Source organism: Pelagicoccus albus (assembly GCF_014230145.1).
GTDB lineage: Bacteria > Verrucomicrobiota > Verrucomicrobiia > Opitutales > Opitutaceae > Pelagicoccus > Pelagicoccus albus.
On record NZ_JACHVC010000012.1, the window covers coordinates 983108 to 1098450 of the forward strand.

90 protein-coding genes and 1 pseudogene (2 of these 91 running past the window's edge) are annotated in these 115343 nt (G+C 51.5%); 57 read left to right on the plus strand and 34 right to left on the minus strand.

Features of this window, described 5'->3' with window-relative positions:
• The 7 genes from H5P27_RS13885 to H5P27_RS13915 form a co-directional block, all read left to right on the plus strand.
• Window positions 1-324 carry the 3' portion of a phage holin family protein gene (locus H5P27_RS13885; protein ID WP_185660996.1) on the plus strand. It extends 126 nt beyond the left edge of the window, so only the last 324 of its 450 coding nucleotides appear in the window; its start codon lies beyond the left edge, outside the window; its stop codon occupies window positions 322-324.
• Complete coding sequence (locus H5P27_RS13890; protein WP_185660997.1) at window positions 321-632, plus strand: DUF3618 domain-containing protein; 312 nt, start codon at window positions 321-323, stop codon at window positions 630-632. The genes H5P27_RS13885 and H5P27_RS13890 overlap by 4 nt, the downstream gene beginning before the upstream one ends.
• 34 nt (window positions 633-666) lie before the next feature.
• Complete coding sequence (locus H5P27_RS13895) at window positions 667-1164, plus strand: hypothetical protein (protein ID WP_185660998.1); 498 nt, start codon at window positions 667-669, stop codon at window positions 1162-1164.
• Between the two features lie 286 nt (window positions 1165-1450).
• Window positions 1451-2164 carry a cysteine peptidase family C39 domain-containing protein gene (locus H5P27_RS13900; protein ID WP_185660999.1) on the plus strand — a complete coding sequence of 238 codons (714 nt, stop codon included), beginning with the start codon at window positions 1451-1453 and terminating at the stop codon, window positions 2162-2164.
• Window positions 2161-3651: a RimK family protein gene (locus tag H5P27_RS13905; protein ID WP_185661000.1), complete on the plus strand. Its 1491-nt coding sequence runs from the start codon at window positions 2161-2163 to the stop codon at window positions 3649-3651. The genes H5P27_RS13900 and H5P27_RS13905 overlap by 4 nt, the downstream gene beginning before the upstream one ends.
• A 22-nt stretch (window positions 3652-3673) precedes the next feature.
• Window positions 3674-4936 carry a carboxylate-amine ligase gene (locus H5P27_RS13910; protein WP_185661001.1) on the plus strand — a complete coding sequence of 421 codons (1263 nt, stop codon included), beginning with the start codon at window positions 3674-3676 and terminating at the stop codon, window positions 4934-4936.
• A gap of 11 nt (window positions 4937-4947) precedes the next feature.
• Entirely contained in the window at window positions 4948-5652 is a 705-nt protein-coding gene (locus H5P27_RS13915; RefSeq protein ID WP_185661002.1) for an N-formylglutamate amidohydrolase, read from the plus strand.
• On the opposite strand, the gene H5P27_RS13920 is transcribed toward H5P27_RS13915, so the two are convergent.
• The 4 genes from H5P27_RS13920 to H5P27_RS13935 form a co-directional block, all read right to left on the minus strand.
• Window positions 5649-9119 carry an FG-GAP-like repeat-containing protein gene (locus tag H5P27_RS13920; protein WP_185661003.1) on the minus strand — a complete coding sequence of 1157 codons (3471 nt, stop codon included), beginning with the start codon at window positions 9117-9119 and terminating at the stop codon, window positions 5649-5651. The two genes, H5P27_RS13915 and H5P27_RS13920, sit on opposite strands and share 4 nt — an antisense overlap.
• Before the next feature lie 176 nt (window positions 9120-9295).
• Entirely contained in the window at window positions 9296-12916 is a 3621-nt protein-coding gene (locus tag H5P27_RS13925; protein WP_185661004.1) for a TonB-dependent receptor, read from the minus strand.
• A gap of 122 nt (window positions 12917-13038) precedes the next feature.
• A complete protein-coding gene (locus H5P27_RS13930; protein WP_185661005.1) occupies window positions 13039-14094 on the minus strand; it encodes a FecR family protein in 1056 nt (351 codons plus the stop codon).
• Window positions 14091-14627, minus strand: a complete 537-nt coding sequence (locus H5P27_RS13935) for an RNA polymerase sigma factor (RefSeq protein WP_185661006.1) — start codon at window positions 14625-14627, stop codon at window positions 14091-14093. The genes H5P27_RS13930 and H5P27_RS13935 overlap by 4 nt, the downstream gene beginning before the upstream one ends.
• Before the next feature lie 264 nt (window positions 14628-14891).
• Between H5P27_RS13935 and H5P27_RS13940 the strand changes: the two genes are divergently transcribed.
• The 3 genes from H5P27_RS13940 to H5P27_RS13945 all read left to right on the plus strand — a co-directional run bounded on the left by H5P27_RS13940 (window position 14892) and on the right by H5P27_RS13945 (window position 21229).
• Window positions 14892-17120 (plus strand): NADP-dependent isocitrate dehydrogenase, encoded by a 2229-nt coding sequence (locus H5P27_RS13940; RefSeq protein ID WP_185661007.1) that lies wholly within the window; start codon window positions 14892-14894, stop codon window positions 17118-17120.
• A gap of 61 nt (window positions 17121-17181) precedes the next feature.
• Window positions 17182-17352, plus strand: coding sequence for a hypothetical protein (locus H5P27_RS20240; RefSeq protein WP_425511343.1), 171 nt, complete (start codon window positions 17182-17184; stop codon window positions 17350-17352).
• A 361-nt stretch (window positions 17353-17713) separates the two neighbouring features.
• Window positions 17714-21229, plus strand: coding sequence for an endonuclease/exonuclease/phosphatase family protein (locus H5P27_RS13945; protein WP_185661008.1), 3516 nt, complete (start codon window positions 17714-17716; stop codon window positions 21227-21229).
• A 99-nt stretch (window positions 21230-21328) separates the two neighbouring features.
• On the opposite strand, the gene H5P27_RS13950 is transcribed toward H5P27_RS13945, so the two are convergent.
• The 4 genes from H5P27_RS13950 to H5P27_RS13965 form a co-directional block, all read right to left on the minus strand.
• On the minus strand, window positions 21329-21739 hold the full coding sequence (locus tag H5P27_RS13950; RefSeq protein WP_185661009.1) for a response regulator: 411 nt from the start codon (window positions 21737-21739) through the stop codon (window positions 21329-21331).
• A gap of 17 nt (window positions 21740-21756) precedes the next feature.
• Window positions 21757-23319, minus strand: a complete 1563-nt coding sequence (locus tag H5P27_RS13955; protein WP_185661010.1) for a HAMP domain-containing protein — start codon at window positions 23317-23319, stop codon at window positions 21757-21759.
• 90 nt (window positions 23320-23409) lie between these two features.
• Window positions 23410-24984: a right-handed parallel beta-helix repeat-containing protein gene (locus H5P27_RS13960; RefSeq protein WP_185661011.1), complete on the minus strand. Its 1575-nt coding sequence runs from the start codon at window positions 24982-24984 to the stop codon at window positions 23410-23412.
• Window positions 24985-25087: 103 nt separating this feature from the next.
• A complete protein-coding gene (locus H5P27_RS13965; protein ID WP_185661012.1) occupies window positions 25088-25915 on the minus strand; it encodes an HDOD domain-containing protein in 828 nt (275 codons plus the stop codon).
• 107 nt (window positions 25916-26022) lie between these two features.
• On the opposite strand from H5P27_RS13965, the gene H5P27_RS13970 reads away from it, so the two are divergent.
• The gene (locus H5P27_RS13970) at window positions 26023-26745 is read left to right on the plus strand and encodes a metallophosphoesterase family protein (protein ID WP_185661013.1); all 723 of its coding nucleotides are present in this window, start codon (window positions 26023-26025) and stop codon (window positions 26743-26745) included.
• 123 nt (window positions 26746-26868) lie between these two features.
• Window positions 26869-27306 (plus strand): hypothetical protein, encoded by a 438-nt coding sequence (locus H5P27_RS13975; RefSeq protein ID WP_185661014.1) that lies wholly within the window; start codon window positions 26869-26871, stop codon window positions 27304-27306.
• A gap of 64 nt (window positions 27307-27370) precedes the next feature.
• Here the strand turns inward: H5P27_RS13975 and H5P27_RS13980 are convergent, their stop codons facing one another.
• Entirely contained in the window at window positions 27371-28519 is a 1149-nt protein-coding gene (locus tag H5P27_RS13980) for an endo-1,4-beta-xylanase (protein WP_185661015.1), read from the minus strand.
• A 212-nt stretch (window positions 28520-28731) separates the two neighbouring features.
• Between H5P27_RS13980 and H5P27_RS13985 the strand changes: the two genes are divergently transcribed.
• The 4 genes from H5P27_RS13985 (at window position 28732) to purU (ending at window position 35555) form a co-directional block, all read left to right on the plus strand.
• Window positions 28732-29904, plus strand: coding sequence for a type II secretion system F family protein (locus tag H5P27_RS13985; protein ID WP_185661016.1), 1173 nt, complete (start codon window positions 28732-28734; stop codon window positions 29902-29904).
• Window positions 29905-29946: 42 nt separating this feature from the next.
• The gene (locus H5P27_RS13990) at window positions 29947-31173 is read left to right on the plus strand and encodes a sigma-54-dependent transcriptional regulator (RefSeq protein ID WP_185661017.1); all 1227 of its coding nucleotides are present in this window, start codon (window positions 29947-29949) and stop codon (window positions 31171-31173) included.
• Between the two features lie 213 nt (window positions 31174-31386).
• Entirely contained in the window at window positions 31387-34626 is a 3240-nt protein-coding gene (carB, locus tag H5P27_RS13995) for a carbamoyl-phosphate synthase large subunit (protein WP_185661018.1), read from the plus strand.
• Between the two features lie 77 nt (window positions 34627-34703).
• Window positions 34704-35555 carry a formyltetrahydrofolate deformylase gene (purU, locus tag H5P27_RS14000; protein ID WP_185661019.1) on the plus strand — a complete coding sequence of 284 codons (852 nt, stop codon included), beginning with the start codon at window positions 34704-34706 and terminating at the stop codon, window positions 35553-35555.
• A gap of 35 nt (window positions 35556-35590) precedes the next feature.
• On the opposite strand, the gene H5P27_RS14005 is transcribed toward purU, so the two are convergent.
• Window positions 35591-39556: a PAS domain S-box protein gene (locus H5P27_RS14005; RefSeq protein ID WP_185661020.1), complete on the minus strand. Its 3966-nt coding sequence runs from the start codon at window positions 39554-39556 to the stop codon at window positions 35591-35593.
• Between the two features lie 259 nt (window positions 39557-39815).
• Here H5P27_RS14005 and H5P27_RS14010 point away from each other — a divergent pair, with 259 nt between their 5' ends.
• From H5P27_RS14010 to H5P27_RS14025, 4 genes are all read left to right on the plus strand, one after another.
• Window positions 39816-40448 (plus strand): tetratricopeptide repeat protein, encoded by a 633-nt coding sequence (locus tag H5P27_RS14010; RefSeq protein ID WP_185661021.1) that lies wholly within the window; start codon window positions 39816-39818, stop codon window positions 40446-40448.
• A 140-nt stretch (window positions 40449-40588) separates the two neighbouring features.
• Window positions 40589-41512 (plus strand): ABC transporter ATP-binding protein, encoded by a 924-nt coding sequence (locus H5P27_RS14015; RefSeq protein ID WP_185661022.1) that lies wholly within the window; start codon window positions 40589-40591, stop codon window positions 41510-41512.
• 26 nt (window positions 41513-41538) lie between these two features.
• Window positions 41539-42876 (plus strand): ABC transporter permease, encoded by a 1338-nt coding sequence (locus tag H5P27_RS14020; protein WP_185661023.1) that lies wholly within the window; start codon window positions 41539-41541, stop codon window positions 42874-42876.
• A gap of 67 nt (window positions 42877-42943) precedes the next feature.
• The gene (locus tag H5P27_RS14025; RefSeq protein ID WP_185661024.1) at window positions 42944-44536 is read left to right on the plus strand and encodes a S8 family peptidase; all 1593 of its coding nucleotides are present in this window, start codon (window positions 42944-42946) and stop codon (window positions 44534-44536) included.
• Here the strand turns inward: H5P27_RS14025 and H5P27_RS14030 are convergent, their stop codons facing one another.
• The 7 genes from H5P27_RS14030 to H5P27_RS14060 are packed head-to-tail and all read right to left on the minus strand — an operon-like array spanning window position 44537 to window position 53390.
• The gene (locus H5P27_RS14030; RefSeq protein ID WP_185661025.1) at window positions 44537-45391 is read right to left on the minus strand and encodes a CheR family methyltransferase; all 855 of its coding nucleotides are present in this window, start codon (window positions 45389-45391) and stop codon (window positions 44537-44539) included.
• A 4-nt stretch (window positions 45392-45395) separates the two neighbouring features.
• Window positions 45396-46460, minus strand: coding sequence for a protein-glutamate methylesterase/protein-glutamine glutaminase (locus H5P27_RS14035; RefSeq protein WP_185661026.1), 1065 nt, complete (start codon window positions 46458-46460; stop codon window positions 45396-45398).
• Between the two features lie 20 nt (window positions 46461-46480).
• The gene (locus tag H5P27_RS14040; RefSeq protein ID WP_185661027.1) at window positions 46481-46855 is read right to left on the minus strand and encodes a response regulator; all 375 of its coding nucleotides are present in this window, start codon (window positions 46853-46855) and stop codon (window positions 46481-46483) included.
• 31 nt (window positions 46856-46886) lie between these two features.
• Entirely contained in the window at window positions 46887-50087 is a 3201-nt protein-coding gene (locus H5P27_RS14045) for a PAS domain-containing protein (RefSeq protein ID WP_185661028.1), read from the minus strand.
• Window positions 50088-50117: 30 nt separating this feature from the next.
• Window positions 50118-50576, minus strand: coding sequence for a chemotaxis protein CheW (locus H5P27_RS14050; RefSeq protein WP_185661029.1), 459 nt, complete (start codon window positions 50574-50576; stop codon window positions 50118-50120).
• 1 nt (window position 50577) lies between these two features.
• Window positions 50578-53016: a chemotaxis protein CheW gene (locus tag H5P27_RS14055; RefSeq protein ID WP_185661030.1), complete on the minus strand. Its 2439-nt coding sequence runs from the start codon at window positions 53014-53016 to the stop codon at window positions 50578-50580.
• A gap of 8 nt (window positions 53017-53024) precedes the next feature.
• On the minus strand, window positions 53025-53390 hold the full coding sequence (locus H5P27_RS14060; protein ID WP_185661031.1) for a response regulator: 366 nt from the start codon (window positions 53388-53390) through the stop codon (window positions 53025-53027).
• Between the two features lie 336 nt (window positions 53391-53726).
• On the opposite strand from H5P27_RS14060, the gene H5P27_RS14065 reads away from it, so the two are divergent.
• Genes H5P27_RS14065 through H5P27_RS14075 form a run of 3 tightly spaced genes read left to right on the plus strand, consistent with a single transcriptional unit; the run spans window position 53727 to window position 57394 of the window.
• Window positions 53727-55292: a response regulator gene (locus tag H5P27_RS14065; RefSeq protein WP_185661032.1), complete on the plus strand. Its 1566-nt coding sequence runs from the start codon at window positions 53727-53729 to the stop codon at window positions 55290-55292.
• Window positions 55289-55585, plus strand: a complete 297-nt coding sequence (locus H5P27_RS14070) for an STAS domain-containing protein (protein ID WP_185661033.1) — start codon at window positions 55289-55291, stop codon at window positions 55583-55585. Before H5P27_RS14065 ends, H5P27_RS14070 begins: the two co-directional genes overlap by 4 nt.
• Window positions 55586-55612: 27 nt before the next feature.
• The gene (locus H5P27_RS14075) at window positions 55613-57394 is read left to right on the plus strand and encodes a hypothetical protein (protein WP_185661034.1); all 1782 of its coding nucleotides are present in this window, start codon (window positions 55613-55615) and stop codon (window positions 57392-57394) included.
• A 17-nt stretch (window positions 57395-57411) separates the two neighbouring features.
• Here the strand turns inward: H5P27_RS14075 and H5P27_RS14080 are convergent, their stop codons facing one another.
• The 10 genes from H5P27_RS14080 to H5P27_RS14125 form a co-directional block, all read right to left on the minus strand.
• Complete coding sequence (locus tag H5P27_RS14080; RefSeq protein ID WP_185661035.1) at window positions 57412-58740, minus strand: TAXI family TRAP transporter solute-binding subunit; 1329 nt, start codon at window positions 58738-58740, stop codon at window positions 57412-57414.
• Between the two features lie 105 nt (window positions 58741-58845).
• Window positions 58846-60075: an argininosuccinate synthase gene (locus H5P27_RS14085; protein ID WP_185661036.1), complete on the minus strand. Its 1230-nt coding sequence runs from the start codon at window positions 60073-60075 to the stop codon at window positions 58846-58848.
• A gap of 103 nt (window positions 60076-60178) precedes the next feature.
• A complete protein-coding gene (gene argF, locus H5P27_RS14090) occupies window positions 60179-61123 on the minus strand; it encodes an ornithine carbamoyltransferase (RefSeq protein WP_185661037.1) in 945 nt (314 codons plus the stop codon).
• Between the two features lie 35 nt (window positions 61124-61158).
• Complete coding sequence (locus tag H5P27_RS14095) at window positions 61159-62385, minus strand: aspartate aminotransferase family protein (protein ID WP_185661038.1); 1227 nt, start codon at window positions 62383-62385, stop codon at window positions 61159-61161.
• A gap of 54 nt (window positions 62386-62439) precedes the next feature.
• Entirely contained in the window at window positions 62440-63318 is an 879-nt protein-coding gene (gene argB, locus H5P27_RS14100) for an acetylglutamate kinase (protein ID WP_185661039.1), read from the minus strand.
• A 22-nt stretch (window positions 63319-63340) separates the two neighbouring features.
• Window positions 63341-64561 carry a bifunctional glutamate N-acetyltransferase/amino-acid acetyltransferase ArgJ gene (argJ, locus tag H5P27_RS14105; RefSeq protein ID WP_185661040.1) on the minus strand — a complete coding sequence of 407 codons (1221 nt, stop codon included), beginning with the start codon at window positions 64559-64561 and terminating at the stop codon, window positions 63341-63343.
• Window positions 64562-64631: 70 nt separating this feature from the next.
• The gene (gene argC, locus H5P27_RS14110; protein ID WP_185661041.1) at window positions 64632-65657 is read right to left on the minus strand and encodes an N-acetyl-gamma-glutamyl-phosphate reductase; all 1026 of its coding nucleotides are present in this window, start codon (window positions 65655-65657) and stop codon (window positions 64632-64634) included.
• Window positions 65658-65821: 164 nt separating this feature from the next.
• Window positions 65822-66220 (minus strand): 30S ribosomal protein S9, encoded by a 399-nt coding sequence (rpsI, locus tag H5P27_RS14115; protein WP_185661042.1) that lies wholly within the window; start codon window positions 66218-66220, stop codon window positions 65822-65824.
• 19 nt (window positions 66221-66239) lie between these two features.
• Window positions 66240-66668, minus strand: coding sequence for a 50S ribosomal protein L13 (rplM, locus tag H5P27_RS14120; RefSeq protein WP_185661043.1), 429 nt, complete (start codon window positions 66666-66668; stop codon window positions 66240-66242).
• An 85-nt stretch (window positions 66669-66753) separates the two neighbouring features.
• Window positions 66754-67428 (minus strand): TorF family putative porin, encoded by a 675-nt coding sequence (locus H5P27_RS14125; RefSeq protein ID WP_185661044.1) that lies wholly within the window; start codon window positions 67426-67428, stop codon window positions 66754-66756.
• A 94-nt stretch (window positions 67429-67522) separates the two neighbouring features.
• Between H5P27_RS14125 and H5P27_RS14130 the strand changes: the two genes are divergently transcribed.
• Window positions 67523-67882 (plus strand): DUF423 domain-containing protein, encoded by a 360-nt coding sequence (locus H5P27_RS14130; protein ID WP_185661045.1) that lies wholly within the window; start codon window positions 67523-67525, stop codon window positions 67880-67882.
• 16 nt (window positions 67883-67898) lie between these two features.
• Window positions 67899-69326: a CCA tRNA nucleotidyltransferase gene (locus H5P27_RS14135; protein ID WP_185661046.1), complete on the plus strand. Its 1428-nt coding sequence runs from the start codon at window positions 67899-67901 to the stop codon at window positions 69324-69326.
• On the opposite strand, the gene H5P27_RS14140 is transcribed toward H5P27_RS14135, so the two are convergent.
• Window positions 69316-70623 (minus strand): RidA family protein, encoded by a 1308-nt coding sequence (locus H5P27_RS14140; RefSeq protein WP_185661047.1) that lies wholly within the window; start codon window positions 70621-70623, stop codon window positions 69316-69318. The genes H5P27_RS14135 and H5P27_RS14140 overlap by 11 nt on opposite strands.
• Window positions 70624-70686: 63 nt before the next feature.
• Between H5P27_RS14140 and H5P27_RS14145 the strand changes: the two genes are divergently transcribed.
• From H5P27_RS14145 to H5P27_RS14195, 11 genes are all read left to right on the plus strand, one after another.
• Window positions 70687-71901: an FAD-dependent oxidoreductase gene (locus tag H5P27_RS14145; RefSeq protein WP_185661048.1), complete on the plus strand. Its 1215-nt coding sequence runs from the start codon at window positions 70687-70689 to the stop codon at window positions 71899-71901.
• Window positions 71902-72373: 472 nt separating this feature from the next.
• Complete coding sequence (locus H5P27_RS14150; protein ID WP_343075585.1) at window positions 72374-73093, plus strand: haloacid dehalogenase type II; 720 nt, start codon at window positions 72374-72376, stop codon at window positions 73091-73093.
• Between the two features lie 626 nt (window positions 73094-73719).
• The gene (locus H5P27_RS14155) at window positions 73720-75432 is read left to right on the plus strand and encodes a polyamine aminopropyltransferase (RefSeq protein WP_185661050.1); all 1713 of its coding nucleotides are present in this window, start codon (window positions 73720-73722) and stop codon (window positions 75430-75432) included.
• 47 nt (window positions 75433-75479) lie between these two features.
• Window positions 75480-76370: a hypothetical protein gene (locus H5P27_RS14160; protein ID WP_185661051.1), complete on the plus strand. Its 891-nt coding sequence runs from the start codon at window positions 75480-75482 to the stop codon at window positions 76368-76370.
• Between the two features lie 27 nt (window positions 76371-76397).
• Window positions 76398-77312, plus strand: coding sequence for a DUF350 domain-containing protein (locus tag H5P27_RS14165; protein ID WP_185661052.1), 915 nt, complete (start codon window positions 76398-76400; stop codon window positions 77310-77312).
• Window positions 77313-77318: 6 nt separating this feature from the next.
• Window positions 77319-78128 (plus strand): hypothetical protein, encoded by an 810-nt coding sequence (locus H5P27_RS14170; protein WP_185661053.1) that lies wholly within the window; start codon window positions 77319-77321, stop codon window positions 78126-78128.
• Window positions 78129-78153: 25 nt separating this feature from the next.
• On the plus strand, window positions 78154-79251 hold the full coding sequence (locus tag H5P27_RS14175) for an ion channel (protein WP_185661054.1): 1098 nt from the start codon (window positions 78154-78156) through the stop codon (window positions 79249-79251).
• A 36-nt stretch (window positions 79252-79287) separates the two neighbouring features.
• Window positions 79288-79704: a hypothetical protein gene (locus H5P27_RS14180; protein ID WP_185661055.1), complete on the plus strand. Its 417-nt coding sequence runs from the start codon at window positions 79288-79290 to the stop codon at window positions 79702-79704.
• Between the two features lie 19 nt (window positions 79705-79723).
• Window positions 79724-80419 carry a PspA/IM30 family protein gene (locus tag H5P27_RS14185; RefSeq protein ID WP_185661056.1) on the plus strand — a complete coding sequence of 232 codons (696 nt, stop codon included), beginning with the start codon at window positions 79724-79726 and terminating at the stop codon, window positions 80417-80419.
• A gap of 32 nt (window positions 80420-80451) precedes the next feature.
• Window positions 80452-80817 carry an adenosylmethionine decarboxylase gene (gene speD, locus H5P27_RS14190; RefSeq protein ID WP_221774716.1) on the plus strand — a complete coding sequence of 122 codons (366 nt, stop codon included), beginning with the start codon at window positions 80452-80454 and terminating at the stop codon, window positions 80815-80817.
• On the plus strand, window positions 80818-82164 hold the full coding sequence (locus H5P27_RS14195) for an AAA family ATPase (RefSeq protein WP_221774717.1): 1347 nt from the start codon (window positions 80818-80820) through the stop codon (window positions 82162-82164).
• Between the two features lie 68 nt (window positions 82165-82232).
• Here the strand turns inward: H5P27_RS14195 and tal are convergent, their stop codons facing one another.
• Window positions 82233-83204 (minus strand): transaldolase, encoded by a 972-nt coding sequence (gene tal / locus H5P27_RS14200; RefSeq protein WP_185661057.1) that lies wholly within the window; start codon window positions 83202-83204, stop codon window positions 82233-82235.
• Window positions 83205-83330: 126 nt separating this feature from the next.
• Between tal and H5P27_RS14205 the strand changes: the two genes are divergently transcribed.
• The 5 genes from H5P27_RS14205 (at window position 83331) to H5P27_RS14225 (ending at window position 87902) form a co-directional block, all read left to right on the plus strand.
• Entirely contained in the window at window positions 83331-84053 is a 723-nt protein-coding gene (locus H5P27_RS14205; RefSeq protein WP_185661058.1) for a sugar isomerase domain-containing protein, read from the plus strand.
• Window positions 84054-84169: 116 nt separating this feature from the next.
• The gene (locus tag H5P27_RS14210) at window positions 84170-84520 is read left to right on the plus strand and encodes a type II toxin-antitoxin system RelE family toxin (protein ID WP_185661059.1); all 351 of its coding nucleotides are present in this window, start codon (window positions 84170-84172) and stop codon (window positions 84518-84520) included.
• Window positions 84521-84533: 13 nt separating this feature from the next.
• Window positions 84534-85403, plus strand: coding sequence for a CDP-diacylglycerol--serine O-phosphatidyltransferase (gene pssA / locus H5P27_RS14215; RefSeq protein ID WP_185661060.1), 870 nt, complete (start codon window positions 84534-84536; stop codon window positions 85401-85403).
• Between the two features lie 264 nt (window positions 85404-85667).
• The gene (dnaN, locus tag H5P27_RS14220; RefSeq protein ID WP_185661061.1) at window positions 85668-86810 is read left to right on the plus strand and encodes a DNA polymerase III subunit beta; all 1143 of its coding nucleotides are present in this window, start codon (window positions 85668-85670) and stop codon (window positions 86808-86810) included.
• A 204-nt stretch (window positions 86811-87014) separates the two neighbouring features.
• Window positions 87015-87902 (plus strand): hypothetical protein, encoded by an 888-nt coding sequence (locus H5P27_RS14225; protein WP_185661062.1) that lies wholly within the window; start codon window positions 87015-87017, stop codon window positions 87900-87902.
• Window positions 87903-87920: 18 nt separating this feature from the next.
• On the opposite strand, the gene moaA is transcribed toward H5P27_RS14225, so the two are convergent.
• Entirely contained in the window at window positions 87921-88934 is a 1014-nt protein-coding gene (moaA, locus tag H5P27_RS14230) for a GTP 3',8-cyclase MoaA (RefSeq protein ID WP_185661063.1), read from the minus strand.
• 18 nt (window positions 88935-88952) lie between these two features.
• Entirely contained in the window at window positions 88953-90200 is a 1248-nt protein-coding gene (locus H5P27_RS14235) for a CinA family nicotinamide mononucleotide deamidase-related protein (protein WP_185661064.1), read from the minus strand.
• Between the two features lie 77 nt (window positions 90201-90277).
• Here H5P27_RS14235 and H5P27_RS14240 point away from each other — a divergent pair, with 77 nt between their 5' ends.
• A complete protein-coding gene (locus tag H5P27_RS14240) occupies window positions 90278-91756 on the plus strand; it encodes an excinuclease ABC subunit UvrC (protein WP_185661065.1) in 1479 nt (492 codons plus the stop codon).
• A gap of 85 nt (window positions 91757-91841) precedes the next feature.
• On the opposite strand, the gene gltB is transcribed toward H5P27_RS14240, so the two are convergent.
• Window positions 91842-96377: a glutamate synthase large subunit gene (gene gltB, locus H5P27_RS14245; RefSeq protein ID WP_185661066.1), complete on the minus strand. Its 4536-nt coding sequence runs from the start codon at window positions 96375-96377 to the stop codon at window positions 91842-91844.
• Window positions 96378-96473: 96 nt separating this feature from the next.
• Window positions 96474-96815, minus strand: a complete 342-nt coding sequence (locus tag H5P27_RS14250; protein WP_185661067.1) for a glutaredoxin family protein — start codon at window positions 96813-96815, stop codon at window positions 96474-96476.
• A 294-nt stretch (window positions 96816-97109) separates the two neighbouring features.
• On the opposite strand from H5P27_RS14250, the gene recA reads away from it, so the two are divergent.
• The 15 genes and pseudogenes from recA (at window position 97110) to H5P27_RS14325 (ending at window position 113234) form a co-directional block, all read left to right on the plus strand.
• The gene (gene recA / locus H5P27_RS14255; protein WP_185661068.1) at window positions 97110-98171 is read left to right on the plus strand and encodes a recombinase RecA; all 1062 of its coding nucleotides are present in this window, start codon (window positions 97110-97112) and stop codon (window positions 98169-98171) included.
• 122 nt (window positions 98172-98293) lie between these two features.
• Window positions 98294-99652, plus strand: coding sequence for a tRNA uridine-5-carboxymethylaminomethyl(34) synthesis GTPase MnmE (gene mnmE, locus H5P27_RS14260; RefSeq protein WP_185661069.1), 1359 nt, complete (start codon window positions 98294-98296; stop codon window positions 99650-99652).
• 71 nt (window positions 99653-99723) lie between these two features.
• Window positions 99724-101565, plus strand: a complete 1842-nt coding sequence (gene mnmG, locus H5P27_RS14265) for a tRNA uridine-5-carboxymethylaminomethyl(34) synthesis enzyme MnmG (RefSeq protein ID WP_185661305.1) — start codon at window positions 99724-99726, stop codon at window positions 101563-101565.
• 153 nt (window positions 101566-101718) lie between these two features.
• On the plus strand, window positions 101719-102408 hold the full coding sequence (locus H5P27_RS14270; protein ID WP_185661070.1) for a response regulator: 690 nt from the start codon (window positions 101719-101721) through the stop codon (window positions 102406-102408).
• Window positions 102409-102415: 7 nt separating this feature from the next.
• Window positions 102416-103732, plus strand: coding sequence for a sensor histidine kinase (locus H5P27_RS14275; RefSeq protein ID WP_185661071.1), 1317 nt, complete (start codon window positions 102416-102418; stop codon window positions 103730-103732).
• 44 nt (window positions 103733-103776) lie between these two features.
• Window positions 103777-104367 carry a tRNA (guanosine(46)-N7)-methyltransferase TrmB gene (trmB, locus tag H5P27_RS14280; protein ID WP_185661072.1) on the plus strand — a complete coding sequence of 197 codons (591 nt, stop codon included), beginning with the start codon at window positions 103777-103779 and terminating at the stop codon, window positions 104365-104367.
• A 474-nt stretch (window positions 104368-104841) separates the two neighbouring features.
• Window positions 104842-105648 (plus strand): F0F1 ATP synthase subunit A, encoded by an 807-nt coding sequence (locus H5P27_RS14285; protein WP_221774719.1) that lies wholly within the window; start codon window positions 104842-104844, stop codon window positions 105646-105648.
• A 78-nt stretch (window positions 105649-105726) separates the two neighbouring features.
• A complete protein-coding gene (locus tag H5P27_RS14290) occupies window positions 105727-105933 on the plus strand; it encodes an ATPase (protein ID WP_185661074.1) in 207 nt (68 codons plus the stop codon).
• 91 nt (window positions 105934-106024) lie between these two features.
• Window positions 106025-106579, plus strand: a complete 555-nt coding sequence (gene atpF / locus H5P27_RS14295; RefSeq protein ID WP_185661075.1) for a F0F1 ATP synthase subunit B — start codon at window positions 106025-106027, stop codon at window positions 106577-106579.
• Window positions 106580-106608: 29 nt separating this feature from the next.
• Window positions 106609-107004 (plus strand): F0F1 ATP synthase subunit delta, encoded by a 396-nt coding sequence (locus H5P27_RS14300; protein WP_185661076.1) that lies wholly within the window; start codon window positions 106609-106611, stop codon window positions 107002-107004.
• A 46-nt stretch (window positions 107005-107050) separates the two neighbouring features.
• Window positions 107051-108583 carry a F0F1 ATP synthase subunit alpha gene (gene atpA / locus H5P27_RS14305; RefSeq protein ID WP_185661077.1) on the plus strand — a complete coding sequence of 511 codons (1533 nt, stop codon included), beginning with the start codon at window positions 107051-107053 and terminating at the stop codon, window positions 108581-108583.
• Window positions 108584-108618: 35 nt separating this feature from the next.
• The gene (atpG, locus tag H5P27_RS14310; protein WP_185661078.1) at window positions 108619-109497 is read left to right on the plus strand and encodes an ATP synthase F1 subunit gamma; all 879 of its coding nucleotides are present in this window, start codon (window positions 108619-108621) and stop codon (window positions 109495-109497) included.
• A gap of 45 nt (window positions 109498-109542) precedes the next feature.
• Complete coding sequence (gene atpD / locus H5P27_RS14315; RefSeq protein ID WP_185661079.1) at window positions 109543-110961, plus strand: F0F1 ATP synthase subunit beta; 1419 nt, start codon at window positions 109543-109545, stop codon at window positions 110959-110961.
• A 25-nt stretch (window positions 110962-110986) separates the two neighbouring features.
• On the plus strand, window positions 110987-111391 hold the full coding sequence (gene atpC, locus H5P27_RS14320; protein ID WP_185661080.1) for an ATP synthase F1 subunit epsilon: 405 nt from the start codon (window positions 110987-110989) through the stop codon (window positions 111389-111391).
• A gap of 602 nt (window positions 111392-111993) precedes the next feature.
• A pseudogene (locus tag H5P27_RS14325) lies at window positions 111994-113234 on the plus strand (IS256 family transposase).
• 915 nt (window positions 113235-114149) lie between these two features.
• On the opposite strand, the gene H5P27_RS14330 reads toward H5P27_RS14325, so the two are convergent.
• Window positions 114150-115343 carry the 3' portion of a hypothetical protein gene (locus H5P27_RS14330; RefSeq protein ID WP_185661081.1) on the minus strand. It continues 612 nt past the right edge of the window, so the window shows 1194 of its 1806 coding nt (coding positions 613-1806); the start codon falls outside the window, past its right edge — the gene reads right to left on this strand; it ends in the stop codon at window positions 114150-114152.

Sequence of the window (115343 nt, forward strand, 5' to 3'; positions counted from 1 at the left end):
AGCGAAAACGTTTCTAACGCCACGAAGGCCCTGACAGCCACGCTAACTGGATTCGCGGTTTTGCTGATCGGAACGTTCTTCGCTATCGTGGGGCTCAACTTGCTGGTGATAGCCCTGCTCGCCCCAGAAGTCATGAGCTACGAACACGCGGCCTGGGTCACCACCCTCACCACGGCGCTCACCATGGGGACCACAGGCTACATCATGGCCAAACGAAATGCCCGAAACCTCAACGCCGAAGACCTGATTCCAGACAAAACGCTGAGAACTCTTGAGGAGCACGGCCAATGGCTTCTGGCGAAAGCGGAGGACACCACGAAATGATACAGCAAAGAATTCCAGATGACGGCAGTGCATCCAGTGACGAATTAAGACTGAAAGTTCAACAGACGCGTGCCCGCGTGTCGGATACAATCGATAGTTTGGGACACGAGCTTAGCCCCAAAAAACTGATACGCGGATACGTGGATGACTCGTCGGATGCCTTAGCCGAAATAGCGACCGACAAACTTAAACAAGTGGCCGGAGCCGCAATTGATCACGTAAAGCGAAACCCAGTCCCTTTCTTCCTAATCGCTGCAGGCATCGTCTTCGCTAGCAAATCAAAGAACCAAAACGAAAAGGGACGCTAAAAATCACAAACAGGAACCACCAACCAAAAACAAAATGAACGAATTAAAAGACACCACAACAACAGCCATGGACCACACATGGGAAAACAACCACGCCACCGAAAACTCAACTGGTGTAATGGACAAAGTAAGCGAACGCTCTAAGGCTGCAAAAGCCAAAATAAGCGAGACTGCGGCCGATATTACTGAAAGAACCCGCAGCCAAATCGACACTGCCTCGGCTAAGGCAAAAGAGACTTATGTCGAGGCCCGAGAACGAGTCGGAGCTGCGAGCCGAAACGCTCAATCAAACGTTAAGTCATCGTTCGAAAAACACCCGCTTGCGTTCCTCGGTGGAGCAGTCGCCGCTGGCATTCTGATCGGCATGGCCATTCCCAACTCTCGGAAGGAAACCGGTGCCCTGGCCGACACAGTCAGCAAGTTGCGCAACAAAGCCAAGGCCGCTAAGGACGAAGCCCTCGCCACCGCTCAAGAGGCTGCCGATGCAACAAGCGAAAAGGTAGAGGAACACTACAAGCAATCTACTATCTAGCGAACCGCGAGCCGTACCTATCACAGAATTAGACATCTGACCAACCGAGCCGCCCCGGGGACACCCCGCGGGCGGTTTCGTTTTACCCAAGCCGTCTTCTAAGATCCTTTTTTACGGTTCTAAACAAACCACAGGCGCTGAGCGGAAAATTTCAGCTCCCAAAAACAAAAATTCACGCTCAGGAAACAAAATCCGACTTGGCAGTGGGTTCGGCAATAATATCATCCGCCCTCACAAACTCAACAATGCGAAACACGAGGGCCCTCTCCTAGCGAAGGCCTGAACAATGAAAACGAACACCACGAGGCCAGGCATCAAGATGCTGGCCCAGCCGACTGAAACCAGTTGCGGCCCGACCTGCCTTCACGCAGTTTATCACCACTTCGAGGACGAATATCCCCTCGAAGAAATCATCTCTGAAATACCGGAGAATCCGGATGGTGGAACCTATTCGGTGATGTTGGCCAATCACGCTTTGGAGCGAGGCTACTCTGCGACTATTTACAGCTACAACCTACGTGTGTTCGACCCTACGTGGGCAAACCTCAGCTCGGAGCAAATCATCCCAAAACTCGCGCTGCGACGGGAACACTCCCACAGTAAACGAGCGCGAGCGAACCTCAGCGCCTACATTGAATTCCTCCAAAAGGGAGGCGAAATCCGTTTTGACGAGCTCGACTCTGAACTGCTCGCAATGCTTCTGGCAAAAGGTGGTCCCGTGATCGCGGGCCTAAACTCCACCCACCTGTACCGCAGCGCGAGACTAAAGAAAAGCGGCAAAGAAGACGACGTGGTCGGCGATGTAGAGGGCCACTTTGTAACGTTATTTGAATACGATCATGCGAATAAACAAATCCTCGTCGCAGATCCCTACTTAAAGAATCCCCTATCGGAAACACAACTATATGCGATCGCTCCCCAGCGGCTGATCAACTCGGTCATGCTCGGGATCGTCACCTACGACGCCAACCTTTTGGTCATCGAAAAACCGAGCAAATGACATCTTTCAATACCGAGATCCGGTCGGAACTGAATTTCCGTATCGTGGTCGATTCCCCGAGCAAAATTCCAACGCGCTTCAAATCGTTTCCGACCGTCACTTCTGCACAGTATCTATCTTCCGAGTACGCAGATCGCAAAAGACTGAAGATCGTAAACCTTTGTTCGCACCGAAAGGCCCTTTCCACAAGCTACTACGTCTCTCTTCTCGCAGAAGCGAGAAACCATCGTTGCCTGCCGGAAGCGAAGACCTTGCACCAGATCGAGAGCAAACTGCTTATCCGGGATGCCGTGGGGGATCTAGAGGAACTCTTCCAGTCCTCCTTCAAGCGGTTAACGACCAGCCAATTCACACTTAGCGTCTACTTCGGCAAGAACTTGGCCAAATCCTACGACAAGTTGGCGAAGCGACTCTACGCCCTATTTCCGTGCCCACTCGTTCAGTACCAATTCCTAAAGGTAGACGGAAAATGGAAGCTCAAGGAGATTAACCAACTTGGCCTACACCAAACTCCGGACGAGCATCACGAATTCATAGCTGACCAGCTCGAAGCCATGCTCCACAAGCGTTGGAGGAGAGACCAGCCAAGCAAAACTTATCGCTACGAAATCGCCATTCTCGTCAACGCTCAGGAAGCCAACGCCCCGTCAGATGAGGCTGCCTTGGCCAAGTTTTGCAAGGCTGCCAACCAACTGGATATGCGGGCCGAAATCATTTCCCCTCGCGACTTGCCGCGCTTGATGGAATTCGACGCCCTCTTTCTTCGAGAGACAACGCGACTCGACAACCACACCATGCGATTCGCCCTAAAAGCGGAACGTTCCGGAATGGTTGTCATCGACGACCCAGAATCGATCCGTCGCTGCTGCAACAAAGTTTACCTAGCAGAGCTGTTGCGGGCCAAAAACATCCCGACTCCCACTTCAACCCTGATCACAAAGCGAAACCTGCACGAGATATCGCCCGGTTTCTCCTATCCGCTAGTAGTCAAAATACCAGACGGTTCCTTCTCCATCGGAGTGCACAAGGTCAAGAGCGAGCCAGAACTCCTCAGCCTCTGTAAAGATCTTCTCAATACATCTAGCGTACTCATCGCCCAAGAGTTCGTCCCTACCGACTTTGATTGGCGCATCGGAGTTATCGATGGCGTACCGCTCTATGCCTGCCGCTACTACATGAGCAAGGGGCATTGGCAAATCTACAATCACGCGGTCAAGGGCGCAGACTCTTCCGGCGACAGCGCAGGAGTGCCTATCGACCAAGTTCCGCCAGTAGTCATTGAGACAGCGATCAAAGCTGCCGCCTTGATAGGAAATGGATTCTACGGAGTTGATATTAAACAGAGTGGCGATGTCGCCCTAGTCATTGAAGTAAACGACAATCCAAGCATAGACGCCGGCATCGAAGACGAGCTAATCGGAGACGAACTCTACCTCGCCATCATGGGAACTTTCCTCAAGCGCTTGGAAGCTAAGCGCGATCGATAAGTAATATATAGCGAAACCAGAAATGTCCAAAAAAACACTTTCTCTCTTTCAAGCGTTCGGAATCGAACTGGAGTATATGATCGTCGATCGCGATACCCAACGCCCTTGTCCCATCGCAGAGCAAATCCTCCTCGATGAAGATGGCCAAACCGTAAACGAAATCTCGCTCGGTCCGATCGACGTTTCCAACGAGTTGGCAACCCACGTATTGGAGTTCAAGACGACGGCCCCGACAGCTGACTTGAAGCAGCTAAAGAGCGACTTCATGGATGCGATCGCCACCATGAACGAAAGGCTTGCTCCCCACAACGCAATCCTGGCTCCGGGTGGTGCCCACCCCTTTATGGATCCCGCCACAGAGGGGCATACTTGGAGCAGCGGCGACAGAACCATTTACGAGACCTACGACCGCATTTTCAATTGTAGCAGTCACGGATGGTTCAACTTGCAAAGCTGTCATTTGAATCTGCCCTTCGCCAATGAAGAAGAGTTCGCACGCTTGCATGCAGCGATAATTCTGATCCTGCCCTACTTGCCCGCTCTTTCTGCAAGTACGCCCTATCTTGAATCTAGATACACCGGATTTTTGGATACACGAATCAACGTCTACAAAGACAACCAAAAGAAGGTGCCACAGATAGCCGGAAGCATTGTCCCAGAGCCCGTTTTCACTTTCGCCGATTACCAGAGCGAGATTCTAGAAAAAACCTACCAAGCGATTGCGCCCTACGATCCACATTCCATCTTGCGCTACGAATGGCTAAACTCTCGCGGAGCGATTGCTCGCTTCGACCGAAACGCCATAGAGATCCGTGTTCTGGATACACAGGAATGCCCAGAGCAAGACCTAGCGATTTGTTCTTTGATCATTTCTCTTCTCAAGGTGCTTTGCGCTTTGGACATGGCGGATTTGAAAACTTTCGCCGAAACCTATTCGCCCGCCCAGCGTAAGAGCCAACTCCTAAGCGTGGCTCAAGACGGTTTCGAAGCGGAACTCGAACTGCGGGATCTCGCAGACTTGATCGGACTTTCTCCGAAGGAAACCACAGTGGGCGAACTCTGGGCTGCGATTCTGTCGAAACTCGGTGGAGATAAAAACCTGACCGACTACCAAGAGACATTGTCCTACATCCTCCAAGAGGGAAATCTAGCCGAGAGAATGCTAGCAGTCGTCGGAAAGGATCCCGCTCCCGAGAATCTGAGAGAACTGGTCAAAAGCCTAAGCTCTTCCTTGGAAACCGGCGAGCGATTCGATTCGAGTCAACCACTCGTAACCGCTTCCTAACTTGTTCTAAAATGGGTAGCCGTTCTCTTTACGGATTCGTAGTTACCGCCGAACATGCTTCCGATGCGATTCCAAGCTCTTGCAGCGATATCTTGCAGAGAGAGTTTGATGCGTCTGATGTCCATCAACGATTCGATCCAGGAACAAAATCGATTGCCGAGTCCCTCGCGGTAAAGCTCGAGGCTACTCTTTGCCTAGGGAAATTCACTCGCCTCGCCATCGACCTAAATCGCTCAATCGGCGGGCCAGATCTTTTCAGCAAATCCTTGTTTCGAGCAGATGAGGAATTGAAAGCGAGCCTTATTCAAAACCATTTCCTTCCTTTTCGGAAAGAAGCGAAAGAGGCTGTGGAAGCACTAATCCAAAATAAAAAAATCGCCACTCACCTATCCATCCACTCTTTCACACCGGTGTTGAATGGAGTTGTACGTAATCTCGATATCGGAGTCCTTTATGACGATGAATCAAGCGGTGAAACAAAGTTGGCTAACCATCTTATTCAATGCCTTTCCGCTGACTTTCCAAAATTAAAAGTCGCAGCAAATAAACCTTACCTAGGGAAAAGCGACGGACACACAACCGCCCTTCGTCGCATATTTCCTGATACAAACTATCTGGGCATCGAGTTCGAATTCAACCAAGCTCTAGATTTCCAGCGAGACAGTGAGGCCTTAGTGGATTCAATACTCACCTCCCTCCGCTTCTATACAGCTTAATCAATACCCCAACCTAGAACAATCTCGCCCTGTTCAAAAGGCCCCTTGAACTTCACCCATTCTCCGCCTGGCCTGCGAACCTGAATCTCTTCTATTTCGACTCCTGTTGGCATTGCGAAGAACAACCGTTGACTAGATTGACTCAAATATCCAGATCCACAATACAGCTCTCGTACCACCTCTTTCCCGTTCGAAAGGATTAGCTTAACTATGGTACCGGCCTGGTTTTGTCGACCGTCCCAGTCTTGCAAATCGATCCAATAGCGACGAGCAGGCTGCGGAGAATCGTTTCGGTAGATAAGCACGCTGCTGTTGTTGCGCGATAGAATGAAGTCTGGATCTCCGTCGTCATCGATATCGGTGTTCACGAGTGCCTTGGCATCTCCTGTTACAAGCAACCCCGACTCTCCGGGCAGCACCGCTTCGAACTCTCCGTCTCCCCTTCCCAGCAAGGTCAAACTAAGCCCGCCATCAAAGCGACCCGCACTGGGAATTGGAGCATAATCATTTTGCATCAAGTAAAGATCCAATCTCCCATCCCCATCCATATCGACTGCGGCCATGCCATAAATCGGAGCGACTTGAGCCAAGCGGGGAAAGGGACGAAATTCGTAGGTATCATTGCCTTGACTCATGAATACTCCGCTTGCGAACTGCGTCGCTTCCCAAGATTGAGCCGACTGCAAAAATTCATCACCGACGACATCACGCAGATCAGCGACCGCGTATGCATCATTTCCCCTGAGGCGGCTACTCAAGGTAGGGAGCTCCGCCCTCAAAACATTGTACCCCCGCATCGGATACATTGTTTCCTCTTCGTGTTCGACTTCAATCAAGACATCCCGGTTTTCCAGTTTTCCCGCCAGAAGCTTGGCCGGCTCTCTCTCCGTCGCCGAATAAGGTGTATTCAATCCTAAATTTCCAGCCGCATAATCCAACTTTCCGTCTCCATTGAAATCGCCACTTACCAACGAATTCCACCAGCCGGTTCCTCCAGAATCAAAACCGTAACGTTCAGTCGCATCCTCAAAGCCTCCCAACAAACCACGATTTATCCAGCATCTGACAGCAGACCACTCTCCGGCTACCAACAGGTCTGGCCATCCATCCGAATTAATGTCGGTAAAAAGAGACGACCTAAGAGCCCCACCCCCTTCGGACTCGGGTAACCAATCGCTTTTCGCCAAACGAAAGCGACCGTCCTCATTCAAAAGCAAAGCATTGGAATAAGGCTCTGGGTAGCGACCAGGAAGCACTCCCCCTCCCAAAAACAGATCAATATCCCCGTCATTATCTACGTCAGCTGCCGCTGCTGTCCCCACAGCCATCGAAATCGCTGGCAGCATGGAGTCGCTCCGATTTACGAATACGGCCCTTCCGTCGTTTTCGTAATATTCAATCCGATACGACTCATGGCCCACCTGGTGTGATACTCCACTGGCCGTTCGAATTAAGTCCAAGTCTCCATCACCATCCCCATCAAAAACGAGGATTGGTCCGTCGTTACTTCCCCTGCTTTGCAAATGAATCGCCGAGGACGATGGATAGCTGCCGCTTTCGTTTTGCAAAAAGATAGTCGCCGGATCCAACGCGGTTCCGCCAACAACGAGATCCTCCCTACCATCTCCATTCAAATCACCAATTGCCAAAGCTGGACCCACTCTATTTCCTCGGCGTGGAAGCAAAGGCTGCTGGCGCCTTTCATCGATAACGGATTCACGAGTGCGATGTAGAAGCTCAAGCTCGCGGCTTGCCTCGCTAAAAGCCAAGCGCGCGATTGGATTCTCCTTCGTTTGCTCAACCGCCGTTTCCTCTTCCTCGATCTGATACCGGTACCCAGCTTCCAGATTTTCAAGGACCTGCACCGTGCCACTTGGCCACTGAACTTCGAGTCGCTTCACACTCTCATCACTACCCAATCCGAAATGTACAATCGGCTCGCTGGTGGAAAGGTACCCACGCGAGAGCGAGAGGGTTTTGAACTGTTTACCGGAGCTCGTTTGAATTTCGACGTTCGCCCCGATTCCGTAGTAATTGGAATCCTGTCCCCGCAGTTCCAATACGATTCGATTCCCGTACAAGGAATCGTTTCGCATGAGGGTAACGTTGCCCTGGTAGTTGCCGTAAACAAGATCGAGGTCCCCATCTAAATCGAAATCGCCCGTGGCGGCCCCAAAACTAATCCCTATCTCATCCAAACCCCATTCATTACCAATTTCTTCGAAGCTCAAATTTCCCGTATTTCGAAATGCCAAATTCTTCTCCAGCAAAGGAGGACTCTTTTCAACGAGAGCGACTCTTTGCTGCGGGGATCGAGCTCGTCTAACCTTAGACATCAAGTCCGTGTTGTGCAGCTCCCGGATCATCCCCGTAGTGACATGCAAATCTGACCAGCCATCGTTGTCGAAATCCTCGAACCGGAGCGACCAGGTCCAATCTGTCGCTTCTAAACCCATGAGATGAGCAGCTTCGAAAAATGGCCCCATCCCAGAATTAAGGTAGACCACATTTCTGGGGTACTGCTGAGCAGCGAACGGATTGGAGTGAGGGTCCACGGCTTCGCCCCTTCCATCCACCATCCCTCTCATGTCTTTTTCGCGCGTTCGGGCCGCCATATCCGCCACCATAAAATCGATGAGCCCATCGTTGTTTAAATCCGCGATATCTGCCCCCATGGAGGAATTAGGGGTATGGGCGACCACATAGCTCAACACATCGACGAAGCGTCCGTCGCCAACATTGTGATACAGTCGATCGGAGGGCGTAAAATCATTGGCCACATACAGGTCTAGATACCCATCTTGATTGTAATCAATCCATGTGGCGGAATGCCCCTGTCCCGCGCCCGATATACCTGCTTTACGGGTAACGTTCTCAAAGGTTCCATCTCCGCGATTCCGGAAAAGGTAATCCTCTTGTCCACTCGGAGCTTCCTGCAAACTTAGGAGATTCGTTTGCAGATAAAAATCGAGATAACCGTCTCGGTCGAAATCCGCAAAAGATGCCATACCGCTGGCATCCCGGACATTTACTCCTGCTCGAATGGCTTTGTTTATAAAGGTACCATCCCCATTATTCCGATACAATCGATTTGGACTATTGTACCTACATTCGTAAATATCCAACCAGCCATCATTATCGTAATCAACAAAGGCAACACCTTGACACCAGCCTTGCGTGGAGCCCGCGACCCCTGCGGTTTCTGTCAGATCCTCAAACTGCCAATTGCCAAGATTCCGAAAGAGTCGATTGCTTTCAGTCTTACTGGCTAGGTATAGATCTGGCAGCCCGTCGCGGTCAAAGTCCCCCACCGCAACTCCTGTCCCCAGAGCCCCCAAAGAAAACTCCAAAAACCGCTCTCCCCACATAGATGGGTCTGCGTATTTATTTTCAAGATACACTCCTGAGTGTTCACTTCGAACCTCTTGAAACAAGGCTTCTCCTTGGCCTGAACTTTTTTCACTCAAGGGAGTTTTACTGACAACCTGCGAGTGAGACTCCTCGCAAGGCAGAAGAGAGAAAACGAAACAGAGAGATATAGGTATACGGTTCAAAACAGGGCGATCAAGGATTGGGGCAAAGCGAAAGGGAGGCTCCCGTCGGAACCTCCCTACTATCACTACTCTAAGATTATACCCATTTCTTAGAATGCAAGCGTAGTGGTGAAGAAGAACTGTCGCGGGTCGACGATGCGGTAAGCGGTCTTCTCGCCATCGGGGTTTATAGCGATAGGCTGTAAATCGCCGTCTTCCAGGACGTCACGAATATTCAGTTGGAATTTCAGGTCCGCCTTTCCTTCCATGATTTCCATCTTGTAGCTAGCCCACAGGTCAACGTGGAATTCCTCGCCGGAGTAAACCGGCTTATCCGGGTCCAACCTACGAATCAGCCCATCATCGTCAGCTTCCGCGGCAAGGTATCCAATAATCGCTGCATCTTCCCAGCGAGCGCTTCCTCCAATACCTAGTCCCTCGAACTTACCGTCAGTGAAGACGTAATTCGAAATCACGTTCCAACGCCATTCGCGTTGGCCCGGTGTTTTCTTTCCGGCAAGCGTCCGCTGCAATGCCATCTGCGAATCAACATTCGCATTAAACCACTTGGCGGGCGTATTGAGGACTCCGTGCAGAGCATTGCGTTTGAGGCCGATGTCCACAGGAGTATCGATACTGTCGTTGTTGTAGTCCCAGAAGCTCTGGAATCCCTCCGGCAAAGCGGTAGACGTAGCGTTTTGCCAGATTGGCAGACGTACCGCGAGCCAGTTTGTGTACTCAGGCGCGATGTCGCTAAATACAGTTTCCTGCCGGGCAAGGTTGAACTTGATGTTCCAATTTCTCAGCGGGTTATAAATAACCTGCAGCTCCGTACCCTTGGCCTCGAGCGTGCTGGTTCCCTGGACTGAATCGTTGTAGGTGTGATAGTTATCTGGATACTGCGTGATTTCATCGATACGAGCTTCGGCAGCCGCTCCGGTCAAACCTTCAGCGTCAGCCACCGCTGCCGCCCAGTCTCCGAAGAAGTCCTCGTCGAAGTAACCCATGCGCCAAATAAAGGTACCAGTACTTCCAACACGCGAATTGATTTGCCCAGCTTCGAAGAAGTTCAGGTTAGCGTAAAGCTTACCTTCAAGCAGGTTTAGTCCTACGCCCCAGTCCTTACCTTCTCCAGTAGGAAGCGGAAGCGGTTGGCCCGTTGACATATCGTAGACGACTCCAGCTGGTGTGAAGTTGTCAGACTCGTTGTAGTGGAAATTCAACCAATCAGTTGGCTTGAAAACGATCCCCTTGGATGAGGTGTCACCTGATACGGATTGCCAGTCTCCGAAGGAGGTTCCCACATCGGCTGGATCAGGCTGGCCCGTGGTGGGATCGATAACTGGGAACGAAGAGCTTCTACCCTCGTTGTCATCCGTTCTGAATCCGAGCGTCGTGATGATTTTGTCTTCCCAGAATCTACTTTGCAGAACAACCGCTTCCGAATCAGTATTAGTTTGGCCCGCGGTAGAGACAAAGTGCAGCACTTCGTCATGCGTAACGGATTCCGTGGTCCAATCCCATGAGCTTATGGGAGCATTACCCGCGAGATCGCCGCTAGCGTATCCAATCGGCATGGTGAAGATCCGTGGCTCGTTCAGGACGATGCCGGGATCGTAGTCTACATTTCCCGAATCGTCGCCTAGGTAGAGACGTCTGTAGATCGCCCCTCCCGTACCGGAAGTGTAGTTTTCCTGATTTACCCAAGCATTATCGGAAGTCACGACCTGACGCCAACGGTAGTAGGCCGTATCATAGCTGCGAGATGATACAAGTCCCATGGCACGATGGGAACCGAGGTGCTTCGTCCAATTATCGGAATGGGTGAAATCGAACTCATAGGCCAAAGTCGCCCTCCAGCTGCTGTTCTCTTCGACCTGCGTGAACGCATCCGGTTCACGAACCTCAATAAAGGGCCGCAAGAAATTCGGATTCGCCGATCCATCAAGCAGAACCTCGTTGACGTCTATTTCAATCGTAGCACCGGTCTGCTGTCCGATAAAGTAACTATTGTTCGCCTCGTATTCTTCTTCGAAGTAACCAAGGTTTAAGTACAAGTTAGGAAGAATCTGCTGATCGAGCTCCAAACTCTTAATAGTCGCGTCAGCGGATCCAACATTGCTGGATACGATATTAACGCTTTCCCAGTCGTAGAGGGATTGATCCGTCACACCTGGATAGATGAACAATGGCTGCGTATTGTCTCCGTCAGTACGCATCATCCGATAAACCGAATTCCCATCAACCGTGTCGGGCGAGATGCCAAGGCTTCGCTGGTGAGCGCTCGTTAGAACACCTTGGTCGAAGTTCAGTACCGGACGTCCCGAAGAAGTGGTCAAACCGGCAGGCAAGTCTGCATTGTCATCGATGGGTCCAAAGACTTCCCCATTGATCGTATAGGTACGGTCAACTGCATTCCAGGTCGGACTCCCCGCTTCGATCCACGGGGTAACCATATCGCGCGGAGTTACATTGTTGGGACGGCGATTCTCGTTTTCGTAATTCTCGTATGTCCCGCGGATTGTCGTTCGCTCAGACGGAGAGTAAGTCAAAGCGAGGTATTGCCGATCAGTGTCATCGTAGGATGGCTTGCGGCGGAACCCACGCTCCTCACGGAGCACCGCAAAATTAACGGCTAGAATATCGTCTATGACGGTTTTGTTGTACTGTGCGCTAGCGCGAAAAGCGTCATGGCTACCGAATCGAACCTGGACTTCCCCAAAGTCGTTCCCGATGACCGCCTTGTCTTGGCTCTGGTTTACGATACCTGCCGCACTCCCAAGTCCGAACAGAATGGAGTTCGGTCCCCGATTGATTTCAACGGTTTTCGTGTTGTAGGAATCAAAGGGAATACGAGCGATACTTGGGAAATAATCTCTCGCCGTATCCGCTGGAGCAATACCACGTACACGGTTCGCTGTAGCTGGACCACTGGCAGTTCCGCCATTACTCTTGCCCGCGCCTACGTCGTTAATAGCTCCACTTTTATCCACACTGTAGGCTGTGTAATTGCCGAGTCCTTCCGTATTCGCTTCATAGAGAAACACATCGTTGATGTCCACGGCCGCCGTATCTTCGAGTTGCTGATCGGTTACGACTGTGATGGAAGAGGCAAGGTCTGAAATGCTGCTATTGAGGCGGCTTCCGGCCAAAGTGTTTTCGGAGTAATAACCGATGTCGTTTTCTGAATTGGTCACTTCGAAGGGAGAGAGCTCATAGACTTGCTCTTCATCCACGTCGTCTTGTCCGTTCATTACCGAGGCGGGAACCGCGATGGCCACGATTCCCCGAAAAAGCTTTATGAGCCTTCGTTTCTTTGTTGAGTCAGGTAAATTCATTTGGGGGTCTAAATCTTCAATGTTGGGTGTAGTTTCTGGGGTATCCGAACGGTTCGCTTCTTTGCGAACTGCAGATCGTTTCAATATTCCAAACGCTCTCCCTCCACTAACCGGGACGGCCACGAGTGGGGTGCCCTCCAGCATCAGATCCAACGCCTTTTGGACTTCGTACCATCCCTTTACCGCGTTGGTAGGAACGGATGACGAACTTCCTACGGAGATAAGTATCTCCACCTCCCCTTGAGCCGCAGCGACCTTTAAGGTTTGAGCGACTAGACCAGCCTCCACTTCGAACAGTTTCGGCTCTGTATCGGCACGCAGAATACAGGTCCACGCTAGCATGCAGCCAACGAAGATCGACCAAACGTTGCGTTGGCAACGACTGCGAATCATTTAGGCAAAACTGGGGTAAGGGGACTAGGGGCATACTTCAGTCAGTACACCCCCTATGACACTTCAGATTTAAAAATTAACTAAAACAAATTTATGGATACAAGAATTAAGAAACTAAAAAACTATTCGCCGCTGTGTAGTATGATTTTGGATAAGCCTACTCGCTCCGCCCTTACGTGGTCTGTTAAGACAAGGAGCTCAACAAACTCATCAAGGCGATTCGGACGAAAGGCAGCTGTAACCGGAATCGCATTTAAGGCAACGTCGGCGATCACAATCTGCGTATGATTACGACGATTAAACTCGAGGATAACTTCGGATAGGGGCGTATCCGTAAAATCTAACATTTCGTTTTTCCATGCCAGTCTTTGCGAAATTTCTTCCTCCTCAACATCTTGGACGACTGGAGCCACTGGTTCCTTGTTGAGAGCGACCACTGAAAACTGGCCAGCATGCAGCTTGCGTACTAGAGGCTCTTTCTCCTCGACGATGCTTTCGTTGGTAGTTGCGATTGACGGATTCATAAGTACCCGCCCTTCGGTCACAATCACTTCCACTTGGTCAGGGTTTAAGGATACGTTAAAGGCAGTGCCAACCGCCTGAACCACTGCCCCGCGGGCACGAACAACGAAGGGACGATTGACATCCTTCGCCACCGTGAAATGGGCCTCCCCAGAAAGGAGATCGATCAAACGCTTATCATCGAGAAAGCGTACGGAAACTTGCGCCCCGCGGTTGAGTTCGACGATGGAGCCATCCTCCAATACGTGGTGCTCGTAGAAACGAGCCGATTCGCCTGATGCGAGCAAAGTTACAGCACCGTCATCGCCGTCGGAAACGAAATTCCAAACGAGCAAGGTCATCGCTAAAACAGCGGCCAAGCCAGAAACGAACCGATACCAGACCACGCTGGCCCGTTTTTCCGGCACTGCCAAAAGATCGGGGTTAGGCTCTAAGCTGTGCTCGGGACGCCACTGCGCCAGCAAGTCCATGGAGCGCCACACCGCTTCGCGTTCACGATAAACCGCAGCATGATCCGGATCTTCGGCCAGCCAGTCGAAAAATGCGTCCTGCTCTTGAGCGGTGATGCCGCGATCGTGTTTGGCGATCCATTCAGAGGCCTCTTCTTTAATTCGTTCCTCTCTTCGAGGATCGGACGGTTTGCTCTCGTCACTCATAACTTGCCAGTCTCGCAATAGCGGCCCACGAAATCCGCGCACTTGTTTACCCCGATGGAAATCTGGGCATTCACGGTGCGGGCCGAAATATTCAATTTGCGGGCGATGTCCCTTTGAGACATCCCGTATACTTTTCGTAAGGTAAAAATTTGCCTGCAGCGATCCGGCAGCGACTGGATCGCCTTAGTGAGAATCTCCAACTCTTGATTGCGAGCTACCGCCTCATGCACTCCTTCAGCGCCGTCGATGAACTCACAGTCTTCAATCGGCAAAGCGGTCGTCTCGCCTCGGACCTTGGCATGGCGGACCGAATTCAACGCCAAGTTTCTGGCTGTCGCGAACAGGAAGGCTTTGGGGGCTTTGACCTCCTTTTGGGCATGGGCCTTCATGACCTTTAGGTAAGCTTCCTGCATCACATCATCTAAATCGACACCGGAGGGGAAACGGCTTCGCAACCAGGCGCGTAACATACTGTCGTGCGGTTGCAGGTGTTCGCGGAACCAATCGCTTTCGTCGGGGGATTCGGGGGGCATAATACTGGGCAAAAGTTGGTTAGAGAGTGGCGCTCGTCCAAGAGACACCTACCTCCGTCAAAATGACTAAAAGATTGGCTGGAAATAGGTCAACACAGAGACCTTTCAGGCGGGCGAATTGTCGACAGATCCCTTGAGCCTGGTGGCGATGTCCCCTCTTCTCCGTTTTGCCCGCCTATCTTGTTGACCCTTTCACCAGAAAGAATAGCCAAGTACTCCCCTTAACATGCTATTGAAGGGCAATAATCCACGGTCTCGACAAAAATGAGCACAGAAAAATCTACCATCATCTACACCAAGACAGACGAAGCGCCCGCGCTTGCCACCTATTCCTTCCTTCCCATGGTGCAGGCCTTCGCCAAATCAGCTGGAGTTTCCGTCGAGACTCGAGACATCTCGCTCGCTGGCCGAATCCTGGCCCATTTTCCAGAAAACCTGACCGAAGCCCAGCGCATCGGAGACCACCTTGCCGAACTCGGCGAGCTGGCCACCAAGCCGGAAGCCAACATCATCAAGCTTCCCAACATCTCCGCTTCCATCCCGCAGCTCAACGCAGCCATCAAGGAGCTTCAGGACCACGGATACGACATCCCAAGCTACCCTTCCGATCCCAAAACCGACGCTGAAAAGGAAATCAAGGCTCGCTACGCCAAGGTACTCGGTTCCGCGGTGAATCCAGTGCTTCGCGAGGGCAACTCCGACCGACGCGCTCCAGGAGCCGTTAAGAATTACGCCAAGAAAAACCCACACTCCATGGGCAAGTGGACTGCCGCTTCCAAGACCCGCGTTGCGACCATGGGCAAGGACGACTTCTTCTCCAACGAAAAGTCAGTCACCGTCCCCGAAGCGACCACCGTGGATATCGTCCTCACCACCGCTTCCGGCGAAAAGCAGGTCCTCAAGTCAGGACTCGCCCTCAAAGCAGGCGAAATCATCGACGGCACTTTCATGTCCGCCAAGGCCCTCGACGCCTTCCTCGCAGAGCAAGTAGAAGCGGCCAAGAAGGAAGAAGTCCTCTTTTCCCTTCACATGAAGGCCACCATGATGAAGGTCTCCGACCCGATCATCTTCTCCCATGGCGTTAAGGCCTACTTCGCGGACCTCATCGCCAAGCATGGCGACACCCTCGCCGAGCTGGGAGTGGATTTCAAAAACGGATTCGGCGACCTCGTCTCCAAGATCGAAAGCCTGCCAGCCGACAAGAAGGCTGAAATCGAAGCGGACATCCAAGCCGCCTACACAAGCGGACCCGACCTCGCCATGGTCAACTCCGATAAGGGCATCACCAATCTCCACGTCCCATCCGACGTCATCATCGACGCCTCCATGCCAGCCATGATCCGTTCCGGTGGTATCATGTGGGACAAGGACGGCAAGGAAGCCGATACCCTCGCGGTCATCCCAGACTCCTGCTACGCCGGCGTTTACCAGGCCGTCATCGATTTCTGTAAGGAAAACGGAGCCCTCGATCCCAAGACAATGGGCACCGTGCCAAACGTAGGCCTCATGGCCCAAAAGGCGGAAGAGTACGGCTCCCACGACAAGACTTTCGAAATCGAAGAAGCGGGAACCGTCTCGATCGTAGATGCCGACGGAAACGCCCTCATCTCCCACGAAGTGGAAGCGGGCGACATCTGGCGCGCTTGCCAAGCCAAGGACGCTCCGATTCGCGATTGGGTTAAATTGGCTGTTGCTCGCGCCCGCGCCACCGGAGTTCCCGCCATCTTCTGGCTCGACGGAGATCGCGGCCACGACGCTCAGTTGATCGAAAAGGTTAACACCTACCTGCAAGACCACGACACCGAAGGGCTCGACATCCAGATCCTTCCTCCTGCCGTAGCGTGTAAGTTCTCCGTAGAACGCATGGCCAAGGGGCTCGACACCATCTCCGTCACCGGAAACGTCCTCCGCGACTACAACACCGACCTTTTCCCGATCCTCGAGCTGGGCACTTCCGCCAAGATGCTCTCCATCGTACCTTTGATGAACGGTGGCGGACTTTTCGAAACCGGAGCTGGCGGATCCGCTCCGAAACACGTCCAGCAGTTCCTCAAGGAAAACTACCTGCGTTGGGACTCCCTCGGAGAATTCCTCGCCCTCGCCGTTTCCTTCGAACACCTCAGCGAAACCACTGGCAATGCTAAGGCCAAGGTGCTCGCGACCACGCTCGACGCCGCCACAGGAAAGTTCCTCGAAAACGACAAGTCGCCAACTCGCCGCCTCGGAGGCATCGACAACCGTGGCTCGCACTTCTACCTCTGCCTCTACTGGGCGCAGGAACTCGCAGCCCAGACCGAAGACGCAGAATTGGCCGGTGCATTCCAGCCGGTGGCCGACGCGCTTTCCTCCAGCGAGGAAAAGATAGTGGAAGAGCTGATCGCGGCCCAAGGAAGCGAAGTCGACGCAGGCGGCTACTACCACATGGACGACGAAAAGGCATCCGCCGCCATGCGCCCAAGCGCGACCCTCAACAGTATTCTCGCTCTGGTCTAAGGCAACTTGGCGTAAGCAATCATCTCAAAGAGGCAGCCTTCACGGGCTGCCTTTTTTTTGTATTCGTAAAGTGGCCGCCGGGCTGGACCACAGCCTCCTACTAAAATCAGACGGTACCCTTTACTGGGCAAATCTGCTCGGCCGCGACTATCTTGGAAACACTTCTATCGCTTCAACTCCCAACAAACTTTTGAGTGGCGTCATCGACGTCCATGCGGACCATAAATTGTGACTGTTCGTCACCGAAGCGGAAACCGCCCATGATCATATCTTGTATTTGAAAACCGATCACACTTTGCGGGCTTTGGGTCGAAATGACTACACCGAATCTCAATCAGAGAATCACTGTCCCAAAGGGAGAAGGCTTTTATCGTATGACGATTCGCTTGCGGTAATAGGCAACAAGTGAAACGGGTCTTTTCGATCATCGAGCTTTCAGTTCAAAGCATGAAGGCAAGTTACAAAGTAATGACTTTGTAGATACATTTAAGTAACGTCACTTAGATTTCACACTTAAGCGCTTGGTGGCACGCCTCCGGCAATGGCTTAATCTTCCCACTCAACCAATTCGAGCGGGAACGCTAAAGCCAACCATGAAAAAACACCGTATTCAATTAGCTACGACGATCGCCGCGTTAGCGACGATGGGCCAGGCCACAGCCCAAACTACCTTTATCAACGAGATCCACTACGACAATGCCAGCACGGACGTCGGAGAAGCGATCGAAATAGCCGGTCCTGCCGGCATCGATCTGAGCGGTTGGAGTCTGGTTCTCTATAACGGCTCCAACGGGAGCACCTACTCGGTCCTGAACCTGAGCGAGACGATTATCGAGCAAAGCGGCGGATACGGAACTGTCAGCATATCCCTCACCACAAATGGCCTGCAAAATGGATCTCCTGACGGCATCGCTCTGGTCGACGCCTCTGGCACGGTGATCCAGTTCCTCAGCTACGAAGGAGCGATGACTGCAGCAGACGGTCCGGCCGTCGGGTTAACGAGCACCGACATCTTGGTCAGCGAATCGAGCAGTACCCCAGCCGGTTTCTCTCTACAGCTGACTGGAGCAGACGGCATTGAGTACTCAGATTTCACCTGGCAGGCTCCTGCAGAGAATTCATTCGGTTCAATCAACGCTGGCCAAACGTTTGGCGGTGAGGCAGGTCCTCCAGCAATCGTTATCAACGAAATCCGAATCGACCAACCGAGCACCGACAACGACGAGTATTTCGAGCTCGCCGGATACCCTGGCCAAAGCCTCGAGGGTGTATCCTATTTGGTAATTGGTGACGGATCTGGCGGCAGCGGCGTCATCGAAAATGTCACTTCTCTGGATGGACTGGTGATTCCCGAAGATGGTTACTTCGTAGCCGCCGAATCAACATTCAACCTCGCTTCCGCAGATTACGTGGCATCGCTCGATTTCGAAAACAGCGATAATGTTACCCACCTTCTGGTCTACGAATTTACGGGCTCAAAGGGCGACGATCTGGATGTGGACGAAGATGGAGTGCTGGATAGCGAACCCTGGACAGCCCTGCTCGATTCAGTTGCCCTCATCGAATCGGTCGGCACGGGCGAGCTGGTCTACGCCGACCCTGTGGGCCCTGATGGATCCTTTGTTCCAGGCCATGTCTATCGATTCGCCGACGTGGTAGGAGACTTCAAGATTGGCCCCTTCGATCTGGCAGAAGGCTATGACACCCCGGGCTCTGAAAACATCGAACCCGTTGAATACGAATTTTCCACATCCACCTACACTAGCTTCGAGGAGCCATTTGGAGATGGAAGCATCTATGTGGACGAAGACGCCGCAACCGACCACTACATCGAAAATATGGCTGGTTCTTCGGACGTCGTTTATGAGGGTGGGCTAGAACTCGGCTTCAAGGCCTTCTACAAAAACACCCGAAACGCTTCTGGCCTGAGCGATGGCGACTACGTGGGCGTAACCCAATTCACCGGAACGGTAGGAACCTACAAGGATGGTACCCAAGGATATCAAATATCTGATCCAGATGGTGAATACATAGTCGAACTTGATACTATCGACATGAGTCTCGTAGAAGGCGAACCCACACTTCTAATCGATCTTTTCGTACAAGAAACAAGTTGGGAGTCCAACGACGTAATTCGCGTTTGGGTCGAAACGGATATTGGAACGTTTTACCTCTTAGATTCTAGCAGTTCAGACGTGAACGACCTAAATATCGAGGGCTTCTGGCAGACACTTTCAGCCGACCTTACCGGAGCAAGTGCCGCGTCAATCAGGTTCTCACTTGATTCCAACTCCGCTTCCGAAGCTATCTTCGTGGACAATATCCGCTTTGGTCCCGTGCCGCAAATCGAGCCCGTTTCTATCATGGAAATCCAAGGTTCCGGTCAAACTTCTCCACTGGCTGGGGAGCAAGTGATCACCCAAGGGGTTGTGACAGCGATCACCGCAAACGGATACAATTTTTGGATACAGGATCCAGAAGGAGACAACGACGCGAGTACTTCAGACGCGATCTACGTCTACGGTCCGGATCTAGTTCCTGAAATTGGCGATTTAGTAGAGATCAAGGCCAGCGTCAGCGAATACATAAGCAGCTCACGTCCTACAGACTTGCCACTAACAGAATTGGTTTCCGGCAGCGTCACTATCCTCTCAAACGGAAACGAACTGCCCGCTGCCATAGAAATCACAGACATGCCAAACGAATCGATTGAGGAAGCCATCGACCTTCTCGAATCATTGGAAGGTATGCGCGTTTCAGTTCCTTACGGTCTCGTGGTTGGGCCTACCAATCAGTACGGGGAATTCCACATCGTGACATCGGCCGATGCGGTTCCGGGATCAGGTTTCTCGCCTTGGTTTAGCCAAATGCTTATCAGCTCTATTGGTGACCAATTGGTCGACTACAACCCAGAGCGCTTAATGGTCGACGACCTGACTCTGGACGAAGCGCTCGAACTAATGCCAGGAGATAGCCTTGAAGGCTTGACCGGAATAATGGACTATCAGTTCTCGAACTACCGTATTCAGCCTACGGATATCTCTTCCATCAACGCAGAAGAGGCGGTAACTGAAATTAAGTCTTACCACTGGCGATTCGCCTGGTTTAGATCCTTGCTCCAGTGGCCCTACCTGAACGTAGCGACTCTTAACACGGAGAACCTCTTCGATTTGATCGATAATCCCGATAAGAATGACCAAGGCACGACACCGACTGCTGAGGAACTTGAGATTAAGCTCGAAAAACTATCTGCAACGATCGGAATTGGTCTCGATTTCCCAGAGATCATTTGCGTACAAGAGGTAGAAAACCAAGCAATCCTGCAGGAGCTCGCGGACAGGCTCAACAGCAAGGTACGTTTCGGAGGATTCAATTATGCCGCAGCCTCATTGGAAACCAGCGACGCCCGTGGCATCGAAACGGGCTACCTTTACGACCAGACTCGAGTGAAGCTAGAAGAGCTTTACCAACTTTCGGACGAGATCGTACCAGGCGTTTCCGACGCATTTGGCGAAACCAGTGTAAGCAAGGGTCGCGAACCGCTAGTTGGCGTATTCAAGTATAGGGGACAACTCATCACCCTTGTGAATAATCACTTCAAGAGTAAGGGTGGCGATGGCGCTCTCTACGGTTCGGTTCAGCCGCCAGTGCGCGAATCCGAAGTCCAAAGAAAACTCCAGGCTCAGGTAGTGCGCGACTTCGCAGACCTGTTGCTCGCCGAGGACAAAAACGCCATGATTGGAATCACCGGCGACTTCAACGATTTCCAATTCGCCGAGCCGGGCGAAGGAAACAACCACACGCTCGGTATCATCGAAGGGGAAGAGGGAGCACTTTACATGGAAAACGTTGTGAAGACCGAAGTTCCCGAATTCAGCCGCTTCAGTTATCTATACGAGGGAAACAGCCAAGTCTTGGATCACTTCCTCCTGAGCGCCAAATTCGCAGATAAGCTGCGTGAGGCTGATTTCGTTCACCTCAACTCAGCATACCTCGATGTGTACATGGAAGATACGAGTGTATTGGAGCGCTCATCCGACCATGATCCACTTCTCTTGAAATTCGTGATGCGAGGCAAAGGAAAGCAGAAGCGGCACCATCGTCGCTAGGCGAACACTTCAAATCCAAAAAACAAGCGCGATCCTTCGAGGTCGCGCTTTTTGTTAGCTCGACCAGGAGGGAATACCTTCAAGAGCGAGCCAGTTCAACTAAGCGACTAAAGACCGGAAGACATCGGCATAAACATTTAAATCTGTTGGCTTAGTGCGAAAGTCATTCGCTCCTAATTCCATAGACAATTGCCTATCTTCCATTCGGTCCGAATTCGTAAACATTGTGATCGGGGGCCTGTCCTGAAACTCTTCCTGCGCTCGCAATTCCCTCAGCACTTCGAAGCCATTCAAACCAGGCATGTTGATGTCCAACAGAATAGCACTAGGAATCGGCCGCTTTCCAGATTTCGCTTCGTCCAGATATTCGAGGAGCTCTCGTCCACTCTCCATTGCAAGGAATGAGTGCTCTAGACCCGTATTTTTGAATACGCGACCAGCGATAAATCGGTCTGCGTAATTATCATCAACCATGATGATCAGGTTGGGATTAGAAAAATCTGTATCCATTTAGCTGTTTGATTTTTTCACGCTATGGAGTCTTGACCCAGCGTAAATCTGATGTGGCTCTGGCTATCCTTGGTTTCTATCCAGAACCTACCTTTGTGTCTGGCAATTATCTTTAAGCAAAGAGAAAGACCGATCTCAGTGGAGTTACTAGGCTCATTGTATTCAAAACTTGTATCAAATGCTGCTGCAATCTCTTGGGCAACTTCAGGCGACCCGTCATAGAGCACGCCCAATGCCGGGCAATCGTCAACAAGACCAAAGGTATAGCGAATCGACGCGTCTCGCATTTGAGGAAATTTCAGCAGGCTGTCGGTAAGGTTCCTGTAAACCGAGCGGAGAAGACTTGCATAGGTCATAAGCGGAGGAATCTCCTCAATATCCACCTTTATCTGGAGCCCTCTCAATTGGACTGAAAACTCGCTGAGAGCATCGCGTATCAGCTGCACCACTTCAGTCTCTTCCCGAACAAGCACCCCTACACTCAATCCTGCAAAATGCCGGAAATCTGAAATCTGCCGCAGCAGTTTGAGGCTTTCTTTTCGAAGCGAATCCAGCAAGTTCACCACTTCCCGATCGACCTCGGTTTCGGCTGAGCTCAACTCGCTTTTGGCAATTTCAGTGAGCATTGAAATTCTATTGATCGGCTCCCTTAGTTCGTGGGAGGCGATATGGGCGAAATTTGAAAGGTCCCGATTCGCAAGGCTCAATTGCTCGTTCGCTTTTACGACTGCCTCGCGCTGCCTGGTTACCGAGGACCGCATCTCCACAAAGCTACGGGCCAAGACTCCGATCTCATCGTTGTGAGTTACTGGCAGAGTTTGGCTAGTCTCACCGCGAGCAAAGTCATCCGTTGCTTCCACAATAACTTCCAAAGGCCGCGTTATTCCCGCAGAGAGGTAACTGGTAACCGTGATTCCCAAAATCAGAAAAACGGTAACAACCACCAAAAGGGCAATGAGCGCGAAGCCGGACCCCAGGCTGAAGCCCGCATAAACGACCTGTATTCCCATATGCAATACTCGATCCGCTTCCGATATTTCCAGTCGATGCAAGTGTGTCAGCGTGTAGTCAAAAAATGGATAGTTCCCCTCTATGAGATCCTCGCTCTGCGAGGATCCCAAGAAATAGCTTTCTGTCTCAGGATAATCTCTCTGGGCATTTGATTCCGTATTTAAGTCAAAACCAAATAGTTCATCTTCCCCTCTCCCGAAAAGGTAGTATCCATCGGAATTGGTCAAAAACAGGTGGAACCGTTCGATATCGTCCGACAATAGCCGTGATAGGAACTGGTCGAATGAGAGATTTCCTATAACGATCCCGAGCAAGCTCCCATCGGGCGAACGCACCTGCTGGGCGATACGCAAGGTCGGCTTGTAGGGTAATTCGATCACTCCATGCTCGCGGTTCAAATTGATCGCCGAGAAATAAGCTCCGTCCCTCTCTTTGCTTACAGTTTCCCGGAAATAGGTGCGATTTCCTTTCTGTTGGAGGTCTTCCTCTCTGACCCGGACGATTTCCCCGTTTATCCGGTCCAAACGTAAAACTTCCTTCCCTCCTTCATCGAGGCGGATCAAACGCATCTGGAAGAAATAAGGCTTTAGGCTCAAATAAGGCCAAACCTTACGTAACCTAGAGAGCTTCGGGCACGGGCATGAATCTGGAATCGTTTCCTATTGGGAATATTTCAGTCGAAAGAAACGAGCTCCATCGATGTCTACTTCAGCGTAGCGATTACCGTCTTGCTCGACCGGCCCGCTATCTACGGTCCCCCAATCTTCGGCTTCGAGACGTGGATCATTGGCAGCGACTAAGGAATAGGGCCAGCCCAGAGGTCCGCTCACTCGCACCTGCTGGACATCCGGCTGGAGAATCAACGCGATTTCAAAGGGAGACTTATCAGTGTCATGCTCAAAGGCCCCTAGATCTGGAGCGGATCCAGAAAATGCGTAGCCAGCGTCTAAGCCTGAATCAATTAGATCACTATCTTTCACAAGACGGGCATAGGCGATATCGGGCAAATCTCCGTTTGGCTGCCGCGGCATTGTGAGCAGCGATTCGTCTAGGCTAACGAAATCATCCGCTGTTACTTCAACCTCGAGCGTGAAGTAATTTCCGGATACATCCGATTCTTCTTCGTTTAGATTAACGACCTCGCGACTCGAAAGTGACGCTCCATATCCGAGATTGTTTCGCATGACTCCGCCGTATCCATCCACATCAGTCGCGTTGTCTTCGAGCCTCGCCAACATATTGAAATTGTAGGTGTTCCCGATAGCGGTATTGTTGAACCACTCTTGTCCACCGATCTGGTGATTCGCGTAAAAGCCAGAGGCCTTGTTCCCTACTGCGAGACAGAAGCGAGTCACGTGACGTGGAAGCGGATCGGGCAATCGATCCACCGCTGTACCGGCATGTCCACCCGATTTAAAACCATTTCCATCCGCTAAGCTGGCGAATTCAGAAGAGTAGCCGTTGTAAAAGGCCCAACAGTTTTCGAATACTACCGCTTCATTGGAATTGATAGCGTCAAACCCATCATCGCTGTTGAACCAAGCTCGGCACCCGCGAAAAACATTGTTGGTCCCACCGGCTCTCAAATGCCCGCCAAAGCCGTCTACGTTTCCACCTTTCCCGTTCTCGGAAGTGTAGTCCCAATTACGATACGCATCACAATTCAGGAGGAGATTGTCCGAGCCTCGAGTCAGATAAAAACCGATCGCTTGCCCATCGTGCACGTCTACTTGCTCGAAGATATTGTGGCTGCCTTGATTCTCAATCCCGATGGATTGGGTGTGATCTAAGATCGTAACCTGAATGCCGACGAGCTCGATACCTTTGAGGTGTATCCAAGACCCTTTTACGAAAAACGCGGTGATTCTTAAATCCGCTGGAGCAATATCAGAATAGTCAAAAACAGGTGTTTCGCCGGGATAGGCGAAATAGTTGATTGGCGCCCCTTCTTCGCCGCTCTTGTCCAAGTAGTTTACATACGCCCAAATGCTTTCGTAACGAGCGATTTGGGACTCCTGCACACGGTAAGTCCCACCGCGGATAAAAACAGTATCTCCCGGCTCAACCGCTTCCTGCCCTCGCTGCAGCGTGGCAAAAGGGAATTCTAGCGATCCGGAATTCGAATCGTCGCCCTCTGGACTTACGAAATACTCCGCTCCGAAGAGAATATTCCCAAATAAAAGGGGCGAAAATGAGAAAAGGAGAAAACGCTTGAGTGACGTAAAATAGCTCATGGGGATGGGGTAGGACCCGATCCCCAAAGCAATACAGTTGGTAAGTCAAAGCCTAGCAATTCGGTCAGTCCGGATCGCTAGCGTTGAAGCCGCAAACTGCGTGCTACAGTATCCCCGCTTTCAATTTGTCAAAAGCCTCGCGAGCCGAATCCACCGCAGTTGTAAAATCTTCCAAGCTCATGCCCGCAGCACTTACTCGCTCCTCGCAGGGCTCAAAATTTCCACAGTGGTTTCCGAAGTCACACCCGCAGCGTGCTACGACCGCGTTTGCCAAGTCCAAAAGTTTTCCCATTTCCGTGGAATTCTTGACCCATTGCTCCTCCACGATTTTGCAAATATCCTCGTCAAATCCCCAAAGCTTTAACAACTGCCCGCCCACTTCCATATGGTCGAGGCCGAAGCTGTGGTATTCCCACTCGTGGACAGGTTCGAGGTGATCCCATCGTTCAGTCCGACCCTCCGCTTTCAATGCATAATTGATCACCAGCATTCCACATTCCCGCATCAATCCACTTAAATACGCGGCCTCCGTATCCATCTCTCGATACGCGGCAAATCGTTCCATGAGCAAGGCCACGGCGATGCTAGATTCCCAAAAGACCTCCGGTGGAATGCGATAGCTGTCCAGCTCGTCCTGATACACTTTGCACACTGTGCAGACCCCCACGAGGCGAGCGATTTCCCGCAAACCGATCCGTTGCATGGCATCATCCAAAGAATCCGTCTTTTCAGAAAAGCCATAGTAGGAGCTGTTGCTGAGTCTCACAATGCCGCCCACGAGAGAGGCATCTGATCGAATCAAGTCCGCCAAATCCCCAATGATCGTGTCCTCGTCCTTCAGACGACGAGCGACTTCCGCCATGATTCGTGGCATCGGAAACAATCCGCTAACATATTCCAGATATTTGCCGTATTCGATCTTACGATTCATCGCGAGTAAGCTATAAAACAATGCTCTACACAGAAGGCTGGCTTGAGTCCAAAACTTAAATACTTAGTTTGCAACTAATTCGCCAAGTCGAGATTATCACGCCAAGAATGAAAGTACTACTCGTCTCAGATCTGCATATGAACCTAAAGCAGTTCCGGTGGGTAGAAGAATCGGCGAGCCGCTACGACCTCGTCGTGATTGCGGGCGACTTGCTCGATTTGGCCAGTCAGTTCGACAAGCAAGAGCAGATCCAGCAAATCACACCCATACTAGAGAGAATCAAAACTCACTGCCCGCTCTTGGTTTCGTCCGGCAATCACGACGGAAATACACGAACCCCAGAGGGCGAGGAGCATGCGGACTGGATCAAAGACCTGCGGGCGAAGGGAATCGTTAGCGATGGGCAATACCTCGACCTAGCGAACTATCGCTTCACTGTGTGCCCTTGGTGGAATGACTCGCAAACCCGCCGCGAGATGGCCAAGCTCCTTAAAGACAGTCAACCCGCTGCGGAGGTAAGTTGGATTTGGATACACCACGCCCCGCCGAGGGGATCGGCCATAGCTAGAACTCGCAAGGGCGATGCAGGCGACCCCTTTCTATCGCGTTTAATCGGAACCTACAAGCCCACGGCAGTGTTGTGCGGACACATTCACAACGCTCCCTTCTACAACGAAGGCGCATGGGCCGAACGAGTCGGCCAGACTTGGGTTTTCAATCCAGGAAAACAACCGGGTGAAGTGCCAACGCATATCGACTTCGACACCGAAACCAACACGGCGACCTATACCAACGCCGAAGAACGAGAGGGGCTCGCTCTCGGACAATAGAACAAATCCGCCATTTGCCCGCACCCGCGCTTGACGCCCAAACCGCAGGGAAGCAAAAACTTACAAATCAGCCCTCCTCCTCAGAAGAGCTGCCTCTAGAACCCGAATCCTCAAACATAAATCATGTCAGAATCAGAAATCTCAGAAATACTGGCCAGCGGCGTCGTAATCGTCATTGCCCTATTCTTCCTCGCCGTCGGCCTAACCATAGCGATCCTTTTCTTCCTCAACCTTAGCCGTACTTTAGCCGCTTGCGCCCCAGAGAATCAGGCGATGGCACCGGGACTGGTTTGGCTGAACTTCATCCCGCTATTCAATATTTTCTGGCAAATCTGGACAGTGATAAAAATCAAGGAGTCCCTCGCCAATGAGTACCGCTCCCGCGGCTGGGAGAGCAACGAGGACTTCGGATTCACGGTAGGGATGATTTGGGCGATTTCCGGAATCGTCAGCATTATCCCACTTATCGGCATTCTCGCCGCCTTGGCGGGCATCGTCTGCTTCATTCTCTACTGGATCAAAACGGCTGAATACAAAAAGAAGCTCGCCCGAGTCGCCTAAACCGTAGCATAACGCTTTCAAAAAAAGAGGCCGCCCGTAAAAAGGCGGCCTTTCTCGTGTCAGCTCACTCCGTCCATTCGGAAGGGACCGCCAGGACCCGCTCAAGAGCTAGCTTCGGTTTTTTATTTCGGTCGAACAGGAGCGGATAATTTGTCCTCGCCTCAATCGGATAACCATTTTTCCAAGACATTCCATCGTGCACGCCCCAAAGGGTAACTCGATCTATCTTGTCCCGATTCTTGTAGAACAACTTGAAGAGCTCCTCGTATCGGTCGGCTAGGGCCGTTTCGACCTCCAAGGGCAAAGCCTCGGTATAGGGGTCGAGATACTCTTTCCATTCCTCAAGTTGAAATTGCGGGTGCAACATCCCTGTTCCAATAATCTGACCCTCGCGTGTCAGCGGAAGCACATCCACATCCAGTTCCGTGATCATCACTTTGACGCCTAGGGCCGCGTAAGCATCGATCGCCAACTGAATATACTCGGTCTTGGGAAAATTGAGCCCCCAATGCGCCTGTATGCCTACCCCGTCGATCCGGATACCCTCCGCTTGCAGCATCTTAATCATTTTGACGATTCCATCTCGCTTGGATGGGCGCCACGCATTGAAGTCGTTGTAATAAAGCTCTGTATCCGGCGCGTACTTGGCCGCTGCGGCAAACGACAGTTTGACGAGCTCATCTCCGCTACCGATGCCCTTAACCCAAGTCGTAGGTCGATAGCTGCCGTCGTCAGCGATCACTTCGTTGACCACATCCCACGCATCGACCCTGCCAGCATAGCGCCCTGCGACCGCCTTGATGTGTTCCTCTAGTCGCTGTTTCTGTTCTTCAAAGGAATTCGGTTCTCCCTTTTCGTTCAGGAAAAACCAAGCCGGCGTCTGGTTGTGCCAGACCAAAGTGTGCCCAACCACGAAGAGGTCATTTCCCTCGGCCAAGTCCACAAAATCGTCCGCTGGACCATAGTCAAAAACACCCGGCTCGGGGCGAAGTGGACCGGCCTTCATTACATTTTCCGGAGTCACTGCGCTAGCGTGAGTGAGCACAATTTTGAGCGATTCCTCGTCTAGGCCAGATACCATTTCGCCATTCACCGCGAATCCGATATGGAATGCGTCATGGTAAGCAGAGCGAAGGGTTTCCGAGGCGTGGGGTGCCGCCACGACACACACAGCAGAACAGACTGCCATAGCGATTGAGAAGCTAGATTTCATGGGCAATGGGGTTAAGAACGCCGGTTACGAGACCGACTTCGATCAGTGCTCCGAATCTCTTCCGACTCAAGTCATCCTCCACAAACTTAGTTCGATCTATAGCCCTAGAGTTTACCCAAAACGCTAAAATGCCCTAGGAAACGCTACTCAATTACATTTGAGCGCTAAACACCGCTAAGTTTCCCTCACCGGTGGACGAAGTATAACCTGTCATGCCTATACTCGCGTCGAAACCAGCCAGCACCAAAAATTCTACCGTCCACAAGGAGAAGCAAAAATCAGTTAGCTTCTGGGAGTCGCAAAAACTCGCCAAGGAACGAGCGTACGAAAAAAAGGCCAAGAACTATAAGCTTAAGCTAGAATCGCTAGCCGTGTTCACCCAGCAAATGGCTTCCATGCTCGAAGCAGGTTTGCCACTCGTTTCCGCCTTGGATGCTCTGCAAGACCAGACCGAAGATCCCGTTTTCCGCATCATCATCCGCGAGGTTAAGGCAGACGTCTCGCAGGGTAACAACTTTTCTAGCGCCTGCGCCAAATATCCGCGGGCCTTCAACAACCTCTTCATCTCCATGGTGGAGGCCGGTGAAGCCAGTGGTGGTCTCTCCGAGATCCTTGGCAAAGTAGCGGGCTACTTCGAAGCCACAACAGCGCTCACCAAAAAGGTAAAGTCCGCTATGACTTATCCAGTAGCGGTTATCGCCTTGGCTATCATCCTGGTGAACGTGCTTCTCATTTTCGTGGTTCCGACCTTTGCTGAAATGTTCTCGGACTTCGGGGCTGAGCTGCCTGGTCCGACTCAGTTCCTCATCGATCTTTCCGACTTCTTGAAGTCCTACATTATCTATATGATCGGAGCGGGATTCTTCCTCTACCAGGTTTGGAATCGTTTCACTAAGACGCCAAAGGGCAGACAGGTTCGGGACAAACTGATCGTGCGGATGCCGGTTTTCGGCAACTTGATCGTCAAGATCACGCTATCTCGCTTCTGCCGCACCTACGCAACCCTCCTCCGCTCTGGTGTTCCCATCTTACGCTGTTTGGAAATCGTAGCTGCCTCTTCAGGCAAGACTCAGATCGAAGACGCCTGCCGCAGAATCACCAAAAACATCTCCGAGGGTGGACAGGTCTCCGAAACGATCGAGCAAATCGAGTTCTTCCCTCCGATGATGAAGCATATGTCCCGTGCGGGTGAACAAACTGGTAACGTGGACGGGATGATGAACAAGATCTCCGACTTCTACGACACGGAAGCAGACGCCATCATCGCTTCGCTCACCTCATTGATCGAGCCAATGCTCATCGTCTTCCTAGGGGTGGTCGTAGGCGGTATCGTGATGGCCATGTTCATGCCGATCTTCCAGCTCTCCTCTATCGTAGGCGGCTAAAAATTCAGTCTCTCCCCAGTTCATTACGGAAGTAGAAAAGCGATGCATTCCATTCTCATTGTCGACGATCTAGAGTCCATCCACGAAATGTTGGAAGCGGTGATCCAGCCCATTGGCTACGAAACCGCATTCGCCACCGATGGAGAAATGGCCCTGCAAAAGATCCGCGAGCAGCACTTCGATATTATCCTCACGGATATCAACATGCAGCCAATGGACGGCATACAGCTCCTCGCTCAAATCAAAGAAGCAGATCCAGAGGCGATCGTCATTATGATGTCTGGCTATGCCAACATCGAGAATGCCACCAACTCTCTGAAGTATGGAGCATTCGATTTCCTGACTAAGCCATTCAAGGTCGACCAGCTGATGAACGCCATTACGCGAGCGACCGCAGCCAGGGAGAAAAAGGCCGCCCCAAACGATAGCTCGCAGGCCCAAAGCTCTATCCTCCTGTCGGGAGATTCCGATGCGGCTAGAGCTCTCAACGACCGTTTTCACCGCGCCGCAAAACTCGCCGCCCCCCTACTCATTGTGGGAGATGCCGGAGGCCAAAAGACCAAAATCGCCCGAGCTATACATGCAGAAAGCGAATTCGCTTCCGGCCCTATTGTCACCATCGACGCTCGAGAAGTTGATCAAACAGAATTGGCTAATCTCTTTTTCTCGGATGATGAATTCACAGAACCGAGCGAAACCGTTGCGAGCGCTCATACAGGCTCGCTCCACATAGCCAACATCGACCGAATCCCTCGTCCACTGCAGAATAGCATTGGCAATCTCATCCGCGACCTGAAAGGCGATTGCCGCGTGATCTGCACCAGCTCCTCCGACATCGAGCAGCTCGTGGAGGAAGGACAGTTCGAGGACGCACTGTATTTCCGCATCGCCAATAACGCGATGCTGATTCCTAGCCTACGCGATCGTTCCGAAGACATCCCAGCTCTCGCACGCACCTTTTTCGCCCAAAACAATCTACCGGATATCAACATATCGGAAGGGGCAACCGCCATCCTGCAAGGCTACCGCTGGCCAGGAAACTATACGGAGTTCGAAGAAGTGCTAGACGCGGCAGCAACAACTCGCGAAGGAAATACCATCCGCGAGTCCGACTTGCCGGAAAAGCTTCAAGATATTTCCAGCTGGCCAAATCTGGCCGCTTATCTCGAGGAGCAGGCGGAGCGCTACAAGCAAGCCGTCATCCGTGCCGCCCAAGGCGACCGCGAACGGGCGACCGAGATCCTCGGCATCGCGCCAGACGAGCTTTAGCTCACCTCGTTTGAGTCTCAAAAGGAGACTCGTCTTCCCAGTTGGGAGAGCAAATTGCGGGCAGCCAACGAGATCGGATCGTCAACACGTCTGGGCAAAAGCCTAGGCTCATGGCATCCCGTCCCAAATCCGCTTGCACAATCGTTCGATTCGCATCTTTTCACCCTTGCCCAGAGCCCTACCTCTGCGTGAACTTGCAAAAATTTTTTTGTCATGCCGAAAAGAACCGACATCGAGAGTATCCTGATCATAGGCGCCGGACCAATTATCATTGGCCAAGCCTGCGAATTCGACTACTCAGGCACTCAAGCCTGTAAAGCGCTCAAAGAAGAGGGCTACCGCGTCATCCTGGTCAACAGCAACCCCGCCACCATCATGACGGACCCCGAGTTCGCCGATGTCACCTACATCGAGCCGCTCACCGTCGACGCAGTCGAGAAAATCATCGCCAAAGAACGCCCCGACGCCCTCCTCCCAACCCTCGGCGGACAAACAGCCTTGAACCTCTCCCTCGAGCTAGAGTCAGCCGGCATCCTCCACGAGTACGGAGTCGAAATGATCGGGGCTAAGCCGGACGCCATTAAGAAAGGCGAGGACCGCGAACTCTTCAAGGAGGCTATGCTCAAGATCGGTCTCGATGTAGCTCACTCGCGAACCGTCAACTCCCTCGACGAGGCCCGTCAAGCAGCCAGAGAGATCGGCAGCTATCCCTTGATCATTCGCCCAAGTTTCACCATGGGAGGCTCCGGCGGAGGTATCGCTTACAACAAGGAAGAATTCGAGCATATCGTCTCCAACGGTCTGGAGCTTTCGCCGGTACACGAGGTATTGGTCGAAGAATGCCTTCTCGGCTGGAAAGAGTATGAGATGGAGGTCATGCGCGACCGCAAGGATCAGTGCGTGGTCATTTGCTCCATCGAAAACTTCGACCCCATGGGCGTCCATACAGGTGACTCCATCACAGTCGCTCCGGCCATGACCCTTTCCGATCGCGAGTACCAAGCGATGCGCGACGCGTCCTTCGCGGTTATCCGGGAAATCGGCGTTGAGACTGGCGGATCAAATATCCAATTCTCTCTTTGCCCTGACACGGGACGCATGGTCGTGATCGAGATGAATCCACGCGTTTCCCGTTCTTCGGCTCTGGCCTCCAAAGCAACCGGTTTCCCCATCGCCAAGTTCGCGGCCAAACTGGCTGTCGGCTACAGCTTGGACGAAATTCAGAACGACATCACCAAAGCGACACCCGCTTCCTTCGAGCCATCGATCGACTACGTCGTCACCAAGATACCACGTTTCACGTTCGAGAAATTCCCCGGCGCCGACGACACCTTGACCTCCGCCATGAAATCCGTGGGCGAAGCCATGGCCATCGGTCGCACATTCAAGGAGTCCTTCCAGAAGGCCCTTCGTTCGCTGGAGACTGGAGCTTTCGGATTTGGAGCTGGAGGCAAGCTCGGGGGCAACGATCTTCCAACAGAGGAAGTTATCAATGGAAAGCTGGTTCGCCCGAACACGGAACGTGTCTTCTACATACGTTACGCCCTCAAAGCTGGCTACACCCTCGAACAACTCTTCGAACTCACGAAGATCGACCCTTGGTTCCTGACCCAGCTCAAGCAAATCTCGGATCTCGAAGATCAGCTCGCATCTCAAAAGCTGGATACCGTTTCAACCGCCATGCTCCGCAAGGCTAAGGAATACGGTTTCTCCGACCGCCAACTCGGCTACCTCTTCGCCGAAGATTGGGCCGCCGTCAACAAGGCCCGCAAGGAGAAGGGAATCAAAACCGTATTCCGCCTAGTCGATACCTGCGCCGCTGAGTTTGAAGCCCAAACACCTTACTACTACTCTTCCTACGGTGACGAAAACGAGGTCATTCCTTCGGACAAAAAGAAGATCATGATCATCGGCGGCGGGCCAAACCGAATTGGCCAAGGCATCGAGTTCGACTACTGCTGCGTTCACGCCTCCTTCGCTCTTCAGGAACTCGGCTACGAGGCTGTCATGGTCAACTCCAACCCAGAGACAGTATCCACCGACTACGATACCTCGGATAAGCTCTACTTCGAGCCACTCACCCTTGAGGACGTTATGGAAGTCTACGAACAGGAGGGCTGCGAAGGGGCGATTGTACAGTACGGTGGACAAACTCCCTTGAATCTTGCTACCGAGCTAAAGGCCAACGGCGTAAACATCATCGGCACCTCACCAGAGAGCATCGACGCAGCCGAAGACCGCGAGCTCTTCAAGCAGATCCTCGACGAAACAGGACTCAAGCAGCCGGCCAACAAGACGGTACTCAACGAAAAAGAGGCCTACGAAATGGCCGATCAAGTGGGCTTCCCACTTCTCCTGCGCCCTTCTTTCGTACTGGGTGGACGCGGCATGTTCATCGTCCACACCATGGACGAGATGAAAGCGGTCATTCGCGAAGCCTTCGACGCTTCGCCCGACAAGCCCGTGTTGCTCGACAAGTTCCTCGAAGACGCGATCGAGCTCGACGTGGACTGCATCTCCGACGGTGAAACCTCGGTGATTGGAGGCATGTTGGAGCACATCGAATACGCGGGAGTTCACTCCGGTGATGCGGCTATGGTCCTTCCTCCTCACACCTTGCAGCCCGCGATGATCGAGACCGTTCGGCAAGCGAGCTACCGACTTGCGAAAGCTCTTAAAGTCGTCGGTTTGATGAACATCCAGTTCGCCATCAAGGACAACGACCTCTACGTTCTGGAAGTCAATCCACGTGCCTCGCGTACCGTGCCTTTCGTGTCCAAGGCGATCGGTAAGCCTTTGGCAAAGATCGCTGCCAAGATCATGACTGGAATGAAGCTGGCCGATCTAGAATTCACCGAAGAGCTAACGCCTAAGCATTGGTGCATTAAGGAAGCGGTATTCCCATTCGTTCGCTTCCCCGGCTCTACAATCCGACTTGGACCAGAGATGCGCTCTACAGGTGAGGTCATGGGGCTGGATTCCGACTTCGGCATCGCATTTGCCAAGACTCAGGCCGCCGCCAAACCGGCCTTGCCTACTGGCGGAAACGTTTTCCTATCCGTAAAGGATCAGGACAAGCCACGTGCCCTCGATATTGCACGCAATTTGACGGCTCTCGGTTTCAGCATCTACTCTACAAGCGGCACTGCCAAATACCTGATAGACAATGGTCTCGAGGTAAAAAAGCTGTTCCGCATCGCTGAAGGGCGACCCAACGTAGTGGACATGATCAAGAACGATGAGATCCAAATGATCATCAACACGCCTTCCGGCATGATCCCACGAAAGGACGAAAACCACATGCGCTCCGTAGCATGGGCCAACAACATCTGTATCATGTCTACCATTACAGGTGCAGAAGCAGCCGTCTCTGGTATCAAGTCTCTAAGCAAGCAAGACTACGAAGTCCGCTCTGTGCAGTCTTACGTAGCCAAAAGCGTGAAGAACGTATGATGCACTCTTAGCCGACTAGCGTCGCGAATTCGCTTCGTGACGCCGGATCGCCAACATTAAGCTAGCTCCCTCCTCTCATGTCTCCGCAACTAGTCGCCCTCCTATCCGGCCCAGACCAAAAAGGTCTCGTATCCAAAGTTTCAGGTTGGATCTTCAATAACGGAGGAAACATCATCCACGCAGACCAGCACCGCGACGCTCAAGCGGGCGTATTCTTCCAGCGTGTTGAGTGGGCAGTAAAGGAGGGGTCAGACCCGAGAGAGACCGCGGCAGATTTCCAAGCGTTTGGCGACTCGATCGGTATGAAAACGAAAGTAGCGATCTCGGGCGACAAACCCAAAGTAGCGATATTCGTATCCAAATTCGACCATTGCTTTCATGACCTCATCTTGAGGTGGAAATCGGGAGAGTACCCCTGCGAAATAGCCCTCATCGTTTCCAACCACCAAGACTTGGAGGGCGTATCCAATACATACGGGATCCCCTACCACTACATCCCAGTCACCAAGGCGACCAAAGCAGATGCCGAGGCTGAACAGCTGGCCCTCCTCAAAAAAGAGGGCATCGAGCTCGTGATCATGGCCCGCTACATGCAGGTGCTATCCGCAATTTTCCTAGATACCTTCGGCAAGCCGGTCATCAACATTCACCACAGCTTCCTGCCCGCTTTCGCTGGAGCCAAACCCTACCATCAAGCCCACAGCCGTGGGGTTAAATTGATCGGAGCAACCGCTCACTACGCAACTCCCGACTTGGACCAAGGGCCCATCATCCACCAGAGCGTAGCCCACGTTACACACCGCAACAGTGTCGAGGATCTGGTTCGCAAGGGACGAAATCTCGAGAAGCTCACCCTCGCTCAAGCAGTAGGCTGGCACTTGGAAAACCGAATTCTCGTCTACGAGAACAAAACCGTCGTCTTCGATTAGGAGAAGGGCTGCTTCGCGCCCGACAGCTGACGCGGCTAGTTATCCAAGTAACGCTTCAGGGCGAACATCGTTTCGTCCAACAAACTCGAGAACTCCTGGTAACTCTGTCGCACTTCCTCGAACTCGCCTCGGCGTGTCTTCATGTCAAGTCGCTCAGCCTCTGATCGAAGCTTTTCACAGCAGACGTTAGCCGATACTCCCTTTAGCGAGTGCGTATAACGATGCAGATCCTCGGTGCTCCCGTTTTCAAAAATTTCCTTCAGATTACCTCGATATTTCTCGTAATCCTGCAGGGCAAGGTTGGCGATCTCCATGGCGAGAGCCTCATCCTCCAGCATCCGCTCTAGGAAGGCCGCTGGACTGAAAACGCTGTTATCCTCCGACTCTTCCTCGACCGGCTGCTCCACAACTTCCGCTTTTTCCACCCTCTGAGGCAGAACCTTATCCAGAAGGCTGAACAAAGCAGCGGGCTCCACGGGTTTTGTTATGTAATCGGACATTCCGGCGTTAAGACACACGATACGATCTTCAGGCAGGGCATGAGCCGTTAGAGCGATAATTGGTATGTCCTTAGACGCGTCCCCGATCTCACCGGCGCGCACCCGACGGGTGGCTTCAAGTCCATCCATCTCAGGCATCTGTACATCCATGAGTACCAAGTCGTAACGGATACGACCCATCGCTTCCAATGCCTCAAGGCCGTTGGCCGCCGTATCGGCATTGAGTCCGACTTTTTCAAGCAAGCCACGCACGACCATTTGATTCACAAAATTGTCTTCCGCTATGAGAATCTTAGCATCACGGCTGGCGAATTTTTCTGCGGTTATGATACCACCCTCCTCTTTTTCCTCCACTGGCGTTAGTTGATTGCCCAACAACACAGCGTGTAAATCAAAAGGCACAAGCGGAAAATAGAGGGTAGGCAGGGTCCATTCATCGACCGGCGAACCATCGTCGAGTAGTGCCACCACAGGTAGCTCCTCGTATCCAGGTTCTTGCTTCAGTTCGGACGCCAAAGTCTCGACGGACTTATCATTACCCGCCTGATCATAGAAAAGGTAATCCAAACGACTTTCCTTGTCCCTCATCTGTTTAAGCATCGCCAAGGCGGCGAGTGAGGAACGGCAGTGCTTCGTGTCGACTCCTACCTTACGTAAGCGCTTGTCCAATGGTACGCTCAGTTCACTACGTTGGCTCACAACCAAAGCCACTCGTCCTCTCAGATTGTTCAGCTCCGACTCTGCGTACTCATCTTCCGAATACCGCAGGAAGGAAGTAAACCAAAAATCAGTGCCCTGATTTTCGACACTCTCAAAATCGATCTCGCCACCCATCAGGTTCACGAGCTGTTTGCTGATGGCGAGGCCCAAACCAGTGCCCCCATAAAGTCGCGTCGTGCTGGAGTCCGCCTGGGTGAACTCCGTAAACAAGTTCTTCCTCTTGCTCTCCGCGATGCCTATACCGGTATCCTTGACATTGAATCTTAGCATCACGCCTTCGTCAGTCCTAGAGTCTACCGACACATCGATGCGCACCTCGCCTTCTGCCGTGAATTTAACCGCATTTCCGGCCAGATTGAGCAGAATCTGACGCAAGCGGCTAGGATCCCCCTGCAATCGCCTCGGCACATTGCTCGCCGCACTGCAGATGAACTCAAGATTCTTTTCCCTAGCCTTTTGAGAAAGCAACGAATCCAAATCGCTCAACAAACTACGAACATCAAAATCGAGAACTTCTAGATCTATTCGACCCGCCTCGACCTTTGAGAAATCGAGAATATCATTGATCAAAGCCAACAAGGACTCACCGCTGGACTTGATGATTCGCGCCTGCCGGCTTTGCTCCTCGGTCAAGCCTGGTGAATCGAGCAACAAGGTAGTCATCCCGATCACACCATTGATCGGCGTGCGGATTTCATGACTCATATTGGCCAAGAACTGGCTCTTCGCCTGGTTCGCCTCTTCCGCTTGCTCCGCCAGCCGTAGCAAAGCTTCTTCCTGTTCAAAATTGTCCGTAACATCCCAATTCGTGCCGACCAATCGGACAGGCCTTCCTTGAGAATCGCGGTCGAGAACAGACATGGCTCTCAAATACCTGATTTTTCCATCCGGTCGGATGATGCGGAAACGGGTATTGATATCGCAAACACCGTTTTTCCCGTCCTCAAGGGCCTGCAACGCCTGTGGGAGATCATCAGGGTGAAGGGTATTCGACCACTCTTCGACTCGCCCTTCGAATGATTCTTTCTCAATCCCGTATAGCTTGAACATTTGGTCGTCGAAGATGACCGTGCCAGTAGAAAGCCTAAGCTCCCAGATACCGATCCCTCCGGCTGCAACCGCCAGCGATAGACGCTCACTGGTCTCCTTCATCCGCTTGCTGATCGATTTCGTCTCGCTGATATTCTCAACCTGCAGGATGAAATGGACAGGATCGCCGTTCGGTCGGCGAATAAGTGACGCATTGACTCGGGCCCAAACAATCGACCCGTCAGCCCCAATATATCTGCTCTCCAGAACAAAGTGATTTCGTTTACCGCTGAGGGTTTCTTTGAACTTAATTAACGCCGAATAATAGTCGTCCGGATGGATCACATCTCGCAGACGCATGCTTCGCATCTGTTCAAGACTGTACCCAAACATTTCCGAAATGGACTTGTTAAAGTCCTCCAACGCCCCGCGCGGACTCAGGATCATCATTCCTATACCGGAATTCTCAAAGGAGCCTCTGAATCGGAGTTCGCTCTCGCGAAGCTGGTTTTCGGCTTCCGCCTGAGCTGACGCATCGCGAGAAACGCCAAGGAATCCAGCGATATCTCCGGAACCATCCCTCAAACAAGTCACTATCAAGGAAACTGGTACCCGCGTGCCATCCCTGCGAACATAGGTAGCGTAACTTAACTCGCTTCCTTTTCGCATCGGGATTTCCGAGAACGCTTCGAAGCCCTCAATCTTTTTACCAAATCGCTCGCTCAATTCGCGGGCTTTGCCATCGATCTCTTCGTCCAGATGAAAAATTGCGGGAGTCGCCTTACCGATCACCTCCGAAGCCTCGTAGCCGGTGAGTTTCTCAGCGCCTACGTTGAAGATGGAAATAATTCCATCCGGATCCGTCGCCACAAAAGCAAGCTCGTTCGCGGAATCCACCAAGCCTCTGATTACGGAGGCATTACGCTGACTTTCCTCACGGGCCCGCAGCTCCGCGTCTATATCCTGGATGACTCCGAAAAGGCGGACCACCTTCTTGTTCACCATTTCAGCCTGCCCAATCGAACGGATCCATTTACGGCGACCGCTATGAGTCACGATCTGTATCTCTCGGTCAAAAGGCTCACCGTCGGCGACAGCCTTTTCCACTAGCTTTTCGACTGAATCCCTAATTTCACCTTCCTGGTAAAACTCCAATGCAGATTCCAAAGTGGGCACATAGTCCAACGGCACTTCGTGAATTTGCTTGGTCGCCCAAGACCAATCGAGTTCGCCCTTCACCAAGTCGAGCTCCCAAGAACCAATCTTGGCGATGCGAGAGGCATCCTGAAACTGGGCTTTCGCATGCAGCAGCTTGCTCTCGATCTTCTTCTGCGAAGTGATGTCCGTTCGGCACGAGACATACTGAGTAATCTCTCCTTCGGCATTGTAGATCGGTTTGATCGAAGTCTGAACCCAGTAAAGGTCGCCGCTCTTGCTACGGTTACAGATCTGGCCTTTCCAGCACTTTCCCGAACTGATCGCGCCCCAAAGCCCCTTCCAAAATGCCACCGAATGATAGCCGGAATTGACTACTTTGTGCGTCTTACCAACGAGCTCCTCCCGAGAATATTCGCTGAGGGCGCAAAACTGGTCGTTTACGTAGGTGATAACGCCCTTCGGATCGGTGATAGCCACGATCATGTGATCATCCAAACAATCCAGCAACGCCTCGGCTGTGATCACTGAGGATGACGCAAGAGCTTCATCCGATTTCGGGGCTCTGCCATCAGAATTTTTCGAATTGGGTCTCATCTTTCAGGGGTAACGATACAAGCGAGGCAGATAACTCGGGACTCTGTGATACAAAAACATCGGTATAGCTGGCCATGGGTCAAGGGGGGCGCGGATTAAAAGGCTGCTAAAGCGATGCAATTTGCCCTAACAAAACGATTTCGGCACCAAAACCAGCTGTTACCCCAACAATTAGATCTCGAAATCCGCGTAGAAGTGCTTTCACTCTCCCGTCTCCCTCATACCCAACAACCACAAAGGGGCAGATTCACTTTCAAACATGGCCAACAAAACATCCCAGAACTCCGAGGCTCAGCCGAATCAAGTCGATATCCAGGACATTGAGAACCAGATCATCATGATCTGGGAAAAAAACAGAGGTCTCATCCTCGGCGGAATCGGTTTCGTTTTCGCAGTTTTTATCGGCTACCAAGGACTCAAATTCATGGAGGCTCGTGCCGAAAAGAACCTGCAAGAAGGTTATCAATCCGCAGACAACACCGACGCAAAAGCGACTTGGGCAGAAGACGAAGCCGGAACCGCTTTGAGCGGGTTCGCGTACAAGGAGCTGGGCGACGAAGCCTTCGCTGCAGGAGATTACGCCAAAGCAGAAACATACTACCGGAGTGCCGCAGAATCCACTGAGACTCCCGTCGACCAAGCCGCCACGATGGCTCTCGCAGTTACACTCATTGCTCAGGATAAGAACGCCGAAGCCAAAGAGATCCTCCAACCGATTGCGGAGGATTCCACCGCCCTCGCCCAAGCGGAAGCCAAATATCGCCTAGCCTCTTTGGTCGGCGAAGAAGGTGACGTCCAAACCGCCCTCGATCTGATCGACTCCATCGACGAACAAGATTTCTTCTGGAAATCTAGAGGAGACACCCTGAAGGAAAAACTGCCCGAAGCCTAGAAATCAGGCCCCAAAAACTTCTACAATAACGCGAGCCCCAAAGAGCTCGCGTTTTTTTTGCACCAAAAGAGACAAATCTCCAAGTTAGGAGCAACCTAAGCTGCCCCTCTGTGTAGACGTTAGCGTACTCTTCCTAGCCGATGTCTATCCTTCTCGCCCAAAACCTGAGCAAACGCTTCGGATCCATCCAAGCTCTCGACCAACTTGAGCTCGCCATCGATAAAGGCGTATTCTTCGGCCTCCTAGGGCCAAACGGAGCGGGAAAATCCACCTTCATGAGCGTGGTGACCGGATTTCTGACTGCCGATTCGGGGAACATCCAAATCGATGGGGAAACGCTCGACCCGAGCAATTCCCAACAAAACCGCCTCGTCGGCTTCGCACCGCAGAATATCGCCCTGTACAAGGAGCTATCCGCCGAAAAAAACCTCCAGATATTCGGGAAGCTTTTCGGATTGAAAGGCAAGGAGCTTTCACGGCAAATCGACTACGCTTTGGAAGTCGCCCAGTTGACCGACAGGAGGAAATCCTCCGTAAAAGCCTTTTCAGGTGGTATGAAGCGGCGACTCAACATCGCCGTCGCTCTGATGCACAAGCCAAAGATACTCCTCTGCGATGAACCGACAGTGGGAGTCGATCCCCAATCGAGAAACGCCATTTTCGACACCTTGCTGGGACTCAAATCGGAGGGTATGACCATCGTGTACTCCACCCACTACATGGAAGAGGCCGAACGCCTATGCGACGAAATTGGCATCATAGATGCCGGTAAAATCCTTCGTTGCGGATCGCCCGACTCCCTGCTGCGCGAGTTGCCTCGGACAAACCTGATAACCGCTCGAGCCAGCTCCCTAAGCCCAGAGCAACGCGAAGCCATAGAACAATTCGGAGAGGTGATGGAACAGGGGGCCGCCTTGCAGCTGAAAACGCCCCCAGAGTTTAAATTGTCCCGCTTTTACCAATGGACCGAAGAGCAAGGCTTAGATGCGTCTGAATTTCAGATGGAGCAACCAAGCTTGGAAGCCCTCTTCCTAAACCTAACAGGCAAAGACCTCCGCGAATAGTGTCGGGAACCCAACTCCTATAAAAAATGCGCCCTGTCCTGATCCTCCTTCAAAAAGACATTAGCCTCTTTCTCAAAGACAAAGCGGCAATCGCTCTGACCTTTATCGTTCCCTTTTGCGTCATCTACATCGTCGGAAACATCTTCGGCGGCTCCGGAGACCAAGGCGGCATCTCTTCGAGCATAAGGCTGGGACTGCTAGATGAAGCGTCCAACCCTACTTCCCAGATCATCGTGGACGCTTTGGAAGCGGAAGAGGGGCTCCGCATAATATCATCCTCCAAGGGCCCGGAAGGAGAACAAATACCGCTCTCCCGCGATACCATTCAGAAGGGAATCGAAGACCATGATTTCAACTTCGCCCTAATCATTCCCCAAGACCTTCTCAGCTCGAGCGAGTTAGGATTGAGGCTAGAATTTCTCTCCAACCCGAAAAACCCGATCGAATCGCAAATCATAAATGGGCTAATCCAAAAAGCGGTCTTTTCCAAAATCCCTCAATTGCTTTCCGAAAAGATCGACCAGCAGCAGCGCGATGAGCTTGGTCCCGAAAAATACTCCACATTCCAAAATGGTATAGCTGCAGCCATTAGCCTCGCGTACGACGATATCGAATACGACGACGTTAAGGATAAAATTGGATTCGCCGGACTGACTGATCTCATCTCCGGAAGTGAGGGAGAATCCGAAGACGCGTCGAATTCCCTTTCCAACTTGGTGAACATTGAGGAAAGCCAAGTCTTCGGAAAAGAAGTCAAAAACCCAACTTTGACTCGGATGATCGGTGGGTACGCGATCATGTTTCTGCTCTTTGCGACCACCGGATCCGCGGCATCGCTTTTCGAAGAACGAAATGAAGGGCTCTTTCTACGCCTTCTTTCCATGCCCGTTAGACGAACCCACATTCTCTGGTCCAAATTTCTCTTCAACACCCTCCTGGGCATGGTTCAGGCCCTGACGCTATTCATCGCTTCTTCCTTCCTTTTCGGGGTCGAAGTTTTCCCACACTTTCTCAATCTGATTTTGGTAAGTCTCGTGGCATCCGCCGCCTGCGCGGCCTTCGGTATGACCCTCGCGTCCCTCGCTAAAACGCCACAACAAGCCCAAGGTTTCGGAACTCTGCTTATCATTAGCATGAGCGCTCTGGGGGGCGCTTGGTTTCCGCTAAGCCTCATGCCCGCTACGATGCAATTCATCGGAAAGTTCACCTTGGTCTACTGGGGAGTGGAGTCCTATCTCGGAGCGCTCTGGGAAGATGCCCAGCTTTTGAAGATTCTTCCGGAGCTCGGAGTTTTAGCCGCGATCGCCTGTTGCCTACTCGCCCTCTCCAGTTGGCGATTCAAAACGGGCGACCTGTTCCGCTGAGCGAGTTCCATCATTGACTCGCAAACAATCGAACTTCCGGTAGATTCAGAGGTCCATTTGACCTCGAATGAGCAAACCTTCCCAGAGCAAGACCCGTACTGCTTTCCTACTAGTCGCCACCTTGGCAGCCGGTACAGCGCTCTACTTTCAGCTAAATCCAACGAGCCAGTCAAAAAAGCCGGATCCAGACGCTCCTCAGTTTCCCACTGCAACTACCGGTCAAAGAAGAGCTGAGACAACAGAAGCGTGGCTACAAAAAACGGATGCCCCCTTTTCAGCGTCTTCGATAGAAAACGAACGCATTCTGAGCTTTGATTCTCTGGACGCGTTTCAATCATTTCTGAAAAAGAGTCCCAACGGGCTTTACACAATCATCTCCTCAAGCGAGAGGCTCCTAGCCATCAGGCTTAAACTACTGAACGATGACGACAGCTTCCTAGCAGATACAGGCGCAAAGGTGGACTCCAATTACACGCTGCTCAATCCGCTGCCTATAGCAGACCAGCTGCTCGCTACCGACAGTAAATTCCTGGATCAGGCTCTTCATTTCATGCGAGTACCTTCGAATCTGACAAAAGCTGGTGAGGGCGTAAGCATTGCGGTGATTGATACCAGCATAGCGGATCATCAAACACTTCAAGGCGCTGTCGTGAAAAGCTTCGACCTCACCGGAGGATCCACTGCGGCCACCCACGGCACCGCGGTCGCTTCCCTTATCGCGGGATCGAACGGCACTGGGATCGCACCCAATGCGGACCTCATTAGCATCAGTGTTTTGGATACAGACGGAATCGGTGATACTTATACACTTGCCGAGGCCATTCTTTTGGCTGTCGACAACGGAGCCGACATTATAAACCTCAGCCTCGGCAGCTTTGGCACCAACCAAGCCTTATCCTACGCTGTATCCTACGCGCAGGAGCAGGGCGTAGTGCTGGTAGCCGCTGCAGGAAACGAAGCCATAACTGCCCTACCCTACCCGGCCGCCTACGATTCGGTAATCGCTGTCACCGCCCTCGACTCCATCGGACATCCCACCACCTTCGCAAATCAGAGCGACTCCATCGCAGTCGCCGCACCGGGGGTTGGGGTCTACGCAGCATGGGAGGAAGAAGATTGGATCAGTTTTACTGGAACCTCCGCGGCAGCGCCTTTCGTAAGCGGAGCGATCGCATTAATCAGCTCAGAACTAAACACGTCCGCAGCGGAAGCAGCGGAAATTCTATTGGCTAATGCTGATGACTACGGTCTGCCCGGATCTGACTCGCAGCTTGGATCTGGCGCGATCGACATAGCGCGTAGTCTCTATTCCGATACGAATTACTACGATTTAGCACTCTCTGATATCTACGTCGCTGACTCCGACCTAGTCAAAGGACAAAGCACTGCCTACCTCATAGCCCAAAACCGAGGAACCGAAGAGGCCCCAGCCGTGAGCATCGACTACACCCTACCAAATGGTCTAACGCAAAATGTTTACCTGGGAAACCTGCTACCAGGTGAAAGTGTCAGCTACGAAATCACCTTGAGCGAATCGGACTTCCTTTTACCCGGTGGGTTTCAGATCGAAGCCGCGGTCGAAAGCTCAACAATTTCCCCCGATTCGTATCCAGAGAACAATTCGAAATCGCTTACAATTTCGATCTCTCCACTCGACTAATCAACTGGGCAAAACTCGTCCCGGCGTAACACTGGGCTTGATACGATAGATATGGCTTCGTCCGTGATTCTCCACTATCCAATTTTCATCTACATTGAAAGTCGTCTCGGACGCTCCCAAAAACATTGCGCCATCTCGGTTTAGAACTCCCCGAATACCAGCAAGAATCTTACGGCGTGTTTCGATATCGAAATAGATCAAAACGTTTCGCATCAAAACGATGTCGAACTTGGGCAGGTTCGGCCAATGCTCGATCAGATTCATCTTTCTGAATTCGGTCATTTGCTTCATCTCCGGCTTCAACTCCCAACCTTCGTCGACCTTGGAAAAGTACTTTACCAAAAGCGGCATGGGGAGACCGCGATTGACTTCCATTTGGTTGTATACCCCACGGTTCGCCTTTTCCAGAGCCTTGCTGCAAAGGTCTGTACCAATGATCTTCACCTTCCAGTTTCGCAGCTCCGGAAATTTCTCACGGAGCATCATGGCTATGCTGTAAGCTTCCTGTCCAGTCGAACTAGCCCCAGACCATATGTCGATTCGGCGTTCAGTGGCTCTTCTAGCCATGATCTCCGGAATCAACTTCTTCTCCATCGCTTCAAACGGATGAAGGTCGCGGAAAAACAAAGTCTCGTTCGTCGTCAACGCTTCCACTACCGATTTGTGGATATCGCCGTATCCACGAGTCGAAGTCATTGAATCAATCATAGCCCCTAGCGAATCAAACCCCTTCTCTCTTGCGAGTGGACTGAGGCGCGATTCTACCAGGTATTCTTTTCCTGTTTGAAGCACGATTGCGGCACGACTTTTCGCTAGCGTTGAGACATAGTCAAACTGGCTTGGGGAGAGGCTCATAAAATTAGTATTTTTGAAGTAAAGAAGAGAAACGTGAGGAGATGGCGGAAGCGACCTGAGGAAGAGGCGTTCCCTTCTCTACCAGTCCTTCGTTGACAAGGAAGCTGGGCATACCCCAGACAACACTCGTCTCCTTGTCTTGGGCGATTGCTTCGCCACCGGCTTCGCAAATTTCGCGAGCGCCAAGAAAGCCATCCCTACCCATTCCAGTAAGGACGACCGCTAATGCAGAACCGCCATAGCATTTGGCTACACTGCGAAACAACACATCTGCAGCAGGGCGGCAGGAGTGTTCTTGCGGACCTTCATGCAGGTGCAAGACCACCTCTGCTCCTCGCCGTCTCGTTTCCATATGTTGGCCACCGGGAGCGATGTAAACGTGACCGGGACGAAGTGCCTGTCCGTGTTCGCCTTCGCAGATAGTGAGGCACGATTCGCGGTTCAAACGCTCCGCAAGCGCTTTTGTAAAAAGAGGAGGCATGTGCTGAACCACGACAACCGGCACCGGCAAGGGCTCTCGTATCGAGGAAAACACGACAGAAAGGGCATTCGGTCCACCCGTGGAAGACCCTATAGCGAGGACATCAAGCCTTCCGCTTCTTCGAGCCTTTGTCCGGTTCGGACGTGGTGCAGACGGCGGAGCTACCGGTTGCGGAGCGAGAACATGAAAGTACTGCTTTATCTTTGGGATGAGCTCGCGATTCAGTTCGCTCATCGTGGCATTTAGCCCGTTGTTCGTTGAAGGCTTTGCTACATAGTCATTCGCTCCCGCCTGCAGTGCTTCGAAGGTCGACTCGGCTCCCTTGTAAGTCTGGGAGCTAAGCATGATGACCGGTATTTTTGGATACGTCTTCCGAAGCTCCTTAACCATGGCGATCCCGTCCATTTCCGGCATCTCCAGATCCAGGGTGATCGCGTCCGGACTGTATTGGGAAATTCGCTGCATCGCGATCTTCCCGTTGGAAGCAACACCAGCAACCTCCATATCCGGGTCTCGATTAATGACCTCCGACACGATCTTTCGCATAACTGCCGTATCATCGACCACTAGAACACGTATCTTCTTCATCAGGTGGGATTCTGAATGATTTAGTTGAGGAGCCCAAGAATGCGGAGCTTGTCCTGAAGCATCTCTTCATCGAAAGGCTTCATCAAAAACTCATTCGCTCCGAACTCGATAGCTTGCATCAGGTCTTCCGGTTTATTGTGGGAAGTCACCATCATGATCTTGAGATGCTCGTACTCTGAACAGGAGCGAACTTCCTTCAGAAATTCGATTCCTGTCATGTTCGGCATATCCCAATCCACGAGAGCGATATCCATTTCCGCCGGTTCCACGAACCCAAGGCGCGAAAGGGCGTCACAACCGTCCTCCGCTTCCATGGTTTCGATATCCAGTGCGTTCATGTAGCCACACAGCAACTTTCGCACTGTCCGGCTATCGTCGATAACGATCGATTTCATAGTGTATCCGTTCTAATGATTTTTCCCCAGTCTAGTTCCGAGAAGCATCCACGATGCCCTGCAGTTCTGAGGAGAGTCTTGCCAAGCCTTGTGCGGCAGTGAGCGTATCGTTTGCGCCTTCGGTTGTGTAGCGAGCCGCGCTCGATACGTTTACGATATTTTCGGAAATCTCAGAGCTGCCTCGAGATGCCTCAGAGACATTTCGCGCTATCTCATTGGTGGTGGCGGACTGTTCGTCCACCGCGCTCGAAATTTCGTTTTGAATGTCATTGATACGGCGAATGATCTCGGAAATCTCGCCAATTGCCGATACCGCTCCAGAGGCATCATGCTGGATCGCTTCGATCTTCGCGGAAATGTCCTCAGTCGCTGCTGCGGTCTGCTTAGCCAGTTCCTTAACTTCATTCGCGACCACTGCAAAGCCCTTGCCAGCCTCGCCCGCTCGAGCCGCTTCGATTGTGGCGTTGAGGGCCAGCAGGTTGGTTTGCTCAGCAATTGAAGTAATGACTTTGATCACCTCACCGATCTCAACGCTGGATGCTCCCAGCTTAGTGACGGTATCATTCGTATTAGACGCCACGGTCACGGCCGAAGACCCTACCTGAGCAGCTTCCGCCGCGTTCTTGGCGATTTCCTGTACCGAAGAGCTCATTTCTTCAGCTGCGGTAGCAACCATCGAAATGTTCGCCGCAACCTGTTCAGAGGCCGAACTCGCCACACCAGCCTGGCGAGCAGTATCCTCCGTGTTATTGTTCATGTTCTGCGCGGTGGCAGTTAGCTCCTCAGATGCAGATGCTAGCGTTTGCGAGTGCTCCGCCACCAATGCTAGGGTTTTCGCCAAGCCTTCCTCTGCAGCCTTCTTAGCGGTAATATCTGTCGCAAATTTTATGACACTGCCAACCTTACCAGAGGCGTCAAAACGCGGGTTGTAGGTCGCCTGTATCCAAACTTCCTTACCACCCTTACCAATGCGTTTGAATTCATCGGTCATGAAGCGACCATCATTAAGGTCGGCCCAGAACCTCGTGTAGTCTGCCGAACGAGCATACTCGTCTTCCACAAACATGCTGTGGTGCTGTCCTTTGATTTCGGCCATAGTGTAGCCGAGGCAATCCAAGAAATTCTTATTGGCGTTCTGGACGATGCCATTGGCGTCAAACTCGATAACCGCTTGATTCTTGTTCGCTTCCTCGAGCTGGCGCTCATTGTTTGTCGCGACGATTTTTGCCTCCGTTACATCAGTGGCAATTTTTACGACCTTAACAACGCGACCCACTTCGTCCTTAACCGGAGCATATACCGCTTGGATCCAAACTTCGCGACCGTCCTTGGTGATCCGCTTAAAGGAATCTGAATAGGTCTCGCCATTTTTCAGTCCTTTCCAGAAATTACTGTATTCAACCGACTGTGACGTCTTGGAATCGACGAACATACGATGGTGCTTTCCTACAATTTCTTCACTCTCGTAGCCCATGACTCCTAGGAAATTGTCATTCGCCTTGAGGATTTGCCCTTCAGTGTCGAATTCGATGTAAGCGTAAGCTCCGTTGATCGCATCGAGGATACCCTTGGATGCCTGGCGTTCGATTTCAGCTTCAGTGATATCGTAACGAACACCAATGTACTTACGTGGTTTGCCATTGTCACCCATGACTGGGGCGATAACTGCGTCAACATAGTACGGGGTGCCATCCTTCTTCATGTTCTTTACGACGCCACGGAATGTTTTTCCGCGACCAATGGTTGCCCAAAGCTCCTTAAATACGCTCTTAGGCATATCGGGGTGTCGTGTCTTGTTGTGACCTTGGCCGATAAGCTCTTCGCGGCTGTATTGAGATACCTCGGTAAACTTATCATTACAGGATATGATCGTTCCTTTGAGGTCAGCCTCTGAAACGATACAACTCTCATCCATCATAGAAGCACGAACCTTGAGTTCAGCCATAGCACCCCAATCGATGTTATCAGACTCAAAGGTTTTCTTCAGCCCGTCGCAGGCGGTCTTTAGCGATCTTCCTAGATCTCCGATTTCGTCTTTGGATTCTGTTTCGACGGCGTTGTTTAAGCCTCCATCTGCCAGGCTTTCAATCGCTTTTGCTGCAGCTGAAACCCTGCTAACGATCGGACGGGCCACAAGGAAAACCATAACAGCGATTCCCACAACAATACTCACCAGAGCAAGTACCACCATAGTTGTTTCGATAGAGTCGGCCATCGCAGTCAGCTCTTCCTCATTCACCCGAACCAATGTAGTGAAGCCGGTGCCGACAAACCCGAGTACTGGTACACTGCGAGCATAGCCTGCTCCCTGCATTTCATCAGCATGCTCAGAGGCAGTTTCGTCGCTCTTGGAATTATGGTGGGTCCACATGCTCCCATCTGCCGGGGCATTGCGGTTGACTCCGACTCGAGCTACCTCGAGTCCTGAAGTTGCTAAATTCGTTTTGAACAAAGAATCACGACGGGTCTCTTTGTATCCATTATGGCTTGGATCAATGTCCAGAAGTACGAGACCGCTTGGATCGAGCAAGGTTAGCTCAGCTGTTTCCAAGCCCGTATGCTCTAAATCGTTGTATTCAGCCACAACGATCTCCTCGACCGTTGTGGAAGAGAATTCGTTGTGCCAGTAGCCTACCGTTTCACCCGCTGCGTTTCTGATTGGAGCCGAGAAAGACATGTTCCATACGGGAGCGTCCTTTCCGTAAACTTCCGCTACGAGGTCGCTCTGCTGCGCCTTGCCGATATAGGTACCCGTCAAGGCTCCCTCGCCCTGGTAAGTTGAATACTTTTCGGCCTTCAACGCTTTGTACCAGTCATCCCTCGAGAGATCGCGTCCGCGGAGCTTGTCGCTTGGAATCTTTCCACCGAGAGGTCCAACTGTATTGATTGCAGCGATACGTCCCTCCAAGTCCGTCACTACAGTGAGCGAGTAACATCCGTAGGTGAGAACATAATTGTCGAGCATGGCCCCTAGTTCCGCCTCCTCGGCTTCCGAAAGGCTCGAGAGATCTCTGTGGAACAGAGCATTCAGACCAAATGCCTGCACGTCTCCATAACGCTCGAAGAGGTTTCGGTCGATTTTATCCTGAACAGTTCGAGCTGCGACCGACAGTTCTTTCAGGCTGTTTTCCGCTACCTTATCGAATTTAAACTTTAGGGTAACGATTACAGCGAGCACTGGCAAAGCAATGAGCAACGCTGTGGGGAGTACGAGTTTTGTGCTTAAACGCATGGCGAATATGGGCTATATGTGGTTTCTTTCTTAAATAGTGTTGGAGGGAACGAGCGAGGCAGTTGCCTTCGCATCTAACAAGTGGAGTAAGAGCTTATCTAGTTTGTGAACTCCGAGAATATAGGGTCGAACCGAAGCGGGTACGTTGGAGGTTGTCTCCTCAAAGGTCTCGTCTGTGACCTCGATGACTTCTCCCACCGAATCCACTAAGAGAGCGGCTTCGACCGAACCAGAGCGAACGATGATAAGCATCTTCTCGCTGTTGGCTCGTTCGTCATCTGGCAACTCAAAGTGTCGACGAAGGTCGATAGCCGTAAGGATCTGACCTCTTAGATTCAACAGTCCTTCGATCGCTTCAGGAGCGAGGGGAACTGGCGTGAGAGAGGGGCATTTAATGACCTCCTGCACGGAGAGTACATCAATCCCAAGCTGCAATTTCCCGAGTTGGAAAGTGCAAAGTTGTACTTCTTTTTCAGATACGCTTTCCATACTAATTCTTTCCTTTCAACCCCGCTCTTGAGAGAATAGATTCGACGTCCACTAAATCGGTGATCTGTCCGTCAATGATGAAGGAGCCGCGAATGTAAGGGCGAGAACCTACATCCTCGAGGCGTAACACTTGCTCGACGATGTCCTTGTTCTCTCCAACCACGAGGCCGAGGTAGCGATCACCGCACTTGTATACGATAACCTGCTCGAACTGTACGTCGCTGTTGCCAGGTCCAACGCCAAGAAGATTGCCGAGGCGTAGGAGTTGCATAATGCCCCCTCTATAGGGAACTGTTTCCACTCCACCCGAGGTTTGGATAATCTTCGGCTCGAACTCTTCGAGACGTTCGGCGGACTCCAATGGTACAGCCAGATGATCCCAACCTGGGAGTGAAAACAAGATGAGCGGTTCTTTGCGGCCAAATTCCTGCGAATTTTCCTCGAATTCAGTATTCTGTTCTTGAATACTCTTCTGTCCATTTTTGAGTACAGCTGCTTTCGCAGACATACCTGCAGCATCCAAAATGATAGCTACGGAACCGTCTCCCATTATCGTGGCTCCAGCGTAAATCTGCATGTCGGAAAGCTGATTTCCTAGCGGCTTAACAACGATTTCTTCCGTATCGCTGACGACATCGACCACTAGACCAAAGTCTTGGCCATCCGACCTCAATACCACGATACTGACCGAAGAACGCTCATCGTCCTTGAGTTTATCAAGTTGCAAAAATTCATCTAGGAATACCAATGGAAGGAGCTTTCCTCTCAAACGGTAAACAGGTGAATCGTAGACACGTTCAATGGAAGCTAGGTCATCCGACTTGATTCGCACCAATTCCACAATATTCACCTGCGGGATTGCGAAGCGTTGGTTGCCGCTCTTGACAACTAGTGCAGCAACGATCGCAAGCGTAAGTGGTATACGGATACGCAGCGTGGTACCCTCCCCTTTCACTGACTGGATGTCTACTGACCCACCGATCTTTTCGATATTAGTCTTCACGACGTCCATACCGACACCACGACCAGAAACATTGCTTAACTTCTCTGCGGTCGAAAAACCAGGAAGGAAAATCAGGTTGATTTTCTCACGTTCGGACAAGCGACCTGCCTCATCTACGTCGATCAAACCTTTCTCCAAGGCCTTGCCGCAAATCTTGTTGCCGTCGATACCGGCTCCATCGTCAATAATTTCGATGTTTACTTGCCCGCCTTCGTGGAAGGCTCTCATGAGCAGTTCCGCATCGGGACTCTTTCCGGCGGCGCTACGGACGTCCGGTTTTTCGATCCCATGATCGACCGCATTACGAATAATGTGGGTCAAAGGATCCTTAATCGCTTCAATGATAGTACGGTCAAGTTCCGTATCAGCTCCAAACGTTTGGAGGTTAACCTGCTTGCCTAAGTCAGCAGCCAAATCTCGGACGATACGTGGATACTTACCCCAAACCGTACCGATTTGTTGCATACGGGTCTTCATGATACCCTGCTGCAAGTCCGTAGTGACCTGATTGAACCTTTGAGCGATACCCGAAACCTGAGCCGGCTCGATATCCCGTTGATGGCTTAACTGCAAAAGCTGGTTTCTCGAGAGAACCAACTCTCCCACCATGTTCATAAGATTATCGAGAAGTTCGACATCAACGCGAACACTCGCAGAGGAAATAGAATCACCCTTTGGCTTTTGCGGAGTCGGAACGGGGCGAGCAGGCTTCTTCGCTTCTGGCTTATCAGTTTCCGCGATCGATGCTTCGGACTCGTCAGCGTAGATTCCCCAGGCTCCGGCAGGATCGCCTTCAGGTGATTTCGAGTCGACCGCTTCGGACTCGGCCGGACCTTCAGTCTTGGGTTCGTCACCTTCAAAGAGCCCCCAGGCTTGCGGCGCTTCAGCAACAGGCTCTGGCGCTTCGACTTCTTCAGTCGATTCTTCTCCAAAGAGTCCCCAACCCTCGTCAGCGCTCTCGGGAGCTTCCTCCGCTACCGGCGTTTCGATCTCAGGTTCAGGCGGAGGCGTCGCTTTGACTGTGGCAGGCTCGCCCTTGATAATTGAATCCAAGACGGACTTCAGATCACTGCAATCGCAGGCGGACTCGTCTGAACCACTGTCTTCAATCACCCCCAGCATCTCGCGGAGAGCATCAGAGAGCTTAAGCAAAGCGTCAGCGATATGGGGAGTCGATTCCAACTCTCCGTCACGCATCAGCGATAACACGTTTTCACCCGTATGAGCGATGCTTTCTATCTGGCTAAAGCCAAGACAACCAGCAGTTCCCTTGATGGTGTGAACGACGCGGAAGACCTCGTTTAGCAAGCCAAGGTCGCACTCCCCCTTCTCGATCAGAAGAAGGTCCTGATCGAAGGTTTCTAGCCCCTCCGAGCTTTCCAGCAAGAAGTCGTTTACCAACTCCAACTGGAAATCATCCATTCCGTCGCTACTCATGTCGCTGACTAGTTAGGAAGGACTTTGGACACGATAGCTAGTAGCTGGTCCTGGCTGAAAGGTTTTACGATCCAACCAGTGGCTCCAGCAGCACGGCCCGCACTTTTCTTGGCAGGATCCGTCTCAGTGGTTAATAGAATGATTGGGGTACTGCGGTAGTTGGGTAGCGCTCTGAGCTGTCGAGTCAGGTCGATGCCGTTCATATTGGGCATGTTTACGTCGGTTATGACGAGGTCGACAGGACGCTGTTTCAAGGTGTTGAGAGCTTCCATTCCGTCCGCGGCTTCAACCACATTGTGGCCAGCGGATTTCAGGGTGAAGCCTACCATCTTTCGGATAGTCGAGGCATCATCGACGGTAATAATCGTTTTCATCAGGTACGTGGATAATCTCTTTTTGAGTCAAACTGGCGAAACTGTGCCATGGGGAGACAATGAGCTTATCGTAACCGCCGGCTAAAAACTTAGCTCCAAAAAGCAGATCTCGTGAAGAAAATGAGTTTTTCACATATCGCCCAGTGAGTACTGGAAGCCTCACTGACTTTGAACGATATCTGCATTATCGGACTTTTCGCCCTTAAGTATATACCGTAAATCAAGACAGATTTATCCTGATTTACCTCGTAAAAAGCCCTCTAAAACAAGTGCCCAATCATAATATAGAGTAAACGGATCTAACGACTGATCGCGCAAAGCCGATTCCTTTGCGCAATGCAGGCACCAGAAAACGAAAGAGTATCCACAGTTCTGCTCGTCGACGACGACAAAAGCACACGGCATCTTGTCGGGGCAAAGCTGATACAAAAAGGATACGATGTGCTGCAGGCCGACTCGTCGAGAGCCGGCCTGAAGATCCTAGACGAAGCCGGATACAACTCTTTCGATCTGGTCATTTCAGACTACTGGATGCCAGGAGGAAACGGACTCGAGTTTCTCAAAAGCGTTCGCCACAAGGACTCCACGCTCTCTGTCATACTAATGACTGCCGATGGCGAGAGGCAAATCCTCGAAAACCTCGTCCAATTCGGCGAGTGCGGATTCCTCCAAAAACCCATCGCCCTGAAAGCACTCGATGAGGTAGTGCCGGAAGCTATTCTAAAGACACAGATGCAACGCCATCTGAAAGCGACTGAGATCCAAGCAAACACCTTGGGAGAGAACCAAAGAGTCCTTTTGAAAAATCACTTGGATGCGGCCTGGCCAGGAATCGAGTTTTCATTTTCCGCGAAATCCCAAGCCAGCGGAGATTTCGCGTCGGCTATCACGACTAAAGACGGGAACAAGACTCTGATTCTATCCGACTCTTCAGGACACGAACTGGCATCCTCCATACAGTCGAACTACTTTCACGGCCTCGCTCGAGGCATGCTGGTGTGCGGATCAAGCATCGAAGATGTTTTTGATCTCTACAACGAGACGTTGATCAAGGAGTGGAACAAAAACACTGTACTTGGCCACTCGCTCGCCGCTTGCGCCATTCGCTTCGATAGAGACCAAAACGAGATCTATCTTGTGAATGCAGGATTCCCCGCCCCCATGATGGCAGGGTTAAACGGATTTGCTACGCCACTAGGCGAAGAGGCTGGGGCCCCTCCCTTAGGTTGGTTTGAAGAAGAATACCGACACCTCAAAGCACCCCTGTCTCAGGGCAGCCTCACAAACTGGACAGACGGTTTGGAGGATCTCGCAACAGATCTAAAAGTCGACCCCCTCGCCCTAGCAGACCGTTTGTTGGACCACAGCCAAGACAACACAGTCCTCCAATCCAAATCAATCGACGATATCGCTGTCGTTCGGCTGAAAACCCCAAGTACCCCGGCAAACGCAAACGTGATGCTTCCCATCCTATACCAGAGATACCACGGGGGCAGCCTGGAACAGATCGACGCCATACAAAACTATTGCGAAAAAAGCTTACGCTACTCGATCCCAGATTTGGACGCAGGATACCTTTCCGAAATGCTGGTATGCGTGCGAGAGGCGCTGATAAACGCCCTCTTGCACGGATGCGAAAAGCGGGAGGACCGCTGGGCCACGCTTCAAATGTCGAGAAGCGAAGATCGCTCAAAAATCATGATCCAGATTCAAGACGAAGGAAAAGGACACTCCTTCGACTGGGAAACCCATGCTGCAGACGCGGCAGAAAATTTACTCACCGAACACCGAGGCTTGATTATGATTCAAGCCATCCCAACTCGCACCGAAATACAAAAGAACGGAGCCCACCTCATCATGGAGTTCGAACGTACCCCCCTAGCACCTCAACACCAAATATGAACGCCGCTAGCCACACCTACAAAGCAGATGGAGACATCGTAAGCACCAACGCCCAACTCCACTGGAGCCGAATCGAAAGCGTGCTGGATCGAGCAACGCCAAGCCAACTTGTCGAGCTAGACCTTCGGGCCGCTTCCATGGTCGATTCGGTGGGGCTTAACGCAATCGTGAAAGCGATCAAGATAGCCGAAGGCAAAAAGCTGAAGGTTAGGCTCTTGATCGCAAGCCCTAGCCTCAAGCGGATCTGTACCTTTACCCGTCTCGACCAAAAAGCGGAAATCGTCGGACCCTAGCGCTCTGCAACAACTTTCTACATCCACGTGCTTAACAAACTAAAAAGTCGGATCCAACCGCTTGCTGACTCGCTCTTCAAAAAGAAGGAAGACGAGCTGAATCTCGATTTGGTGGCTAGCAGCCTGAATCACACGATCGGCAATATCGGTGAGGTATTTGGTGGTATCTCCGACAGTCTCGGCGAACTCGACCAAAAGACCAAAACCTTGCGTCAGGATTGCATGATCCTGCTTGAATCCGCCGGCGGCCAAAATGAAAGCACCCAGTTGCTGTTCCGCGTAGCCGATATCCTCGAAGGACCAGTCAACTACCTAGGAAGCTGCCTCAATAGCCAAGTCGACAACTACGAGCTAATGAATTCCTGTGAGGCCATAGCCGAGCAGCTGCTTAAAAAGCAGACGGAAATGGTCGACGCTCTGGAACCTCTCAAATTCATGCTCGTGTTCTTCAAAATAGAAGCCTCCCAGCTATCCGAAGAAAACCGGCAGACCTTTCACTCCGTTTCTGAGGAAATCGCCCACTTGCACGTGCTAGTAGACGAAACCTTCCAGAAAAACATCACCAATTTGGCGGAGGCCCGCAGTCAAATACACCGAGCCGAAGAGACAGCCAAAAAGGAACGCAGCCTACAGGAAAACGTCATCGCCCAGCGGCAACAGGAGATCAATAGAGCGATCTCCGACCTGAAAACCCAGATTGCGGGCAATTCCCAAAAATCTGCAGACCTCGGCCAAGCAGCAGACGATTTTGAATCCTCGATCGGGCTTCTCGTTATGTCTCTACAGTACGAGGACATAATTCGCCAACGCTGTGAGAGTATCTTGGAGAACCTGAAAAGCCAACCAGAAGGAGTTTCCAACAAGACTTGGCAAATCCTGCAGGCCAAGCAGATCGAGACCGCCGCAGAGGAGATTCGACAGTCCTCCAACGAAATCCGTACTGGCCTGAACAATATCAGCCAAAACGCCCGGACTCTCTACGACGCTTCCACCACCATGAGCCAGTACGAGCACATCACCGCATCGGCTGACGGGATGGTGCAAACCTTACTCGAATCATTGGAAACCATTCAGGAGTTGCTCGAGCAAAACACCAAGCTATCGAGTTCATCGCGCGAAGCGATCCAACCGGTCCAGGCCCTGACCAAAGAACTCTCAGCCATCGTTTTCGAAGTATCGATCAAGATTCAATTCATAGCCCTAAACGCTCAAGTCCGCTCCATCCAAGTGGGAGAAGGAAGCGGCCTGGAAATCCTCGCCGCGCGAACCGCCGAGATTTCCACCCAACTTCGCGACTTAGGCGACGAAACATCGGAACGAATCAATGAGCTCCATAAAACGGTCGACGACCTCGTAGACCGGATCACTTCAGAGCATGAAGAGGGTTACTCCCATTTGGAGATAATCCTCAAGGAACGACCCACGCTGGAAGAGGCCCTGCATAACTTGCGCGACGGTACCTTCAGATCACTGGAACTAGTCGGCAATTTGGTCGATACCGTGGAGAGGACAGCTCGAAGCGACGTCGATAAACTAGAGCGCCTTAACGAATTTGCCAGCGAACTCGACCAACGCGCAAAGGAGCTGCGAAAAGACGCAAACATCGAAGCGATGTCCCGCAGCAAGCAGGACGACATCCACGCTGAGGTGAAGGCACTTCTCCACCAGGAGAATGACTCCATGCACACTCGCTTGCACGCGGGAAGCGCCAACGAGGAAGACGGATTCGATCTGGAGATTTCCCGAAACGCTCAAAAACGCTCGCTCTCCGCCCAGTCTCTTACCTGCGACAACGTCGAATTATTCTAGCTAACAGACTTAGTTGACTATCCTCGCTGGTCAGAGTCTGAGCCCTGCAGCGAGGCGATAGACTCGAGTCTGCGAGAGACATATTCCACATGCTGCCTCAAATGATAGAGTTCGTCCGTGTAGGATAGAGGCACTTCCACCGAAGCGAGTTCGTTCTCCAGCTTTCCCAATCGATCACGTTCATTGTCGAGATCACGTTGTATAGTTCCCAAGACGATCTTCTGATCCGTCTCGCGAAGGTATTTGTACCAGCGGTAAATTCTGGACCGAATCCGCCAGCGGTAGATTGGGCCAGCGATTTTACTCAGAGGAATGATCACGAACAGTAGCGGGATGACCAAAATGATGAGACGATCGACCAAAGAGGCGGCCCAAAACGGCATGTAACGTAGAAGAAACGGGGGCCCGTATTCGAAATAGTGCCCCGCTTCTTTCGTCAGATCGTAGTCGACGTAGCGATCGGAGGGAAACTCATCCGGCAGTTCGAGAACTCCTCCCTTGGACAAGATTTTGCGCATAGCCTCAAGCACGAGAGGCGTCAGAGCGGGATGAAACCGATCATTGACGACCATTGTCGCTACTGCAGCCAAAACCGTACGATCCTCCGGTGGCAAGTTAGCCTCGAGATTCAACAAGCCTTCACTGATTTCAACTCCTGAAAGCGAACGGTAACGGGCCCGATAGGCACTGTGTCGACGCATGTCGAGAAAGTCGAACCCCTCCATTTCAATGAGACGCTGGATGGTTGGGCTTTCAGCGGAAACCATAAAGAAGCCAGCATCGATTTCTCCTCCCGCGAGCTCTTCAACCGTCTCGTCGTCGCTGAGCTCAATCAGCTCGGGGTGTTCCGCACCGCTCAGGAGTCCATTCTCAGCCAACAGGAAGCGGGCCACCGCCTGGGTGCCACTCCCCTTTTTGCCGACCGCTACTTTTAGGTTCCGCAAATCGGATACAAATTCGAGCTCCAAGTCCTTTCGATAAACCAACCAAATTGGTTCATAATACAGGCTAGCAAGCCCACGTAATGCGCCTTCCTCACTCTCGAAGACTTCGCTCATACCGCTCTGCGCAAAAGCGATCGAGGCCTCGCTATCGTCAGAGGTCAAAAGCTCAAGGTTCTCTTCGGAACCGGCCGTGGTGAGAACGTTTAAGGTCACTCCTTCCTTCTGAAGCTCCCTCTTCAAAAGGCTGGCCAACTCATAGTAGCGCCCGGTCTCGCTGCCACTCGCAATGGTTATCTCTCGCGGGGGAGCGGGATCTACAAACTGGACAAGCACGATCACCAAAATCGCCACAAACGCGACAAGCCAAGCATTGGCAACAAGGAAGGATTTCAAGTTGTTCACGCTGGCATGATTGACAGATTCGCCGAGCCGTAGAAAGGCAAAATAAAAAAGCGGAACCCTTAAGGGTTCCGCTCGGAAAATTAAGAACTTACGTCCCGAATTTGACTACTGTTCGATAAATTCGAACTGCGTCGCAGCGCGAGCACGCAAGCGCAGGCCTTGCAGACGAATGAAGCCGGTCGCGTCGTCAGGGTTGTAAGATGAAGCAACGCCTTCCATGGAAGCTACGTCTTCGTCGTACAAGGAATACGGGGACTTACGCCCAACAGTTGTGACGTTACCCTTGTAGAGCTTGAGGCGAACGGTACCTGTTACGCTCTTCTGGCTGTTGTCGATGAAGGCCTGGAGAGCCTCGCGCTCTGGAGCGAACCAGAAGCCATTGTAGACGAGCTCCGCATATTTTGGGATCAAGCCGTCACGTAGGTGCTCAAGATCGCGGTCCATGGTGAGGGACTCTACTTGCTTGTGACCCATCATGAGGATCGTTCCGCCTGGTGTCTCGTACACGCCGCGGCTCTTCATGCCGACGAAGCGGTTTTCCACGATGTCCACGCGACCGATGCCGTGCTTACCTGCGATCTTGTTCAGTTTGTAAACCGCTTCAGCGGGCGTGACCTTCTCGCCGTCGATCGCCGTGCAGTCACCCTTCTCGAAATCGAGCTCGATGTACTGAGCCTCGTCCGGAGCATCCTCAGGATCCACCGTGAGCTTGTACATGGACTTGTTTTCCGGAGTGGTCGGGTCGAAATAGGGATCTTCCAAGATACCCGCTTCGTAAGAAATATGCAGCGAGTTGCGGTCCATCGAGTAGGGCTTGGAAGCAGAGGCCTCGACGTCGATGTTGTTGTCCGCACAGTACTGGATCATCTCGGTACGACCTGGGAAAGCCTTGCGGAACACTTCCATTCTCCAAGGTGAGATGATTTGCAAATCAGGAGCGAGGGCCGCGTAGCCAAGCTCGAAGCGAACTTGGTCATTGCCCTTACCTGTAGCGCCGTGAGCAACCGCATCAGCTCCCACCTTGCGGGCCAATTCGATGTGAGCCTTAGCAATCAGCGGACGTGCGATCGAAGTGCCGAGGTAGTACTGGCCTTCGTAAATCGTGTTCGCGCGCAGCATCGGGTAGATGTAGTCCTTGGCGAACTCGTCTTTGAGATCGAGAGTGTAGTGGGCGGAGGCACCAGTGGCCTTCGCCTTTTCTTCCAAGCCGTCGAGCTCTTCTTCCTGACCCACGTCAGCCGCGAAGGTAACGATTTCCGCGTTGTAGTGATCCTTGAGCCAACGAACGAGGACTGAGGTGTCCAAGCCGCCTGAGTATGCGAGTACGATTTTCATAGAAATTGAATTTGCTAGGTTTGAGCGCGAATGGACGCGAATATTACCAAATACTCAACAATTCATTCGAATCCGTTCACGCGAATTCTCGTTTTCCGAAACGCTATCTGCGATTGGCTTCCGCAAGCACCGACATGATAGCCTTTTGAGTGTGGAGACGGTTTTCAGCTTCGTCAAATATGACCGACTGCTTGCCGTAAAGTACATCCTCTTGAGCTTCCATGCCGACATATGCAGGAAGGTCATGCATGAAGAGCGCCTCTGGCTTGCCGAGTTTCATGAGATCCGCGGTTACCGAGTAAGGTTTCATCACCTCAATGCGTTCCGCCGATTCCTCTTCTTGCCCCATGCTCACCCAAGTATCGGTGTAGAGAACATCCGCATCCTTGGCTGCCGCTTCGGGGTCATTGGAAAAGCTCCATGTCGCCGCGTGGCCGCTCTCGGCCAAGGTCGCTTTGATGTCTTCACCCGGCGCGTAGCCTTCTGGTCCGGCCAGCACGAGCTCCATACCGAACATGGCTGCACCCAATATCCAAGAGTTTGCGATGTTGTTGGCAGTGTCGCCGAAGTAAGCGATCTTCTTACCCTTGAGCGACTCTAAGAAGTTCGTCCCATCCGCCCAACGCTCCGCCATAGTGAAGGCATCGGTGTAGATTTGGCATGGGTGCAGATAGTCAGTAAGCGCATTGATCACCGGGATACTTCCCAACTTCGCAATCTCCTCTACCTCCGACTGATCGTAAGTGCGGATGATCAGACCGTGCAGAAAGCGCGAAAGCACATTCGCCGTATCGTAAATCGATTCGCCACGACCGAGCTGGATATCGCTCTTGTTGAGGAACAATGGGTGCCCACCCAATTCGTTGATACCCACGTCAAAGGAAACTCGGGTACGAGTACTCGATTTTGAAAAGATGAGCGCCCAGCTCTGCCCTTTCAGGGTAGGTGGCGTGTGCTTTCCACGTCCCTTTTTCAAAGCGTGGGCTAGCGTAAATACCTCTGCGGCCTGATTGATAGTGAAATCAGTTTCCTTTAGGAAGTGTTGCATGAATCGTTGTTGGTTGTTGGGTATTGGGTAAATGGTTACGTCGTAGCGGACAATTCCGCTACCCTTTCGGAAACGACTGACTTCAGAACCTCCAAAGCCTCGTCAATCTCTTCGCGAGTCGCGATCAATGGCGGCAAGAAGCGGATAACATTTCCTCCGGCAGGAGGCACGACCAGACCTGCTCTTCTCAGCCTAGTCACCATATCGAATGGAAGCTCAGCAATTTGGATACCGAGCATAAAACCTCGGCCTCTTGCATCCAAAACATAGTCGGGAAACTCCGCTTTCAGGGCCTTAAGTTGTTCCAAAAAGTAAGCTCCATTTTCCGATACGTTTTCGAGTAGGTTCTCATCCTCTAGTACCGATATGGTTTCCAAGGCTGCAGCGCAGATCAGCGGTGTTCCGCCGAAAGTCGTACCGTGAGTACCTGGAGCAAAGAGAGGTGCGTGCTTATCATCAATCCAAATTGCTCCAATGGGAACACCCCCTCCTAGTCCTTTTGCCATGCCAATAGCGTCGGGCCGGATACCGGCTTGCTGGAATGCAAAAAAGGTTCCAGAGCGGCCTGCTCCACACTGCACTTCATCGATCAGAAGCAGGATTCCCTTCTCGTCGCAAAGTTTACGTAGCCCTTGCAGAAACTCGATTGAACAGGGCCGGATACCGCCCTCGCCTTGTATCGTCTCGACAAATACAGCTGAAACAGAGTCGTCAATCTTGTCAGCGAACGCCTGTAGGTCGTTTAGAGGAGCCGCCTCGAAGCCAGGAACCAAAGGACGAAATCCGCCTTGGATTTTCTCCTGCGGAGTCGCGCTCATTCCGCCAAAGGTCCGGCCATGGAAAGCCTGTTCCGCTACGATTACTTTGAATTGCTTGGCCTCCTCGCCCGACTTCGACTTTCCGTAGAGACGAGACAGCTTAATCAGCCCCTCGTTCGCTTCAGCTCCGCTATTGCAAAAGAAGACTTTACCTCCTCCTCCAGCGAGCTGGTTGAGTTTGGCCGCCAGATTGGCTTGGTTCTCGTTGCGATACAGATTGCTGATGTGAATAAGCTTCTCCGCTTGCGCTTGGATAGCGGATACAAGCCGTGGGTGGCTATGGCCCAGAGTGAGGACTGCGATTCCCGAACAGAAATCGATGTATTCCTTGTCATCATCATCCCACACGCGAACCCCGCGTCCACGTGTGAACGTGATAGGCGGCAATCCATAGTTGCCGAGAACGTTGTCCTTATAGAGCTGCTCGGTATTTTGTGTGGTCATGATGATCTTGAAATAGCGGTTCAGCAATCTCTGCCCGCTTTTGTTTGGTTTTACTTAATGACAAATCTCCGTTCCGATACCTTTATCGGTGAAAATTTCTAGGAGAAGACTGTGCGGTAATCTACCGTCGATGAAGTGGACGCGATGCACTCCGGCATCTAGGGCTTTAACTGCACTCTCAACTTTAGGGAGCATTCCAGCACTGATGGTTCCATCTTTCTTGAGCTTATCGATTTGGTTCACCTTGAGAGTAGAGATAAGTGTATCCAAGTTCTTAGGATCTGCCAACAATCCAGGAACATCGCTCATGTAAACCAGACGCCGAGCACGCAAAGCACTCGCTACACAAGCTGCAGCTACGTCTGCATTCACATTGTAAAGCTGTCCTTTTTCATCGACCGCGACCGGCGAAATCACAGGGGTGTAACCATCTTTGATAGCCTTCTTGATGATCTTTACCTTTACACTGGTGATGTTTCCAACAAACCCAAGGTCCACCGGATCGCCGTGTACGTCTGTATCCAATTTTTCACATTGCAGAACATTCTCTCCAGGAATCCCGAGAGGGCTGTCTTTGCGAACCTGCAACATCTCGCAGACTTCTCCATTCACCTTGCCGCTCAGGACGTCTCGCACAACTTTTACAGAATCCTCATCAGTGTACCGAAGACCGTTTACGAATTTCGTTTCGATTCCCTGCTCACTGAGGGCTCGACTGATGGCCTTACCACCACCGTGAACCACCACAGCGTGGATACCAACCGCCGATAGAAAGGCTATATCACCAGCAACCCGAGCCCGAATCTCGGGATCCGGGTCATCCATAAAGCTACCGCCGTACTTGACGACGAAGGTCGCGCCACGGAAATTCTGCACATAGGGCAGAGCTTCAACCAATACAGCCGCTTTGGAAATAATTTCCTGCATGTTCATAGTTCTAAAAAAGAGTTGAGCCCTATTCGCTCTTGTTGAAATCGACGTAGCCTTCGGTCAAATCACTCGCCCTTAGTCGATAACTGGATTCGCCTGCGTGCATGTTTATGTGAATAGTGAACCTCCGTTCGCTGACCACTTGCTTCCACTTTGGCTTGTTCTCTGGTATCGGCGTACCGGATACGAGGGCGGGTATTTCTCCATAGGAAATATCTATTTTGTCCGGATCGAACTCCGAATCCGCATACCCGAGAGCATCCATCAGACGTCCCCAATTGGGATCATTACCGAACCATGAAGTTTTGACTAACAAAGAGTTACCAATCGCTCTTGCTATGTTCTCAGCACCTTCCTCGTTGTCAGCTCCTGTGATAAGAAGCTCCACTACTTTCGTGATACGCTCTCCATCTGCGACGATCTTGTCGGCCAAGTTGTCACAAATCAGAAAGAGGGCTTCCTTAAACGTTTCAAGGCAAGCGTCGTCCAGCGTCACCCCAGACTCGCCATTGGCTAGGACCAGTACCGTATCGTTGGTGCTCATATCTCCATCCACAGTGATAGCATTGAATGTGTGCTTCACTGTTTCTGAGAGAAGCTGTTTCAACACAGTTCTATCTGCCGCGATATCAGTGGTGATGAACGCCAACATAGTCGCCATGTTGGGCTGGATCATCCCTGCCCCTTTGGCAGATCCAGCGATCGAAACAAGCTTTCCGTCCACTTCGAAAGTGGCGGTACAGGTCTTCTTTTTTGTATCTGAGGTAAGGATACAGTTCGAAAAAGACTCACCATCGACATCGCCGTTTACAATACCGGCTCCCGACTTTGCAATAGCCGGGGAAATCCGATCCATTGGCAGAAGATCGCCAATACGGCCAGTTGAACAAACGAGAAAAGTCCCCGCTTCCACACCGCAAGCGGAAGCTGCTTGATCCCCCATGGTCTTGGCATCGACTTTTCCCTGAGCCCCTGTGCAAGCGTTGGCGTTCCCGCTATTGGCAACGATCCCATATACGGACCCGCCTGAATTGAGCACGCCTTCGCACTGCAAAACAGGAGCTGCCTTAACTCTATTTTTCGTAAAGACGCCTACCGCAGCACAGGGAGTTTTAGAAAACACAATTCCTGTATCCAACCGGTCATTACCTTTCCGACGAATATCCGCCGATACTCCGTTTGCAAAAAAACCTTTAGGGTCAGTGACTCCTGCTGTGTTAGGGGTGAATTTGATTTCGCTGGTCATAGCCTGTTTTGCATAAATTAGTTTAAACCACCAAATCACGAAAGTGACTTGGCTTTGGAACACGGGAACCCTAAATCAAGCCAGTGGTTTCATCCCACCCCTGCCACAGATTCAGAATCTGAATTGCTTGTCCACTGGCTCCCTTAACCAGATTGTCCTCGGCCGAAGTAATTACGAAATTGCCGGTTCTGTCGTCCTTCACCGCCGACATGTCGACTCTGTTAGTGCCTACGACGTACTTGGTATCTGGTCTTGTACTGCTGGGCAGGATACAAACAAACGGCTTATCGCTGTAGCACTTTTCCCATTCCGCATACAGTTCCTCGAGAGTCGCCCCTGCCGAGGGAACGGTGATCGTGGTCGCGATACCACGGTTCATGGGAGCGAGATGAGGATTGAATTGAATAATCACCTTGTCCTCGGCTGCCTTGCTTAGCTGCTCCTCGATCTCCGAAAGGTGGCGGTGCTTCGGCAAACCGTAGGCCTTGGAGCTTTCGTTCACCTCACAGTAAGAAAACGCTTCTTTGCTCTGCTTTCCAGCTCCACTGGTTCCGCTATAGGAATTGACGACGATGTGCTCTTTGCTAACCAAGCCGGCTTTTACCAATGGCAAAAGCGGAACTAAAATACTGGTCGGATAGCATCCCGGACAGGCGAAGAGCTCCTTCTGTTCCCAAGCGTCATCGGAAAGCTCTGGCATGACATATTCTGCCTTGGCGAGTAGATCTACATCCGGATGTGACGCTCCATAAAACTCCTCGTAAATAGCGGGATCGGAAATCCGGAAATCCGCGCTCAGATCGATAACCTTTTTGCCAGCATCCACTAAGTGCCGAGCGTATTCTGCTGCCGCTCCATGAGGCAGAGCCAAAAAGGCAACATCGATATCCTCCCGAGCAGCCAACTCCGCTGGATCGGAGTTTTCGAAAAGCATGTCGTCCAACACACCTCTCATGGCAGGAATCACGGAGCTGACAGGTTCGCCCGCTTTGCTCCGTGAGGTGACGGCCTTCAAGGTCACTTTTGGGTGAGCGGAGAGGAGTTTGACTAGAGTTTCTCCCCCGTATCCGGAGGCGCCCACGATGGCAGCGTTCATTTTAAGAGAAATTTGGACAGAGTTAGCCGTCTAGCGGTAGCGGTCGCTTCCTACGGGTAAATGAGTTTAGGATCAAAAAGGCAATAGTGCCTGAGTTAAGAATAGAAAAAGCCCTCATGGTACATACCAGTGAGGGCTTTCGAAAAATTCTGCTGATAAGCGAATTAACGCTTGGAGAACTGGAACTTCTTACGTGCCCCTGGCTGACCGGCTTTCTTACGTTCCTTCATGCGAGGATCGCGGGTAAGCAGACCGGCTTGCTTGAGCGGAGAACGAAGTTCACCGTCGAGCTTGAGAAGTGCACGAGCGATACCGAGGGAGATCGCGCCAGCTTGTCCGCTGTCACCGCCACCTTGTACCTTCGCGACGATGTCGACCTTGTCCTTAAGCTCGGAAGTAACGAGCGGGGAAAGGGCGATACGCTTGAAGTTATCGTGCGAGAAAAAGTCTTCGGTTTCCTTGCCGTTTACCACGATCTTGCCGGTGCCTTCTTGAAGGCGAACGCGAGCGACTGCAGTTTTACGACGGCCAGTGCCTAGAAATACGTTTGATTCAACGGACATGACTTAAATGAGCTAGAGATTAGAGGGAGATTGCCTCTGGGTTTTGTGCTTCGTGCGGGTGCGACTCGCCAGCGTATACCTTAAGCTTGGTGAGCATCTTGCGAGCGAGGCGGTTCTTAGGGAGCATGCCCTTAACTGCGTGCTTTACCACGAAGTCTGGTTGACGCTCTTGCATCTGCGATACGCTGAGGCGCTTTTCGCCACCTACGTAACCGCTGTAGAACATGTACTGCTTCTGCTCTTCCTTCTTACCAGTGAGGGCGATCTTGTCGGCATTGATAACGACAACGAAGTCACCGGTGTCCACGTGTGGAGTGTAGGCAGGCTTGTTGCGGCCACGTAGAATGTTTGCGATCTTCACAGATAGGCGTCCAAGTACCTGATCCTTGGCGTCGATCACGTACCACTTGCGCTCTACTGTTTCCTGTTTGGCTAGAAATGTTTTCATCGGATTTCGAGAAAAAGAGCAAAACACCTAGCCTGCGCCGGAGTCTTGTCAATGGTTTAGTAGAATAATTTTCGAATGCCTCGCATTAGAATCCGAAGCTGATCGAGGCACTACCAAACAGGCTGCTGTCAGGCACGAGGGCACCAAAGTCGTTGGACGCGTAGTGAAGTCCGAAGGAAAGCCGCGACGCGTCACTCAACTCAATCGGGTAGATCAGATCCAAGCCAAAATAGCTATAGTCCTCATCACCATCGAAATAGCCAAGCGTTCCGGTCGCTTCAAAGGGAAAGCCCTCCAAGGGCACCGCGACGGTTGCAGACAATTCCGCTGCCGACTCTGAGAGATCGAAATCATGGAAAAGGTAAAGCGATGGAGAGACTGTACCGAGCTCTGCAAAAATTCCGGCGTGCGCTTCGCTCGAATCATCGTCTCCCGAAACGAAATGACGTGTCAGCCCCACATCGAGAGCTATTTTCCGACTCAAGGCCCAGCCGTAACCGGCGTACAGGTCGAGTTCGTCGTCAAAAAAATCTGGAGATCCTCTGTTCTCCAACGGCCGAACCGCCCAGGCTCCGGCGTAGAAATCACCTTCGCTGAACTCAATGGAAGGAAATACCGTCAGATCTGCCGCTTGCAGCCCCCTATCAACATAGAGGCTGCTTACCACGGCTTCCGCATAGACATCCGCGTCGCAATAAGGGGCTGATAAAACAATAGAAAGGAAAGAAACGGTTGTCGGAGAAAGTCGTTTGAGCTTCATGAGGAGTCGGAACACGGTAGATAAATAGTAGGAACCTCGGATTTTGCTAACCAAACTTAGCGATTTCTACTCGCAAACCAAGCTTAGCCAACAAATGAACAAACTTAAGATCAGCTGCCTTTTGGCAGCAGCAGGAGTCGGTATCGGCGCTTTCGGAGCCCACGGGCTAAAGCCACAGTTGTTGGCCAACGATTCCGTATCAACTTGGGAAACCGCGGTTTTTTACCACTTGATCCACGCCGTTGCGCTTTTCGTTCTGGCGAATTCCAGCAAAGTAACTGGCACCTGGGCCTTCCGGCTCTGGACCGTCGGCATTATTTTGTTCTCGGGATCGCTCTACGCCCTCTCACTGACAAAATGGTCCGTACTCGGCCCTATAACTCCACTCGGTGGAGTAGCCTTCATCGCCGGCTGGATCACGCTAATGTTCGAAGCCAAGTCAGCCAAGGCCTAGCTCATCCCGCCGATCGATGTCTCCCGTCCGCAGAGCATTCCATATAGAGCTGCCCCGCCCGCTGAGACAGGCTCTACACTCTTTGGAAACCCAGGGAGGCGTTTGCCGCGTGGTCGGAGGGTCGGTGCGTGATGCATTGTTGGGCATCGCCCCCAAGGATTTCGATGTCGAGGTTTACGGGCTGGAGCTGGAAAACATCGCCAAGGCTCTAGCCCCACTGGGAAAAACCGACTTGGTCGGAAAGGCTTTTGCCGTAGTTAAGCTGTGGACCCACGGGGAGGAATATGACTTCGCCATCCCTCGCCGCGAATCCAAAACCGGCAGCGGCCACCGAGGTTTCACCATCGAAGCCAATGCCCACCTCAGCGAATTCGAAGCGATTCAGCGGCGAGACTTCACCATCAACGCTCTCCTTTACGATCACTCAAAAGGCGAAGTCATAGACTACGCGGGCGGACTGGAGGATTTATCCAATGGAATCCTACGCCATGTCAGCCCTGCCTTCGAGGAGGACCCGCTGAGAGTTCTGCGGGCAATGCAGTTCGCGGGTCGCTTCAAGCTGGAGCTCCACGACGAGACGGCGGAGCTCTGTCGCAGAATCGGGCACGAGTATTGGACCCTCGCCAAAGAGCGAATCTGGCTGGAGTGGCAGAAATGGGCCAGCAAATCCAAGTCTCTCGCCCACGGCATGCGGGCTCTCGAGAAGTCGGGCTGGATTTGCTATTTTCCGGAGTTGAACGCATTGCGAGGTCTGCCCCAAGATCCCCTTTGGCACCCTGAGGGCGACGCTTGGACTCACACCCTGCATTGTTTGGATGCTTTGATCCGCGAGACGGATTGGCTGGAGTTGACCGAATCCCAAAGAGCTCCCCTCGCCTTCGGCGTCCTCTGCCACGATTTAGGAAAAGCTCGCTGCACACGCTGGGCTCTGAAGCGGGGAGAAAAGCACTGGATCAGTCCGGGTCACGACAACCAAAGCGTCTGGCTGGCAGAGCAATTTTTCGAATCCATGCGCTCGCCTCTCGAAATAAGAGAGAAGGTCATGACTTTGGTCGGAAACCACCACTTTCTGAATACCGCGCCCGATGAGGGCCACAGCGACGCCTCCATTCGACGGTTATCGAAGCGGCTCGCTCCGGCGACGACCCGACAACTGGTTTATGTGATGAAGTCCGACCACTTGGGTCGCCCTCCGCTCGTATCGGAAGCACAAACCGCTCGGATAGCGAAATTCGAAGAACGTATTCGAGAACTGGATCTGGTTGAATCCGCGCCAGCCCCTTTGCTCCTAGGGCGCCACTTGGTGTCTCGCGGGCTGAAGCCAGGGCCAGGATTCAAGCGAATCCTGGACCAAGCTTACGATGCCCAGCTAGGAGGCAGTTTCCGAAACGTGGAAGAAGCGGAAGCTTGGCTGGAGAAAAACTGGAATAAGCTTAATTGCTAATTCCCAGAGCCTCAATCTCGATCAGAGCTCCCGCTGGAAGCTCCTCAATGGGAAAGGCGGTACGAACCGGCTTCTCCGGATTCAACTTCGCGTGGTCAAAGAATCTGCGATACGCATTGTTCCATGCCCCAAATTCCGCCCCGAAACTGTCCTGAATATTCAAATACGCCCGAAGTTGGATGACATCCGGATAATCCAAGCCTTCCGCAGCCAAACGCTTCTCCATAGTGAGCAAGGACTGCATGGCTTGATTATAAATGTTCTTTTCGTTTCGATCGATCACACCCGAAAACCAAGTTAGCTTCGCATCGCGAGCCACCGCCACAGAGCGACTGAGGAAGGAAGACTCCGACCCTTCGCGCCAAGCAGGCCCTTTCGCCTCACCTTCCGCTAGCGCCGGACCAAAGGGTCCCGTGGCGTCTGGAAACACAGCATAAAACTCGATCTCTACAATACGGCCGGTGGAGCCAAAGCCAGGTGCGGAAAATACACTTACTGGCGGAATGCCATTTGCGGTCTCCGACCAAAAGGATTCCCACGCTGCATCGAAACCTTCGAAGTCGGTCGAACGAGATCCCTCCTCATCCGTAACCGGACTCAGCATCACCCGGACAAAAGCCAAGTCCGCTCGACTCAGTCCCCAACTCTTCAATACATCGTCAAGCTTCGAAAGGGCCGAGGCGCTTTGCTGTTCCATGGAACCAAAGCCAGCCCCTTCGCCCGGAAGGGCATCAGCCAAAACTCCGGAAGTGATCAGCATACTCGAATAAGGCTTAACCGCTCGCAAAGAGACGCTTGCATCTTCAGGCATGGAAATCCGCTCGTTCGCCCATGTGGTGGAAAGCTCTCCAAAAGTTTCCGGAGCCGAGGCCACCACAGCATCCATCGCCAAGGTTGCTCCGCCGGGCAAGGCACTCACCCCGATCGAGGTGCGCGTGGGCGCTTCTTGCTCACCTTCGAATGCGGCGCTGAACGCTTCTGACCATTTGCTCATTGTTGAGCCCATGCCTTGTCCCTTTTCGGACAGCAAGTATCCGCGTACATTTACCACGGAATCCAGAGAGATTCCCGCAGATTCGAGATCGCTTTCGAGTTCCTCGAATACACTCGTGGCCGCATCGAGCATGTCTTCGCTATCACTTGTGTAAGATTTTGTGAATACAATTGAAGCCAAAGGGTCCACGGTGGCGGCGGCACTGTAAGGGGCTCCTTCGAGTGGAGTTATTTCAAAGACAGGTTTCGACCAGACAAGAGTGGCCAAACATACGAAAAAGGCGGTTAGGATTAGGCTACGCATAGGCCGGCCTGACAGCAATTAAGGTGCCACCAGTGGCGCAGGCTTTGCTGACATCGCGACCCGATGTCTAGTAACTTTCAACGCAGGGAATTCCTGCGCCTAGCTGGCTTGGGCCTTGGCCTCGGCGTGAGCGGAAACTTCGCTCTGGGCGCAGACAAATCCAAAACTCTAAGCGTCGCCCGCGAGCACACCAATTATCATGCTTTTGGAGAAATGCCTTTGGTCCGAGCGTCGCAGGATCGAATCGTGAAGGAAACGGTAGGCCTGCGTCCTTTCCGGGAGTCCGGTCCGAATTTGACTCATGAAAAAATTGGAGAGAAGAGCGTTTTCCACAACTACGGCCACGGCGGCTCCGGCTGGTCGCTTTCTTGGGGTACGAGCACGCAAGTTACGCAGGAAGCACTTTCGACCGGGGAAGAGGAATTCGCGGTCATCGGCTGCGGCGCGGTGGGCCTCACTTCCGCGATTATTCTGCAGCGTGCTGGAAAAAAGGTCTCCATCTACAGCAAAGACCGCCACCCCAACATCACCTCCAGCGTCGCCACTGGAGTGTGGTCACCAGACTCGCGCATTTGCCTAAAGGAGTATGCGACCGAGGAATTCGGAGCGTGGTGGAACAAGACCTGCCGAACTTCTTTCAAGATGTACCAGACTTTCCTGGGCTTGCCGGGATCGCCCATCGAATGGACCGATTCCTACGCCGTTTCGAACAAGCCTTGGGATGCGGAGCGGGAGAAGGATCCCAACGACACACAGCCAGAGTATGGTCATTTCAACGACTACGTTAAGGACCTGACGCCTCAGTTCGTGGAGTTGAAGAAGAGCGAGAACCCGTTCAGCGAACCTTACGCAAAAAAGGGATCACGTATGATCTTCAACATCTCCGCCTACCATCAGACCCTGCTCAACGAGTTCACCAGCCTCGGCGGGCGTTTGTACCATCGCGAATTCACCAGCCCATCGCAATTCAGCGAGTTGCCGGCTCCTGTCATTATAAACGCCACTGGACTGGGTTCAAAAACCTTGTTCAACGACAAGCAAATGCGGCCCGTCCGCGGACAATTAACCGTTCTCGTGCCTCAACCGGAGTTGCACTATGGTTTCGCCAACGAAGAGGCGTACGTCATCCCAAGAAGAGACGGTGTAGTGCTGGGAACCATAAGCAACGGCATCATAGACTCAACCGACTTGAATGTGAATCCTCAGCAAAGTTACGATGCGGTATCAGCCATCGCCAAATCGATGACCGCTTCAAAGATCGCCAAGAGTCTGGCCTAAGTCCGCAGTCCCTCTCATAATTTCAAAGATCGGCTTCTTTCGAGGAGCCGATCTTTTTGCGTCCGTATCGAGGCTTTTCATACGAGAATTCACAGCTGCTGCGAACTGATGCTTCTATAGAGGTTCGAGGAATAAGCTTCACCCCATCAACAACGAACAAGAAATGTGGAAATAGAAAACAGGCGATCTGCCTTCTCGACACTAATCCTCATAGCAGGGCGCGTATTCGCAAAACACAGACTACGCACCGCTATCAGAGCGATAGCACACATTCTCCTCCAAGCAGGCGCAATCTGTTCGTTCAAGGTCCGAACGACGTCTCCCAGAACCTAAGACCCAACATCCAACACCGCTCCAACGTCGGCGCAATCAGTCCGGAATAGATCCCGTTACCCTGAACTCATACGACCACCAAGATAGGAAATAATCTATGACAAAACTGATTCTGACCCTCTGCGCCTGTGCCGCTCTTATGCTTTCCGTTTCAACGAATGCCTATTCCCAAACTTCCGCAAAAGCGCCCATGCCAAAGGTCATCTTTTTCGACGTGAACGAAACCTTGCTGGACCTTGAGGACCTGCGTTCATCCGTGGCAGTAGCCTTGGACGGACGAGACGATCTGCTAGCGCTCTGGTTCTCCATGATGCTCCACCACTCTTTGGTAGACGCCACTACGGAACGCTTCCACACCTTCGGGGAAATCGGTGTCGCGGCACTGATGATGATCGCGGAAAGCAAAGGGATAGAACTCACCGAAGACGAAGCCCGCATCGCTATCGTTACCCCGCTGCGCAGTCTTCCCCCTCACCCGGACGTAAAGAGCGGACTCGAACGCATAAAAGCAAAGGGCACAATCCTAGTGAGCTTGACGAATTCGTCGAACCTCGGCGTGAAAACCCAGTTTGAAAACGCCGGACTGACCGAGTTCTTTGATCAGCGTTTGAGTGTGGAAGACATTAAAACCTACAAACCGGATCTGGAAACCTATCGTTGGGCCCTCGAAAAAATGGGCGTCGAAGCCGAAGAAGCCATGCTCGTCGCCGCACACGGTTGGGATATTGCCGGAGCTAAGGCCGCGGGCATGCAGGCCGCGTTCATAACCCGGCCCGGCAAAACCCTTTATCCACTGGCGATCGAGCCAGACTATATCGTATCCGACCTCCACGAGCTTGCCGAAATTCTAGAAGACTAAGACTTCGCGTCTGATGTCTACGGACGATTCCACGAGCTCCCGACGCCAGCGAATCCAAGGACGCTGTACCTTTTGTAGAATCGCCGAATGTCACCAAGAGCGAAGTGGGTTTTCGCGTAGACACCAAGCGTCACGTCCTCAGCCAGAGTCATGAAAAGTATACCAATTGGTTCTACGATTTCATAGTTTCGATCGCCGGCAAAAGCTCCATTGAAGAGAGAAGATTCTACGGAGAAAAAAACTTCCGTCGGTGTGAAGATGAATTTCGCGAGTCGAATTGGAGCGATGGAGCGAGACTCGCATTGTTGATCTTCTGAGTGTCGAACTGGTTCTCAAGAAGAAGTTTGTCGTCATCACCCCAGCTGATTTCCATTTAAGCGATATATTTCAATCCTTTCCAAAACCGACTCTTTGCACCCAGACGGTAGTATCCGCCGAGCACGATTCCTCTTTGCTCGTTGGTGCAAGGAACAGGGTTTTCTTGGAACTGGGGTTGCTCGGCGTTTGTACGGCCCTCTCGTTCCACAAACTCGATTGTAACCAAGGGATCCTTTCAGAGTAGCTATCCGTACAATGACTGGACAAAACTCCGTAGCTCTCGTGAAAAGACATAGGTCCAATCATCGATGAATACCGATCCCTCAAAACCGTCCCCTGTTTCAGAAACCTCGGCCAAAGCCTGGCCCACAGTCGTTATCGGATTGGTCATGTTCGTCATGGGCGGATGCGGCATGGCGTACGAATACACTTTGAGCAAGCTGGCCTCCGATATCTTGGGCAACTCAGTGCAGCAATGGGCCATGGTGATCGCCATCATGCTTTTCTGCATGGGACTCGGAGCGGAAATCCAACGCTACATTTCGGATCGCCGCGTGGTGGAGGTGCTGGGCATCAGTCAAATCGCCCTTGCGATTCTAGGAGGCTTCGGCCCTTTGGCGATGCTGCACGTTTTCAGCGCCTTTCCCGCCCACTTCATTTTGACCCAATACCTTCTAATTAGCGCCATCGGCGTACTAGTTGGATTCGAGATTCCCTTGCTGACCCGCATCAACGAGCAATTTTCGGACGACGTTAAGAGCAATCTGGCTCGTATCCTAAAAATGGATTACATCGGGGCTTTGATTGGCGCCCTGGTCTGGGTCTTCCTGCTCTTTCGCTATTTCTCAATGGTGCAGACCAGCCTGATTCTGGCTCTGACCACCCTCGCCTCCGCTTCGCTCTTTGTGGCAACCTTTCGGAAAAGTGCGGCCAAGAGCGGCTTGATCCTATCCGGAGCGGGCATGGTCGCGATCGCCTGCTTGTTCGGGTTGAAGTTCGAAAAAGGTTGGACCGAAACCGCGGAACAACGTCTCTACAAGGACCGGATCATTCTATCCGAGACGAGTAAATACCAGCACATCGTCCTCACCGAAAGCCGCTCAGGAGTGCTCTCCTGTTTCATCAACGGACATCTCCAGTTCAACGGATACGACGAACATATCTACCACGAGCACTTGGTTCATCCGGCCATGAGCATCGCGCCGAGGCGATCTCGCGTGCTGATCCTCGGAGGCGGCGACGGGCTCGCGCTGCGGGAGGTATTGAAGTACGAAGACGTGGAATCGGTTACCCTCGTGGATCTGGATCCTGCCATGACCGAGCTGGCCCGCGAAAATGAGCACTTTCTGAAGCTGAACCAAGGCAGCCTGCGAGACGCTCGAGTCGTCTCGCTGCAAAACGCTGCTCTCCAACCAAGCACGCAACGCCAAAACATCACCATCAGCGGTCGCGGCTCCCTAGGCCAAGGAGCGGAGCAAACCTTGCAAGACATCCAAGTGCTCAATCTCGACGCGGCCGAATTCGTAGCTCAAGCGCCGGGACGATACGACGTGATTATCATCGATTTTCCGGATCCCAATTCCGTGGAGCTGGCCAAACTCTATAGCCAGCACTTCTACGGCTTTCTTCGCGAGAAGCTCAGCGCCGACGGTATCTTCGTGCAGCAATCGACATCCCCCTATCACGCCAAAGAGGCATTTCTGTGTATCGGAAGAACCATTACATCTGCCGGGCTCAAAGCGATTCCCTACCACGACAACGTCCCCTCCTTCGGTGAATGGGGCTGGTGGATTGGCGGGCCTGATACCATCTATGAGGAGGAAAATCTACGCTCGAAGCTGTCACATATACCCGACTTGACTGCAGAGACTCGCTACCTTACACCCGAAACAATCCGTGCCTCCCTTTCCTTTGGAAAGACCCAACTCGAAACCTCTGAAACGGCGATCAGCACTCTGACCAATCCGCGTATCTTCAACTACTACCTGGAAGCTTGGCAGCACTCAGGTGGCATTTTGTAAACGCCCACTCTCTTTCATTTGGCCCAACCCAAACCCGATCGAATCCCATGAATTCACTGCTAAAAATCGGCCTAGGCGCTTTTGCATTCCTAGTCGTGTTATCCGCGTTTCGCAGCTGCTCGTCCAGCAGCTATGAAAGAAACGGCTACGGCGACACCTACAAAATATCGGTACAGCAATTCTCTGCCGTCGACGCAGCCAGCGGGCTTGACCTGCGAGCCGCGGCCGAGTTGCTCAAAAAAGCGAGCGACGGCGAGGAACTCGAACGACTCCTCAACTCGGCTTCGGAAGGCGTGAACAATCTGGATTTGGACGAAGACGGAGCCGTGGACTACATCAAGGTCACCGAATACGGATCGGGCAACGTGAAGGGCTTCTCCCTGACCGTGGACCTCGCGGAAAGCGAAACCCAAGAGATCGCGACCATCGAGATCGAGAAATCTTCTGACGGCCGGGCCTACGTAGAGACGCGCGGCAACCAGCACATCTACGGAAACAACCACTATTACCATAACAGCTTCGGCTTCACCGACTTCCTCCTCTTGAACTGGTTGTTCAATAGCAACCGCCCCTACTACAGCTCGCCTTGGGGCTACAACAGCTACCCAGACTACTACGGTCGCTACCAGCCAACGAGCTACGACAACTACCGTCGCCGCACTTCAACCAACACCTCCAGCTGGACTTCAGCCAACAAGTCCCAGCTCAGCACGCCAGCGACTTCGCCCAATTCCGGAAAGAACGCCACCACCATCAAGGCGCCCCTCAAAAACCCGACCACCTCCCAGAAGAGCTTCCAAGCCCGCAACCCCTCCAAAAAGGTGGCCAGCGGAGGCTTTGGCCGCACATCGACCACTTCCTCCTCTTCCAGCAAATCCACCAGTTCGCCCACCATTCGCAGAACGACTACCTCGAGCTATCGGGGCGGAGGCAAATAGCGGTTAACCCTTTTGGAAATAAGCATCATGGAAAACAGCACTTTCAGCGAATTTTTCGGGACCGAAGACGCCCTTTCCCTCATCGATCCTCAAGCCATCGTATTTCTAGCCATCTCCATCCTCGTTCTCTGGGTGGGTAAACTGGTCAACGATCTCTGCACGCCCTACCAACTCAACCACGAGCTCACCCAAAAGGATAACAAGGCTATCGCCGTTTCCTTCTCGGGTTACATGTTCGCCATCGGGATCATCCTTTGGAGCGTGCTTCGGCAGGACATCGCCATAGATCCAGCCGAAGTGCAAAGCGGTAAGCAACTATTCCTGTTGGATATCGGCGGCACCCTGCTCTGGTCCCTGTTTGGCATCCTGCTGCTGCAAGTTGCCCGTATCTGCAACGACAAGCTGCTATTGCGTCGCTTCAGCAACGTGAAGGAACTGGTGGAGGACCAAAATATCGGAACCGGGGCTGTGCAAGCGGGAGCTTACGTCGGTTCGGCTTTCATCATCCAAGCCGCCACCTACGGTGAAACATCGGGCAGTCTCGTTCGCGACATCCTCTCTACGCTGGCCTACTTCGTGGTCTCCCAGATCGCCTTCATTCTCTTCTCCATGGTTTACCAGAAGCTTAGCGCCTACGACCTGCATGACGAAATCGAGCGGGACAACGCTGCTGCCGGTGTGGGCTTCGGCATGACTTTGGCCGCGGTTGGCATCCTCCTCTCGAGCTACATCATCAGCAACGACTCGATCCTAGGCTTCGCCCTCTGGTTCGCCATCTGCATTTTCCTCCTATCGGTCTGCCGCTTCGCGATCGATCGTTTCATCCTGCCGGGCTCGCTTTTGGACGACGAAATTTCGAAGGATCGTAATTGGGGCGCCGCCTTGATCGAAGGAAGTTCCGCTCTGGTCCTCGCCTTCATCCTCAGCACCTTGTTCAACTAGAGGCTCATGTCCGAAGCAGCTAATTACAGCGTTAGCGAATCGCAGAAACAGCAGTTCGCCGGCATCTACCTTCTAGAGTACATGATCAATGCTCCCAAGGTCTTCCAACTGATGCTGGAAGATGGCGAGGAGGACCTCGAGTCCATCCTCGAATGGCTGCTGGTACGGGACCTGATCGAAATCAAGGACCAGGAACGCTACGCTCCGACCGAGAAGGGCCGCAAAGCTCTGGAGAAATTCATGGGTCGCTACTCTGACTTTCTTACCTTTTTCGACGTCTTTTGCGCCGTGGATCTGGGCGAAGGATCTTTCGCCTTCGCGGACTACTACAGCTTCGATGGCGAGGATGCTTGGCGAAACTACCTTGCCCAAGAGCGTTGGGAAGACCTCCGAGTCGCGGTGGCCAACTACAAGGGGATCGACCCGGTGGAGATCGTTTTCATGAGCTTCCTCAACGAGGGACGCTTCGGCCGAACGGAGACGGGATGGGAGTTCGATCTGTTGCTGGGCAGCGTTTGGGACGAGATCCTGCAGATCTGCAACTCCGCTTTGCAAGTAGAGCAACTTGGCTACGATGACGACGAGGGAGAAGTCCCAGGGGAAGCGGTTATCCAGGACGTGATCGCCCAGGGCCTGAATCTGATAGAGCAACTCCATCAGCACGGACGCCCTTACTCCGAGCAAATCGCCCACGCGGTATCCGATGGCCCCAGCGCTTCCACCGTGGAAGCCGTCGAAGTTTTGAAGCGAAAGAGCAACGACTTCGACAATTCACCCACACCTCCCGATCGCTGGAAAGACGACTGGGATCTCTAGCTGTTCTCCTCTTTTCTCTTCGCGAATGCTGTTTCAACTCCTCAGAAAGTTCATTTCCCGCCACAGCGAAACCAGTGCCCGGCTGGGCAAGGTCGCACTCATCGCTGGCTCGCTAAATCTGGTATTTGGCTTGGGCTTCTACCTCGCGGAGCGAAACCATCAAACGGGGCTAACGGTCATCGACTCCATCTGGTGGGCCATGGTGACAATGACCACCGTCGGCTATGGCGATTTCTTCCCCCAGACTTTCATCGGACGATTCCTCATCGCCTACCCCTGCTTCATGTTGGGCATCGGCTTGTTGGGATATTTGCTAGCAACTGTAACCGAAACCGTGCTTCAGCGTGTATCACTGAAGCGTAAGGGCGCCATGACGATTAAGCACACCAACCACATCCTAATCTGCAACTTTCCAAGTTTGGAAAAAGTATCGCAGATCATCGACGAACTTCAGGCCAACCCGAACTACGCCTCCAAAAAGATCGTCATCGTTTCCAATGACCTCAAGGAGCTGCCGGCACAATTGACCAAACGCGGAATCCTCTTCGTCAAGGGGCTTCCCACCTCGGAGGAAACGCTAAACCGGGCCAACGTCACTGAGTCGGACGGCGTATTCATTTTGCCAGCCTCCCCCGGCGACCCTGCCTCCGACGCCCTCACCTACGCCATCGGATCGATAATCGAATTGATCGAGCAAGAGAGCGGGGTCCCCATCAAGACGGTGGTGGAGTTGGTCAGCTCCAGTAATCTGCGCATGATGGAGCGAGCTCAAACCGATGGCATCATCCTCGCCGACGGCATCAACGAGCGGATGATCGTACAGGAGTTCATCCACCCGGGTATTCGCAGGACCTTCGAGCAATTAATCACCTCCCGCCAAGGAAGCCAGTTCTACGTGCACCGCACCACTCTGCACGGTCAGCTCCTGCTCGATATCCAAGTCGCCGCCCTCCAGCATCCCGCCAACATGCAAGTGATTGGCATCATCAAGGGCGAACGCCATCTGCTCAACCCGAGCAAAGACACCCGTATTGAAGAAGGAGACAGCCTTATCGTCTTGGCAGATCACGTAGAAGATTTCCTGAAAATCGAAAAGGAGTTCCAACTCAAGCAACCCGCCTGATCGTTTAAAAACCCAAAACCTCAAGCAAAAGCCTTTATGAAAAACATCGTTATCAAGATCGAAAAAGAGGAGGAGTTCACCCGCTTCCTCACCCTCCACGGCTTCGAAGTGGAAGAGCTCGGAAACAGCATCTACCGCGTCGTCCGAGGCGAAGAGTTACCCGTATTTCTCAACGTCGGTGAAGAGGCCATCTACTTCGAAGTCGACCTCGGCCACTTGCACGACTTCGGCGATGCCTCCCTTCACTTCAAGTTGCTCGATCTGAACACCGAGATCCTGCCCGTCAGTTTTGGAATCAACAATACCAACCCCGAGGATCCTCGCCTCGTCCTAGTGGAAAGCCGCGAAACTGGCAGCCTCAACGACCACGAGATCCTAAGCGTATTCGACGCTCTGGAACTCGCGGTCGATCGAGCTGAAGAACTCCTCTCCTCGAGCGTGGAAAACGCCTAACCTCAGACCCTTTCGAATCATGAGTATATTCTCACGCATCTTCAAAGTCGGACAAGCAGCTGCCAACAAGGCCATCGACAAGATGGAAAAGCCCGAAATCATGCTGGAGCAAGCCATCCGCGATAAGGACAAGCAGATCATGGAGGCCAAAAAGTCCGTGCAAGGCTGCATCGCTACCGAGCGTCAAACCAAGGCCATGCTGGAAAAGGAAAAGGCGGAAAAGCTCTCTTGGGAGCAAAAGGCGGAAATGGCTCTGAAGGCCGGTAAGGAGGAGCTCGCCGTCAAAGCCCTGCAACGCGCCACCGAGCACGAGCAGAAGATGACGACCCTGGAAACTCAATGGCAGAGCCAACGTGCCGCCGTAGACGAGCTGAAAAAGGAGATCATCAAGATGGGCGACGAGCTTGCGGAATTTAAGCGTAACAAGGACTTCATCATCGCCCAGAGCAAAGCCGCCCAAGTCAAAAAGGACATTTACGAAGCCAAGGCTCGTATCTCCAACAACAACAAGGCGGACGACTTAATGGCCCGCATGAAGGCCAAAGCGGAACGCCAATCCTACGAGGCAGACGCGGCTAAGGAATTGTCGGAAGTCTCCGGCGGTGGAGGCGACGCCCTCGAAAAGGAATTCGAAAGCATGGGAGCTAGCGGTGGCGCTTCGGTCGAAGTTAACGACAAGCTAGCCGCCCTTAAGGCCAAACTTGGCACTGCCTAGTGCAAGAGCCCGCTTCAGATTCTTCTCATTGCGTGCCCGCTCCTCCTAGGGAGTTGGGCACTCATATCTTGGTAGAGCTGAACGACTGTCCCGAGAAACTCCTCGTCGAAAAATCGGCCCTGCAGGAGGCTCTAGTCGAGTCAGCCAACCAAGCGGGTGCCACCGTGGTAAAACCGGTTTTTCACCAGTTTAGCCCTCATGGACTATCCGGCGTAGTGGTTATAGCGGAGAGCCACATAGCCGTGCACACTTGGCCTGAATACAACTACGCGGCCATCGATATTTTCACTTGTGGCGATCCCGACGTTGCTCACCGAATTCAATCGGAAATCGAAGCTCGTTTCGCACCGGCGCGTTCAAGCGTGCGAGTATTGAGTCGCGGGCCCAATCTCCCCTAGATGCAAGACCCTCGATCCGCTGCCCGGATTTGCCTCAAGGACTTTCCGGACCTCAAGAAAACGCTGATCAAGCGATACGCCTTCTCAGACTTCGAAATAGACTTCGAACTTCGCTTCGCCCTCTTTCTGACAGCCCTAATCGACGGCGATCAGGTCGCTGCAGAGCGAGCTTTCATACAGGGAGCGATCAGCGCCTTGGGTTGGTCTGACATGTACGACGGCTTGATAAAGTCGCGTATTGATAATCTTCCTACCTACGACTTAGCCCAGCTGAGAACGGCCAAAGAACGGCCGCAATTGGCAGCTGCAATCGCGGAAGCGAGTTTCGCCCTAGCACTGGCCGATGGAGATTTGAGCAACGACGAAAGCGTTTTTCTCACAAACCTCTGCAATACACTTTTTGGGCAAAATACCGAGCCGGCCGCCCTCGCCGAAGAAAAAGCCAGGTCCCTTTTCGAACGCTCAGGTACTAGACTTTTCGATATTCCTAGCAAAACGGAACAACAAACTCCGGCCGAGGAGGACACGAGCACTTTGGAAGACCAACTCGCCAAGCTCGATAAGCTCGTCGGTTTGGAGGGAGTGAAACAAGAAATCCAAAAGTTGGCCCATTTCCTCGAGATCCAAAAGCAGCGGGAAGAACATAAGCTAAAAACCGCGCCCCTTTCACTCCATCTCGTCTTCTCGGGAAACCCGGGAACAGGGAAGACCACAGTCGCCCGTATCCTAGCTAAAATCTACCAAAAGCTCGGCGTCTTAAAAAGCGGCCACTTGGTAGAAACCGATCGTATGGGACTAGTAGGGCAATATATCGGACACACTGCCAAAAAGACTTCTGAAATCATCGACAAAGCCTTGGACGGTATCCTCTTCATCGATGAGGCCTACAGCCTGTTGAGCGGTGGCGAAAACGATTTCGGTGGCGAAGCGATAGACACTTTAGTCAAACGCATGGAAGACGATCGTGATCGGCTCATCGTGATCGTAGCTGGGTATCCAGCCGATATGGAATCCTTCATTCAAGCCAACCCCGGCCTGCGATCCCGCTTCAGCAAAACCATCCATTTCGAGGATTACGCAAGCCCGGACCTGCTTCGAATTTTCAAGATATTCTGCCAAAACAACGAATACGAATTGGCGGAGGATGCGGAAGAAAAGTTGAATCAAGTTTTCGAATACGAACTTCAGAAGCCGAAAGTCGATTTTGGAAATGGCCGCTACGTTCGCAACCTCTTCGAACAAGTCATCCGCAACCAAGCGCTTCGCCTAAGCCAGCACACACGTACCTTGGCAAAAGAGGATTTAGTCACCATCACGGCTAACGACATCCTACTTCAAAACTCTTAACCGGGTACAAAAAAAGCGTGATCGAACGACTCGATCACGCTTCAAAATGAATTTCTCTAGAAGATCAACTAGAGCTTTCCTTGGATCATTTCCTCAAGGGTGACGATGTCCTTGGCAAAGTTGCGAATGCCTTCGGCCGTCTTCTCAACCGCCATGGCATCCTCGTTGAACATCCAACGGAAAGTGTTTTCGTTCATATCGATCTTCTCGATTTCCTTGGACTTGGAACTCTCGACGCTGAGCTTTTCTTCGACCGGCTCGGAAGAATTGGCGAGTTCTTCGAGAAGGTTTGGCGAGATAGTGAGAAGATCACAACCTGCGAGTTCTAGGATCTCTCCCTTGTTGCGGAAGCTCGCTCCCATAACTTCAGTCTTGTATCCAAATTTCTTATAGTAGTCGTAAATCGACTGAACTGAAAGAACGCCCGGGTCTTCCGCGGCTTCGAAGGACTTACCTTCCTTGGCTTTGTACCAGTCCATGATGCGACCCACGAATGGGGAAATCAATGTGATACCGGATTCCGCGCAATGCACAGCTTGAGCCATGGAGAAGAGAAGCGTAAGGTTACAGTGGATACCTTCTTTCTCTAGTTCTGCGGCAGCGTTGATGCCTTCCCAAGTGGAGGCGATCTTGATCAAAATTCTGTCACGCGAGACACCCTTGGCTTCGTAGAGGGAGATGATGTCTTTCGCCTTGGCTATAGTGCCTGCTGTGTCGAAGGAGAGACGGGCGTCAACTTCAGTGGAAACGCGACCCGGAACAATATCCAAAATTTCGATACCAAAAAGGACAAGCAACTCGTCGATTATCGCTTCCACCAAAGCTCCTCCAGTCAATCCGGAATCCTTCTTTGCAGCGACTGCCTTGTCGACCAAAGCGGCGTATTCGGGCTTGCTTGCGGCTTTGAGAATCAAAGTCGGGTTCGTTGTCGCATCGCGTGGTTCGAACTCCTTCATGGTTTGGAAGTCGCCGGTGTCTGCTACGACAACGGTGAACTTCTTGAGTTGTTCGAGTTGGGTTAAGGTGGATACTTCTGGCATAAGATTTTTGAGTTCTTTGGTTAGGATTTTGAGATAATAGAACCACGAAACGCAGTCTTGGTCGAATGCAAATCCCCTTGTTTCTTTACCGTTCAGCAACAAAGCTGACCCAAACGAAATAAATTCATGCTTAAGGAGAACTATTTTAAGACCACCCAAGTTTTGCTCGAACGGGTATACCTACAAAATCAAGCCGTGATCGAAAAACTGGCTCCACTGATGGCCACATCAGTCGCTGATGGAGGGGTGATCCATACTTTTGGTAGCGGTCACTCGGAGATTATCGGGCGGGAGATGGTTGGACGTGCTGGCGGTCTCGTTTGCGTCAGCGCCATCCTGGACATGACCGGCGGCTTCATCGAAAACCTGGAAGGTTACGGCACTCAGCTAGCCGCTCGCTATGATCGAAACCACGGACTGCAAGAAGGCGAGTTCATCATCGTCATTTCGAATTCAGGCAAAAATTGTTCTCCCATCGAAATCGCAGAATACGCGAAGCAGAAAGGGCTGAAAGTAATTGCCCTAACATCGGTAGGAATGGCCAAAAAGGTAAAAACGACCCACTCCGGCGGCAAGATGCTGCACGAAATAGCGGACTACGTTTTCGACAACTGCGGCAGCTTCGGTGACGCCATCGTAGAACTGCACGATTCAGGGAAGTTCGCAGGTCCCACTTCAACGATGGCGGGTGCCATGCTTATCAATCTCTTGCAAATGGAGATCTTGGACGAGCTGCACAAACTCGGTATCGAAGCTCCGCTACTGCGTAGTCAAAATACGGATGGAGCCATGGAAGCGAATCGTGATCTCGCTCGGAGTTACAAAGGTCGCTTAAGCAAGCCGCTGTGAAGGCATTCGAAGGCAAAGTACCATTTGCGTGAAAGCAGGTTTAGGTCCTTTGTTTGAGCATTGCGTTTCAGCCGGTGTTTTAAAGAATTCGACGCAAAACTACGCTACTTATCAACATGTTCCAGGTCACTTTTAGCGAACAGGCCCTTCACGAGCTAGAGAAGCTTCCTACGATGAAGCAGCTCGCGGTTATCGATCCCCTGAGCAACTTAACCGAATACCAACTCAACCATCCCCAAGAGCCACTCAGCTCGTTTAAACGGGGAGGAAAATCGATTTTTCGTCTTCGGTCCGGGGAGCATCGTATCTACTTCAGACGAGAAGGCGGTTCTCTGGAGACGCTCTGCATTCTTCATAAGAACTCCCTGACTGACTTCATCTACCGAAGCAAACTGCCCATCTCGGAAGAACAGCTAGTCGAGCAACATTCCTCTTTCTGGAAGTATCTCGACTCCCTAAAACACTAATCCACAACACCTTTTGGACGAAGAGCCCGATCTCGAACCCAAGGAAATCGTCAAGTTAGACGCCTCCCAAGCCAGCAAGATCTACTTGTTGCCCAACCTTTTTACGGCGGGTAATCTGTTTTTCGGCTTCCTTGCCATCAAAAATTGCATCCAAGCACGCTATGGGATGATGGCGGGCGACCAGTTGAGTGACCCCATGGCACTGTTTCGTGAAGCCGTTTTGTTCATTTTGGGCGGGATGCTTTGCGATTCCCTCGATGGGCGCGTCGCCAGGCTAGGTGGACGAGAATCACTGTTTGGTAAGGAATTCGATTCGATAGCCGACATCGTGACCTTCGGATTGGCACCAGCCTTGATGGTGCTCTTTCTCATCTTGAATCCAGGCCAGAATGAGGAGTTTTTCACGAAGGCCGGTTTCTTCTTTGCTTTCATCTATCTACTCTGTGCCGGAGTCAGACTAGCGAGATTCAACGTTATCACGCATCCTGCCGTCCGATCTAAGACACTCGATAACGCCAACGGTGATTTCCTTGGACTGCCTGTTCCTGCAGCTGCAGGCATGATCGCGACAATCGTGCTGGTTCTTACAAAACACGATGCACTCAGAGCATACGCTCCTGCTCTACCGATTTTGATGCTGCTGATCTCCTATCTCATGATCAGCAACGTGCGCTACCCTTCCTTCAAAAAGATCGATTGGCAGACCCAAATCCGCTTCACAACCTTCGTCGCCGTCTTAGTCGTTGGTGGCTTAGTCTACTTCTCTCGAGAGTACGCTCTGGTCCTCATTTTTCTGAGCTACCTATTCTATGGACTGATCCGACACTTGATTCGACTCAAACGGATCTCAGCCAAACGGTCCTCGAAAGCGGCAGCAAAGTAGTCGGAAACAACTGGTGACAACTTGGGCAAAACTCCCCAACAAATTGTTAAAACTAGGTTTTTTTTAACATGTTCTTTTTTGGAAACAATGAACCCCACTGAGCTTGAACATTTTCAAACAGGCCTTAGTCATTGGTTTTCACGTTCTTAAGTCCCTTATTCCCGATATTCACAGCCAATAAGAATAGGGATACTTTTTTTAATTAATTAACTAACTATCCATTGGAATTGTCAGAAACTCCAAAAACTAGCTAAATCCTCCCCAATGAAGTTCAAAATCCACCGAGATCATTTCAGCAACGGCCTCCAGCAAGTCCTCAACGTCGTTGGCTCCAAGGCGACCATGCCGATCTTGAGCAACGTGCTCATCGAAGCCGAAGGCGATACGATCTCGCTCACCACCACCAACCTCGATCTTGGAATCTGTGCTCGCATCAAAGCTACCGTGGAGGAGGAAGGGGCGGTAACCCTCCCGGTCAAGCGACTGGCGACCATCGTCAAAGAGTTGCCCAACAGCGATGTGAAGGTTGACGCTTCGCCAAACAACCAGGTCAAAATCGCTTCCGGTGGATCCAATTTCAAGATCATGGGCATCAGCCGCGACGAGTTCCCTGCCCTCCCGGAGTTCAGCGACGACCGCTCTTTCACGATCGAGCAATCGACACTTGCTGGCATGATTAAGAGCGTTTCCTACGCCCAGTCCAGCGACGAAACCCGCTACATGCTCAATGGCGTGTTCTTCAATTTCCTCGAACCCGAAGAAGGTACTTCAGGTCGCCTCAGCCTCGTAGCAACTGATGGACGCCGCCTTGCCAAAACGGACCATGAGATGGAAGTCGGAGAAGGCCTGTCAGGTAGCCTGATTTTACCGGCAAAGACAGTTTCGGAGCTCGTTCGACTCCTCGACAAAGGGGAGAGCCTCAAGATCGCTTTCAACGACCGTCGAGTTGCTTTCCAGATCCACACCAAGGATGATTCCGATGGTTTTGTGGGAGATATCCACCTCGTTTCCAAAGTGGTGGAAGGAAACTATCCAAACTATCAACAAGTTATCCCCAAGGAGACTCACCAACGCATTAAGGTGGAGCGGGAGTTGTTCCTGCAATCCATTCACCGTGCTGCTCTGGTAACCACCGACAAGTCCAACCAGGTGAAGATTCAGATCTCCAATAACCTGATGGAGCTCTCCGCTTCTAGCCCGGATTTTGGAGAATCTCACGAATCCTTGGCTATCGACTACAGCGGGCCAGATCTTCAAGTGGCCTTTAACCCACAGTTCTTGATGGATCCTCTGAAGGCTTTGACCAAGGATGAGCTCTATTTCGAACTGAAGGACGAAGTCAGCCCCGGTGTATTCAAAACGCTCGAAAGCTTCTTGTGCGTGATCATGCCGGTTCGTTTGACCTAATATAGCTTCAATCAACATTCTTCTAAGCTCATCCTTCGGGGTGAGCTTTTTCTTTTGGCGAACAACGGTGCTTTGGCTTCAGCAATCAAAGCTCAAGACGATTATTTGCCCTTCCTGATAATTGGTAAGAGACTAAGCTCTTTACGCTTTTTTTATTGAGCCCCACCTTTGTCAGCCTCTAGTACCTGCCTCTTTGTCGTTATTATGCCCGATCAATCACTAACCCTATTTGAAGAGATTTTCGTCTACGTATGCGTAGCGTCTTCCGTAGGGCTAGCTCTCTTAAACAGCCGCGTTTCTTCACTCAAGGTATCAGTCCTAAATCGCTGGGCTCGCTGGTTTGGGGTTTCCTTTGGTCTAGCGTACCTCATCTACGATGCGGGTTGGCTAAACCGACCCTTCTGGGTAATCGGAGCGATCTTTTTTCTGGGATGGTTGCTGGTCGAAACTGTTTACACTTGGCTTGCGATTAATGCTCTGAGCAAGAGCAACATGGCTCTGTTTCCTCGCTTTTCTGAAAACAACACAGGCGAAGAATGGCCGGCTCAGAAGAAGCTCATCGAAATAAAGGATTGGCTGAAAGCGAAGAGTTTTAGCCGATCTCGTGCGGTGCTAGCGGATATTGGCCAAGGACTTTTCATTCGATCCAGCGTTTTTCAAAGCGACGACAACAAGATTAGGTTTCAGATCCTATTCGTCCCGCAAGCGAATGGAGATATTGGTTTTTGCTTTTCTTTCACCTCGGAGACTGAGGACAACGAACGAATCATCACGGACAATCTCTACATGCCCTATGGTGGCTTCTATCCGGAAAACTGGTCTGTGATTCGTAAGCCTTGGACGCGCAGTGTGGTGGAACTTTACAAGGTACATCGCAGGAGACTGGAAAAGCTCAACCTCTCGACTTACGAATTAGACCCTATCGACGAGCTCAATCGTCAGCAGCAAGTACTGGAGCAGATAAACGTGAAAGAGGGATTTTTGTTCCCACCTCACCTGCAGGAAGATTACGGTCGTATCACTTGGGAAGGACGTTACCGTGTTTGGAAAGAGGTTTGGATGCTAAATTATTTTGGCGTTTCTCTAGCCTAGCTTACACGTTTGTTCGGACTAACCGCCGATGTAGGACATCTCGATCTTCTTTCTTTTCACTGGACTCTTACTTTGGCTGCGATCTTCGGAATAGCGATCGTCTCTTTTGCTCCAGAGCTTGGATACATAATTGGTGAATTCGTCTTGAGTAATTCCCTCGCGAATCGATTTGCGTAAATCAGTCCCCTGATTGGAAAACAAGCAGGTGTAGAGTTTTCCGTCGGCCGAAATTCTAGCCCTATTACAATCTCCACAAAATGGGTTTGTAATCGAAGTTATGATGCCGAACTCGCTTCTGGTGTCTTTGAACCTATAGCGTGTTGCAACCTCGCCCTTGTAGTCTGGATCAACGGCTTCGAACTCGTACTTCTCGGAAATCAGATCGAGTATCCTTTTCGCGGGCACAACTTCTTTCAAACTCCATCGGTTCGTCTCGCCGACATCCATAAATTCGATGAATCTCAAGGTGATGCCTTTTGATCGGAAGAAATCGACCATAGGCAAAATGTCCATTTCGTTAACCCCCTGTTTTGCAACCATGTTTACTTTAACTGGGAGGCCTGCTTTTTCTGCCGCGGTGATGCCTCGCAAAACGGCCTCAGGATCAGATTTTCCACCGCTCATCACAGCGAACCGTGCTGGGTCCAAACTATCTAAGCTGACGTTAATTCGACGTAAACCGGCTCTTTTCAGTTTATCAGCATATCGGGGAAGCAAGAGTCCGTTGGTAGTGAGGGAAATGTCTTTGACTCCAGTATTTTGATACAAATAGGAAATCAATGAATCTAAGTTGGGCCGCAACAAAGGTTCTCCTCCCGTTAGCCTAAGTTTCTGAACCCCGAGTTCTACGAAGCTTTTTGCAACGAATAGGATTTCTTCGTTACTCAAAAGGGAAGTTTTCGGCAGAAAAGCGTAGTCCGGACCGAAAACCTCCTTAGGCATGCAGTAAGAACAACGCAAATTGCAGCGATCAATAAGCGAAATCCGAAGGTCACGTAGTGGCCTATTGAGTTGGTCCTTAACTTGACTCATCCCATTTCGGTTAGCAAATCACAGGCCCAATAGCTCTTTTCGTAGCATATCGACAGCAAGATTGAAAACGCGTCTTTTTTGAGCAACTCTAGGTCCTCTTAGACTGAACCGTTTTGCGTAAGTTTTCGAGGGCGTGTGTATTCCTACATAAACCGTTCCTACTGGGTCTCGTTCGGTTCCTCCTCCTGGTCCAATGTAACCTGTAGTGCTGATCGAGTAATCCGTCTCCAAACGCTCAGCAACCCCTATCGCCATGGCAGTAGCGACTTCTTCGCTTACTACGTCATGCTGCTGTATCAAATCACTGGGCACGGATATTAAATCTTCTTTTGAACCGATGCTGTAGGTAGCCATTCCACCTACGAAGTATTCGGATGAACCAGCTAGGTTTGTGATTTCGTTTGAAATATAGCCACCAGTACAACTCTCGACTGTAGAAAGCTTGAGTTTCTTTCGTCGCATTATCCTGGATACAATGTCTAGAATGGTTTCATTTCCGGTAGTTAGGAAATTATCACCGAGCAGGGATTTGCATTCCTCTGCCAACTCAGCGAGGCGATCGTATGGATTTATGAGGTTTGGAAAACTCATCCTAAAGTCTACCATTCCCGGATGTGCGCAGTAAGCCAGTTCGAGTCCGTCTTCTCGCTCTGCAATCGGTTGAAGCAGCGTTTCGAGATTGGACTCCCCAATTCCTGTAGTGCGAATTTGGATATAGTTTTCTTTTTCTTGTACTATGCCCTTCTCAAGAAACCGAGGCAGAACCTGCTCGTTGAACATCGGTTGAAGTTCATGGGGCGGACCCGGAAGCATTACGAGAATCTTGCCATCTTTTTCCAACCAGAGTCCCGGAGCAGTGCCGTTTTCATTGTGCAGCACTTCGGCATTCTCGAAATGGAACGCTTGCTTCCGATTGTTTTCGCTTACGACTAAATTGAGTGCAGCAAAACGATCTTCGATGGCCTTCATGACCGTAGGGTCGTAAACAAGTGTTTCACCTAAACATTGTGCAATGACCTCTTTTGTGCGGTCGTCGACAGTCGGGCCGAGTCCCCCTGTCGTTATGAGAACGTCCGCTTTTTTCCAATAGAGGTCGAAGTTATCCTCAATGTCTTCTGGAGAATCGGAGATGGTGATGTTTGCGTGCATCGCGTTCCCCGCTTGCCGCAGTTGATCGCCGATGTAAGTGAGATGTCCATTGGGAGTTAAGCCTAGGAGTAGTTCTTCACCGAGGGTAACGAGAATAATCTTTGATTTTTGCGACATCTGCTTGTCTTGAACGATTGGGGAAGGTTTCGGATTGGTGTTTTGGCTATATTTGTTTTGCTCCCAGATAAAGAAAAATGGCCAATCCCGAACCAAGCGATCTGAAGGAAAAAGTCCGGAGACTACCTGAAAAACCAGGGGTTTACTTGATGAAGGACCGGCTAGGCTCTGTTATCTATGTGGGGAAAGCGAAAAGTCTGAAGAAACGAGTGTCTTCTTATTTTCAGGCTTCGAAGAAGTTCACGCATCAGCCGAAAATCCGCGCTCTGGTCCAAATGATTCGAGATTTTGATTTCATCGTAGTGAAGTCAGAACCGGAGGCGTTGCTACTGGAAGGGCAATTGATCAAAAAATGGAAGCCAAAGTACAATACCGATTTCGTTGATGATAAGCGGTTTCTGTTGGTTCGAGTTGACGTGACAAGAGAGTTACCTCGCTTCGCTCTTGCTCGGTTCAAAAAAGAAGATGGAGCGAGGTATTTCGGTCCTTTTGTTCATGCGAACCATATCCGTAAAACCTTAGCGGAGATGAGACGTCGCTTCGGAATCCTATTGGGAGATGCAAGTCCGAAGCGGCAGGACGATGGCAGCTTCCTACTGTACGATGATGTTAGGTCGGAGATCTATGGTCATGACAACAGGGTTACAGTTGAGGAGTATCAGGCTCGTGTCGACGACGCCTGCGAATTCCTACAAGGCAAGTCGAAGGAATGGCTAGAAGACCTAAAGCTTGAAATGTCCAAGGAGGCTGCAGCTCGAAACTTCGAAAAAGCGGCGTCTCTTCGCGACATCGTTTTCGCCTTAGAAGCTTCACTCAAAAAGACTAGGAAGTTTGAGAGAGATATCGTGGTAAAGCCGAGTGATGGAGATGCTCTAACGCTGCTGGAAAAAGAACTCGAATTATCTGGCCCACCTAAGACGATCGAGTGTTTTGATATCTCGCACATATCTGGAACTTTTGTAGTTGCTTCAATGGTACAGTTTGTTGACGGACGTCCGAATAAGGCAGGCTACCGTCGGTTTAAAATAAAGAGCTTCGAAGGAAACGACGATTTTCGCTCAATGGAAGAAGTTGTTGGTCGTCGGTACCGCCGCCTACACAAAGAAGGAAAAGAGTTTCCTGATTTAGTCGTTATCGACGGTGGAATGGGTCAGGTAGGTGCTGCGCTTAAATCCTTTTTGATTCAAGACATTGAACCTCCTGCTATTATTGGATTAGCCAAAAAGCATGAGACCATCATATTCCCGGATGAACGGCCTCCGTTACGCCTTCCCCTGAAAAATGCGGGGCTTCAACTTTTGCAACGAGCTCGAGACGAAGCCCATCGGTTCGCCAATACATTCAATGCGGACCTTAGGAGTAAACGTATCCGTGAAAGTATACTTGATGACTTCACAGGTTTGGGACCTAAAAAACGTGCCAGCCTTCTGGATGAATTTGGAAGCATAGATCGGTTGAAGAATGCGAGCATCACGGAGTTGCGCTCTGTGGAAGGAATAGGTCTAGAAACTGCAACTAGGCTCAAACAGTTCTTGGAGCAGCATTACACAAGGTAATTACAGGCTAAGCATCTAAGTTATCGGCAAATAAAAGGCTCCCTTTTAAAGGGAGCCTTTTGAGCGAATACTGTAGTTCTTATGCTTATACCTGCAAAACAGGAGTGCTTTTTTCGTCAAGAACGAGTCGGTTCTTATCTCCATCCGGCGTGCTGGGATGAGGAACGACTTTCCATATCTTAGCTACGCTTGCCTGCCAATCTTCCAAAAGGCTTTTGGCCGCGGGACTCTCTGTGCTTTCGCTGTGAGCTGAGATCACTTGTTTTAAGGCGTCTATCTCACCCCCGTCACCCATTCGTTCGATTCCGACCATATCTGGGTTGTAGAGATCTTCGAAGAGACCTTCTTCGTCGTAGACGAAAGCCAGTCCTCCGCTCATCCCAGCTCCAAAATTTGTACCCGTTTTTCCAAGACAAACTACGAGGCCGCCAGTCATGTATTCACAAGCATGATCCCCTACTCCTTCGACGACGGCGATCGCACCAGAGTTACGTACCCCAAAGCGCTCTCCTGCTCGTCCCGCTGCGTACAGCGTTCCACCAGTTGCCCCGTAGAGACAAGTGTTACCAATGATCGTGTTTTCGTGCCAGACGTAGCTTTGTTCCTCGTCTGGGCGGATGACAATCTCTCCACCGCTCATCGCTTTACCGACGTAATCATTCGCTTCGCCAAACAGTGTCGCTTTGATACCGTGCGTTAGCAAAGTACAAAAGCTCTGACCGGCTGTGCCTTTGAAAGTGAGATCTATAGAACCCGGAGCGAGATGGCGATTTCCGCGCACGTATGCGACTTCTCCGGATAAATGAGTTCCTATGCAACGATCCGTGTTTCCGACTTTGTACTTTCCTTTGAATGAAGGAGCTCTGTCTACGATTACGTCGTGAGATTCCTGAATAATGGTGGAGTCCAGATTTCCGTCGAAGCCGAGTCTTTCATTACGGGGACGAGTGTGTATCCTTGGAGATTCTCCGCTTGGATCCGGATTGTGCAGAAGTCCACTCAGATTTACTTGGGCAGTTTTTGGATTTTCTGGATCGTCTATTTGTTCCAAAAACTCGGTACGCCCAACTAAGTGATCGAGTTTTCTTACTCCAAGCTTTGCCAAGTAGTATCTCACATCTTCGGCTACCGCATTGAAGAAGTTGATTACATTTTCTGCAGTCCCTTTGTATTTACCACGTAAGTCGTCCCGTTGAGTCGCAACGCCGACTGGACATGTATTCAGGTGACAAACACGGAACATGGCACAGCTTGCAGCGATCATAGCGGAGGTACCAAAGTTGAATTCCTCAGCCCCCAAGATCGCTGCTATTATGATGTCGCGACCGGTTTTCATACCTCCATCGGTGCGGAGAGTAACCCGGTTGCGGAGTCCGTTCATCATCAAAACCTGATGGGTTTCAGCGAGTCCGATTTCCCAAGAGGAACCAGCATGCTTAACGGAAGAAAGTGGCGAGGCCGCTGTTCCACCATCATGGCCAGACACTAGGATAACGTCAGCGTAGGCTTTAGCGACACCCGCTGCCACTGTGCCAACTCCAGAGCTAGAAACTAGTTTAACGCATACTTTGGCGCGTGGGTTAACCTCTTTCAGGTCGAAGATTAGCTGGGCTAGATCTTCGATCGAATAGATATCGTGGTGAGGAGGTGGAGAGATCAAAGTGACACCTGGAACGCTGAAGCGAAGCTTGGCGATCAGTGGTGATACTTTGTGTCCGGGGAGCTGTCCACCTTCACCTGGCTTTGCGCCTTGAGCTACTTTGATTTCGATTTCCTTAGCGGATGCCAAGTACTCTGCAGTCACCCCAAACCGACCGGACGCAACTTGTTTGATTGCGGATGAAGCGTTGTCTCCGTTCTCGAGTAATGAATAACGGCGTGGCTCCTCCCCTCCTTCTCCAGAATTCGACTTTCCGCCGATTCTATTCATGGCGATGGCCAAAGTCTCGTGACACTCGGGCGACAAGGCTCCGAGTGACATCGCTGCGGTGCAAAAGCGACGACGGATGTCTTCGACTTCCTCAACTTGGCTAACATCGACTCCAGACTCTGGATACTTGATCCGAAGCAAGTCTTTGATGGCATACGGCTGATGCTCGTCGGATTGCTGACGGTAGTTTTCAAAGTCTTCTTTCTTTCTGGTTTTCAGGAAGCGATGCATGCCGCCCACAACCTTGGGGTTCCATGCATGGAATTCACCGCCTTTACGAATCGACTTGTAGTAGCCAGCGCTCTCTAGCTCGGCTTGGGTATTAGGATCGTAAGCATGTTTGTGTCGCTCCAGCGTTTCCGCAGCGATAAGCTCGTATCCAATTCCCTCGATTGGGCTAGGCGTTCCCACAAAACACTCTTCAATGACTTTTGGTGAGATGCCGATCGCTTCGAACATTTGAGCACGGCAATATGAATACAAGGTGCTAATCCCCATCTTGCCCATGATCTTGAGCAAGCCCTTGTCGATGGCTTTGCGGTAATTGTAAGCTGCCGTTTTGGGGTCAAGGTTTTCAATTTCCCCTCTTTCAGCAAAATTGGTCATGATCGCGAGAGCGATATACGGGTTAACCGCATTAGCTCCAAAGCCGAGCAAGCAAGCGATTTGGTGCACGTCTCTCGCCTCACCGGTTTCTGCCACGATATCGCACTTGAGACGATAGCCCGTTTTCACGAGATGCTGATGAACGGCGCCTGTTGCCAGTAGCATCGGTATAGCTATCCGATCTTTGGATACATTACGGTCGCTTAGAACAACGACCTTGGCCAAGCTTTTTTCTGCTGCTTCTTCTGCCTTGGCTACAAGTGCCTTAATCGCCGGTTCTAGTCCCTCTGCACCTGCCGATACTTCGTAGGTAACATCGAGTGTGATCACGCGATCTTTCAAAACCTCGGTTTTCCCAAGTGCAGCGAGTTCGTTGTTGAAAAGAACAGGTGAGCTGGCTTTGACGAAACCGGCTGACGGTGGCAAGTCCTCAAACAAGCCCAACCTACCGCCAAGGAACATGTTCAACGACATCACAGAACGTTCGCGGATCGAATCGATTGGCGGGTTTGTGACTTGGGCGAATAGCTGCTTGAAATAGGTGTACAGCAAGCGGGGTTTCCGAGAAAGGAAGGCGAGCGGTGTATCGTCACCCATGGAACCGATTGCTTCCATTCCTGATTCGGCCATGGGCTTGAAAACGATATCGTATTCGTCTTTCTCGTAGCCGAAGGCCAATTGGCGTTGAATTTCCTCGTCTTCGGATTTGGAGATTTGCCCTTCGGCATTTTCCGCGAGCTGTTTAATGTCAATGAGGTGTTCGCTGCACCATTTGGAGAAGCTAGGGTCGCTTCCGATTGTTGCCTTGATCTCTGAATCGTCGAGGAATCGGTGTTCCTCCATGTCGATGGCGAGCATCTTTCCCGGACCGAGGCGACCCGTCTTGACGGTTTTCAAGTCGGTTTCGTCTATGAGACCAAGTTCTGATGCGAGCATGAAAGTGCCATCCTCGTATATCTTGTAGCGAGCGGGGCGAAGTCCGTTACGGTCGAGTGACGCAGCCACGTAACGCCCATCCGTAAAGGCGATGGCGGCAGGGCCATCCCATGGCTCTATCATACAAGCGTGGTATTCGTGGAAACCGCGGAGCGCTTCGGTGAGCGACGGATTGTTCTCCCAAGCCGGCGGCATCATCATGGTCACGGCTTGGAGAGCGGAACGACCACCGAGCGTGAGCAGTTCGAGGGTGTTGTCGAAACTGGCCGAGTCCGACATGTCTGGTTGCAGCATGGGCCGCAGGTCAGTGTAGCGATCCCCCCAAATGCCATGAATGTTGGAGTTTTCGCGGGCCCGCATGAGGTTGCGGTTTCCTCTGATGGTGTTGATCTCACCGTTGTGAGCCATCATGCGGAATGGCTGGGCAAGATGCCATTGAGGAAAAGTGTTGGTGGAGTACCTCTGGTGGAAAATGACGAAGTTTGTCGTGTACAACGGGTCTCTCAAGTCCGGGAAGTACTTGCGGACTTGGGGCGAGTTAAGCATGCCCTTGTATATTATGGTGCGGCACGAGAAACTGCAGATGTAAAAGTCATTCATTTCTGCTTCTTGCGCAGCTCGCTCTGCACCCTTTCGAGCCAAGAATAGTTTACGCTCGTATTCGGCGGCTGACATCTCACCGGTTTTTGCGATGAGAGCTTGAACCATATGTGGCTGAGTCCGGTCGGCCTTGCGCCCGAGAGAATTGGGATCGACTGGTATGTACCTCCAGGCGAGTAGACTTAGCCCCTCGGCCTCAACTGCAGCTTCGACAATCTTACGACCATGAGCTTGGGCATAGTCGTCGTTTCTGGGTAAGAATATGACGCCGACCCCTAGGTCTTCGTCATTGAAAAGTTGTTTACCTTGGTCCTCTAGAAATTCCCTGAAGAGAGCGTGAGGAATTTGCGTTAAAACCCCTGCCCCGTCTCCTGTGATCGCATCCGCGTCGACCGCTCCACGGTGAGCGAGGTTCTTAAGAGCTTGAATCGCCCTTTCGAGGAGTTCGTGGGAACGTTCCCCGTTTATATTTGCGATGACTCCAACGCCGCATGCGTCGTGTTCGAAGTCTTTCCGGTAGAGAAGTGAAGAGGCAGAGATTTGGTTCATATTGGAAAGGGCGCTGTCGGGAGAGCTAAGAGGCAAAAAAGGGCCGGAAGAATCGTCTCCGGCCCTGCTCAAAATAGATCTCTAATCTTAGAGGGCTTAGAAGAAGCGGATCGGCTTAGACGCGGAACGCATTTTCTCATGCTCCTCATCGGAACAGCCACGGTCGGTCGGGACTTCGGTCGACTTGTCTGTGGATTCGACGAGATTGTTGGCCAGCATGTACTGCTCGACTTCTTCGCCACTTACATCTGCTAGCATGATACCGTCGATTTCTACGCACGGCGAAAGAGGCTGGCCAGACTTGGCAACCATTTCGGCGTAGTTGTCAGCGTTGTTGATAATGTCGATGTCTTCGTACTCGAGCTGGTGCTTATCCATGATAGCACGCACGCCCATGCTCCAGCCACAAGTAGGCTTTAGGTATGCTTTAATTTTCATTTCGTCAGGTGTTGTTTGTGCAATATTCGTGCCGCGGAGAGTGAGTGTAAGGATTGGATGTGCCTTTTCAAGCGGAGGGTCTACATTCTGCAAGCACATTACATATACGAGCTAGCTCTATGCCTGATGGTGCGACATGGAGATTTTATCAGATACCACAGGGGTGGGACTGTGTGTGTCCTATGCTATCAGCTAATATGCGGGCAGTAAATCACTCGAATCTTGCCAGTGAAGCTGGGCGTTCGCAGATTCGGCTTAATCTAAACAATAACCCTACACTTCAACGTAACTGACATGGCTAAAGGCAAAACGAACCCTCTCCCCTCATCCGACGATCGTGAAAAGAACGTGGAACTAGCAATCTCCGCTATCACAAAACAATTTGGCGAAGGGTCGATCATGCGCCTAGGGAGCGGCTCCAAGCTGAATGTCGACGTGATTTCGACGGGCTCGATCTCGATCGACCTAGCCTTAGGTGTCGGTGGATTGCCTCGTGGCCGCATCTGCGAAATCTACGGACCTGAATCCTCCGGTAAGACGACAATGTGTTTGAGTCTAATCGCTGAAGCGCAACGCAAAGGTGGTCTGGCCGCATTCATAGACGTCGAGCATGCCTTGGACCCCAAGTATGCTCGAAAGTTAGGTGTCAATGTAGACGATCTTTTGGTTTCCCAGCCAGACTCGGGTGAAGACGCCCTCAACATTACCGAAACTCTTATTCGTTCCAACGCGATTGATGTGATCGTTGTGGACTCGGTGGCGGCCCTTGTTTCCAAGAACGAACTGGATGGACAGATGGGGGATGCAACCGTGGGCTCTCAAGCGCGATTGATGAGCCAGGCGATGCGCCGACTCACTGGTATCGTTAGCAAGACGAAGTGTATTTGCCTCTTCACCAATCAGATACGCGAGAAGATCGGAGTTATGTTCGGAAGTCCAGAGACCACCCCGGGCGGTCGCGCTCTGAAGTTCTTTTCATCTGTGCGTATGGACATCCGCCGCATTGGCCAAATCAAAGACAATACCGGTAGTGTCGTAGGAAACCGGACCCGCATCAAAATGGTAAAGAACAAGGTGGCTGCTCCATTCACAGAGGCGGAGTTCGACATCATGTACAATGAGGGCATTTCCAGAACGGGCTCGATTGTGGATTTGGGCATCGAACACAAGGTACTTGAAAAGAAGGGAGCTTGGATTTCCTACAACGGAGATCTGATCGGACAAGGTCGCGAAGCGGCGAAAACTTTCCTTTCCGAAAACAAAGAGGTTTTTGAAGACATCTCTACTAAGATCCTCGAGGTCGTAAACCCAGATCTCCTGGAAAAGAAAAAGCTCGAGACGGCAGAAGCCAAGTAGAGGGATATTTGCAACCTTCCAAATTTCAAAGGCCGCTTGTCAAAGCGGCTTTTTTGTTTGATGAGGTAAGTCTCGACCATGGATACTTCGATCAAACGAGCAGTTACCTCCCTCATTTTTGTATGGAAAATAATGATACGATTGTAGCTTTGGCTACACCTTCAGGCGAATCTGCGATCGCCCTCGTTCGTGTGAGCGGTCCACTGTGCGAGCAAATTGCATTATCCGCTTTTGCAAGGAACAAGTCCCCCTCCCCTCGTTTTGCTTACCATAGTAGCTACCGTTCGCAGTCAGGTGATGTTTTGGACGATGTCGTCTACACACTTTTTCGCGGTCCCAAATCCTATACTGGCGAAGACGTCTTGGAAATCGGTTGCCATGGTAATCCCCTCATCGCCACGCGCCTACTCGAAGATCTCATGTCACGAGGTTGTCGCCAGTCGGAACCAGGAGAGTTTACTCGTAGGGCATTTCTTAACGGTCGTATGGACCTTACTCAGGCCGAGGCGGTGATGGAGTTGATCCAAGCTCGGAGCGATAGAGCTATCAGTCTGGCCAACAGGCAGTTACGTGGAGTGTTTGGGCGTCAATTGGAGGAGCTGAAGCAAGGTTTATTAAGAACTGTAGCCACCGTTGAGGCATACATCGATTTTCCGGATGAGGACTTGCCGCCCGAACAGAAGAAGGCCGAAGTGGAGGCCATCAGATCTGTCCTTTCGTTTTGCGGGCGTATGATCGATAGCAGCAAGTATGCAGCGTTTCTTCGCGATGGCGTGAAAACTCTGATCCTAGGAGAGCCCAATGCGGGCAAGAGTTCGCTGTTGAATTGCCTTCTTGGGTTTGAAAGAGCGATTGTGAGCGAGGAAGCCGGTACCACACGAGACTTCATTCGAGAGCGCGTAATGTTGGATGGGTACTGTCTCCAGATTATGGATACAGCAGGATTGCGTGAGGCTAAAAGCGAGATCGAACGTGAAGGGATTCGCAGAACGGTTGAACTCACTGAAGAAGCGGACTTGTTTTTGTTGGTTTTGGATGGAACGAAACCCTCCCCTACCCTGCCGCCCGAAGTTTTATCGCGAATTAACTCAGGAAATTGCATTGTTGTTCGAAACAAGAGCGATTTAGGACAGTTTAAACCACTTGGCGATGAGCTTTCAGGTTTAGCGGAAGTCTCGATTTCTGCCACCAAAGGCGATGAAACAGACCGACTAAAGAGCATGATCGTCGAGACCATAGCCTCTCACCTGGCTCAGAATGAAGACGATATCATTCTTGTGAATGCCCGTCACAACGCGGCTCTGAATGAACTAGCCGAATGTTTGGAGTCAGCGGTCCGCAATTTCGAGATGGATGAGCCTGCAGAGTTTATTGCGAGCGAATTGCGTGGCGCAGTTGACGCCATAGGCAGGATCACGGGAAGAATCGACAACGAGGATGTCTTGGATGTCCTCTTTTCCAGTTTTTGCATAGGCAAGTAGTTCGGTCGCCTCGGATAAGAAGCGACTTGAGCTTGTAGCGCCCTATCCTATTTTCCACGTCCATGAGCGGAATGCTGGACGAATACGATGTGATAGTTTGTGGCGCAGGACATGCGGGTTGTGAAGCTGCCTTAGCGGCTGCGCGCATGGGTGCTCGCACGCTGGTTTTAAGTGGAAATATCGACACAATTGCAGCGATGAGCTGCAATCCAGCGATTGGAGGCGTCGCCAAGGGGCATATCGTACGTGAAATCGACGCATTGGGTGGCGAAATGGCGGTTAATGCAGATGTCTCGGGAATTCAGTTCCGCCTGCTGAACGCGTCCAAAGGCCCTGCTGTCCAATCTCCCAGAGCTCAGTGCGACAAGAAAGTGTACGCATTGCGTATGAAGCATGTGCTCGAATTGCAGGAAAACTTGTCGATCTTTCAAGCAACCGTCACGGGATTGATCTTTAAGTCGGGCAAAGTTGTCGGCTGTCAGACGAATTTGGATGTAGATTTTTATGGCAAGTCCATCGTGGTGACTACTGGAACTTTCTTGAGAGGTTTAATGCACGTCGGGAAGAATAAGACGGAAGGTGGCAGAATGGGCGACTATTCTGCCAAAACGCTTTCAAATAGCTTTCTTGAGGCCGGTATCGAGCTGGAACGGTTAAAAACTGGCACTCCGCCGCGTCTTCTAGGCCGCACGATAGACTTTTCCGGACTTGAAGAACAAAAGGGCGACGTCAATCCGTCGCTTTTTGGGTTCTACGACACGAGGCAGGAAAAGGATCTGTTCCACGTGGAACAAGGTGGAGAACAAAAGGCGGGTTGGGTTCCTGGAACAGATCAAGTCTCTTGCTGGATAACTTACACCTCAGCTGAGACGCAGAGAATCGTGAATGACAATTTGCATTTATCCGCCATGTATGGAGGTGAAATAGAGGGAACCGGCCCTCGATATTGCCCGAGTATCGAGGATAAGTACGTTCGTTTTGCGGAAAAGACGCGTCATATGCTGTTTTTGGAGCCAGAAGGGCGAAATACAGACGAATACTATGTAAACGGACTCTCGACGAGTTTACCGTTTTCGACTCAGTTGGAGATGCTTCGGTCCATCGATGGTTTGAAGGACGTTCATTTGTTGAGGCCGGCATACGCTGTTGAGTACGATTTTGCTCCTCCAACTCAGCTTTATCCCCATTTGGAATCGAAGAGGGTCGAGTGTTTGTTCTTTGCTGGACAAATCAATGGCACTTCCGGTTACGAGGAGGCTGCTTGTCAAGGCTTGGTAGCGGGGGTCAATGCGGTGCTGAAGGTTAGGGGGGGGGAGCCCATGGTCCTCAAGCGACATGATGGATACATGGGGGTTCTCATTGATGACTTGGTAACTAAGGGGACCAAGGAGCCATATCGCATGTTCACTAGCCGGGCGGAGTATCGTCTACTTTTTAATCACGGAAGTGCAGAGTTGAGAATGCTCGAACACGCCTCGAAACACGGTCTAGTCCCCAATGATCGCTTGAAGCGAATGAAGCAGAAGCAAGCCGATGTGGACCATTGGATTGCGTGGTTGGAAAAGAGCAGAAAGGGTACTTCAACTTGGGCCACTCTCATACGGCGTGGGGTAGGGGAGGAGGAGTTGCCGAGTGAGCTTTCTGTGTTGAATAAGGAGACACTTGAGCAAGTCCTCTACCGAACGAAATACGCCGGATATCTGGATCGAGAAATCAGACAGATTGCCAAAATGAGGGATGTGGAAAAAATAAAAATTCCGGCTGATTTCGATTATTCAAAATTGAATGGATTACGTTTGGAGTCGATCGCCAAACTGGAAGCTACGAGGCCGGCGACCTTGGCCCAGGCTGGTCGAATTAGCGGTGTGAATCCATCGGATATCAGCATATTGATGATTGCTTTAAGGTCGTAAGTGGTTGTAGATTAGTAGGTTATGGGATTGTTTGACTGCATTTCTTTTGTCCTCTTGTCAGATAACGCGTAACTGAATTGTAACTCTGCTGGAGTTGCCCTTGCAGTTTGTCTCGTAACAATTCGGAAGCTAATTAATACGCTTATGGTAGCAATGGATGACTCGAAACGAATTTTGGTGGTAGATGATGAGGTCGATGTGACCGAGTTGTTGAGCTATCATCTCAGGCAGCGTGGCTTTGATGTCAGAGCTCTCAACGACTCTCGTCTCGCACTTGAAACAGCCCGCCAGTTCAGACCGGAGCTTGTCGTCCTAGACATCATGATGCCTGACTTCAGCGGGTTACAGGTTTGCCGACTCATGCGGGCGGATTCTTCGCTTAAAGACATTCCCATCATCTTCCTGAGCGCGAAGACGGAAGAGGGGGATCGGATCGATGGTTTCGAAAGCGGCGCCGACGATTATGTTTGCAAGCCATTTAGCCCCAAGGAGCTGATGCTTCGCGTTTCTGCGATTTTGAAACGACGCGGAGAAGCTGAAGAGAAGAAGGTACTAGAAGTTAATGGAATTCGAATGGATGTTGAGCATCACCGAGTTGAGGTGGATGCTTCAGCCATTGAGCTCACAGCGACAGAGTTCCGCTTGCTCAAACTTCTGCTCGAGGAGAGAGGGAAGGTACAGACTCGCGAGAAATTGCTTCAGAAGGTATGGAACTACGAAAACGATATCGAAACTCGCACCGTAGACACTCACATGCGACGACTTCGTGAAAAGCTAGGAAACGAAGCCTCTTGGCTTGAGACCGTTCGCGGGGTTGGCTATCGCTTGGTAGAAAGCAGATAGCCCGGAAATGATCTTCGTATTTTTAGGTGTAGCTATTGGCTCCACCGTTTTTTTCGCGACCAAGTACTTCCGTCAGAAAGTGGCCATTCGGCTACTGACGGAGTCGCTGGCAAGCCGCACATCTATTCTCACGCACTCACGCGAGTTTCGGGGAGTAAATGAAAATTGGGAGAAATTGATTGCGGAGCTCAACAGGCTTGTAGAGGACGTGAACAACTTGAGTCGTCGCAGCAGTGGTCAGCTTCATCAGATTGAAACCACCTTGGGAAGCCTGCAGGAAGGGGTTGTTATAGTCGATAGAGATAATTATATATTGTTGGTTAACAACGCTTTGAAAAAGATTTTCCCTTCAATTTCAAATAAGGTGGGACAGAGAATCGAGAGCGGAATGGGCAATTCTGAGTTTTTGGACTTTGTTTGGGATACCAAGAAGGGAAGGGGAGTTGCCAAACGGGAAATAGCGTTTCGCAATGGCCAAAACGAGGTTTGGCTAGATGTTACCGCGGCCCGTTTGTCGGAGGGCTTGGAAGGGAATGGCCCGTGGTTCCTTTTCGTGCTTCACAATACGACACGTCAGAAGCTACTCGAGCGGGCTCGAAAGCACTTTGTGGCGAATGCCTCTCATGAACTGAAGACTCCTGTTTCTGTTATTAAAGGCTACTCGGAAACGCTGGTCACAGATCATGAAACCATGCTCACCGAGGACAGGGATCGTTTCATATCTATCATACACCGTCATTCGGAGCGCCTCGCTCTCTTGATTAACGACCTGCTCAGTCTATCCAGATTGGAAAGCGACAGTCCGAATTTCCAATGGAGCGAATCAGACATCTTATCATGGATTCGCGACATCGCCGTAGACTACGGATCGAATCCTCGACGCTCTGGCCTTGAAGTTGAAGTCGGGTTTACCTCCGAGTTGAGAGCTATTGTGCGCTACGATGTGCTTAAGCTTAGGCAGGTTTTTGATAACCTGATTGAAAACGCCTCCAAGTATTCGCCGGATGGTGGCAAAGTCATCATCGGTGCCAAGAAGCGGGGAGGGGAGTTGTTGCTTTGGGTGCAGGACCAGGGTGCTGGCGTACCGAAGGAAGACCTGGGAAGAATTTTCGAGCGCTTTTACAGAGTCGACAAAGGCCGTTCTCGCGAAACTGGTGGCACCGGTCTGGGACTGAGCATCGTGAAGCACATCATTGAATGGCACCAAGGAAATGTATGGGCGGAGAACGCCACTGAAGGGGGGCTGAAGGTTGTTTTCAGTTTACCTCTTTTGGAGGCTGATCGATTGCCTCAGACTGAAGACCAATTTTCCAAATCCAAATAATGTGAGTTGAAAGGCCCGTGGTTTCTCTTCTTAACCCCGGACCTGTGAATGCAGGATACGACCAACACTTAGAACTGGTGAAAAAACGCCGGGACGAATTGAGATTTGCCTTGGCCAACCTCTATTCAGAGCCGATCGATTTAACCTTGGAAATCGGTTCTGGTCATGGGCATTGGCTGGTGAAATTCGCTGAATCGTTTCCTGAGAAGACCTGCCTCGGTTTGGACATCATTGGGGACCGCATAGAGAGGGCTCGGAAAAAGGCGAATTCTGCTGGGATTTCGAATGTCCAGTTCCTGAAGGCGGAAGCCTTCGAGACCCTGGATTTGTTGCCGAAGGAAGTCCGCTTGAAGGAAGTTTTTGTGCTATTCCCCGACCCCTGGCCCAAGAAGAGACATTGGAAGAACCGATTGTTCTGCGTCCAATTTTTAGAGCAGCTAGCTCAACGGTGCGAAACAGGTGTCCGCTGCCACTTCAGGACAGACCATGAACCGTATTTCGAATGGGCTTTGGAAGTCGTCGAACAGCAGTCTGGGTGGTCTATTTGTCAAACAGCAGACTGGCCATTCGAACAGGTCACTGTGTTTCAGGAGCGGGCAGATGCCTTCAACTCTCTCATTCTAGAGCGTGTCTAATTCAAGAGTTCTCAATTGGAACGAGCGAAACTTGCAGCACGATTAATAGCTCTGACTTTTCGTTGTGGCTATGCGTAGAGAACGATGGCGACAAACTGTAGCCCGATGCAAAGTATGACCAGCAATGTGCAAAAGAGGTAGTACGGGTCGAATGCCTTGGGCCTACCTCTTTTCGGCGGAGGTGTTCGTCTCGCTTTTTGTGGGGCCCTTTTGCGTTCTATTTCTTTGAGCCCTACCAAAGCTCCGCTGAGATTGTCCTTCGCCATTTGAATTCTTTCTGTCAGACGCTTTGCGCCTAGCCAAGAATTTTAGATCTCTATTAAGTTGAAGCTACTTTCTTAAACGGTTTCTCTCTCATTAGTCCCTAAACTTCCCAAAAGTCCTTTCCAGAGTTGACGACGGATCCAGCGTCGTCCAACAAATCTCATTCTTTCACCTATGGCGGGCAAAAAGACACTACTCCTCTCATTTCTAATGTTGCTCATTCCGTTGGCTAATGCCTCTGCGGAAGTGAGTCCTGCAGCGAACGAGCTCTTCAATATTTTCGGACTTCCAGTAACCAATTCCATGGTGACTGGTTGGGTAGTTTCGATCCTGTTGATCATCGCTATCAAGTTGATGGTAGGTCGGGCTAGTTTGGTTCCTTCCAAAGGTCAGGCGCTTGTTGAAGCGCTTGTGACTTTCGTGCGTGACACCACTTTACCGATTGTAGGCAAGAAGGCTTTTCGCATGAGCCTGCCTGTTATCCTCGGCTTGTTCTTCTACATCCTCATCCAAAACTGGAGTGGTTTGCTTCCTGGTGTTGGTAGCCTTGGAACTGGGCACATGGTTGATGGACATTTCCACATCACTGATCCTTGGATCCGTCCAGCCAACGCTGATTGGAACGGAACGATCGCTCTCGCTCTTGTAACCATGATTGCCTGGCTCTTCATCGTCTTGAAGTCTGATGGGCCTGTTGTACTCATCAAAGATCTATTCGGTAACAAGGCGGACAAGAAGGAAGTCGGTAATTTCATGTGGATGGCGCTTTGGCCAATCTTCCTCATCGTCGGTGTTATCGAAGTGGTATCCATTCTGATCCGTCCGCTCACGCTTTCCGTTCGTCTATTTGGAAACATTTACGGCGGAGAAAGTCTGCTGCACCAAACTGGTTTCATTTTCCCTTTCTACTTTCTCGAGCTGATTGTTGGCTTCGTCCAACCGCTCGTTTTCATACTCCTTTTCAGTGTTTATGTCGGTCTCATCTGTAACCACGGAGATGGCGAGGAACACCACTAAGAAACGACTCTGTTGTCGGGACCATGTGCAATAAAATGTGGGCGGCAATATACTAGCTAACAAAAAATACATATACAAATGAACATCCTTGCTGAAATCACTGGTAACGTAGGTGCAGGTATCGGAGCTCTCGGAGCTGCGGTTGGAGTTGGCCTTATCGGCCTTAAGGCTGCTGAAGCAGTCGGACGCAACCCTGGCGCTTCCGGTAAGATCTTGGTTCAGGCCATCCTCGGTATGGCTCTCGCTGAAGGTCTCGGTATCCTCTCGATCTTCTTCATCAAGTAAGATCTTGATTCTTCTACGGCGTCGCCGGTTCCAATGCGACCGGCGTCGCCATTATCCCTTTCTTCAAATTACTTTCGCATCTTAATCGAACATGACTGACCTCATCCAAATCCTGGCGGCGGCAGATCCACATGCAGCCACTGCAGAATCGGCCGGCCTTGCGGAAACGTTTGGTATCCACACGAGCCATATCATAATGCAGGCAATTAGCTTCTCCATTTTGGCGGGGGTACTTTGGAAGTTCGCTTTCAAGCCAGTTCTAGCCACCATGGACGAGCGCGAGGCCAAGATCGATTCCGGCCTCAAATACGCCGAAGAGATGAAGGTGAAGCTTGCGGAGGCCGAAGCGGAAAAGAAAAAGATTCTGCAAGAAGCTTCAGTGGAAGCGAAGACTATCGTAACCGAAGCTCGTCAGACAGCTGAAGCTCGAATCGACAAGTCCGTGCAAGACGCGATCAAAGCTGCTGAAGACATTACCAAGAAAGCAGAGCTCCAGATCGAAAACGACCGTAAGCAAATGTTGGCTGAAGCTCGCAGTGAGATCTCGAGACTCGTAGTTGCCACTGCCGGCAAGGTTTTGGCCAAGGAGCTCACTGAAGAAGAAAAATCTCGTTACTCCGAAAGCGCTAGCGCGACTCTCGTTTAGATCATCTATTTAGCGGTAACCAAACTTCAATGACACGCGACAAGCAGATCGTAGACTACGCAAAGGGGCTGATGAAATTGGCCTCCGAAAACGGGACTTTTTCGGAAGAGCGCGCATCAGCCATATTGCAGGTGCTGGAGAAAAATCCACCACGCAACTACGCGGGCGTCCTCAAGGAGTTCCTTAAGCTGGTTAAGCGTGAGGTCGCTAACAATACAGCTGTTGTAGAATATGCCGGTGAATTGAGCCCCTCCGCCATTGATGGGATAAAATCGCAATTCACTAACCGCTACGGTCGAGATATTTCTGTTACCGCAAGTCGAAACGACGCTTTGATTGCTGGACTTCGTGTTCAGGTCGGTTGCGACGTTTACGACTCATCCGTCGCCGGAGCTCTCAAGGAGCTAGAGGCAACCTTATCTTAATTCACACCCCAATTTTCAAAGCATCTTTCCTAAACGCTAGAACACTATGAGTTCCGTCATCGAGCAAATCGAACAACAGATCGCAAACCTCCAGACTAAGACTGTCCAGAGCAACATCGGCAAGATCGTCACCATTGCTGACGGCGTTGCTAAGATCGAAGGTCTGTCTGAGGCCATGTACAACGAAATGATCGAATTCCCAGGCGGAACGATCGGCATTGCCCTCAACTTGGAAGAAGACGCTGTTGGTGTTGTTATCCTTGGTGAGTCGACTCACCTTAAGGCAGGTGACGAAGCAAAGTGCACTGGCAAGCTTCTCTCCGTTCCAGTTGGCAAAGGACTTCTAGGACGCGTAGTGAACGCTCTGGGTGCTCCAGTTGATGGTAAGGGACCAGTTGAAAGTTCCGAATCTTACCCAGTTGAAAAGATCGCTCCTGGTATTATTGAACGTAAGTCGGTCGACCAGCCATTGGCGACTGGTATCATGGCTATCGACTCCATGATTCCAATCGGTCGTGGTCAACGTGAGCTTATCATTGGTGATCGTGGTACCGGCAAGACTACCATCGCTATCGATACCATTATCAATCAGGCGAAGATCAATGAGGTAGGACTCGCTTCCGGTGACGAAAGCTTCCGCCCCGTCTATTCGATCTATGTCGCGGTAGGACAGAAGAACTCCAACATCGCTCGTACGCTTGGCGTACTTGAAGAAGCAGGAGCTCTCAAGTACACAATTATCGTTACCGCGGGTGCGTCCGACGCTGCTGCTGACCAATACCTTGCTCCTTACTCTGGAGTCGCGATGGCCGAATGGTTCATGTCGAACGGTATGGATGCCTTGATCGTGTACGATGACCTTTCCAAGCACGCTGCCGCCTATCGTCAGATGTCTTTGGTTCTCAAGCGCCCATCTGGTCGTGAAGCATATCCGGGTGACGTCTTCTATCTGCACTCCCGTCTTCTTGAACGTTCTGCTCGTGTAAACGAAGACAACGGAAATGGATCCATCACAGCACTCCCTATCATTGAGACCTTGGCCGGTGACCTTTCTGCATACATCCCAACGAACGTGATTTCAATCACTGACGGACAGATCTTCTTGGAAACCGACCTATTCAACCAAGGTATCCGCCCTGCGGTTTCCGTAGGTCTCTCGGTTTCCCGCGTTGGTTCTGCCGCACAGATCAAAGCGACCAAGCAAGTTGCGGGTAAGATCAAACTCGAACTGGCACAGTTCCGCGAACTAGCCGCTTTCGCACAGTTCGGTTCTGACCTCGATGCAAAAACGAAAGCTCAGCTCGACCGCGGTTCCCGCATCGTGGAGCTCTTCAAGCAGCCAGCCTTCAACCCACTTCCAATCGAAGAGCAGGTAGCAGTGCTCTGGGGTATCCAGAATAATTACTACGACGACATTGATGTCTCTCGTATTGTGCCAGCTGCCGCGTCGATCCGTGAATTCTTCACAACTCGCAAGGAAGTCCTGCTAGTAAGCATCCGCGAGAAGGCCAAGATCGACGACGAATTGGGTGCTGAGCTTAAGAAGGCTTACGACGAGTGGAAACCAAGCTTCGCCTAATACTCTCGAACTCCTCCAGCTTAGGAATTTCCTAGATGCCAAGTACCAAAGAAATCCGCACCCGCATCAAGTCGGTCAAGAATACTCGCCAAATAACAAAGGCGATGGAGCTTGTCGCGGCTTCAAAGATGAAGAAGGCGCAACAGAATGCGTCTTCTGGCCAGGCGTACGCAGCATTGCTAGCGGAGGTGTTGGCCAACGTCTCTGATCGCATCGATGGAATAGAGCATCCGTTTTTCGAAAAGCGTGAAGTCAAGAAACGTGGAATCCTAGTCGTATCCACTGACCGCGGACTTTGCGGGCCTCTCAACAGTAACGTTTTTCGTGAAGTGCTGAAGGTAAAGGACGAAGCTCGCTTCGTAACGATCGGCAGAAAAGCGGTTCAATTCGTCAGCAGAAACAAGCTAGACTTGCTGGCGGAGTTCTCCGTGCCGGACGAAGTCCCTTACCTGCAGATTAAACAGATCGTGGAATTCATGATCGAAAAGTATGAAGCTGGCGAGATCGACACTGTCGAAGTGCTCTATCCTCGTTTTGTGAATACACTCGTTCAGGAAGCATCTTTCGGTAAGCTGGTTCCGATCAGCAACCTAGACGACATGATCAACAGCCTCCGTGGCAAAGACGCGGAGCCTTATCATGAAAGTCTCGACGAGCGAAAGATGAAGTTTGAGCCGGACCCAGCGACTATCCTCTCATCCTTGCTTCCACTTTTCGTTAACCGTGAAGCGCACCAAGCGTTACTTTCAGCAAGAGCGTCAGAACACAGTGCTCGAATGGTTGCTATGAAGACGGCGAAAGACAACGCGAGCTCGCTGCTTGATTCTCTTACGCTGCAATACAACAAGGCCCGCCAAGCGGCCATCACTCAAGAAATCCTCGAAATTGCCGCGGCTACTGCTTCCAACGGCTAAGAAAACCCTATTTTACAGAACAAAACTTCCACCACCGAAAAGGTTATGAGCAACACCGGAAAGATCCTCCAAGTTATTGGACCAGTTGTAGACGTCCAGTTTACCGCAGAAACAATTCCGCCAATTTACCAGGCGCTCACTATCCAGTACGAAGCTGCTGGTGAGTCGATCGATCTGACTCTAGAAGTTCAACAGCACCTTGGTGAAGGCGTTGTTCGTGCCGTTGCGATGTCTTCTACTGAAGGTCTGAAGCGTGGTATGGAGATCCTCGACTCCGGCGCACCTATCTCTGTACCAGTAGGTGAGGGCGTTCTCGGTCGTATTTTTAACGTAACTGGCGATCCAGTTGACCAACGTGGCGAAGTTAAATTCGATAAGAAATACCCGATTCACCGACCCGCTCCTCCGCTTACTGAGCAGGACACCAAGGCGACGATTCTTGAAACAGGTATCAAGGTTATCGACCTAATTTGCCCGTTCATCAAGGGTGGTAAAGTTGGTGCATTCGGTGGTGCTGGTGTTGGTAAGACCGTTGTCATCATGGAGCTCATCAACAACATCGCGAAAACGCACGGTGGTTATTCCGTTTTCGCTGGAGTAGGGGAGCGTTCGCGTGAGGGTAATGACCTTTACCACGAAATGTCCGATTCCGGAGTTATCGACCAACAGAATATCGAAAACTCCAAGGTGGCGCTCGTTTACGGACAAATGAACGAACCACCAGGTGCACGTATGCGTGTCGCCCTTTCAGCTCTCTCAATGGCTGAGTATTTCCGTGACGAAAAGAACCAGGACGTTCTTCTCTTCGTCGACAACGTTTTCCGTTTCTCGCAAGCCGGTTCCGAAGTATCCGCCCTTTTGGGACGTTCCCCATCAGCGGTTGGTTATCAGCCAACGCTTTCGTCTGAAATGGGTGCTCTTCAAGAACGCATCACTTCCACCACAAAGGGATCCGTTACTTCCTTCCAGGCGGTTTACGTACCTGCGGACGACTTAACTGACCCAGCTCCGGCAAACACCTTCGCTCACCTGGACTCAACTATCGTGCTTGAGCGTTCGATCGCTGACTTGGGTATCTACCCAGCGGTTGATCCTCTCGCTTCCGTATCGAAGGCACTCGAACCTGCGGTTGTTGGACAGGAGCACTACGACGTAGCCCGTGGAGTACAGCGGGTACTACAACGCTATAAGGATTTGCAGGACATCATCGCGATTCTTGGTCTCGACGAGCTTTCTCCAGAAGACAAGCAAACCGTTTTCCGTGCACGTAAGATCCAGAAGTTCCTTTCCCAACCTTTCAACGTTGCGGAAGTATTCACTGGATTCCCAGGTAAGATCGTTCCGGTTTCGGACACCATCAAAGGCTTCAAGCAAATCTTGGATGGCGAACTCGATCACATCGCTGAAAACGACTTCTACATGAAGGGCGGACTCGACGAAGTGCTCGAAGCTGCGAAGGCGTAAATCGAATTCACGACCCAATTAGGTAATGTCCATCCAGTTAGAAATCGTAACCCCTCACGGGAAGGTCTACGATGAAACCGTCGATTCAGTCGTTATGCCAACGACCACTGGAGAAGTCGGGATCATGCCAGGCCACATACCGCTCCTCACCGAGTTACAAGCTGGTGAGATCGCGGTCAGTAAGTCCGGTGGCGTTGATCACCTAGCTGTAAGCAAAGGCTTTGCTCAATGCATCGGGGACAAAGTTTCGATTCTAGCTGAAAACGCTATCAGCGAGGACGATATCGACGAAGCTGAAGTCGCTGAAGCGATAGCCCGTGCGCAAGAAGCCCTTAAGAATGCCAAAGAAATGAGCGAAGAAGAAATCGCTCTGATGGAAACCACCGTCCAATACGCTTCAATCCAGCAACTGTTGAAGAAAAAGAAGTAGTAATTTACTTCTAAACTTTATTTCATTAGTAGAGTCGTCAGGGCGTTTCCTTGACGATTCTTTTTTTGCTATAGAAATGTAAGGCCCATCCTAGCACGTATTTGCCTTTTCTTCCAGTGAGTCCTCCTCCCTCGCTAGCTATCATCTTGGGCAACATTTACGAGGACAACCTTGCGGTAGGTTGTCGGCTCCACTCCGTAGCGGTAGTACACCAGGCTCGTGTAGATCGTGACGGTTTGCCTTGCTCACTTTGGGGCTGCCAAGGAAGAGCGTAAGCTTCCGTCCTAACGCGTCTATCTTTCTGCGGCCATGATCTGCTATGATGCGTGGATGGCAAAAGTCGAAGCTGAGCGATGCTATGTTTACGGGGGGGGGCGATCTGAGGAAGTGGCGAACACGCTTCGACTGCTCGTTGGCGGAGGCGAGCCCGGGGGGTGCTCTACCTTTTATCCAACCGCACCAGAGCCTTGCTCAAGTTCCTTTCGGTGGACGAGTCGGGCGTTTGGGGCGGCACCGATAACGTCCGAAAAGTTTCGCAAAATAGTAGAGGTGCCTTTCCGCCGATGATCCGGTAGGCAGTTGGTGTTGAAACAAATACCAAAATGGAAGACACCAACGGAAAGACGGTAGATGAAACGATAACTGCCGAGGGATCGGCATCAAGCAGCGAAGTCGTGAGGATCGACTTCGGGCATTTGAAAAAGGACCTCGGCAGCTTCGTGAGAGGAACCGTTGAGGAGGCGATCAACGGTCTGCTCGACGCGGAGGCTGACCAAATTTGCAACGCAAGGCGTTACGAACGCAGCGACGAGCGTTCGGCTCATCGCAACGGCCATTACCAACGCAAGCTGCATACTGGAGCCGGCGAAGTGAAGCTGAAGGTCCCCAAGCTTCGCGGAGCGAGCTTCGAGACCCAGATCATCGAGCGCTACCGCAGGCGCGAATCCAGCGCGGAGGAATCGCTTGTGGAGATGTACCTGGCTGGCGTATCGGTTCGGCGGATAGAGGACATAACCGAAGCTCTCTGGGGAGCGAGGGTAAGCCCTTCGACCGTCAGCGATCTCAACCAGAAGATCTACGAACGCATCGAGGCGTGGCGGCAGCGACCGCTGCGAAGCCGCTACGTCTACGCCTTCATGGACGGGCTGTGGCTTAAGCCTCGTGGGGAGGCGAGATGGAGAACGTAAGCGTGCTTGTCGCCATCGGCGTCAACGAGCACGGCTTCCGCGAGGTTCTCGGCGTCGTCGAGGGGATGAGCGAGTCGAAGGACAGCTGGCTGGAGCTGCTCAGGAACCTCTACTCGCGAGGGATCGAGAAGATAGACCTGACGGTCTCCGACAAGTCCAAGGGGCTTGTAGAGGCTCTGCCCGAGATCTATCCGACAAGCAAGTGGCAGAGGTGCGTCTTCCACTTCCACCGCAACGTGTTGGCCAAGGTCTCGCACAGCAAGAAGGCGACAGCGGCAGCGATGCTCAAGGCCATCCACGCCCAGGAGTCGGCCGAGGCGGCTACCCGGAAGGCAATGGAAGTGGCCGACGCTCTAGAATCGATGAAGCTGGCAACGGCAGCCGAGGCGCTTCGCGCAGGTATATCCGAGAGCGTCACCTACTACCGTTTCCCAAGGAAGCACCATCGCAGCATACGAACCAACAATATGCTCGAGCGGATAATGAAGGAGATTAGACGACGGACCCGCGTTGTCGGCTGCTTCCCCGACGGCAAGAGCGCGTTGATGCTGGCTTGCGCCAGATTGCGATACGTCGCTTCGAAGTCGTGGTCGGACAGCCGGGTCTATCTGGACATGAAGCTGCTAGTTGAAGAAAACGAGGAGAGGAGCGCCTGAAGCGGCGGCTAGCCCCCTCGGGGACTAGTTGACAATTAGATACCTTTAACCAATAACCAAATAACAAATACGCCACTGCCTAAAGGTACAGCTGCCTTTTTGCGAAAGATTCCGGACACTAACGCGGCACCCGGCGTCTCCATCACTGCCATTTCGACTGGCCCGAGTCACCCGAAGAGCGCCAAAGGCTCGATACTTCCGCCCTAGGGGATCGTGTCGGATATGCGGGTATTGGCGAGGTAGGACTTGATGATCTGGGCACCTAAGCTCACTATACTAAAAGTCGAGCTCTCTAGTTACACTTCTCCAGCTCCGGCGTTCAGTTGATACTCTCAGTGTGGTTGCGATGGGCGGAACGTATTTCACTAAGAGGCGTGGCAGGTCTGCTCGGCTTTATTGTCCAGAGGTCGGTTTATCCCACCTTTACCTTCCCTCGAACTATCCCCAGAGATCTTACTTGAGGTTACCGAAATCGATCCTCACTACTTCACATCCTTTATGTAGATGCCGAATTATCAGTTGTTTCAGTTTCGTTTACTGTCTTTCCGTTAGATTTTCCATTTGGATTTTTGTTTCAAAACCAACAGCCTACCGGATCATCGCCGGTAATGTACTATACTATTTTCCGAAAGTATTCGGATGCTATCGGCTCGCTGTCTTCCTGATGTAGAGAACCCCGCTGTACACATAGCAACACTCAGCGTCGGTCTTCGCTAACCGTTCTTAGTAGCAGATCATAGCTGCGAAAGATAAGGGCATTAGTAGGGACGTTTAGCATTTTGATACAATGAAGGTTTTCTCGGTGAGTGATGGTGTTCATCCATTGCAGTGTACTAACAAATAATCTTATTTACGGCAGATAATATGATTATTTTTGAGAATCGTTTTATGCTTCACAAAATCCGATGGTGGATTTCACTTCTTCTTGATTACCGAATAGTAATCGAGTTCGATAACATCGAAAACATTATGGTCTAATCTAGAGCAATCAAAATGATCAGCGGTTTTTGGCGGCCAAGAATAGGAGTTCCAGCGAGGGTCGAATTTGGTCATGACAACAGCTGTCAAGTCCGAGGAATTAAACGCCTCTAGAAGGTTGTCGTTACTTAACGCTTCGGGTTTTTCTATCGTCCTAACAGAATCAGGCCAATTCTTTCTTGCGATTGGAATTGCCTTATCGCCAGCTATATTATAGGTTCTGAATCCAACCATTGGCGATATGTAGTTGATGAGGTATGGGTTCCCGACTGTTGGGAAAAACACTATATCTTCAGGTGTCAAGATATTTGCCAACGGCGGAATCAAATCTTCGTATAGTGCGTCGTATGACCTCATGAACTTGTGTCCAAGTGATATTTTATTCGTGTAATCAGTTGGTAGCGATTCTATTGCGATAATAATCGTTACAATTAAAAATGCATATCTTCTAAGTGTTTTGGATCTAAATAGGAATCTATATAAATAAGCAAAAATAAACAATGCAGCAATTTTGGTAGCAATAGTCCATCGATAAACGGCTCTCATATCTTTGATAACCGGAAATTTGTAAATGTTGCCATGTGGGAGATCGAGGATTGCATCCTCACTTGGCATCAAATAGTCATTGAAAGAAATCTTGTCCTTTGTTGCGGTGCGTTCTTTATGAGAATTGATTTTTAAAGAAGGTCCTAAGCTTAATAGCAGAGTCATTGCAAAGAATACTAGGAAGACCATTGATGTGTTCTTTAAATATCTTTTTGTACTAATCAACGCTAGGCAGAAGATCATTACTGCTGATATTATGAAGATTGGGTTTAGGTAATTTCCACGAATATTGGAGCCGTCACCATAAAACTCCAACTTGTCGATTTTGTTCATGGTGTACCCAAATAGCTCCGGGAGTAAAAGACCTTTTTGAGGAAGAAAGAAGGTAAGCAAATCCATTCCTTGGGCCCTAAAGAAGTCGAATGGCATCGTAATGAAGGTCTTGTCCTCACCCATGCTCATTTTGTATAATGAGTATGTTATCCCAAGGGGTGTGGCTGTGAATATTAAGAATTTGGTAAGTTTCTCGATGGTCGTTCCAGTTGAAGTCAAATGTAGGAAACTTCGGATTGATAGTAATGAGAA

Bases quoted from the DNA above. Each gene is read 5' to 3' on its own strand.
- argB (WP_185661039.1), bottom strand. From the start codon at position 63,318: ATGAACATGCAGGAAATTATTTCCAAAGCGGCTGTATTGGTTGAAGCT.
- H5P27_RS14085 (WP_185661036.1), bottom strand. From the start codon at position 60,075: ATGAAAATCGTACTCGCATACTCAGGCGGCTTGGACACCTCAGTCCTC.
- H5P27_RS14270 (WP_185661070.1), top strand. From the start codon at position 101,719: ATGGATGACTCGAAACGAATTTTGGTGGTAGATGATGAGGTCGATGTG.
- H5P27_RS13955 (WP_185661010.1), bottom strand. From the start codon at position 23,319: ATGCGTTTGATCCGCCTCGATGAAGGAGGGAAGGAAGTTTTACGTTTG.
- H5P27_RS14250 (WP_185661067.1), bottom strand. From the start codon at position 96,815: ATGAAAATTAAAGCATACCTAAAGCCTACTTGTGGCTGGAGCATGGGC.
- H5P27_RS14070 (WP_185661033.1), top strand. From the start codon at position 55,289: ATGAACGCCGCTAGCCACACCTACAAAGCAGATGGAGACATCGTAAGC.
- dnaN (WP_185661061.1), top strand. From the start codon at position 85,668: ATGAAGTTCAAAATCCACCGAGATCATTTCAGCAACGGCCTCCAGCAA.
- rpsI (WP_185661042.1), bottom strand. From the start codon at position 66,220: ATGTCCGTTGAATCAAACGTATTTCTAGGCACTGGCCGTCGTAAAACT.
- H5P27_RS14005 (WP_185661020.1), bottom strand. From the start codon at position 39,556: ATGAGACCCAATTCGAAAAATTCTGATGGCAGAGCCCCGAAATCGGAT.
- H5P27_RS14040 (WP_185661027.1), bottom strand. From the start codon at position 46,855: ATGAAATCGATCGTTATCGACGATAGCCGGACAGTGCGAAAGTTGCTG.
- atpF (WP_185661075.1), top strand. From the start codon at position 106,025: ATGACTGACCTCATCCAAATCCTGGCGGCGGCAGATCCACATGCAGCC.
- rplM (WP_185661043.1), bottom strand. From the start codon at position 66,668: ATGAAAACATTTCTAGCCAAACAGGAAACAGTAGAGCGCAAGTGGTAC.
- H5P27_RS14150 (WP_343075585.1), top strand. From the start codon at position 72,374: ATGCTTTCCGTTTCAACGAATGCCTATTCCCAAACTTCCGCAAAAGCG.
- H5P27_RS14290 (WP_185661074.1), top strand. From the start codon at position 105,727: ATGAACATCCTTGCTGAAATCACTGGTAACGTAGGTGCAGGTATCGGA.
- H5P27_RS13925 (WP_185661004.1), bottom strand. From the start codon at position 12,916: ATGATTCGCAGTCGTTGCCAACGCAACGTTTGGTCGATCTTCGTTGGC.
- H5P27_RS13950 (WP_185661009.1), bottom strand. From the start codon at position 21,739: ATGGATACAGATTTTTCTAATCCCAACCTGATCATCATGGTTGATGAT.
- H5P27_RS14145 (WP_185661048.1), top strand. From the start codon at position 70,687: ATGTCTAGTAACTTTCAACGCAGGGAATTCCTGCGCCTAGCTGGCTTG.
- H5P27_RS13900 (WP_185660999.1), top strand. From the start codon at position 1,451: ATGAAAACGAACACCACGAGGCCAGGCATCAAGATGCTGGCCCAGCCG.
- mnmE (WP_185661069.1), top strand. From the start codon at position 98,294: ATGGAAAATAATGATACGATTGTAGCTTTGGCTACACCTTCAGGCGAA.
- H5P27_RS14180 (WP_185661055.1), top strand. From the start codon at position 79,288: ATGAAAAACATCGTTATCAAGATCGAAAAAGAGGAGGAGTTCACCCGC.
- H5P27_RS14130 (WP_185661045.1), top strand. From the start codon at position 67,523: ATGAACAAACTTAAGATCAGCTGCCTTTTGGCAGCAGCAGGAGTCGGT.
- H5P27_RS14020 (WP_185661023.1), top strand. From the start codon at position 41,539: ATGCGCCCTGTCCTGATCCTCCTTCAAAAAGACATTAGCCTCTTTCTC.
- H5P27_RS14285 (WP_221774719.1), top strand. From the start codon at position 104,842: ATGTTGCTCATTCCGTTGGCTAATGCCTCTGCGGAAGTGAGTCCTGCA.
- H5P27_RS13910 (WP_185661001.1), top strand. From the start codon at position 3,674: ATGTCCAAAAAAACACTTTCTCTCTTTCAAGCGTTCGGAATCGAACTG.
- H5P27_RS14275 (WP_185661071.1), top strand. From the start codon at position 102,416: ATGATCTTCGTATTTTTAGGTGTAGCTATTGGCTCCACCGTTTTTTTC.
- atpD (WP_185661079.1), top strand. From the start codon at position 109,543: ATGAGCAACACCGGAAAGATCCTCCAAGTTATTGGACCAGTTGTAGAC.
- H5P27_RS14055 (WP_185661030.1), bottom strand. From the start codon at position 53,016: ATGAGTAGCGACGGAATGGATGATTTCCAGTTGGAGTTGGTAAACGAC.
- H5P27_RS14125 (WP_185661044.1), bottom strand. From the start codon at position 67,428: ATGAAGCTCAAACGACTTTCTCCGACAACCGTTTCTTTCCTTTCTATT.
- H5P27_RS14140 (WP_185661047.1), bottom strand. From the start codon at position 70,623: ATGCGTAGCCTAATCCTAACCGCCTTTTTCGTATGTTTGGCCACTCTT.
- H5P27_RS13935 (WP_185661006.1), bottom strand. From the start codon at position 14,627: ATGCCCCCCGAATCCCCCGACGAAAGCGATTGGTTCCGCGAACACCTG.
- H5P27_RS13960 (WP_185661011.1), bottom strand. From the start codon at position 24,984: ATGAGCTATTTTACGTCACTCAAGCGTTTTCTCCTTTTCTCATTTTCG.
- H5P27_RS13980 (WP_185661015.1), bottom strand. From the start codon at position 28,519: ATGAAATCTAGCTTCTCAATCGCTATGGCAGTCTGTTCTGCTGTGTGT.
- H5P27_RS14205 (WP_185661058.1), top strand. From the start codon at position 83,331: ATGCTTAAGGAGAACTATTTTAAGACCACCCAAGTTTTGCTCGAACGG.
- argF (WP_185661037.1), bottom strand. From the start codon at position 61,123: ATGCAACACTTCCTAAAGGAAACTGATTTCACTATCAATCAGGCCGCA.
- atpA (WP_185661077.1), top strand. From the start codon at position 107,051: ATGAGTTCCGTCATCGAGCAAATCGAACAACAGATCGCAAACCTCCAG.
- H5P27_RS13945 (WP_185661008.1), top strand. From the start codon at position 17,714: ATGAAAAAACACCGTATTCAATTAGCTACGACGATCGCCGCGTTAGCG.
- moaA (WP_185661063.1), bottom strand. From the start codon at position 88,934: ATGAGTCAAGTTAAGGACCAACTCAATAGGCCACTACGTGACCTTCGG.
- H5P27_RS14225 (WP_185661062.1), top strand. From the start codon at position 87,015: ATGCCCGATCAATCACTAACCCTATTTGAAGAGATTTTCGTCTACGTA.
- H5P27_RS14060 (WP_185661031.1), bottom strand. From the start codon at position 53,390: ATGAAAACGATTATTACCGTCGATGATGCCTCGACTATCCGAAAGATG.
- H5P27_RS14175 (WP_185661054.1), top strand. From the start codon at position 78,154: ATGCTGTTTCAACTCCTCAGAAAGTTCATTTCCCGCCACAGCGAAACC.
- H5P27_RS14015 (WP_185661022.1), top strand. From the start codon at position 40,589: ATGTCTATCCTTCTCGCCCAAAACCTGAGCAAACGCTTCGGATCCATC.
- H5P27_RS14160 (WP_185661051.1), top strand. From the start codon at position 75,480: ATGAATTCACTGCTAAAAATCGGCCTAGGCGCTTTTGCATTCCTAGTC.
- H5P27_RS13905 (WP_185661000.1), top strand. From the start codon at position 2,161: ATGACATCTTTCAATACCGAGATCCGGTCGGAACTGAATTTCCGTATC.
- H5P27_RS14095 (WP_185661038.1), bottom strand. From the start codon at position 62,385: ATGACCACACAAAATACCGAGCAGCTCTATAAGGACAACGTTCTCGGC.
- carB (WP_185661018.1), top strand. From the start codon at position 31,387: ATGCCGAAAAGAACCGACATCGAGAGTATCCTGATCATAGGCGCCGGA.
- H5P27_RS14010 (WP_185661021.1), top strand. From the start codon at position 39,816: ATGGCCAACAAAACATCCCAGAACTCCGAGGCTCAGCCGAATCAAGTC.
- H5P27_RS14035 (WP_185661026.1), bottom strand. From the start codon at position 46,460: ATGAAGAAGATACGTGTTCTAGTGGTCGATGATACGGCAGTTATGCGA.
- H5P27_RS14155 (WP_185661050.1), top strand. From the start codon at position 73,720: ATGAATACCGATCCCTCAAAACCGTCCCCTGTTTCAGAAACCTCGGCC.
- H5P27_RS14050 (WP_185661029.1), bottom strand. From the start codon at position 50,576: ATGGAAAGCGTATCTGAAAAAGAAGTACAACTTTGCACTTTCCAACTC.
- H5P27_RS14135 (WP_185661046.1), top strand. From the start codon at position 67,899: ATGTCTCCCGTCCGCAGAGCATTCCATATAGAGCTGCCCCGCCCGCTG.
- H5P27_RS14065 (WP_185661032.1), top strand. From the start codon at position 53,727: ATGCAGGCACCAGAAAACGAAAGAGTATCCACAGTTCTGCTCGTCGAC.
- H5P27_RS13975 (WP_185661014.1), top strand. From the start codon at position 26,869: ATGTCAGAATCAGAAATCTCAGAAATACTGGCCAGCGGCGTCGTAATC.
- H5P27_RS13985 (WP_185661016.1), top strand. From the start codon at position 28,732: ATGCCTATACTCGCGTCGAAACCAGCCAGCACCAAAAATTCTACCGTC.
- H5P27_RS14170 (WP_185661053.1), top strand. From the start codon at position 77,319: ATGTCCGAAGCAGCTAATTACAGCGTTAGCGAATCGCAGAAACAGCAG.
- atpG (WP_185661078.1), top strand. From the start codon at position 108,619: ATGCCAAGTACCAAAGAAATCCGCACCCGCATCAAGTCGGTCAAGAAT.
- mnmG (WP_185661305.1), top strand. From the start codon at position 99,724: ATGCTGGACGAATACGATGTGATAGTTTGTGGCGCAGGACATGCGGGT.
- purU (WP_185661019.1), top strand. From the start codon at position 34,704: ATGTCTCCGCAACTAGTCGCCCTCCTATCCGGCCCAGACCAAAAAGGT.
- H5P27_RS13940 (WP_185661007.1), top strand. From the start codon at position 14,892: ATGAGCACAGAAAAATCTACCATCATCTACACCAAGACAGACGAAGCG.
- atpC (WP_185661080.1), top strand. From the start codon at position 110,987: ATGTCCATCCAGTTAGAAATCGTAACCCCTCACGGGAAGGTCTACGAT.
- H5P27_RS14025 (WP_185661024.1), top strand. From the start codon at position 42,944: ATGAGCAAACCTTCCCAGAGCAAGACCCGTACTGCTTTCCTACTAGTC.
- H5P27_RS13965 (WP_185661012.1), bottom strand. From the start codon at position 25,915: ATGAATCGTAAGATCGAATACGGCAAATATCTGGAATATGTTAGCGGA.
- H5P27_RS13915 (WP_185661002.1), top strand. From the start codon at position 4,948: ATGGGTAGCCGTTCTCTTTACGGATTCGTAGTTACCGCCGAACATGCT.
- argC (WP_185661041.1), bottom strand. From the start codon at position 65,657: ATGAACGCTGCCATCGTGGGCGCCTCCGGATACGGGGGAGAAACTCTA.
- H5P27_RS14300 (WP_185661076.1), top strand. From the start codon at position 106,609: ATGACACGCGACAAGCAGATCGTAGACTACGCAAAGGGGCTGATGAAA.
- H5P27_RS14235 (WP_185661064.1), bottom strand. From the start codon at position 90,200: ATGTCGCAAAAATCAAAGATTATTCTCGTTACCCTCGGTGAAGAACTA.
- H5P27_RS14185 (WP_185661056.1), top strand. From the start codon at position 79,724: ATGAGTATATTCTCACGCATCTTCAAAGTCGGACAAGCAGCTGCCAAC.
- H5P27_RS14240 (WP_185661065.1), top strand. From the start codon at position 90,278: ATGGCCAATCCCGAACCAAGCGATCTGAAGGAAAAAGTCCGGAGACTA.
- H5P27_RS14210 (WP_185661059.1), top strand. From the start codon at position 84,170: ATGTTCCAGGTCACTTTTAGCGAACAGGCCCTTCACGAGCTAGAGAAG.
- recA (WP_185661068.1), top strand. From the start codon at position 97,110: ATGGCTAAAGGCAAAACGAACCCTCTCCCCTCATCCGACGATCGTGAA.
- H5P27_RS13930 (WP_185661005.1), bottom strand. From the start codon at position 14,094: ATGAGTGACGAGAGCAAACCGTCCGATCCTCGAAGAGAGGAACGAATT.
- H5P27_RS14030 (WP_185661025.1), bottom strand. From the start codon at position 45,391: ATGAGCCTCTCCCCAAGCCAGTTTGACTATGTCTCAACGCTAGCGAAA.
- H5P27_RS14045 (WP_185661028.1), bottom strand. From the start codon at position 50,087: ATGCGTTTAAGCACAAAACTCGTACTCCCCACAGCGTTGCTCATTGCT.
- H5P27_RS13895 (WP_185660998.1), top strand. From the start codon at position 667: ATGAACGAATTAAAAGACACCACAACAACAGCCATGGACCACACATGG.
- H5P27_RS13970 (WP_185661013.1), top strand. From the start codon at position 26,023: ATGAAAGTACTACTCGTCTCAGATCTGCATATGAACCTAAAGCAGTTC.
- tal (WP_185661057.1), bottom strand. From the start codon at position 83,204: ATGCCAGAAGTATCCACCTTAACCCAACTCGAACAACTCAAGAAGTTC.
- H5P27_RS13890 (WP_185660997.1), top strand. From the start codon at position 321: ATGATACAGCAAAGAATTCCAGATGACGGCAGTGCATCCAGTGACGAA.
- argJ (WP_185661040.1), bottom strand. From the start codon at position 64,561: ATGACCAGCGAAATCAAATTCACCCCTAACACAGCAGGAGTCACTGAC.
- H5P27_RS14195 (WP_221774717.1), top strand. From the start codon at position 80,818: ATGCAAGACCCTCGATCCGCTGCCCGGATTTGCCTCAAGGACTTTCCG.
- H5P27_RS14165 (WP_185661052.1), top strand. From the start codon at position 76,398: ATGGAAAACAGCACTTTCAGCGAATTTTTCGGGACCGAAGACGCCCTT.
- gltB (WP_185661066.1), bottom strand. From the start codon at position 96,377: ATGAACCAAATCTCTGCCTCTTCACTTCTCTACCGGAAAGACTTCGAA.
- H5P27_RS13990 (WP_185661017.1), top strand. From the start codon at position 29,947: ATGCATTCCATTCTCATTGTCGACGATCTAGAGTCCATCCACGAAATG.